The organism is Pelomonas sp. Root1217, from assembly GCF_001425705.1.
GTDB lineage: Bacteria > Pseudomonadota > Gammaproteobacteria > Burkholderiales > Burkholderiaceae_C > Pelomonas.
Genome location: NZ_LMDC01000029.1, coordinates 166,966 through 280,044, shown reverse-complemented (window position 1 = coordinate 280,044; position 113,079 = coordinate 166,966). Strand labels below are relative to the sequence as shown.

Below are 113,079 nucleotides of genomic sequence, written 5' to 3'. Positions count from 1 at the left end.
GGGCTGGAGACGATGTCGGTCGTCGCCAGCGCCTCGACGCGGATACCGGGGTGTGCGCCGAGGTGGCGCAGCAGGGCCGGCGCGATGCACTGGCCGATGAAGGACGAGCTGCCGGCGCCGGTCAGCACGATGCGCAATTGAGGCAGGGCGAGCAGGGGTGCGAGGAAGACGTCGAGGGCAGGGCGCTCGGCCTGCAGTTGGGCGTAGACGGTCTGCCAGACGGCAGGCTGCTGAGCAATCTCACGGGCCGTGTGCGCAGCGCCGCGATGGTCGAGGTCGGTGGGGTCGAGATGAAGAAGCGTCATGTTCAGGCGGCGCAGGCGTGCAGATAGGGGCGCAAGGCTTGGACGGCGCCGTCGCGCAGCAGGGAATCGGTACCGGTGGTGATGCGGCCATCGCGCACCGCCTCGTACTGGCGGGGCAGGTACTGGCTGAGCAGCGTCAGCGGCGGCGGTGCGGCGTCCAGGCGGGCCAGCATGGTCCGGCAGGCCTCGCGCACGGCGGGGTGGGCCCAGTAGTAGCGGATGCGGTCGCTCAGGGAGTAAGACAGGTCCACGTCCAGCCGCGCCGGGTCCTGGTAGTAGCCGCGCCAATGCTCGGGCTCGGCGCGCATGACGCCCAGCACGGTGTCGACCAGGCCTTCGCCCTTGCCGACCCATTCGCGCTCGACGGCGGCCAGCGCCCACAGCGTCTCGCGCAGCGCAAAGGTCACGCCGGGGCCGACCTTGAGGATGGCGAAGTGGTCACGGGCCAGTTGGGCCAGGTGCTCGGGGGTCTGGTAGTCGGTCGAGTGGGCTTCGAAGACGAGGCCGGGCTGGCTCGCGATGAAGGCGCTCAAGGCTTGCGCCTTCTCGGGGCGGTAGTCGATGACCTTGTGGTGGTCGAACTCCACGCCGGGCTGCACGACCATGGCGACGACGCGTTCCCAGGCCAAGTCCAGCCCCGCGCGGGCGAAGGCGTCGCGGTGCAGTTCCAGCGTGGAGGCGGCGGCCTCGGGCGATGTGACCGCCAGCTCGCCCAGGTCTTCATGCGCGCCGCCGGGCACGGGCACTTCGGTGCCGATGACGTAGACCGGCGGGTCGCCACGGTCGGGCGCGTCGCGCCACGCAGCTTCAGCGGCGCGGCCCAGGCGCACGGCGCGGGCGGCGATCTCGGGTTCAGGCAGCGGCACCGGGTCGCCGGCGCAGCTCATTGAGCAATCGAGATGGATCTTGCGAAAGCCTGCGCTCACGTACTGCGCCACCATGACTTCGGCCTTGGCCATGGCGGCCTCGGCGGGCAGCTTGCGCCAGGCGTTGGGGCCGAGGTGGTCGCCGCCCAGCAGCAGCAGCTCGGGCGGCAGGCCCTCGAGCGCGGCCATGTCCATCACGTAGCGGCGGAAGTCCAGCGGCGTCATGCCGGTGTAGCCGCCGTCCTGGTTGACCTGGTTGGATGTGGCCTCGATGAGGGCCGGCCGGCCTTGCGCGGCGCATTCGCGCAACGTGGCGGCGATGACGACCGGGTGGGCGGAGCAGACGGACGGGATGCCAATGGCGGTGTCGCCACGGGCGCTGTTTGCGGCTTGCTTGTGGCGGCGCACGAGGTCGAGCATGAGCTTCATGCGGCGTCTCCTTGAACGGGTTGGGATGAGGAAGAAGTGGGCACTTCGGGTTGCAGCGCCAAGAGCAGCGCGGCCAGCAAGGCGAGCGCCACACCCAGCAATTTGCTGCCGCTGGGCGTCGCACCGCTGAGAGCCATCGACAGCACGGCCGTCAGCAGCGGCGCGCCAGCGTTGACCAGGGGCGACACCACCATGGCCTTGCCATGGCGGAAGGCGTAGACCAGCGTCAGCGCGCCGATGGCGTTCAGCACCTGTGTCACGGCGGCCAGGCCCGGCCCTTGCCAGCCCCAGTTGATGGTCTGGGAGAAGTCGGTCATCGCCAGCGCCACCGGCACGCAGGCCAGGGCACCGACGGTCATGTAGAAGAAGATGCTTTCGGCGCTGCTGCCCGCGTTGGCCAACTTGATGAAATAGGCCTGCAGGCCCCAGGCCACCAACACGATGAGGGCCAGCACAAACCAGGTGCCGAGACCGGCGCCACCCTGGCCGAGCTGCAGGTCGAACAGCGGCAGCGAGCACAGCGCCAGGGCGATGCCGGCCATGCCCAGGCGCCCGGTGCGCTCGCCCAGCAGGCCGAAGGACAGGGCGATCGTCAGCGCCGGCGACAGCGACACGATCGGGAAGATCAGGTAGGCCGGGCCCGACTGCACCGCACGGAACAGCAGCATCTGGCCGCCAGCGCCCAGCAGGCCCACGGTCAGGCCAAGCACCACGGAGCGGCGGTCGCGCTCGATGCGCCAGCCGCTGCGGGCCAGCACGACGAGGGCGGGCGGGATCATGGTCAGCGCCCACACGACGTAGATCAACGTGTCCGGGAAGCCATGCTCCGACGGCAGGCCGGCGAAGGCGCCCCACACGCCCCAGAGCAGGGTCGTGATCAGCGTGTACGTGAGCCAGTTGCTCTGCATGGGTCGTGTTTCCTGTGTCTGCGAAGTCTTTGCGACTTTCGAGCGAAAGCATAAACGAACAAAAACGAAAACACAACGGCGGAAACGCTTTCGTATATCAAATCCCGCGGACGAGGGGTAAAACTCGATATAGCTTGGGTCGCTCCCCCTATGTCAGCTCTGTGGAAGGCTTTCGTGGCATGCTTCAACGAAAGCATTCGGCATCCGTGAAAACTCTATACGAAATCAAACGAAAGAATTCGTAGACTTGCGTCAAGCCGGTTCGAGGGGCATCCGAGGAGCCGGCACACCGCACCGGGGGAGAGCTGCCCCGGCATCCAAAGCAGATGACATCGCGCTGCCCCGACGGCAGCCCCGATACACAAGATCAAAGGAACTGTTCGATGAGTCCTCGCCTGCAACCCCGTGGTTTCGCGCTGCACCCGCTGGCGCTGGCCGGCCTGGTCGCCCTGGCGGCTTTTGGTGCCGCACCGGCTTTTGCCCAGGAGGCCGCCAAGACCGACAAGGACGTCGCTGAGTTGGATCGCGTCGAAGTGACCGGCACCCGCGCCAGCCTGCAGAAGTCCCTTGCGCTGAAGCGCAATGCCGCCGGCGTGCAGGACAGCATCAGCGCGACCGAGCTGGGCCGCTTTCCCGACAACAACGTGGCCGACTCGCTGAGCCACATCACCGGTGTGTCGATCTCGCGCACCGCGGGTGGCGAAGGCCAGAAGGTCAGCATCCGCGGCCTGGGGCCCGAGTACACGATCACGACCTTCAACAACCGCCTGCTGGGCACCGACAGCGCCGGCCGCTACTTTGCCTACGACGTGCTGCCGGCCGACGTCATCAGCGGTGCCGACGTCGTCAAGTCCGCGCAGGCCTCCCTCGTTGAAGGTGCCATCGGCGGCCTGGTGAACCTGCGCTCGGCCAGCCCCTTCGACCAGAAGGGCCAGCGCGGCCTGCTGCGCGTGGAGGCCGACCGCAACCAGATGAGCAGCCTGAACGGCACCAAGCTGTCGGGCACCTACAGCAATACCTTTGGCGACCAGGTGGGCGTGCTGCTCGGCGTGGTCTATGCCAAGCGCGACGTGCGCACCGACACGGCCGGCAACGACGGCGGCTGGAGCCGCAACCCGGCGCCGAACAAGCCGGAGCTGTTCTGGCCCTGGGGCAACACCTGGGGCGGCGCCATCGACCCCAACGGCAATGGCCAGCTCGACCCCGACGAGGAAGGCCTGATCGGCCCGGGTCAGTTCCGCTTCGGCTCCATCATGGAGAAGAAGGAGCGCATGGCGCTCTCCGGCAAGGTCGAGTGGCGGCCGAGCAGCGACGTGAAGGTGGTCGTCGATGGCTTCAAGACGCGGCTGGACTCGCCGCAGGTCGGCTACCAGCTGTCGTTCTATCCGCTGTATGCGCCGGGCCGCTGGTCCAACATGAAGATCACCAACGGCGTGGTCACCGACCTGACGCTGGCCAACCCCGACCCGGAGATGGCGCTCAACCCCGAGCTGCTGAACAAGACCGAATACCGCGTCGTCGACACGGCGATGTACGGCGCCAACGCGGAATGGAAGCTCTCGCCCACGCTGAAGGCGACGGGTGACATCTACGAGTCCACCTCCAAGCGCCACTCCGGCGGCAACGACAGCTATGTCGTGCTGCGCATGAACCAGCCCAACGTGACGCGCATCCAGCTGACCGGCGCGGCCGTGCCCGACGTGAAGACCACCTTCGCCGACGGCCGCGACCTGCAGACCGGCCTGGCCCAGGGCCTGTTCACGGCCAAGGACTTCAACACCCACTACTACAGCCGGGCCGGCGACAACATCGACGACAAGATCGATGGCGCCAGCGCCAACCTCGAATGGAAGCTGGACCGCTTCAACATCGACCAGCTGAAGTTCGGCCTGAGCCAGACCAACCGCAAGAAGTCGCGTGACCTGATCAACAACTCGTTCAATGCCGGCGCGGACCACTACTCCGGCCAAAACGCGATCAACGTGGGCACGCTGGGCGGCAACGTCATCAACCAGACGCTGAGCCCGAACGGCTTCCTGGACGGCGTCAGCGGCAACTTCCCGCGCAGCTTCCTGGGCTTCGACGTCAACAACTATGCCGAGGCGCTGAAGGCCTACGACGGCAAGCCGCGCCCGGGCGGCGGTGTCTACAGCTCCGCTGCTTCGGCGCCGGCCTGGAACCCGCTGGAAAGCTACCGCGTGACGGAGAAGACGACCACCGCCTTCGTGCAGGCCGACCTGGCGGGCGACGGATGGAACGCAGACGCCGGGGTGCGCTTCGTGAAGACCAAGACGACCTCCCAGGCCTGGGACGCCAAGATCACCGACATCATCGAGAACGGCGCGTTCAACTACACGGCCGTCTACGCGCCGCCGTCCGTCGTGCAGCAGGAGACCCGCTACAACTTCGCACTGCCGTCGGTCAACTTCACCTGGCTATTCACCGACAACCTGCAACTGCGCCTGGGTGCGGCCAAGACGATGGCGCGCCCGTCGGTGGACAAGCTGGCGCCCACGAGCACGACGGAGAGCATCTCCTGGGGCGACTTCACGCAGGTGTTCGGCGGCAATGCCGAGCTCAAGCCCTACAGCGCCCGCCAGGCCGACGCGTCGCTGGAGTGGTACTACGCGAAGGACTCGGCGCTGACATTCGCCGTCTACCAGAAGAACATCAAGAACCAGATCACCAGCGAGTACCTGACGGGCCAGAACATCGGTGCCCCGGGCGGCCGGCTGTTCAACATCAGCCGGCCGATCAACGGCGACAAGGCCACCGCGCGCGGCTTCGAGATCGGCCTGCAGCACCTGTTCGACAACGGCTTCGGCGTGCGTGCTCAGTACACCCGCAACAAATCGCGCAGCTGGGTGGGCGGTCAGGAGCGTGCGCTGGAGGGCATTGCCCCGGCCACCTCGTCGTTCGGCGTGTTGTACGAGAAGGGGCCCTGGAGCATGAGCGCCACGGCCGACCACACCGACGCCTTCGTCACCGCCACCAATGTGCTGGGCGCCGGCTTCAACGAGCGCGCCAAGGCCGTGACCTGGGCCACGGCCCAGATTGCCTACGAGGTCAACAAGTGGCTGCGCCTGAGCATCGAAGGCAACAACCTGACCGATGCGACACAGGAGTACACGCTGGGCAACGAGAGCGTGAAGCTGCCGCAAGGCTATTACCGTTATGGCCGCTCGTTCACCGTCGGCGCCTCTATCAAGTTCTGATGCGAAACGGCAGCCCCTCGTCCGGTCCCGCCCCGCTGAACGCGGGCGCGCCCAGCCGGTCCCCCGAGGGGACGGCGATGCTCGCGGCATCGAGCCGCGAGCACATCGCCAGGGCGGGCCGGCTTGGGAGCGGCCCGGCGCTCGGCCCGCAATACTTGGATTACTGATGCGATCCCTCATCTCCTCCGTTGCCGCCCTGCTTGCCGGGGCGGCCTTTTTCTCCGCGCATGCTGCAGACGGGGCCAGCTACACGATGGCCGACTACGGGCGCGTCGTGAAGATCGACATCCACCTGCATCTGCACAACCCCGCGCCGGCCTTCATGGCGGCGGCGCAGCGCCAGAAGTTCAAGGTGCTGACCATCAACGTCGACTACCCGGACTTCCCGCCGCTGGACGACCAGCAGCGCGTGGCCATCCAGCTGAAAAAGCAGTTCCCGCAGGACGTTGCCTGGGTGGCCAGCTTCCCGGTGGATGGGTCGGACCAGCCGGCCTGGCTGCCCGCCACGCGCCAGCGCGTTGCGGCGGCCATGAAGGCCGGTGCCGTCGGCGTGAAGGTGTGGAAGAACATCGGCATGAGCCTGCGGGGCGGCGACGGCAAGCTGGTGATGATCGACGACGCCCGCTTCGCGCTGCTGTTCGACGACTTCGCCAAACAGGGCATCCCGCTGCTGGGCCACCAAGGCGAGCCGCACAACTGCTGGCTGCCGCTGGAGCAGATGACGGTCAACAATGACCGCGAGTACTTCAAGGCTCACCCGCAGTACCACATGGCCTTGCACCCGGAGATGCCAAGCTGGGAAGCCCAGATGGCCGCGCGCGACCGCATGGTGGCGGCGCACCCGGGCCTGCGTTTCGTCGGCGTGCACCTGGCCTCGCTGGAGCGAGACGTGGACGAACTGGCCGCCTTCCTCGACCGCTTTCCGAATGCCGTGGTGGACGTGGCCGCGCGCATCGGCCAGCTGCAGTACCAGAGCCAGCAGGACCGCGAGCGCGTGCGCCGCTTCTTCATCAAGTACCAGGACCGCGTGCTCTACGGCAGCGACATGTCGCAGGCGCCGGACCAGGACGGTGCCGCCCTGGCCAAGGAGGCCGAAGACGTGTGGCGCATGCACTGGCGCTACTTCAACACGGCGGACAGCTTCAAGGTGAGCGACCTCGACAAGCCGGTGAAGGGGCTGGCCCTGCCGAAGGCAGTGGTCGACAAGCTCTACCACCTGAACGCGGAACGCACCTTCCCCGGCGCCTGGAGCGGCAAGCGATGACGGCCCGGCGTGCCTTCCTGCAATGGCTGGGTGCCGCGCCGCTGGCCGCCCAGCTGCCTCTCGCACAAGCGCAAGGCCGCGGCCATGTGCGCATGCAAGACGGCGCGCTGTCGCTGCAGTTCGACGAGCAGATGCGCTGCCGCGTCGTCAGCCTTCTAGGCAGGCAACCCGTCACGCTGACCGGCTTCGATGCCAGCGAGCATCTGGTCGTGAAGGGCAGGGCGCTGACCCGCTTCGCGCTGCGACAGGCCGAGCCCGGCAAGGCCAGCACGCCGTTTGGCGCCGGCCAGACGCTGCGCCTGGTCGGCCGCTCCGTCGAGGGCATCGAGAAGCGCGTCACCGTCACGCTGCTCGACGAGCACCCCGGCGTGGCGCTGCTGGACGTCGCCTACGTCAATGCGAGCGACAAGCCGCTGGCCATCGACGCCTGGGTCAACGCGGCCCACCGCCTTGCCGCGGCGCCCCGCCATGCGGGCGGCTGGTGGACGTACTCCGGTGCCAGCCATGCCGACCGGCGTGACTGGGTGCAGCCCGTCAAGCGTGGCTTCGAGCAGCGCAATTTCATGGGCATGAATGCGTCTGACTATGGCGGCGGCACGCCCGTCGTCGATGTCTGGCGCCGCGATGTCGGCCTGGCGGTCGGTCACCTCGCGCTCCATCCGCAACTCGTCGCACTCCCCGTGAAGGCGGTCGGCGACCAGGTGGACATCGCCTTGCGCAGCGACAGTCTGCAGACCCTCGCACCGGGCCAGGCGCTCACCACGCCGCCCACCTTCCTCGCCGTCCACCGCGGCGACTTCTTCGCGCCGCTGGACCGCTACCGCCGCCTGATGGCCGCGCAGGGTCTGGCCGCGCCCGAGCCGCCCACCAGCGCCTACGAGGCCCAGTGGTGCGCCTGGGGCTACGAGCGCGACTTCTCGCTGGACTATGTGCGCGCCACGCTGCCCAAGGTGCAGGAGCTGGGCTTCAAGTGGGCCGTGCTGGACGATGGCTGGCAGGTGAAGACGGGCGACTGGACGCCAGACCTGGCCAAGTTCCCCAAGGGCGAGGCTGACATGAAGGCGCTGGTCGCCGACATCCACGCCCGCGGCATGAAGGCGCGCCTGTGGATCGCGCCGCTGGCCGTGGCGCCCGGCAGCGACGAGTTGCACGACCATACCGACCTGCTGCTGCTCGACAAGGACGGCGCGGTGCAGAACGTGACGTGGTGGAACAGCTTCTACCTCTGCCCCGCCTACGAGAAGACCCAGGCGCGCCTGGCCGCCACCGTGAAGAAGATCATCGGCGACTGGGGCTTTGATGGCCTCAAGGTCGACGGCCAGCACCTCAACGGCGTGGCGCCCTGCTTCAACCCGGCGCACAAGCATTCGCGGCCGGAAGACGCAGTGGAGAAGCTCGCCGACTTCTACAAGGTCATGCACGATGCCGCCCACGCGGCCAATCCGGAAGCGGTGGTGGAGGTCTGCCCCTGCGGCACTGGCTATGCCTTCCACAACATGCCCTTCATGGACCAGGCGCCGGCGTCGGACCCGACGTCCAGCTGGCAGGTGCGCCACAAGGGCAAGACGCTGAAGGCGCTGATGGGGCTCTGGGCCGCCTACGCTGGCGACCATGTGGAGCTGAGCACCGGCGGCGAGGACTTCGCGTCCAGCGTCGGCATCGGCGCCGTCGTGGCCAGCAAGTTCACCTGGCCGGTCGACCCCAAGCCCAAGGACTCCTTCTTGCTGACGCCCGAGCGCGAGCAGCACTGGCGTCAGTGGGTGGACCTCTACAACCGCCAGCGGCTGGCCGAGGGCCGCTACCGGGGCGAGCTGTACGACCTGGGATTCGACAAGCCCGAGACGCACGTCGTCGAGCGCAGCGGCGCGCTGCACTACGCCTTCTATGCGGAGCGTTGGGACGGCCCGGTGACGCTGCGAGGTTTGAGTGCTGGCCGTTGGACGCTGCGCGACGCGCTGACCGGCCAGGAGATCGGCAAGGTCACCGCCGACCACCCGACGGTGCCGCTGACCTTCACGCACAGCCGGCTGATCGAGGCGCGGCCTGAAATTCCGGACACGCTGCCCGTCGCCTTCGCCGGCCGCGTGGCCCGGTTTGGCGCCGACGGCTTCCCGCTGGCCTCGCAATGGGCCGACGCGCCCACCACCTTCTTCCGCCACGACTGGCAGGGCAAGACGCTCGCTGGCCCGCAATCCACCCGCGTGCAGTTGCTGCGGTCGCCAAGCCAGCTCTGCCTGCGTTTCATCTGCAAGTTCGACAAGCTGAGCACGTTTGAGCGCGCCGGCTCGGCCACCGACATCTGGCCGCTTTGGGAGCGCGACGTCGTCGAGGTCTTCCTGCAGGCACCGGACCGCGCCGGGCTGAAGAGCTACCGCGAGGTGGAGGTGTCGCCCAACGGCCTGCTGCTGGAGATCGCCGTCGAGGCCTCCGGCAAGAAGCGCGTCGTCGGCGAGAGCCGCGCCAGGGCGCTGGTCGATGCCGCGCACAAGGTGTGGACGGCCGAGCTGGCCGTGCCAATGCAGAGTGCAGGCGGTGCCGACGACGGCTGGCGGCTCAACCTGTTCCGGGTTGAGGGCCAGGGTGCGGGTCGTGTCTACTCCTGCTGGAGCCCGACGCACACCCCGCAGCCCGACTTCCACCTTCCTGCCGCCTTCGGCCGCCTGATGACCCTCACCGCATGAAGCATCGCCTCGCCCCGATCACCCTCGCCCTGACCCTGCTGCTTGCCACCGCCCATGCGCAGCAGCAACCCCTGGCCCCCACCGGCCGCTGGGCCCATCAGGGCGTCGGCAGTGCGCCGACGCCGCCGATGGGCTGGTCGAGCTGGAATGCCTTCCACATGGACCTCACGGAGCAGAGGGTGCTCGACTCGGCCCAGGTCATCGTCGACACCGGGCTGGCCACGGCGGGTTATCGCAGCATCAACATCGACGACGGCTGGTGGCGTCAGCGCCGTGCGAGCGACGGCCGCATGCAGGTGCGCACGAATCTGTTCCCGAGCGCGGGTACCGGCGGCGCGGCCGGCACGTCGCTGCGCCCCTTCACTGACAAGATCCACGCGATGGGGCTGAAGGCCGGCCTGTACTCCGACATCGGCCGCAACGCCTGCTCGCAGGCCTACAACACCGACAGCCCCAACCTGCCCGAAGGCAGCCAGGCCGAGCGGGAGGTGGGGCTGATGGACAACGTCGAGCGCGACATCGCGCTCTACTTCGGCGACTGGAACTTCGACTTCATCAAGGTGGATGGCTGCGGGCTGTCGTCGTACGGCAAGGACCGCCCCCCGGTCACGTCGGGCCGCTTCCGCGAGTTCGGGCCGACGGTCATCGAGGGCAATGCCAACCAGTCCGACATGGACGGCGCCCGCGCCTTGTATGGTCGCGTCACGCAGGCGTTGCGCAGCGTGCGGCCGCGTGGCGACTACGTGCTGTCGGTCTGCCTCTGGGGCGCCGCCAACGTCCGCAGCTGGGGTGCCGAGGTGGGCACGATGTGGCGCACGAGCCGCGACATCGCGCCCAGCTTCTCGCAGATGCTGCACAACTTCGACACCGTGGCCACGCGCGAGTTCTACGCCGGCCCGGGCCGCTGGAACGACCCCGACATGCTGGAGATCGGCAACGGCGACTTCGACGGCAGCCACCTGCTCGAAGCACGCACCCACATAGGCCTGTGGGCCATCGTGGCGGCGCCGCTGATGATCGGCACCGACCTGTCAAAAGCCCCGCCAGCGCTCATCGACGTGCTGAAGGCACCCGAGGTCGTCGCCATCAACCAGGACCCGGCCGGCAATCAAGGCGTGCTCGCCTATGCCGACAGCGACAGGCAGATCCTCGTGAAGACCTTGGCCGATGGACGCAAGGCTGTACTGCTGTTCAACCGCACGGGATCGCCCGCCAGGTTCACGCTGACCGCCGAACACCTGAAGATGGACGCGACAGCACCCATCGCGCTGCGTGACGCCTGGGCACGCGCCGACGCGGGCACGTTCACGGACAAGCGCGAGTTCGAGCTGAAGCCGCTTGAGGCGTTGCTATTCACCGCGACAGGCAAGCACCAGCTGCCACGCGGCTATTACGTGTCCGAGCGGCCTGCCAACGTCTACGTGGCGCGCGACGGCATCCGCGCGCTGGAGCAGGACCCCATCGGCTACCGCGCGCTGGCCTCGTGGGCCACCACCGACAACGGCGGCACCCGCCCGGCCTACGCAGGCTGGGGCGGGCCGCGCGCCGACTCCACGCCGTATGACCAAGCCCTCAGCGTGCAGCGCCAGGCCTTCCGCCATGGCATCGGCGCGCTGGCCGACTCGCGCCTGCAGGTGCAGGTGGCGCCCGGCTCGCAGCGCTTCGTCGCGCGCGTCGGCGTGGACGACTCGACGCGCGGCAAGACGGCCGCCGTCAGCTTCGAGGTCTGGGGCGATGGCCGCCGCCTTGCAGCGACGGCACCGATGAAATTCAACCAGGCGGCGCGCGATCTCAGCGCCGACCTGCGCGGCGTGAAGCTGATCGAGCTGATCGCGCGCCAGCACGGGGCCGACACCACGGGCCCTGTCGTCGTGACCTGGGGCGCCGCTCGCATCGAGTAGCCACTCCCCCCTTCCTCTTCCATCGCCATTTGGCACCGGTCGCGCCGGTGCCCCGGATGCGCTCGCGCTGACGCAGCCCGGCCCCTCCCGTCCAGCGCTCAGTCGTTCATGAGGAGAACCCGATGCCATCCATGCGTCCCTGCCCGTCGCCCCGCTCTCGCGCCGGGTTGAAGATCACCTTCCCACTCGCCCTGCTCGCTGCCTGGCCCGTCGCCGCTACCGCGGCGCCCCTGGTGTCCAACCCCCTGGGCGCCTGCACGCAGGCCATCACGGCCAGTTGGGATATCAGCCTGGCCAGCTGCAACGCCGGCGCGCTGCAGGACTTCATCTTCACGCCCGTCAGCACCGGCAGCGGCATCTACACCATCCGCAACGCCCAGGCCGGCCTGTGCATTGCCGCCACGGGCACCGGCTCGGGTGCTTTCGTCGAACTCGCCAGTTGCGCCAGCAGCCAGGCGGCCCAGCGCTTCCAGACGGTGGCCCTGGCGGGCGGATCGCTGGTGCAGGTGAAGCTTGCATCGGCCAACGTCTGCCTGACCGCACCGACGCAACTGAACCAGGTGGCGTTCTCGGTCAAGACCTGCAACACCGGCGATGCGAACCAGGCCTGGCGGCTTTCGGCACCCGCGCCCACCCCGGCCCCGACGCCGGCCCCTGCAACGGTCGAGACCAGCTTCACCGTCAGCACCGCTGAGATCGCCAACCCCGAGCGCGGCATGTACACCTGGGCGGCCGACAACGTATTGCTGTGGACGCAGGCCAATGCCGACTCGCAGTTCCAGGCCGGCTACCGGGTCGTCTACGCCCCGGTGCGCCTGGACGCCTATGCCAACACCACGCTGCCCGCCAGCGTGCTGACGCAACTCTCGAACGCATTCGCGATCGCACGCCACGCCGGCCTGAAACTGGTGCCGCGCTTCCTCTACAACTATCCCGAGAACGAGACGGAGTATCAGAACGTCAAGGACGCGCCGCTGGCCCGCGTGCTGGGCCACATCGACCAGCTCAAGCCGGTCCTGACCGCCAATGCGGACGTCATCGCCTACCTGCAGGCCGGCTTCATCGGCGCCTGGGGCGAATGGCACACCTCGTCCAACAACCTCACCGCGGCCAGCCCGCGCACGCAGATCCGCGATGCGCTGCTGAATGCGCTGCCGGCCGACAAGTTCCTGCAGCTGCGCTACCCGCCCTATCTGATGCAGTGGGCGGCGCAGGTGCCGAGCTGGCGCGACGGGTCGGCGGCCTCGCGCATCGGCGTGCACAACGACTGCTTCCTGGCGTCGGCCACCGACGTCGGCACCTACAGCGAGGACGCCGCCACCCGCCAGAGCGAGCGCAACTACACCGCCTCGCTGTCGCACGTGGCCCCCTTCGGCGCGGAAACCTGCAACCCCGCCGACGAGGACGGCGCGGTGCCGCGAACCGGCTGCACCGACATCCTGGCCGAGGGCAAGCAGTTCGGACTGACCTACCTGAACAACGACTACTACCGCGACATCTTCCATATCCGTTGGGAGCAGCAAGGGTGCATGGCCGAGGTCAACCGCAGCATGGGCTACCGCTTCGAGTTCTCGACGCTGCGCCACAACGATGCGGTCGCTGCCGGGCAGTCGGGCACCCTGCTGCTGACGGTGAAGAACAGCGGCTGGGCGCGCGCCTTCAACCCGCGCGCGGTGCAGTTGCTGCTCAAGCAAAAGACCACCGGCGCCGTCGTGCGCATCGCGCTGCCGTCGGTCGACCCGCGCGGCTGGCTGCCCAACACGACAAGCACCGTGTCCGCGGGCTTCACCGTGCCCACCGGCACGCCGACCGGCGCCTATGACGTGCTGCTCGCGCTGCCCGACGGCGCCAGCTCGCTGAGCACCGACGTTCGCTACAGCGTGCGCCCGGCCAATGCCGACAACGCCGCCAAGGCCCAGGCCTGGGACGCGACGCTCGGCGCCTTCCGCGCGGGCACCACGCTCACCGTCCGCTAGAAAACCTTCCCCAGGAGACACGAATGTTCGACTTCCGATTGAAGCCCGTCGTCGCGGGCCTGCTGACCGGCCTCGCCGCCACGTTGGCCGCCGCCACCCCCACCGACTTCGGCATGGTGGCCTATTGGGGCGAGACCGCCAGCACCTACGGCGGCCAGGTCCCCAGCGACGCCTACGTCGTCATCAACCCCAACAGCGGCGCCACCGGCCTGAGCGGCAGCCAGGTGACCAACTGGAAGGCGGTGATTGCCAACATCCGCGCCCAAGGCGGCAAGGTGCTGGGCTATGTCGCCACCGGCTACAACACCAACACCGCCGACGAGCTGGCCCGCTACAACGCCATCAACGCCAACCTCACCGCCTACAAGGCAACGCTGGGCGGCGTGGACGGCTTCTTCTTCGACGAGGCGGCCTTCGACGACGCGGCGTTGACCGACACGCAGAAGTGCAATGGCACTGGCCCGAAGTTCAGCGCCGTGCGCGCCAAGATGGCCGCCACGGGCACCAGCGGCACGGTGGTGTGGAACGCCGGCTGGCCGGGCTCCAGCAGCTGCTTCGTCAACGCGGCCAGTTACGGCGAGCACATCGTCATCTACGAGGCCGCGTATGCCGACTACCTGAACGCGGCGAGCTGGCTCAACGGTGGCGTGCAGAGCCTGGCGGCGTCCCTGGGCGTCAAGACCTGGCTGCTCGTCCACTCCGCCACCCAGGCGCAGATGCAGGCGACGCTCAAGGGCAGCGCGGCCAACTACGTCTACGCCACCAGCATGACCTACAACCCCAGCCTGCCCTGGGGCGGCCCGATCTGGAACTACACGCCCACCTACTGGGGCAACAACAGCTTGTCGGGCTCCGAGCGTTGGTGCCTGAACAGTCTCAAGACCGGCGGCAGCTGCTGAACGGAGAACTCGCAATGAAGCGTCTGAAAACACTCCTCGCCACAGTCGCCCTTGGCAGCGCGGCCCCCTTCGCCTCGGCCATCGAGATCATCGTGCCGGCGTACTTCTATCCGTCCTGGATGCCATCGCAGAACGAGTGGCACCAGCTCAGCTGGGCCGCTCAACAGGGCGTGCAGGTCACGGCCATCATGAACCCGGGCAACGGGCCGGGCACGGCGTCCAACAGCGACTACGTAGCCTCGGTCAACGAGTTCCGGGCTGCGGGCGGCAAGGTGATCGGCTATGTCTACACCTGCTACGGCGTCAACCACTGCACTTCGGAAGTGCCGCCGACGCGCTCGACGGGTGAGGTGCTGGCGGACGCGCAGAAGTACGCCGGCTGGTATGGCGTGGACGGCGTCTTCCTCGACGAGATGGCGACGCAGTCCAGTGCGCTTCCGTTCTATCAGACGGTCAGCAACGGCTTGCGGGCTGCGCATCCTGACTGGCAGATCGTCGGCAACCCGGGTGTGACGCCCACGGCGGGCTACACGGTGCTGGCGAACACGCTGATGAGTTTTGAAGGCTCGTACACGGACTTCATCGGCGGCTCCTTCCTGAGCGGGCTGACGAACGCCGCGTCGACCGGCGCGATCGTTCACAGCGTGGCCACGGTGGCGCAGATGCAGCAGGTGATGGGGCTGGCCAGGCAATACGGCCTCGGCGCCATCTACGTCACGGACGGCACGATGGCCAGCGGCAACCCCTATCTGCATCTGCCGAGCTATTGGGCTGCGGAAGTCGCGGCCGCTGCGGTGCCGGAGCCGGCGCAGGCCGCATTGCTGGTCGCGGGGCTGGGCGTGCTGGCCTTGTCGCGGCGCCGGCGTTCCGTCTGAAGCGAATCAGAGGCGCGGTCAGAAGCCGCGCCATCGACGGCGAGCCTGCCTCCTACACGCATCGGCCGCCTGGAGGGCAACACTCATCGCATAGCAACTGACGAGCGCGGTGCCCCATGAGAATCGTCTTCGACGCCTTCCTTGGCGGCATGCTTGCCGTTGCGGCCGTGGGCGCGACATGGGCCCAGGCGGACAAGCCAGCCTCGTCGCCGGCTTCGGCATCTGCGCCGGTGACCGCGGCCTCCAGGCAGGTTCCAACTCGCAACGCGGCCATCACGGCATCCGAAAACGCCAGGGAGCCCGGCAACCAGCGGCCGGAGGAGCGGGTGATCCCGCAGATTTCGATACCGCTCAAACCCCGGGAAGGCACGATCGCTGCCGCAACCGCCGCATCGGCGCCTGCCGGCAACGTGCCCGGTGGCGTGGACGATGGCGCAGCCCGGTGCTTGGCCAGCGCCAGCGACAGGGCCGCCTGTGAGCGCGGGTTGGCGGCATCCGGGCCTGTGAAGTCGAAGCGCTGAACCTGCGGGAGATCAAGATGACGATTCGCAGCCTTCTCTCCTCCGCCCTGATCGGCGTTGTCGCGAGCGCGCGCTCGATGACACCCATGGCCACCATCGCGGCGGCCCGCCTCGCCGGCCGTCGCACGCCCGGGCAACTCGTGCTGCTGGACCGCCCGCTGTTCAAGTTGGGCGCCATGGTCATGGGCATTGGAGAGCTGTTCGGCGACAAGATGAAGTCGGCACCCGACCGCACCGTGGCGCTGGGGCTGATGGCGCGCGTTGCAAGCGCCGGCATCGCCGGGGCAGCCCTTGCGCCGCACGGCCAGGAGCGTGCCGGCGCCACCGTCGCGGTCGCGACCGCCGTGCCGCTCGCCTACGCGACCCTCGCTGCGCGCAAGCAGGCCATGGCGCGAATTGGCCAGACGCGCAGCGGGTTGATCGAGGACGCCCTCGTCGTCACGGCGGGCGTGGCCATCGTGGCGTTGGTGATGGGTCGCCGTCGCGAATAGGCGGGGCGGCCAGGATTGGCCAATCCCCGCCCTCGCTCAAGCCGCCAATGCGGCCCGCGCCGGCACTTCGGCGTGGTGCTCCAGCTGCATCGTGAACTGCGCCCGCCCCGAACTGAGCGCGCGCAGATTGCCGATGTAGCCAAACATCCGCTCCAGCGGCACGTGCGCCGTCACGACGACCGCGTTGCCACGGGCGTCCTGCGCCTGCACCTGGCCACGCCGGCGCAGCAGGTCGCCGATGACGTCGCCGAGGTAGTCGGCCGGCGTGATGACCTCGACGGCCATCACCGGCTCCAGCACCACGGGCGAGGCCTTCAGCACCGCCTCGCGCAACGCCGTCGCCGCCGCCAGCTCGAAGGCCAGTGCCGACGAGTCGCGCACGTGATGGCTGCCGTCGACCAGCGTGGCTTCAAAGTCCACCAGCGGATGGCCGGCGAACGGCCCGGCCTGCGCGGCGCGGCGGATGCCCGCTTCGACCGCGGGGATGAACTCGCGCGGGATCGCGCCGCCCACTACCGTGTTCGCGAAGCGGATGCCGGTGCCACGCGGCAAGGGCGCCACGCGCAGCGTCAGCTCGGCGAACTGGCCGGGGCCGCCGCTTTGCTTGCGGTGCAGATGGTGGACCTCGGCCGCCGCCGCGATGGTCTCGCGATAGGCGACCTGGGGCCGGCCGGTGGCCACGTCCACGCCGAAGCGTGAGCGCAGCTTTTCGACCGCCACTTCGAGCTGCAGTTCACCCATGCCGGACAGCAGCGTCTGGCCCGAATCGGCATCCTGGCGCAGGCGCAGCGACGGGTCCTCGCGCACGAGAACGCCCAGGCCCTTGGCCAACGCCGCGGCATCGGCCTGCTTGCGCGGCTCGATGGCGACGTCGATGACGGCTTCGGGCACGGCGATGCTTTCCAGCACCGGCGCATCCTTGGCGGACGCCAGCGTGTGGCCGGTCAGCACGTCCTTCAAACCGACGACGCCCGCGATGTCGCCAGCGACCAGCTCGTCGCGTTCGACGCGGCGGTCCGCGTGGATCTCGTACAGGCGCGACACGCGCTCGGCCTTGCCGGTGCTGGCGTTGAAGACCGTGTCGCCGCGTTTCAGCGAGCCGCTGTAGACGCGCACGAACACCATCGCGCCGTGGTCGTCGGCGGTCAGCTTGAAGGCCAGGGCGGACAGCGGCCCTTCGGTCGCTGCGGCGGCCGGACCTTCGCCGGGACTGGGCAGGTAGGCCACGACGGCATCCAGTAAGGGCTCGACGCCGCGGTTGCGGAAGGCCGAGCCGGCCAGCACGGGCACGAAGGCGCCCGCGAGCGTGCCGCGGCGCAGGGCCGCACGCACATCGTCCAGGGGCAGTTCGGCGCCGCGCAGCCAGGCGTCCAGCAACGCGTCGTCCTGCTCGGCGGCGGCTTCCACCAGGCGGGCACGCGCGGCCTCGGCGGCGGGCAGCAGCTCGGGCGGGATGGCTTCGCTGCGTGGCGGCGCCGACGCGTCGTCACGGTCCCAGACCAGGGCCTGCATCGTCAACAGGTCCACCACGCCACGGAAGTCGCCTTCCGCGCCGATGGGCAGCTGCAGCGGCAGCGCGCGCACGCCCAGGCGTTCCTGCAGGGACGCGACGACGCGCGGGAAGTCCGCACCGACGCGGTCCAGCTTGTTGACGAAGGCCAGGCGCGGCACGCGGTACTCGTCCGCGAGGCGCCAGTTGGTCTCAGTCTGGGGTTCGACGCCGGCCACGCCGTCAAAGACGACGACGGCACCGTCGAGCACGCGCAGGGAGCGGCGCACCTCGATGTTGAAGTCGATGTGCCCGGGCGTGTCGATCAGGTTGATCTGCGTGTCTTGCCAGTACACGGTCGTGGCGGCACTGTGGATGGTGATGCCGCGCGCGCGTTCCTGCGGGTCGAAGTCCATCATCGTGTTGCCGTCGTTGACGTCGCCGATGCGATGGTTTTCGCCCGTGTAGAACAGGATGCGTTCGGTAGTCGTGGTCTTGCCGGCGTCGACGTGGGCGATGACGCCGATGTTGCGCAGCTTGCGGAAATTGTTCGAGTTCATGGTGGTTCCTGATCCGGGTTGGTTTGCCAGCCCGGTGGAGGAACCACGGGGCTAGCGCGAAGGCAGGACGCCGAAGCGCACGAGCGACGAGCAGGACTCAGCCGCGCTCCGGCGCTCGGGAATCGTGGCGATCAGCTTGTCGAAGGTGCGGGTGCGCATGGTTTGAACTCTGGAAAAAACGAAACCCCGGGAGGGACTGCCTGCCGGGGTTTGCTTGAACCGGAAGGCGTGGCGCCTTCCGAACACGGTCGAAGGGCGCTCAGGGGCTGAGGCGGGCTTGGACGGTGCGGGTGATCTTCATGATGCGTGGATTGTCTTGCAGGCCGTGAAGCCTTGGCTGTTGTGGGGAGATGTGGTGACGAGGCCTCGGACTTCAACGGCACCTGCCTGCATCAGCCGGGTTACTTCTTCGGATCGTCGCCGCCGGCCCAGGCGATGAACTGCCACTTGCCGCCTTCCTTCATGAGGACGTCCGTGTAGTGGCCGGTGACCGTCTCACGCTCCTTCTTGAAGTTCTCGCGCGCCATCATGTAGTAGTACTGGACGACGGCGACATTGCCGGTGATGGTGGTCGAGATCGGCAGCAGCTCGTATTCGAGCGTCGTGCCGTTGCCGTTGTCGTAGCGCGCCCAGTGCTGCAGCGAGGCCTTGTTGCGCGGCATCGGCGCGCCGGCCTCCCACATGCGCAGGTTGGGATGGACCATGCTGTCGATCCAGCTGGTGTCCTTCGCGGCAGCGAGCTTCCACTGCTGCTGTTCGAGCTTCCAGACGTCCTGCTGGTCATCGGCCAGCGCGCTGCCCGTGAAGCCGGCCAGGGCCAGCGTCATGGCAATCATCCAGTGGGTGCGGTGCTTCATGAGGCGTCCTTGCTTGGTTGCTTTCGCGGGGGGAGCGGAGCGCGTCACCAGCCCGATGGTTCTGGTCCAAGCAGGATGTCCGTTGAATCCGCGCGGCGAGTATGTTGGGCGCAGTCCAGCCCCGCAAGGGATGGTCTTCCCCCTCCACCCACGCCGTCCGCGCGCTGACACTCAGGCGGCGTGCGTCAGCCCCTCAGCCCCTCAAGCGCGCAGCGGTGTGGCCGCCAGCTGCGCGGTGGTCGCATTGCGGTAGGGGGCGCACAGCTGCTCGACATAGGCCTGGTGCTGCGGTAGCCCGGCCACCGTGCGCGAGACCTTGAGATGGATGTCGCCGAGAAAGCGCGACAGCTCCTCGGGCCCCATCAGGTCGGCTACCGGGTGGTAACTCTGCGGCGTGATGCCCTGGCCCATCATGACCTGGATCCAGGAGTTCTCGGCAAACAGCTCGTCGCTCGGGCGGAAAGCGCGGGCGCTCTCGCGGAACAGCTCGATGCGGTGGCGCAGCGTGGCGGGCACTTCCATCGTGCGCACATGGTTCCACAGCGCGGAGTCGCTGCGATTCGTCACGTGGTAGTGCAGGACGATGAAGTCACGGATGTGGGTCAGCTCGCGCTCGCACTGCGCATTGAACTCGTCCACGTCGGCGGGGTTGACGCCCTGGGTCGGGAAAAGCTGCATCAGCCGGATGGCCGTGCGCTGGATCAGATGGATGCTGGTGGACTCCAGCGGCTCGATGAAGCCACTGGCCAGGCCCACGGCGATGCAGTTGCGGTGCCAGACCTTGTGGCGCTGGCCAGGCGTGAACTTGATGACGCGTGGCGTCGTCAGCAGTTCTCCCTCGACGTGGTTCTTCAGCACCTCGGGCGCGTCGGCGTCGCTGAGTTCCTTGCTGCTGTAGACCAGGCCGTTGCCGACGCGGTTCTGCAGCGGGATGCGCCATTGCCAGCCGAAACGGTGGCAGATCGAGCGGGTATAGGGCCAGGCTTCGCGCACCGAGGCCGTCTGCACGGCCACGGCGCTGTCGCAGGGCAGCCAGTGTGACCAATCCTCATAGCCCACGCCCAGGGCCTCGCCCAGCAGAAGGGAGCGAAAGCCCGTGCAGTCGATGAAGAGATCGCCGTCGATGCGCGTGCCGTCCTGCATCTGCAGCGCAGTGATGTCGCCGTCCCTGCCCTCGGGGCTGTCCATCAGCACGGCGGCGATCTTGCCCTCGATGCGCTGCACGCCACAGGTCTCGCTCATCGCGCGCAGGTACTTGGCGTAGCGGCCGGCGTCGAGGTGGTAGGCGTAGTTCAGGCCATTGCGCGGCACGTGGGCGAAGCGGTTGGCAAAGGCGGCGACCGTCTCGGGGTTGTAGTCGGTGTAGGTCTTGGCGATGCCTTCGGCGCGGCCCTTGAGCCAGAAGTGCTGGAAGCCGGCGCTCCAGTGGTCGTTGCCCGTGGTGCCGAAGGAGTGGAAATAGTCCTGACCGATGTCCTTCCAGCCCTCGAAATTGATGCCGAGCTTGAAGGTCGCGTTGGTCGCGGCCATGAACTCGGCCTCGTTGATGCCCAGCAGGTTGTGATACGTGTGCAGGGCCGGAATGGTGGCCTCGCCGACGCCGACGGTGCCGATCTCCTCGGACTCGACCAGCTTGATGTCCAACTGCTTGCCGAGCAGCTTGCTCATCAGCGCAGCCATCATCCAGCCGGCGGTGCCGCCGCCGGCGATGACGACGCGGCGCGGGGGCTTGGTGGAAGTGTTCATCTTTTGAGTTGGGTGAGGAGTTGCGCGCGGGCCCGGCGCGAGGTGTCTTCGTCGATGGGACCGAGCAGGCCGCGGGCGGCTTCGGGAATGTGTTCCCAGGTCGACGCATCGGCGCCGAAGACGAAATGCTGGAAGTGGTGCTGCCAGACGCGGCGCTCCTTTTCGGGGAGGTCGCGCAGCGTCATCAGCGCCAGGTGCAGGGTGGTCAGCGGCGAGTCGACGTACTCGGGCGTCTGGCGCCACCAGGCGTTGATGAGGAGGTTGATGGGCGCCAGCCCCTCGATGTGGTGGAACCACATGCTCGGGATGAAGATGGCGTCGCCCGGTTCAAGCTCGGCCATTTCGCCGGCGTCCAGCGCGCGCTTGAAGCGCGGGAAGCGTTCGAAGTCGGGGTGTGCGAAATCGACCAGGCTGACCGGCTGGCCGGCCGGTGTCGGGTCGAGCGGCCCCATGTAGAGGTTGGCTATCTGCTCGGGCGGGAAGACCGTGAAGCGGCGCCGGCCCGCGGCGACGACGGCGAGGTTGTCCGGCAGGTCGTAGTGGGCGGCGATGCGGGTGCGATTGCCCAGCCACAGGCTGACAAGGGCATCGCGCCGGCCCAGGCCCATCACGTTGGCTTCGAGGAAGCCGGGAAGCACGGCTTCCACTGTCGTGGATCCGACGTACAGCGCCGGCGGCTCGGGCGTCTCGGCCAGGCCCAGCAGGCCGGTCAGCACCTGGTCCAGCGTCGCGGCATACCGGCTGAAGTTAAAGCCGGTCAGCGTCTCGTCGGCATAGAAGACGCGGCCACGGGCTTCGGGCGCCAGCTGGAAGAGGCCGATGCGCATGCCGTTGTAGAAGCCCATCAGGTAGCGGGCCAGGGCCTCGTCGGACTGGCGGGCGGCTTGTACGACCGGCCAGTGCGCGAAGCCGCCGCGCACGACATAGGGCCGGTCGCCCGCGAGCAGCTCGGCGGGCAGGTTGTGCGGGTCGAACGGCCCGGTCCAGGCCGGTACTGCTTGCATGATCAGAGCTTGCTTTGTCGCTCGACGAGGACTTGCAGCTGCTGCAGCGAGGCGATCTGCATGTAGATGGGCAGCAGATGGCCTTCGCGCGCCAGGGCCTCCAGCGCGGCGCCGGGCAGGGCGGCGAGGCGCTCCTCGTGGATGGTGAACAGGCCCGACAGCCGGCCCTGCTCGCCGCCCGACGTCTCGATGTCGATGACGAAAGGCTCCAGCAGCTGGTGGCGGGTCAGCGCCTCGATGAAGACCGGCAGCTGCTGGGCCTGGGCGTGCAGGTGCTCCATCAGTTGCACGACATGATCGAGGTATTCGCTGAAGCCGCCGTGAGGCATGAAGATGGCGGTGCCGACCTCGCCCTCGTCGGGGCGCACGATGCGCGGGCTGTCCATGTCGATGTGCAGCTGCAGGGTGTCATCGGGGGCGCGGCCGATCATGAAGGGATCGCGCTGCAGGGCCATGGGCACGACCGGAGCGTCCCAGCCCGTGTCAGTCAGGAAGAGGTTCTGGCCTTCCTCCAGGCCGAACAGGGCCACGGGCTGGAAACCGGTTCCGGCCGCGGCGCCTTCGACCAGCTGGAAGACGATGGGGAAATGCGCTTGCAACTGGCGGAACTCGGCGGGCAAGGCCAGGGCCGATTGGCGGGCGTCGCCCAGGGCGGCGGAGCGCTCGCTGCGCACGCGCAGGTGGCGGTGGGTGACGTTGTCGAGCAGGGCGGGGTTCATGTCTCGGCTTTTCTGATGTGGTCGATCAGGCTGCGGTGGCCGGGCAGGCCGGGCACGAGGCGGCGGGCCTGGCGGGCGGCCTCGTCGAAGGCGGCTTGGGCTGCCTTTAGTTTGGTGGTGGACAGGGGCTGGGTGTCAGGGCGGAAACCCATGCCGTAGAGCACGTACTGGTAACTGGCCGAAGGGAAGACTTCGTCGATGCGGCCAAAGTCGTGGCGGGCCGGGGCACGGAGCTGCCACTGCGGCAGCAGCTCGCGCAGGCGCTGGGGCCAAGTTGCCGGGGCGCGGTGGGCGCGCCAGTAGTCGCTGTCGTCGCGGGTGCTCAGCGCGTAGTGCAGCTTCAGAAAGTCGATGACGCGGGCCCAGCGGTAGCTGAAGTCGTCGTTGAAGCGGCGCGCGACGGCGTCCATCGAGGCACGCGTCATCGGCAGCTCATCGCACAGGCGCTGGGCGGACAGCTCGACCAGGGCCAGGGCCGACGCTTCCAGCGGCTCGATGAAGCCGGCGGACAGGCCAATGGCAACGCAGTTGCGCACCCAGAATCGCTCACGGTAGCCGGGGTCGAAGCGGATGGAGCGCGGCGTCGGGCGCTCCGCCGGCGCGCCGGTGGCGTCGAGATAGGCCTGCAGGGCCGCGTGGGCCTCGTCGTCGCTGGCGTGGGCCCGCGAGTAGACACAGCCGACGCCGCGTCGCGCAGGCAGGGCGATGTCCCAGATCCAGCCCTTGGCCCAGGCGGTGGCGATGGTGACCGGGGCCAGCGGCGCGTCGGGTGTGGCGTAGGGCACCTGCACGGGCAGGGCGGCGTCGTTGAAGAGCACGTCGCGTTCGCTCTTCAGCGCCACGCCGAAGTGCTGGCCGATGAGGCGGGACGCGAGTCCAGAGCAGTCAATGAAGAGGTCGGCCTTGAGCTCACCGTGCTCGCGGGTTTGCAGGGCGGCGATGTCGCCGTTCTGATGGGACACGATGGCCTCGACATGGTCGATGACGTGGTGGACGCCCAGCTTGGCGACCGCATGCTCGCGCAGCAGCTGGCCGAACAGGCCGGCGTCGAAGTGATAGGCGTAGTTGGCGACGGCCGCGAAGTCGGGCGTCTGCACCTGCTTGGGCGCGCGGCCGGCCTCGCAGACCTGGACCGACGGGCTGACCACGTCGGCAAAGGGGCGGCGCTCGCCTGGCAAAGCCAACCAGGCCGATGCCAGGTCCACATCGCCATAGCCGACGGGCAGCATGAAGGGGTGGTAGTAGCGATCGCCCTCCGAGCCGGCCGCACCACGCGCCCAGCCGTCGAAGCGGGAGCCCTGCTTGAACGAGACCTGGCAGCGGCGAATGAACTCGGGCTCCGACAGGCCGATGCGGCGCAGCGTGTCGCGCATGGACGGCCAGGTGCCTTCGCCGACGCCGATGGTCGGCACGTCACTGGACTCGATGAGGGTGATCTTCAGCTCGGCGTGCTCGGCGGCCAGCAGCCCGGCGACCAGCCAGCCCGCCGAGCCACCGCCCAGCACCAGCACCTCACGCAATCTGTCGTTCACTTGTCTGAGTCCTGCAAACAAAAAAAGCCGCTCGCGCGGCCTCGCCAAACGGCGAACAAGGACGGCACCCCAGAGCGCGAGCGCCGCCGAACCAGACTTTGCCTTACAGGAAAGACAGGAGAGTCCCGACTTTCCTTGAGGGCCGGCCGCAGCCGGCCCTGAGGCTCTCTCTTAGAACTTGTACCGTGCGCCGATCATGATGCGACGGCCCAATTGGGTGACAGCACCCATCTGGTTCTCGTTGCGCATGTGCGTGCGGGTGTACTCGTCCGTCAGGTTGATGGCTTCGAACTGGAAGCGCAGTTGCGGCGTGAAGTTGTAGCCCAGGCTCACATCCAGTTGGCCGAAAGGCTCCACGTACAGCGGCTGGGCACCTTCCACGCCGCCGAAGTTGGCCGCCAGGAACTTGCCGCGCCAGTTGTAGGCCAGGCGAGCCGAGTAGGTCTCGTTCTCGAAGAAGCCCACCAGGTTGCCGGAATCCCCCAGGCCGACCAGCACGTCGGTCTGCGCGCCTCGCTTGTTGTTGTCGTAACTGAGGTTGGAGCGCACCTTCGTGAAGTTGGCCGACACGCCGAAGCCGCTGTTGCCGAAGATGTGCTGGGCGTTCAGCTCGATGCCGTTGAGCTTGCTGGTGCGGGTGTTGTTGATGTAGGTACCCAGATTGAACATCAGCAGAGGATCGTTGGGCTGGGCGGTGATGGTGCCCAGCGACGTGCCGGGTGCGCCGGGGCTGACGCCCGGGCCGGTCGGGAAGTTCGCGAAGATGTATTTGCGAATGCACTCGGAATCGGCGCCGCAGCCGCCCGCCGTCACGGCCTGGTTGTACATGGCGCTGCCGACCGGGGTGTGCAGGCCGAACAGATTGGTTCTGGTGATGACGGCCTCGTTGTAGTCCTTGAGGGACTTGCGGAAGTAGCTTGCCGCGACGTAGCTGCTCTTGGCGTAGTAGTGCTCGGCCGAGAAGTCGATGTTGCTCGACTTCAGCGGTTTCAGGTCGGGGTTGCCCACCGAGCCCGAGCCACCATCGACACGGGCCAAGGGGTCCAGCCGCTGCCCGCCCTGGATGGCATTCCAGCCCGGGCGGCCGATGGTCTGGCCGTAGCTGACGCGCAGCTTGGTGTCGGCGGTCACGTCGGCGCTCAAGTCGATGGACGGCAGGAAATAGCCGTACTTGCCTTCGCGCGAAGCGGAGCGGGTGCCGCTGAAGCTGATGGGAATTTCGTTGTTGGCAACCCAGGCCACCGACACGGGGATCTTCTCCGTAGACGGTGATTTCACCTTCGTGCGCTCATAACGGGCGCCAATGGCGGCCTCCATGGGCACGCCCCACTCCCAGGCCAAGTTGTACTGGCCGAAGGCAGCTTGCGATTTTTCCGTCGTGCGGTAGTCATCCTGCCAGTCGAACGAGGCCTTGAGCAGGGCATCCGAGCCCAGCGATTTGATGGCCGCGGCGCGCAGGTCTTCGAAGTTGAAATAGAAGAACTGGTTGAACAGGCGCGGGTCGTTCGAACCCGGAATGCGGCTGAAATACTTGCTGATCGAGTCGGCGTGCCAGATGTCGTCCGGCATGGCGGCGGGGCCACCCGCGGCGCCGCCGCCCCAGGTGTCGCGCTGCACGTTGGCGAAGGCCGAGCGGTTCTTCACTTCGGTCAGCGACAGGCCGAAGTCCAGGCTGCTGTCTTCGTTGATCTTCCAGTTGCCCTTGGTCTGCAGCTGGTCGACCTGATTCTTCTGGTAGCTGTTGCCAAAGACCGAGCCCTGCAGTTCCTGCTTGGTCGGATCCAGCGTCGCGCCCGCGATGCCCAACACCGGGAATTTGTTGCTGAAGTCGACGAAGGTGTCGCCGCGGTTCAGCGAGGCGGTGCCCAGGGTCACGCTGGTGCCGAGCGGATCGTTGGCACCCGAGGTGGCGGTGGAGCGGTGCGCGTCGAGGTCAAAGCTCAGCGCGTCGGTGGCCTTCCATTTCAGATTCAGGCCGAGCTGCTGGTTCTTGTTCTTGGTGTTGATGCGCGAGGCACCCATGGCCAAATCGGAGTTGGTCATGTGCTCGCCGTAGATGACGGGCGAAGAGGGCGAGCCTTGCTGGAATTCGCCGAACTGACCCCCGTAGTTGAACCACGCCGAGATGTCGTTGCGGCGCTGGCGGAACTTCTGCTCCGACATGACGAAGTCCAGCGTGCCGACGAGGTCCTTGACCGGCTTGAACTGCAGCACCAGTTGGCCGTTCAGGCGCTCGCGGTGCACACCGGTGAACGAGTAGTTCAGGTTCTGCGGCACGCTGTAGATGGAGCCAACGGCCGGACGGTTCTTGATCTCGGTCGACGTCTTGGGCAGGCCACCCCACACGGCGTTCGGCCCGCTCCAGTCGTTGTCCTGAATGCCGTCAAAGGTCTTCCAGCCGCTGCTGACATTGGCCTGGGAGTAGCCGGAATCGCGCACCTGGTAGGTACCCATCAGCGCGATGCCGAACGTGCCGTCGTTGGACTGCGTGCTGTAGATGCCGCTCAGTTCGGGCGTGGCGTTCTTGCCCTGCTCTTCGCCAGGCAGGCGGCGGGCAGACTGGTCGCTCACCAGTTTCACGCCAACGCTGGCGACGGTTTCCTTGATGTCGAAGGGGCGCTGGGTGCGGACATTGATCGTCGCGCCCATGCCGCCAGTCGGGCTGCTGGCACGGCTGGTCTTGTAGACCTCCAGCGCTGCAACGCCATCTGAGGCGAGGTTGGAGAAATCGAAGGAGCGCGAGCTGGGCGCGCTGCCGTCCAGGCTGGCGCCAGGCATCTGGCGGCCGTTGAGCAGCACCAGGTTGAAGTCGGGCCCCATGCCGCGTACCGTGATGCGCGTGCCTTCGCCGTTGGCGCGATCAATGGACACACCGCTGATGCGGCTCAGCGATTCAGCCAGGTTGGTGTCGGGGAACTTGCCAATGTCCTCGGCCACGATGCCGTCGACCAGGCCGGAGGACGAGCGCTTCAGGTTGACCGAGGTCTCCAGCGACTTGCGGATGCCGGTGACGATGACCGTTTCCAGCTGCGTCGTGCTGGCCAGAGCTTGGGGCACCGAGGTGGAGGCTGTTGGGCCGGCGTTGGGGTTGGCAGGGCCCTGGCCGGGGCCACCTTGGGCCAGCGCGGCCCCGGCGAACAGCAGGCTGCTTGCAGCAGCGAGGTTTGTGAGGCGAAGGGCAGGGCGTGGCTGTCTCATTCACTTGTCTCCAGTAGTTGTGGTCTTGTCGAGTGGCGCTCGATGATGAGCTGAAAGCGCTTTCAAGAATATGCGAATGGCAGCGCTTTCAACCTAGGCAACACCCTCGGTCTGCGGCGCGCGAGCAACGCGTGGCGAGGGGTATGTCGCGCTACGCGGGTGCCAACCCATGTGAGCGCTCCCATAGGAGAGAGGCGCTCAAAGGGCGGTATGCACCAGGGTAGTTCTGGTTGAAAAGCAGCGACTTGGCGAAAGCGATGAAAGCGCTTTCAGATAATGATGCGTCACAGCCGCAGGGTCGACCACATGGTTTACCCGACCGGAACAACAGTGGTCCGCGGATGGCCGGCGCGGTCTGTGGGTATTTGTCTTCGGGGCCGAGCGCTGGGCCTGCCATGGGCCTGTGGCTCATGGCCTTCCTTAGACACAAGCAGTCCGCAGGGACTGCTTGTGTCCGGCTCCAGTTCACCGAGCCGGCCCGCCATGGCGATGTGCTTGCCGGTCAAACCGGCAAGCATCGCCGTCCCCTAGGGGGCTGAGGCCGGACAAGGCAAGTCCTGTGGACTTTCGTGCCTGTCGAAGAGCAGCCGCTTCGTCGGCTAAGCGGTCTGCAGACCGACCGGGCTGCCAGCGTTCAGCAGGGGGGCAGATCGGTCGAGGGGCTCCGTTATCGCTGCATCCGGCGCGTGCTTTCACGCACGACGAGCTCGGGAGCTGGCAGTTGGGCCTTGGGTTTGCCGCCGCGCAGCATTTCGAGCATGGCGGTCGCGGCTTCCACCCCGATCTCGTAGACCGACTGGCGCACGGTGGTCAGCGGCGGCATGGCGTAGCGCGCCATGATGAGGTCGTCGAAACCAACGAGCGACACGTCGTCGGGCACGCGCAGGTTGCGCCGGTGCAGGCCCAGGCAGGCGCCGATGGCCATCTGGTCGTTGGAGGCGAACAGGGCCGTGAAATGAGCATCGCGCTCCAGCAGCCGCGTGACCGACAGCATGCCGCCGGCTTCGGTGTAGTCGCTCTGCACGATGAGATCCTGGTCGACCGCGATGCCGGCCGCGGCCAGCGCATCAAAGTAGCCGTTCTGGCGCTCGACGGCGTCGTCGTGCATGAGGTCGCCGGCGATGAAGGCGATCTTGCGATGCCCCTGGTCGATCAGATGCTGGGTGGCCAGGCGCGCACCCTGGCGGTTGTCGAAGCTGAAGCTGAAGAGCTGCGGCCCCGCCAATTGGCGCCCGACGACGATGACGGGCAGGCTGTCCGAGACCTTGGTCAGCTCGGCGTCCGAGATGCGGCCGGCCAGCACGATGACGCCGTCGACGCGGCGCGACAGCAGGGTCTCGATGGCCTTCTTCTCGTCATCCTCATGCCAGTTGCCGGACACGAACAGCGGCACATAGCCCGCGCGTTCCAGCTCGCGCTCGATGCCGAGCAGCGCTTCGCCGTAGAACGGGCTGGAGATGATCTGCGTGACGACGCCGACGGACAGCGTGCGCCCGCCGGCCAAGCCGCGCGCCACAGGATTGGGCCGAAATCCCAGCTCCTGGATGGCGGCCTGCACGGCGTCCTTCTTGACCTGGCTGACGGCGGCCGTGCCGTTCAGGATGCGCGACACCGTGCTCGGCGACACGCCGGCCTGCTCCGCCACCTGCTCCAGCGTGACGACGCCGTCGGGGCGGCTTGAAGACGCTTTCTTGGCAGGGGTCGGCTTGGCGTTCATCAGCGGTGGGCAGGCGAAGTGGCGAGTGTAGGCGCGGCTCGACCGGCCCGAAATGCAACCACGGAGGCACAGAGGCACAGAGAAGAAATGCCTTCTCTGAGTTTCCTCTGTGCCTCTGTGACTCTGTGGTGGACTTCCGTCTTCAGAGTTTGGTGAGCTTGATCCAGTTCAGATTCCAGCTCCCTTGCTGCGCGAACACGCCGACGTTGTAGGTGCCGGCGTTGATGTTCACCGTGTGCGAAATGGTCGTCCAGTTCTGCCAGCCGCCCGTGTTGGGCACGCCCAGCTGGCCGAGCTGGATGCTGCCCGCGTTGAGGTCCAGCGACAGCGTGCCGCCGGCAGCGCTCGCCACGCGGTACTCGACGCGGTAACTGCCGCTGGTCGGGAAGCTGATGCTGTTGTAGGCCATCCAGTCATTGGTATCGATCCAGCCGACGTTCTGGCCACCCTCCGAGCACGCCTCGGTCTGCACGCCGGCCTGCGCGCTGAAGGCCTCGGCTTCGATCTGGCGCGACCAGGCCGGGGCGGCCTTGGAGACGATGACGGAGGTGGCCCGGTCGTTGAAGCCTTGGTCCACCAGGCAGCCGGTGTCGCCGCTCCTGGTCACGCTGGCACCGGTGAAGTTGTCACCGTCGAAGAACTGCACCTGGTAGCCGGCGTTCACGCGCAGCGACGACAGGTCGTTGTCCCGCACGCCGCGGGCCTGCAGTTGTGCCAGCGTGTAGCTGCCTTCGGGCAGGGCAGCCGCATAGCCGGCGTAGTTGCAGTCCTGATAGACCGTCGAGACGCCGCTGGCGGCCGGCGCGTAGACGCGCACATAGTCCACGTACATCTTGGCCGGCAGCGCGGCGGTGTTGACGTTGAAGCCCGGCCAGTTGCCGCCGACGGCGAAGTTCAGCAGCAGGAAGAAGTCCTTCTGGAATTCGTCGGTGCCGTTGACGCTGTTGGCGATGTTGGCCTCGTGGTACTTGGTGCCGTCCACATACCAGCGGATGGCGTTGGCGTCCCACTCGACGGCGTAGACATGCCAGTCGGTCACCGTGGTGGCGATGTTGCCGCCGTACTGGGCGTACTGGCCGTTGTTGTCCTGCCAGTGGATGGTGCCGTAGACCTTCTGCTCGTCGTTGACGTGCTCCATCACGTCGATTTCGCCGGAGGCTGGCCAGCCGACCTGCGGCAGGTTGGCGCCGAGCATCCAGAACGCCGGCCAGGCGCCGAGGAAGGCGGGCAGCTTCATGCGCGCCTCGATGCGGCCGAACTTGAAGGTCTTGAGCCCCTGCGTCTTCATGCGCGCCGAGGTGTAGGCCATGCCGCCGAAGTCCTCGCGCTTGGCGGTTATGACCAGGGCGTTGTTCTCGATGGTGGCGTTCTCACGGCGGTAGTACTGAAGTTCGTTGTTGCCCCAGCCGCCAGCGCCGGTCTCGAAGACCCAGTTCGGGCTGATGCTGCCGTTGAACTCGTCGCTCCAGACGAGTTGCCACTGCGCGTGGGCGCTGGCGGCTGCCAGCAGCAAACCGGCCATGGCAGGCCGGATGAGGGATCGAAGCAGATTCATGAATGTCTCCAACAAGTGGTTGTGGTGCCCGCCGCCTGTGTCTGCGGCTTGAAAGCGCTTTCAAGATTAAGCGGACGAATGCCTTGGCGGCAACACGCGTGTGTGCCAGAACTCAGGGACGGGTGGACCCGGGGTGTCGTGGGACCAAAAGGCGAGGTGGAGCCCACAGCGACCGCCGCGGGCTCCAGTCAAAGGATCAGGGCAGAGCGTTCAGCGCATTGCGCACGCCGTTGGAGAAGGACTGCCCGTCCTTCTTGTCCCAGTTGATGGACCAGGTCATGACGCCCTTCAACGTCGGGTAGGCCACAGGCGGCTTGATGGCGCCGCACTGGGTCAGCCTAGTCAGGCAGTTCAACGCCGCCGTGATGTTGCCGAGGCTGGCTTGGCCGCTGTTGGCCGACGACGGTCCCGACGGCAGGCCGAAGGCGACCTGGTCGGGCCGGATGCCGCGGAAGACATAGGACCCCGTGCCGTTGTTGGTCGTGAAGCCCTCGATCAGCATGCGGCTGGCGGCCACCAGCATGTCGGTGCTGCCCTCGGCCAGGCCCTGGGTGGAATAAGGCGTGTAGACAGCGCCGTTGTTGTAGTACTGGACATGCAGCACCGACAGCTCGTCGCGCAGGCCGTCGATGATGGGCAGGTAGGCGCCCCAGATGCCGCTGCTGGCAACGAACCCGCCCTGCACATACGGGTGCTCCGGCGCCATCGACAGATAAAAGCTGCTGCCGATGCGGGCCTTGAGCTGCTTCACGGCGGTGACCAGATTGGTCTGCACCGCCGCCCCCCAGGACACGCCGGCACCGCTTTCCAGGTCGATGTCTATGCCGTCGAAGCCGTATTTGCGCAGGATGGCTTCGACGCTGTTGACGAAGTTGGTCACCTGGGTCGCGTTGTTCAGCGTCACCGTACCGTTCTGGCCACCGAAGGACAGGACAACCTTCTTGCCCTTGGCGCGGGCGGTGGCGACGTCGGCGATGAAGCGCGATTCGCCGCCGAAGCCGGCGTCGAGGTTGAAGGTGATGGCGCCGTTGCCGCCATCGTCGGCGAAGGCGACCACGATGACGTCGTAGGCCGCTGGCACCTCGCTGATCGGGAAGGTCGGCCCTGCGGGGTTCGTGAAGTTGTGCCAGTAGCCGATGAGCTGGTGCTTGCCGGGGGGCGGAGCGGGCGTGGGTGAAGGCGCTGGCGCTGGCGCCGGTGTGGGTGCCGGGCTGGGAGCTGGCGTAGGCGCCGGCGCAGGTGAGGGGGCGGGCGAAGGCGCCGGCGTGCCGCTGACGATGGTCCAGGGCTGGCCACTGCCGGTCGGGCCGTTGTGCGTGGAAGGGTTGTCGCCCTGGGTCCACCAGTTGGCCTTGTAGTTCACACCCTGGTACGAAACGACGGCGCCGACCGGGTAGGCGGCGCTGGCGCTCCAGGTGCCGGCGGGCTCAGGGGCGGGCGTGGGAGCCGGTGTCGGCGCTGGTGTGGGTGCCGGCGTGGGCGCGGGTGCGGGCCCGGAGGCGGCGCCGATGTCCGTCCACAGCGAGGCGTTGGTCGGGTTCCAGCCGGTGCTGGCGTAGTCAGTCTGGTTGACGGTGGCCTTGTAGATGCGGCCGTTGTAGGTCACGACCGTGCCGGCCGTGTAGTAGACGTCGGCGGTCCAGGCGGGATAGGTCTGGGCGAAGGCCGGGTTGCCGAAGGCAAGGGCGCCGGCGAGCAGCCAGGGCGCGGCCGCGCGCGGCAGAGGTGGGCGCGAAATCATGGAGGTCTTTCGAGAAGAGGATGGAAAAGGCCGCCGCCCGGCAGTCCGGTGCGGCGGCGTTCAGCTCAGGAGAGCCGGCTTACTTCCAGGGCGCGTTCTGCAGCGCCGGGTCGTCGACGAGGTTGAGCAGTCCCGCGGCCTTCTTGCCGATGGCGCCCGGCGAGGCCAGGGGCGCGCTGCCGCAGCTGCCGCTGGTCGTCTTCAGGGCCTGCCACAGCATGGCGCCGTCACGCGGGTTCCTGTTGGCCAGCGTGCTGGTCGTCACCGCGTTCAGGTAGCGCTCCACCGAGTAGGGCTGGTTGATGTTGGCGCCGTAGCTGTTCTGCAGGATGACGGAACCCGTGCACTGCGCGTCGGCGTTGTTGACGACGAGCTGGCCGCCCGACCAGCCTTCCGGCGCCGTCTCGAAGCCGATGGACACGATGGTGCTGCTCGGGAAGAGCTGGCGGTACGACTTCCATGCGGTCACGCCGTCGTAGTGCTCGTAGCGAGCGTCATAGCTCATGATGTTGACGATGTTGAAGGCCGTCTTCAGCGCCGGGTAGGCGTTGACGAGCAGGCGCTCGCCGCCGGCCTTGCCGCCCCAGTAGCTGGTGCCCACGCCGTTGCACTGCGGGTCGCTGCCCGTGGAGGCGGTGCAGTCCGAGCCGGAGGACCAGGCGGCCACCGTCAGGATGCGTCCGCCGCCGGCCAGGTCCACCGCCTTGCGCATGGCCTTCACGGCGCCGGCATAGGCATCGGTCGTGATGCCGTCGACCTCGTAGTCCACGTCCAGGCCGTCGAAGCCGACGTCCTTCATCAGGTTGGACAGGGCCGTGATGGTCGGGCCGCTGCCCGCATGGCCTTCAGCCGACAAGGTGCCCCAGCTGTTGTAGGTGGCGCCACCCACGGCCAGGATGACCTTGATGTTGCGGGCGTGCAGCACATCGATGGCGGCCTTGATGTCGGAGGGCCGGCCGTTGAAGTTGATGCCCGTGCCCGACCAGTTGTTGGCCGCCATGCCGCCCCAGGAGAAGTTGGGCTGGGCGAAGGCCGCCACCACATGGGTGTAGTTGGCCGGGATGCGCGCGAAGTTGCTGGCCACGAAGACCTGGTTCATCGTCATGCCAGTGGCATCGAACCAGTTGTCGCTCCAGCTCGGGTAGTAGACGGTGTAGGCGCGGCCGTTCTGATTGGCGGACTTGGCGTTGGGGTCGCTCAGGCCGGGCGCGGGGGCGGGCGAGGGGGCTGGGCTGGGAGAGGGAGACGGCGAAGGCGAAGGGCTCGGCGAGGGGCTCGGGCTCGGGCTGGGCGCCGGGCCGGTCGTGCAGGCGCCCTGCGAGGTCCAGGGCTGGCCGCTGCCGGTCGGGCCGTTGTTGGTGGCCGGGTCATTGCCCTGGGTCCACCAGTTGGCCTTGTAGTTGGTCGTGCCCTTGCTGGCGATGGCGCCGCCGCTGTAGGCCGTGCTGCTGGACCAGACTGGCGCGCAGTTGCCGGTGGGGGCCGGGGCGGGGCTGGGCGCGGGCGACGGGGCCGGCGTGGGAGCGGGGGTCGGCGCCGGGGTCGGGGCGGGCGTGGGCGCAGGCGACGGTGCCGGGCCGGAGGCGGCACCGAGGTCCGTCCACAGCGAGGCGTTGCTCGGGTTCCAGCCGGTCGACGAGTAGTCGGTCTGGTTGACCAGGGCGCGGTAGTTGTGGCCCTGGTAGGTCACGACCGTGCCGGCCGTGTAGTAGACGTCGGGCGCCCAGGCGGGATAGGTCTGGGCGAGGGCGGTGGTGGCGCTCGCGCCGAGTGCGAAGGCGGTGGCGGTGATGGCGGCCAAGCGACGCAGTTGGTGCATCGGGATGCCGGTAGAGGACTGCTTCATGGGAGACGTTCCTGTTGTGCCAAGGTCTCGTTGAAAGGGAGAGTCCCAACGGGGCTCTCCGGCGGCTGGCCTGCCTCTCCGTGCAGGCTCTTTGGAGCTGGCTCTAACTGGTATGCATCCAGTTTGCTACTGCTACCACCTCTTAAATACCACTTTGCCACCAGCAGCCCAGGCGTCAGCGGTGAAAACCCGGAGCTCGGGTGACAAAACGTTGCTGTCGCCGCGCCGAGCCTTCGTCCGGGGTTGCCCTAGGGTTTGTGCTGCTGGGGCGCTGCACCGGGTCGAAGCACAATCTTGAAAGCGCTTTCAAACCATGTCGGACACCTATTCCCTTCACCGTCGCCACCTGCTCGCGGCCGCTCTCGGCGGCGCTGCGGGCCTGGTCCACGCCAAGGAGCAGCCACCGCTGACGGTGGCGGCCTTCCCACTGGTCGACGTGATCGCCAAAGACGTCCTCAAGGGCTGGAGCCAGCGCCACCCCGAGATCCGCACCGAGGTCATCAGCCGCCAGTACGACGACCATCACACGGCGATGACGACAGCGCTATCGACCTCTGGCCACCTGCCCGACGTCATCGCGCTGGAAACGAGCTACCTCGGCCGGTTCTCGCTGGGCACGGGCCTGGATGACCTGTCCGCGCCGGCCTTCGGCGCCGAGCGCTTCAAGGATCGCTTCGTGCCCTTCGCCATCGAGACGGCACGCAACCGCCAGGGCGCCATCGTCGCGCTGCCCACCGACATCGGCCCAGGGTCGCTTTTCTATCGCGTCGACCTGCTGGCCCAGGCGGGCCTGAAGGAAACGGACCTGACCCAGTCCTGGGAGGCCTATGTCGATGCAGGCATGCAACTCAAGGCCAAGACCGGCGCCTACCTTATCGGCGACGTGCGCCTGCTCAAGGACATCATCGTGCGCGGCGGCACGCCGCCCGGCGAAGGCCAGTTCTTCGACAACCAGGGCCGGGCGCAGATCACGTCGCCGCGCTTCGTGCGCGCCTTCGAGCTGGCGCGGACGGTGCGCCGCCAGAAGCTGGACGCGCGCGTCGAGGTCTGGTTCAACGACTGGGCCGAGATGCTCAAGCGCGGCCGCCTGGCCACCGAGCTGTCGGGCGGCTGGATGGCCGGCCAGATGGCCAACTGGGTGGCACCGCAGACGGCCGGCAAATGGCGCATCGCACAACTGCCCGAGAACACCTACTGCTCCTACGGCGGCACCTACTACGCCATCCCGCGCCGCTCGGCGCCCGAACGCAAGCAGCTCGCCTGGCAACTGATCCAGGAGCTGACGCTGGACCGCCAGCGCCAGCTCGAGGCCTTCAAGTCTCAGGACGCCTTCCCGGCGCTGCTGGACGCCCAGCAGGACCCCTTCTTCGACCAGCCCGTGCCCTTCCTGGGCGGTCAGCATGCGCGCCTGCTGTGGCGCGACGCCGCGCGGCGCATCCCGGTCGTCAAGATGCACAAGCAGCACAAGTTCGCCGACGAGGTCATCAACGCCGAGCTCGATAACGTGCTCGAGTACGGCAAGCCCATCCCCAAGGCCCTGGAAGACGCCCAGGCCTTGCTCGTGCACAGGGCCAACCGCTGATGAAGTTCCGCATCCCCGCCAGCTGGACGCCCTACGTCCTGGTCAGCCCCTTCCTGATCCTGTTCGCTGTCTTCGGCCTGTTCCCGCTGCTGTTCTCGGCCTGGCTGGCCTTCCAGTCCTGGGAGCCGACCAGCGGCATCGATTCGATGAAGTTTGTCGGCCTGGACAACTTCGTCTTCGCGCTGACCGACGGCTGGTTCTGGAAGGCATTGCGCAACACGCTGTGGCTGGCCTTCGTGTCGGGCGCGCCGCAGCACCTGGTGGCGCTGCCGCTGGCGGTGTTTCTGCACCGGTCCTTCGGGCGCTGGCGCGGCCTGTTCTCGGGCGCCTATTTCCTGCCCTACATCACGTCGACGGTCGCCATCGCGATGCTGTTCGGCTCGCTGTTCTCCAACGACTACGGGCTGATCAACCAGGCCCTGCATGCGCTGTTCGGCATGGACAACATCAACTGGATGCGCTCGCCCGACGCCATCAAGCCCGCCATCGCCCTGGTGGTGTTCTGGCGCTATGTGGGCTTCAACCTGGTGCTGTATCTCGCGGCGCTGCAGACCATCCCGAACGACCTCTACCAGGCTGCCAAGCTCGACGGTGCCAATGCCTGGCAGCAGTTCTGGCGCATCACGTTGCCGAGCTTGAAACCCATGATCCTGTTCGGCGTCACGCTGTCCCTCATCGGCGGGCTGCAGCTGTTCGAGGAGCCGTTCATCCTGACCAACGGCAAGGGCGGTGCCGACCAGCAGGCCATGACGGTGGCGATGTACCTCTACCGCGAGGCCTTTGACTTCAGCGACTTCGGCGGCGCGAGCGCGCTGGCCTGGATCATGTTCGGTGTCATCGCGCTGCTGACCTGGCTGACCAACAAGGCCTTCGCCGACCGGAGGCCGCAAGCATGAGCGCCGCATCCGTGACGCTTGCCGGGGCATCGCACAGCGCCAAGGGGCCGAACGTGAACCCGCTGCCCAGATATGCGGCCTACGCCATCGTCAGCATCGGCGCGCTGATCATGCTGGCGCCCTTCTATTTCATGTTCGTGTTCGCGACCCAGTCGCGCACCGACATCTTCAATGTGCCGCCGCCGCTGTTCTTCAGCACCGAGCTGCTCAACAACATCGCCGTGCTGACGACACGGCTGCCGTTCTGGAAGAACGTCGGCTGGAGCCTCTACGTGGGCCTGATGTCCACGGCGCTGACGCTGCTGTTCTGCTCCATGGCTGGCTATGCCTTCGCGATGCTGGAGTTCCGCTTCAAGAAGGCGCTGTTCGCCCTCGTCATGGGGACCATGATGGTGCCGGCCTTCATGAACATGATCCCGACCTTCATGGTCATGGACACCCTGGGCTGGATCGACACCCACCGGGCGCTGTACCTGCCGGGTGCGGCCAGCGCCTTCGGCATCTTCCTGATGCGCCAGTTCGCCGCCAGCACGGTGCCGCACGAGCTCATCAACGCCGCCCGCATCGATGGCTGCAGCGAGCTCGGCATCTACTGGCGCATCGCCCTGCCGCTGATGAAGCCGGCTCTGGGCACCCTCGGCCTGATCACCTTCATCAGTTCATGGAACAACTTCATGAACCCGCTGATCGTCATGCGCGCGGCCGAGAACTACACGCTGCCGCTGGCCCTGCGCAGCCTCTTCAGCACCACCAGCACCGAATGGGGCGCGCTGATGGCCGGTTCGGCCATCGCGACGCTGCCCCTGCTCGTCCTCTTCGTCATCTCGTCGCGCCAGCTCATCGCCGGCCTCACGGCGGGCGCCGTCAAATAAGAACAGTCCATGAATCCTCTGCACCAGCAATTTCCGCCCAACTTCATCTGGGGCGTCGCCACCAGCAGCTTCCAGATCGAAGGCGCCGCCCACGCGGACGGCAAGGGCGAGTCCATCTGGGACCGCTTCTGCAAGCAGCCCGGCGCGATTGCCGACGCCAGCAACGGCGACGTGGCCTGCGACCAATTCAACCGCCTCGACGAAGACCTCGACCTGATCGCGTCCCTCGGCGTCAATTGCTACCGCTTCTCCATCGCCTGGCCGCGCGTGCAGGCCAAGGGCTACGGCGACTTCAACCCCAAGGGCCTGGACTTCTACGAGCGTCTGGTGGATGGCCTGAAGCAGCGCGGCATCCAGGCCTTCGCGACGCTGAACCACTGGGACCTGCCGCAGGGCCTGCAGGACCGCGGCGGCTGGAATGACCGCGACACCGTGCATCGCTTCGTCGACTACGCCCGCCATGTGCAGGCCCGCATCGGCGACCGTGTCGACGGCATCACCACCCACAACGAGCCCTGGGTCATCGCCGTGCTCGGCAACGAGCAGGGCAATTTCGCGCCCGGCATCAAGAGCCGCAAGATTGCCACCCAGGTCTGCCACCACCTGCTGCTCAGCCACGGCCTGGCCTTGCAGGCCCTGCGCGCCGACGGTGCCAAAAGCCAGTTGGGCATCGTGCTGAACCTGTCGTCCACCGTGCCGGCCACCGCCATGCCCGAGGACATCGCCGCCGCGACCATGGCCGACGCCCGCAGCCGCCGCTGGTATGCCGATCCGCTGTTCAAGGGCAACTACCCTGAAGAGGTGATGGCCGAGCTGGGTGCTGACGCGCCCGTGGTGCAGGCCGGCGACATGGCCGCGATCGCCCAGCCGATGGACTACCTCGGCGTCAACTACTACACCCGCAGCGTCGTGTCGGCCAGCGGTGCGGAGTGGAAGCCCGAGGAGCGCGGCCTGCCGGTGTCCGACATGGGCTGGGAGATCTACGCCCAGGGCCTGCACGACCTGCTCTGCCTGCTGCACCGCGACTACCCCGGCCTGCCGCCCGTCTACGTGACCGAGAACGGTGGCGCCTTCAAGGACCAGACCGTCGTCAACGGCCGCGTGCAGGACGACGACCGCATCGCCTACCTGCGCGACCACATCGCCGCCGTGGCCAGCGCCATGCAGAAGGGCGTGCCGATGGCGGGTTATATGGTCTGGAGCCTGATGGACAACTTCGAGTGGTCCAGTGGCTACCTGAAGCGCTTCGGTATCGTGCATGTCGACTACGAGACGCAGGCTCGCACGCCCAAGGCCAGCGCCGAGTGGTACCGCGACTTCCTTCAAGCCTGGCGCGGCTGAGCAAGTTCTCAAAACAAGATGGAGACAAACATGAAGCACATCACTCCCGCCCCCAGCCCCTGGCGCCGCGTGCTGCCGGCCATCGCCTTCGCGCTGACGGCCTGCGGCGGTGGTGGCGGTTCGGCCACCGCTGCGCCGGCTCCAGCACCCGCACCATCGAACAGCTGGACCCTGGTCTGGAGCGACGAGTTCGACGGTGCCGCCGGCAGCGTGCCCAAGGCCGCCAACTGGAACTACGACCTCGGCAACGCCGAGAACAGCGGTTGGGGCAACCACGAGTTCCAGTACTACACGTCCAGCGCCCGCAACGCCCAGATGGACGGCAGCGGCATGCTCGTCATCACCGCCGAGAAGGCCAGCAACCCGGGACCGTGCTGGAACGCCAAGCCGTGTGACTACACGTCGGCGCGCATCCACACCAATGGCAAGGTCGGCTTCACCTACGGCAAGGTCGAGGCGCGCATGAAGCTGCCCTCCGGCCAAGGCATCTGGCCGGCCTTCTGGGCGCTGGGCACCGACCTGGCGACGGCCGGCTGGCCGAAGTCGGGCGAGATCGACATCATGGAGTTCATCGGCAAGACGCCGAACACCACCTACGGCACGCTGCACGGCCCCGGGTACTCGGGTGCCCAGGGCGTCGGCAAGCCCTACGACTTCGGCAAGCCGGTGGCGGATGACTTCCACACCTACACCATCATCAAGCGGCCCAACGAGATCCTCTGGCAGGTCGACGGCGTCGACTACCACCGCCTGACGCCCGCGCTGCTGCCGGCTGGCGGCACCTGGGTGTTCGAGAAGCCCTTTTTCGTCATCCTCAACCTCGCCGTCGGCGGCGACTGGCCCGGCGCACCGGACGCCACGACGCCACTGCCGGCACAAATGAAGGTGGACTGGGTCAGGATCTACAAGGAAAACTGACCATGCGTCGCCTGCTTTCCGCCCTGAGCCTCACCGCCAGCTTGGCCAGCGCTGCGGCCGCACAAGCCGCTGAGGTGAAGACCGCTTTCGGCAGCTTCAATGCGCCCGACGGCGTGACGGTGGTCAACCGCGAGGAGAAGCCCGACAAGGCCGGCAAGCCGACGGGCATGGCGGTCTACTCGCGCGCCGACGATCCCAAGGCCGTCTTCATCGTCGTGTGGAGCCATGCAGCGCCTGATCCGGCCAGGCCCTACGACCCGTTGGACGGCGCGGTCAAGATCGGCAACCCCTTTGACAAGAAGCTGACCCGCGACGCCGCCAGGCCGGTGCTGGTCGGCGGCGTGGAAGGCGGCCGCTACGAGGGCAAGCTGCCCAACGGCCTGCGGGCCGTCAGCTATGTGGCCGTGAAGGACGGCTACCGCCTCATCGCGCTGCTGAAAGCGCCGCCGGACAGCCCCTACAGTGAGCTGTCCGACGCCTTCGCCCGCGGCGTCGAAGGGTTTGCCTGGGCGGTGCCCCTGCCCGAGCAGGCGGCCTCCGCACCGTCGCAGTGAAGCGGCCGCCTGGGCGCTGACGAACTGTTTCTTGCGCCAGCGGGCAGCAAAGATGCGTAGCATGTCAGCGGCCTTTAGATCGCGCTGATCGTCCGCAGCCTTGCCCAGGGGCCCCGGCGAAACAGCCGACCCAGGAGGAACCGTGGTCGCCATCCGCCAGCCGCTGCGCATCCTTTGCACCGTCCTGTCAGCGATGGCCTTGGACGCCGGCGCTGCGGGCGCGGTGCCGTCCACCCTGCGGCTGGCCAGGCTGGATGGCGTGCCCGATCAGCGCATCGGCAGCGAAATCCTCAAAGTCGCCTACGCACGGCTGGGCATCGAGCTGCAGTTCGTCGCCGTGCCGGCCCTGCGCTCGCTGCTCGAATCCAGCGAGGGGCGCCTGGATGGCGAGGTCCAGCGCATCCTGAACGTCGAGGTGCAGTACCCGACGCTGCTGGCTGTCCGGCCCTCGATCAACTACATCGAGCCGGCCGCCTTCGTGAAGAAGCTGGATTTCAAGGTCCAGGGCTGGCCCTCCATTGCGGCCTATCAGGTCGGCATCGTGCGGGGCGTGGGCTCCTCCGAGGCGGGAACCCAGGGCATGGCCCGCGTGACGGCAGTCCCTTCGATGGAAGCCCTCATGCGCATGGTCGCCGCGGAGCGCGTCGACGTGGCCGTCAACGACCGCCTGAGCGGCATGCTCATCCTGCAGCAGCTGGGGCTGCAGGGCGAGGTGCACCCGCTCGATCCGCCGCTGCAGCGCATTCCGCTTTACCACTTCCTGCACATGCGGCATGCGGAATTGCTGCCACGGATCGAGGAAACCCTGCGTGGCATGGCGGCCAGCGGCGAGCTGGAGCAGATCCGCTCACGCGCCGCGAAAAGGATCGCCGAGGACTACGAAAGGCGTGCCTTGCCCTGACGTCGCGCTCGTGCCGTCGTCCGCAGCGACACTGCGGCCGGTCCAGACGCCGTTCCACCGCATGCCTTGCACGCCGTTCCACCTCCGCCCCATCACCACGCTCTGCCTAACCCTGTGCCTGTGCGCAGGACACGCCGCCGCCCAACACCCCGAGCCCACTGAGCTGCGCCGCAACGAGGCCCTGCTGACTGTCGAATACCAGACCGTCAAGGTGCCGGGCGACCGGGCCATCGACCTGCTGGGCTTTCATGCCTACCAGAAGGTGCTTGAGGGCGTCTACGTGGGCGGTGGCTTCCATGCGCCTCTCGTCAGTGGCGCTTATGGCGGCTTTGTGGCTGCGGACCTGGGCGTGCACCTCAGGCGCCCGCTGGCGGGGCCGGTGTTTGCGCTGGCCGGCCTGTCGGCTGGCGGCGGCGGCGGTGGGCGCAGCGTCGAGCACAGCAAGCTGCTGTCGGGCAGTGGCGGCTTTGCCAAGGGTTACGCCGGCGTGGGTTATGACTTCGGCGGCTTAACGCTGGGCGCCACGGTCTCGCGATTGAAATTCCGCCGGGCCATCATCGACGGTACCCAGGCCAGCCTGCTGCTGGAAGTGCCGTTGAGCTACCTCACGGGCCCGTTCGATCGTCATGGCCAGCCCCTGTCACCCGCGGACGACCAGGGTGCCGGCGTGGAGATGGGCGAGAACATGCTGACGCTGTCGCTCGACAACTACCGGCAGCGGTCGCCGCAAGGTTCCAACAAGAACACGGTGCGCCTGGCCGACCTGCAGATCGCGCATTTCTTTGCGGCCGACACTTACTGGTTCGCCGCCCTGGCCATGGGCTACAGCGGCCTGCCGCTGTACAACCAGTTGTTGGGCGGCGTGGGCCAGCGCTGGCGAGTCGCAGCCGACCTGACGCTGTACGGGCAACTCGGCCTGGGCTCGGGCGGCTATTCGTCGGATGTGATCGACACCGGTTCGGGCTTGCTGGTCTATCCCAAGCTGGCGGCGGAGTATTCGCTGACCCGAGACCTCGGTGTGGCGCTTTCCGTCGGCACCATGACGGCACCCAAAGGCAGCTCGCGCAACCAGACCTGGGGCCTGAGCCTGACCCACCATCTGCGTTCAGGGCGCAGCGCCGAAGCGACCGGCCCGGCCCGTTACCAGGGCCTGCGCCTGTCGGTGCTGCATCAGACCGACCTGCATCTGAGCTACCGCGGTACCGACAGGCCGTCGCTGCAGATGCTGGGCCTGCAACTCGACATCCCCACAGGGCAGCGCTGGTACCTGCCGCTGCAGGCTTCTGCGGCCTACAACGCCTACCTCGGCTACCCCGGTTACGCCGAGATCCTGGGCGGCCTGGGCGTGCAGACGCTGGCAGGGCCGGGCGAGCGCCTGCAGGCCTATGGCCAATTGCTGGCCGGCGCCAATGTGCACGGCAAGGCCGCCAAGGCCAACGCCGGTGTGCGCTGGCTGCTGGATGAGCGGCTGGCCTTGAACTTCAGCGTCGGCCGCATCGAGGCGCGTAGCGCCGGCGGCGGGCAGTTCAAGGCCGCCAACGTGGCGTTGGGGCTGGACTACCGCTTCTCGATACCGACGCGTTGATCGGCGGCCGGTCAGACCGTCAGACCGGCAATGTCCAAGTCGATTCAGGTTCGGATGGACGGGCCGCCTGGTTGAGTCTTGCGCCCGATGCGCCGCCGCATGCCGTAGAGCATCAACAAGCCGCCAGTCCAAAGCATGACGCCGCTCGGCTCAGGGACGGGCAGCAGGCCGCCGGGCCCGTAGGCGGTGCCGGAGCCGGACAACACTGTGAAGTCCGTGACAGCCACGCCGGCGGCCTGGGCGCTAATTCCAGACAGCCGCGCGGTGCTCATGAACTCCGCTGCGAGCGACGTGCCGTAGCAGCAAGGCTCGACGGTCGCCATGAAGGCCACCTCCACCTCGAAAGGCTCGCCCCAGCGCATGGCGAAATTGGCCGTGCTGAGGATGTTGGCCGAGCCGCTCAGGCTGCCAGGTGCGAGCACGAAGCTGCCGGGCAGCCCGGTGCTGCCACCACGCACGAAAGGCAGGCCGTCGCTGACGACCGTCGCCAGGAAGGAGAACCATGGCGCCCGACCGGGGGCGATGCCGCTGCCTACGCGGATGCCCAGACCGATGTCGGCTTGCTGGGAGTAGGGCGGGTTGGGCAGGCTCTTCAGGATGCCGTCGACAAGAAAGGCGAAGTCCACCGTACCGGGAGTGCCGGTGGCGATGCCGGGACGATTGAGCGTCATCGTGTCCTGGTAACGCGCGAACCCCGCCGTCTGGTGAAACGTCAGGGCGCTGGTGGGCCCCGTCATGGCGCCGGTCGCGGCCTCGCCGAGGTTGCCGTAGTTCGCTCGCGCGTTGGCCTGGCCCACGAAGCTGCCGCCCTCTGCCCAGGTCGCCGTGACGTTTTGCTGGGCGGTCAGTGGGCCGGCCGCAGACGATTTGTCGACGATGGAGCCTTGCAGATTGCAGCCCGCAAAGCCGCCGAGCGGCAGCCTGATGCCGGAGACCCCGCCGTAGTCGAGGGTGGGGCCGATGGTTCCGCAGTCGAAGCCCGAGGCCCTGCCGCCCACGGCGCCGGCATAGGCCTGCAACTGTGCCGCCGCGGCCGGGCCGGCAAGGGCGCCGAGCCAGAAGGCGAGCGTGACGAGGCGCTGGCCGAAACGGATGCGATGAGTCGTTGTGTGCATGACTGTCTCCCGGCCGGCAGGCCGATGGGCCATGCTACGGATCAATGGGACCGCATCGCACCCCTAGCATCGCGGCTGCGCTGGCGCGGCTGGCGAGTCAGTCGCCGATCGGCAACCTGTCCCCCACTGCATCGAACCACATCGTCTTCTCCGCATCGAAGCCGAACCTCACCTTGGCGCTTTCCTGCACCTCGGGCTGGCCCGGCAGCACGGCAGAGACAGTCGAGCCGGAGCAGCTCAGCCACACAACATGCTGGTTGCCCAACGGCTCGACGAGCTGCACCTCGGCCTCGTAGGCTTCGCTTGGCCCGACGCGCACGTTCTCCGGCCGGATGGCCAGCGTCAGCACCTCGCCCTGTGGACGCGCCGCAAGCACGGCGGGCAGCGGCAGGCTGAAGGCGGGTGAAGCGAACACGCCACCTTCACCGACCTGGCCCTCGATGCGGTTGATGGCCGGCGATCCCACGAAGCCCGCCACGCGCAGATTCTTCGGCTTCTCGTAGACCTCGGCCGGCGTGCCGATCTGCTGGATCACGCCCTGATGCATGACGACGATGCGCGTGGCCAGCGTCATCGCCTCGACCTGGTCGTGGGTCACGTAGATCATGGTGTTGCCCAGGCGGCTGTGCAGCAGCTTGAGTTCACGGCGCAGGTCGGTGCGCAGCTTGGCGTCGAGGTTGGACAGGGGCTCGTCCAGCAACAGCACCTTGGCTTCCCGCACCACGGCGCGGCCGATGGCGACCCGCTGGCGCTGGCCGCCCGACAGCTGGCCGGGGCGGCGCTCCAGCAGCGGGGTCAGCTGCAGCATGTCGGCCGCGGCGGCCACGCGCTTCTCCAGCTCGGCCTTGGGCGTCTTGGCCATCTTCAGTGGGAAGGCGAGGTTCTCCTTCACCGTCATGGTCGGATACAGCGCATAGCTCTGGAACACCATGCCCACGCCGCGCTGGCTTGGTTCGGCGCGGGTCATGTCCTGCTCGCCGATGTGGATGCTGCCGCCGCTGACCGGGTTCAAGCCCGCGATGGTGTGCAGCAGCGTCGACTTGCCGCAGCCCGAGGGACCGAGCAGCACGAGGAACTCGCCGCTGTGGACGTCGAGGTCAAGCCCCTTGATGACGTCATGGGTGCCGAAGCGGATGCTGAGGTCCTGGATGTGTACGCGGGTCAAGGCTTGTCTCCTGTTTTCAGAATCTTGGCGAGGGTCTGCTGGACCGTCTGCACGGGGATGTCGCGGTTCCAATAGTCGCTGACGGCGCGTTCGAGCGCCGTCAGCTGCAGCGGCGCGAGCAGCAATTCGGTGTTGCCCACCAGCCGTCCGGCATCGCGCAGCGCGGCAGCGCCGGCCTGCGCACAGGCGTCCAGCGTGCGCGTGTCGAGGTCGGTGCGCACCGGCACCGAGCCCTTGCGGGCGCTGAAGGCCAGTTGCGTGGCCGGGGCGGTCGCGACACGGGCCAGCAAGGCTTGGGCAGGCCGGACGCTGCCGTCCCTGTCCTTGGGAAAGAGCAGCACGTCGCCGCTGACGATGTAGGGCGAGCGCGGCGAGAGGCCCGGCGCGCAGCCGTAGTCGCGCCCGGGTTGCTGGCCGGCCTGGGCGAATTCGCCCTTGGCCCAGTCGCCCATGAACTGCAGCCCGGCGCGGCCGCTGACGATCAGCGCCGTCGTGTCGGCCCAGCTGCGCCCGGGCGAGGCGGGGTCGACATAACGGCGCAGCTTCTTGTAGCTGAGCAGCACCTGGCGCAGGGCCTCGCCCTGCACCGCCGCGGTGTCGCCGTCGCGCAGCACGGCCAGGTAGAGATCACGGCCGCCCTGGTTGGCCAGCAATGCGATGAAGAGGTTCAGGTCCTGCCAGGGCTGGCCGCCATGAGCCAGCGGGATCAGCCCCGCGGCCTGCAGCCTGTCCAGCGCGGCGAAGAGTTCGTCCATGCTGCGCGGCTCGGCCTTCACGCCGGCCTTGGCCAGGGCCGCCTTGGAGCTCCACAGCCACACCGGCATGTGGATGCTGACGGGCGCGGCATAGACATGGCCGTCCACCTTCACGGCGTCCAGCAGCACGGCGGGCAGCACCTCGGTCCAGCTGCCCTGGGCGGACACGTCGTCGATGGCGTTGAGCCGGCCGTCGCGGGCCAGTCGCACGAGTGCGCGCGTTGGGTTGAACTGCGCCGCCAGCGGCGGGTTGCCCGCGGCGATGCGCTCCAGCGCGATGGCCCGCGCCTGCTCCGATGCCGACACCGCCAGCTCGCGCCACTGGCCGCCGGCGGCACGGTAGGCCTCGGCCAGGGCCTGCTTGGCGGCGGTCTCGCCGGGCGAGGTCCACCAGTGCACGACGTCCGTCGGCGTGCCGGCCTGCGCCGTGGCGGCAAGCAGGGACGCGGCGAGGGCGCAGGCACGGAGCATCCCGGCATCATTACCGATGATTAAGAAACTTAATATCGTATTAACCATAAGGGCCGCCGCCGCTAAAGTCCGCAGCCATGAACCTGCTGCTCGCCGAAGACGACGCCCTGCTGGCCGATGCGCTGCAGCAGCAGTTGTTGAACGCCTCGTTCAAGGTCGAATGGGCCGAGAACGGCGCCGTCGCCGAGTACCTGCTGCGCAAGCAGGATTTCGACATCGCCATCCTGGATCTCGGCCTGCCGATGGTGGACGGGCTGACCGTGCTCAAGCGCGTGCGCGAGGCCGGCCGCACCCTGCCCATCCTCGTGCTGACGGCGCTGGACGCGCTGGAGCACCGCGTGGCGGGGCTGCAGGCCGGTGCCGACGACTACCTGACCAAGCCCTTTGATTTCCCCGAGCTGGAGGCGCGCCTGCACGCGCTGCTGCGCCGCGGCCGCCCGGCCTCGCAGACCCAGCAATTGCGCCGCCTGAGCCTGGACCGCGCCGCGCGCCGCGCCAGCATCGGTGGCGAGCCGCTGGAGCTGAGCCCGCGCGAGTGGTCGCTGCTGGACCTGCTGCTTGCCGAGCGCGACCGCGTCGTCACCAAGGCGCAGATCGTCGAGGCCTGGGGCGCCGACGAGGGCGGCTCCATCGAGGTCTACATCCATCGCCTGCGCAAGAAGCTCGAAGGCTCCGGCTTGGCCGTGCGCACCGTGCGCGGCCTGGGGTATCTGCTCGAAGCCACGGCCTCCCCGTGAACGGCCGCTCGCTGCACCGGCAACTGCTGCTGTGGCTGCTGTTGCCGCAGCTCGTGCTGTGGCTGGTGGCCGCGTTTGGGGCCTACCGCCTGGCCAGCAAGCATGCGGACGAGCTGGTCGACAGCAGCCTGCTGCAGGCGGCCCGCGCGCTGGCCCGCCAGATCCGGCCGACGTCCAGCGGCCTCTTCGTCGACCTGCCGCGCTCGGCCCAGGACATCCTGGCCGCCGACCCCGACGACCGCGTCATGTACATGGTCAGCTCGCCGCCGGGCCAGCTGCTGCTGGGCGATGCCCGCATGCCGCCGCCGCCGGGCACACCCGCGCTGGACGAGCCGGTGTTCTTCAACACCACGGTGCCCGAGGCCATGCGCGTCGTCTCGCTGGACCTGCACCTCGGCGCGGCCGGCGCGGCCGACTCGACGCTGCGCGTGCAGATCGCCCGCTCCAGCGCGCCGCGCGAGCTGCTGGCGCGGCGCATGCTGCTGGACACGGCGCTGCCGCTGTCGCTGCTGGTCGCTTTGATGAGCGCGGTCGTCTGGGCCGGCGTCCGCCGCGGCCTGAAGCCTTTGGCCGAGCTGCAGCAGCAGGTCGAAGGCCGCCGCGCCGACGCGCTGGACCCGGTGCAGCTGCGCGCCGCGCCGCCCGAGGTGAGCGCCCTGGCCGGTGCCGTCAACGAGCTGCTCGGCCAGGTGCAGCACAGCTTGGCCACGCAGCGCCGCTTCATCAGCGACGCGGCCCACCAGCTGCGCACGCCGCTGGCCGGGCTGAAGAGCCAGACCGAGCTGGCGCTGGAAGCCAACACCGACCCCGCCCTGCGCCAGCGCCTGGAGCGCGTGCACGAGAGCGCCGTGCGCGGCGCCCGCCTGGTGTCGCAGCTGCTGGTGCTGGCCCGGGCCGAGCCCGAGGCCGTCGCGGCCCAGGGCTGGGCGACGGTGGACTGCGATCGGCTGGTGCACGAGGTGACGGCCGAAAGCGTGCCGCGCGCACTCGCCGCGGGCTGCGACCTGGGCGTGGACATCGTCAACGAGGGTCTGCGCGTGCAGGGCGTGGAACTGCTGCTGCGCGAAGCCCTGGTCAACCTGATCGACAACGCGGTGCGCTACGCCGGCCGCGGTGCGGCCATCACCGTCAAGCTGCGCCGGGCGGGCGACGACGTGTGGCTGGACGTCGAGGACAACGGCCCCGGCCTGGCGCCGGACCTGCGCGAGCGCGCCTTCGAGCGCTTCGTGCGCGGCGCGACGACGGGCGAAGGCTGCGGCCTGGGCCTGGCCATAGCTCGCGAGATCGCCGAGCGCCACGGCGGCAGCGCCGAGCTGCTGCCGGCGGCGCCGCAGGGCTGCATTGCGCGCTTGACGCTGCCTGCCGGCTGAAGGCTCAGCCGCCGCCAGCCGCAAGGCCGCGCAGCCGGGTGCGCTCGCCGCGATACCAGCCGATCAGCTCCGCGGCCGGCATGGGCCGCGCGATCAGATAGCCCTGGGCGACATCGCAGCCCAGCTCGGCCAGCAGCCGCCAGTCCTCCACCGTCTCCACCCCCTCGGCCACGGTGCAAACACCCAGGCGCCGGCCCATGTCCAGCGAGCTGTTCAGGATGGCGCGGCGGTTGCTGCGCTCACTGGCGCCGTTGACGAAGATGCGGTCGATCTTCAGCTCCGTGAAGGGGCTGCGCGACAGCGTCTGCATCGACGAATAGCCGATGCCGTAGTCGTCCATCGACAGCCCGAAGCCCTTCAGGCCCAGGCGCGCCAGATTGGCCATCGACTGGCTGTTCATGATCATGGTCTCGGTGACCTCCCAGATCACCGAGGCCGGCGCGGCGCCGTGGCGGGCGACGAGGTCGGTGAGGCGCTCGATAAAGGCCTGATCGGCCAAGTCGTCGGCCGACAGGTTGAGCGACAGCGTCAGCGCGGGCAGCGAACGTGTCCACGCCTGCAGATGACGCAGTGCCTGCTCGACCATGGACAGCGTGAAGCGCGCCATCAGCGGCGTGCCCTCGATACGGGCGATGAAGGTCGCGGGGCTGAGCAGCCCGTGCTGCGGGTGCTGCCAGCGCGCGAGCGCCTCGACCCCTTTGATCAACCCGGTCGAGATGCTGACCTTGGGCTGGAAGAAGGGGACGAACTCGCCAGCATCCAGGCCGCGGCTGATCTCGTCCAAGCCAGGCTCGAACTGCGGCCGGCTGCCCGCGCCTGCGGTGCGCGGCCGCGCGTGGTCGAGCATGCGCGCCAGCGCGGCGGCCGTGACCGGTTTGGGCAAGGTGCCCAGCAGCTTGAGGCGCGCGTCGCCGGCCCCCATGCTCTCGACGGTCTCCAGCAGCCGCGGGTCGCGCGCGCTGGTGACGATGAGGTTGTCCACCAGGGGTCCCTCGGCCAGGCGGCCGATCAACTCGATGCCGTCCATGCCTGGCATGTCGATGTCGGTGATGACGAGGAAGATGCGCTGCTGCGGCTGCAGCGCCAGCAGGCGCAGGGCCTCCACGCCGTCAGCAGCCTCCAGCACGGTGCCGATCTTCAGTTCGCGCACCAGCGACACCAGGTGGCCGCGCTGCACGGCGCTGTCCTCCACGACGAGGGCCACCAGGGCGCTCATCGCATCGCCGGTGGGCGCGGTGTCGGGCATCAGATGTCTCCCCGGCCGCCGCCGGAGCGGTTCATCTGCTGCACGATCTCGGCGGCGATGGCGCCCAGCGGCAGGCTGCGCTCGACGGCGCCGCGCTTGACCGCCTCCTTGGGCATGCCATAGACGACGCAGCTGCGCTCGTCCTGGCCCAGCGTGCGAGCGCCGGCCTGGCGCATCTCCAGCAGCCCGGCCGCACCGTCGTCGCCCATGCCGGTCATGATGATGCCCAGCGCATTCGCGCCGGCACACCGGCTGACCGAGCGGAACAGCACGTCGACCGAAGGCCGGTGGCGGTTGACCAGGGGCCCGTCCACCACCTCGACGAAATACTGGGCGCCGTTGCGGCGCAGCAGCATGTGCTTGCCGCCCGGCGCGATCAGGGCTCGGCCCGGCAGCACGCGGTCGTTGTTGGCAGCCTCCTTGACCTCGATCTCGGACAGCGTGTTGAGCCGCGCGGCGAAGGCGGCCGTGAATTTCTCGGGCATGTGCTGCACGACGACGATGCCGGGGCAGACGCGCGGTAGCGCCGTCAGCACCTCCTCCAGCGCCTGCGTGCCGCCGGTGGATGTGCCGATGGCCACGACCTGCTCAGTCGTCTGGGCCATGGCGCGGCCGTCGGCGGGCGGCAGCATCGCGTCGGCCGTGAGCTTGGCGCGCGCGACGGGCGTGGCGGCGGTGCCCGCACGCGGAGCCAGCCGGGCGACGTTGGCGCTCGCGGCCGCACGCACGGCAGAGACCAGCTCGCTCGCGTTGGACTGCAGGAAGTTCTTCAAGTCGAGCTTGGGTTTGGTGACGATGGCCACGGCGCCTGCGGCCAGCGCGTCCATGGTGGTCTGCGCGCCCTTCTCGGTCAGCGTCGAGCAGATCACCACCGGCGTGGGCCGCTCGGCCATGATGTGGCGCAGGAAGGTGATGCCGTCCATGCGCGGCATCTCCACGTCCAGCACGATGACGTCGGGCCAGACGGTCTTCATGCGCTCCATGGCCAGCAGCGGGTCCGAGACCGCATGGGTGACCTGGATGCCCGCGGCTGCATTGAGCAAGCCCGACAGCACCTGCCGCACGACGGCCGAGTCGTCCACCACCAACACCTTGATGGTCATGCCGCGCTCCTTGCGTTGGCCGTGCTTTGGCGGACATGGCGCATCCACACCTCGCCTGTGCGGATGCTGAAGATGATCTGCCGGTGCCCGTCACCGAACAGGCTTTCAGACACGATGGGAATGCCGTGGCGCTGCAGCAGCGTGCGCGCCGCCTCGCCGTTCTGGCGACCGACGTCGGGCAGGCGCTGGCGCGGGCCGGCCTCGAACATCGCGCCGCCGCCGAAGATCTTGGCCAGGCAGTCCGCGGGCGTCACGCCCAGTCCGCCCAGGTCGGCCAGCATCAACGCCAGCGCCTCGTCACCGTAGCGGCCGTTGAGGGCGCGCGCCTGCCCTGCCGGTGCACCGGCCAGCACGAAATGCGACATGGCGCCGATCAGCCGCTGCGGCTGCCACAGCACGATGGACACGCACGAGCCCAGCAGCGTACGCACGCGAAACCTCTCGTCGCCAGCGAAATGTTCGCCCGGCAGCAGCACGATGGTCTTGGCGGCGGCCATCGTTTCAAGGCTTGCTGTAGACCGACGGCATGACCGGGCGGACCTGGTTGCTGATGTCGTTCAGCGTCTCGGAGTGGCCGACCATCAGGTGGCCCCCGGGCTTGAGCTGGCCGACCAGCCGCGACACCACGCGGCGCTTGGTGTCGGTGCTGAAATAGATCATCACGTTGCGCAGGAAAATCACGTCGAAGGCGCCCTGTGGCGGCAGGGTCTTGTCGAGGTTGATCTGCGTGAACTGCACCCGCTGGCGTAGCGAGCGCTGCACGAGCAGGGTGCCTGTCTGCTCGCCGGTGCCGCGCAGGCAAAAGCGCTGCAGATAGTCGGGCGGGACGTTCGTCGTGCGTTCCACCGGGTAGTGGCCGAACCGGGCGCGCTGCAGCACGCGGCTGCTGATGTCAGAGGCCACCACCTCCCAGGGCCGTGTTTCACCGAGGCAGTCGGCCAGCACCATGGCGATGCTGTAGGCCTCTTCGCCGGTCGAACAGGCGGCGCTCCAGACGCGCAGCCCGCGGCCGGCTGTCCGCGCTGCCAGCGCCCAGTCGCGCAGCAGCTCGAAATGACGTGGCTCGCGGAAGAAGTAGGTCTCGTTGGTGGTGAGCTGGTCGATGGCGATCTGGCGCTCTGCCGCCTGGGCCGGCTGGCTCAGCAGTTGCAGATAGTCGCCATAGCTGCCGAGCCGGTGGTGGCGCAAGCGCTTTTCGAGGCGGCCGCTGACCAGCACCTTCTTGCTGTCGGACAGGCTGATGCCGGCCGCTTCGTAGATGAAGGCCTGGAAGCGTGCGAACTCCTGGTCGCCCAGCTCGATCACGTCAGGCGCCCCATCGCGCGGCGCATGGAGTTTGCGGGCTGAGCGCCGGGCCGCTCCCTAGCCGGCCCGCGCTGGCGATGTGCTTGCGGCTCAATGCCGCAAGCATCGCCGTCCCCGCGGGGGACCGGCCAAGGTACTCCTTGGACGAGGGGCTCATGTTTCAGCGGGCTTGAGGCTCTGCAACTGGTCGAGTTCCTGCAGGGACAGCACCTGCTCGATGTCCAGCAGGATGACGAACTTGCCATTCACCTTGCCCATGCCGGCAATGAGCTGCGGCGCGATGCGCATGCCGAACCCTGGCGCGGGCTCGATGTCGGCCGGCGCGATCTCCTGCACCGCGTTGACCGAATCGACGATGACGCCGATGACCTGTTGCTCGTCCTGCACGCGCAGCTCGACGATGACGATGCAGGTGCGCTTGCCGACCTCGGCGCTGGGGCGGCCGAAGCGGGCGGCCAGGTCCATCACCGGCACGACGGCGCCGCGCAGGTTGATGACGCCGCGGATGGTGGTCGGCATCATCGGCACGGGTGTCAGGCCACCGTATTCGATGATCTCCTTGATGGCCAGAATGCCGATGGCGAAGACCTCGCCGCCGAGCATGAAGGTGAGGTATTGCTGGGGCTCGGCGGCGCCGCCGGCGCCGGCTTTGCCACGAGCCTGGGTGACGAGGGCGTTCATGCGCGCAACTCCTCGGGCATCAGTATTTGACGAACATCGACTCGTCGGGCTCGACGTCGCTGAAGCCGGCCTTGGCCTGGGCCGCGGAGCCCGGAGGGCGCTTGCTGGCTGCGGGGGGACGGCGGCGCAGCGGCGGCGCAGCGCGGCCGCTGCCCTCCACGCGGAAGAAGGCGATGGTGGCCTGCAGCTCCTCGGCCTGGCTGCTCATCTCCTCGGCCGTGGCGGCGAGCTCCTCGGAGCCTGCGGCGTTCTGTTGCGTCGTCTGGCTGAGCTGGCCGACGGCGGAGTTGATCTGTGCCACGCCGCTGGACTGCTCCTCGGAGGCTGCCGTGATCTCCTGCACCAGGTCGGACGTCTTCTTGATGTTGGGCACGATGGCGTCCAGCAGGGTGCCGGCGCGCTCGGCCAGCTCGACACTGCTGCTGGCCACCTCGCCGATCTCCTGCGCGGCCACCTGGCTGCGCTCGGCCAGCTTGCGCACCTCGGCGGCCACCACGGCGAAGCCCTTGCCATGCTCGCCGGCACGGGCGGCCTCGATGGCGGCATTGAGCGCCAGCAGGTTGGTCTGGTAGGCGATGTCATCGATGATGACGATCTTCTTGGCGATCTGCTTCATCGCCGCGACGGTGGACCTGACCGCCTCACCGCCCTCGGCGGCCTCGGTGGCGGCCTTGCTGGCCATCGCGTCGGTCACCTTTGCGTTCTCGGTGTTCTGGGCGATGGAGGCGGTCATCTGCTCGACCGATGCGCTGGTCTCCTCGACGCCGGCGGCCTGCTCGCTGGTGGCCTGCGACAGCGACTGCGCCGTGGCGCTGACCTGCTCGGCCGCGCCGGTGATGCCTTCGGCGCCGCTGCTGACCTCGGAGACCACCTGGCTGAGTTTCTCGACCATGGCCTTCATCGCCGCCAGCAGGCTCTTGGTGTCGCCCGGCTTGGTCTGGATGTCGACGGTCAGGTTGCCAGCGGCCACCTCAGTCACGATGGCTGCCGCGTAGCCCGGCTCGCCGCCGAGCTGGGCCATCAGGTTGCGGATGATGACGAAGGCCAGCAGGATGCCGACGGCCAGGCCGGCGACGATGAGAATGATGTTGAACCTGGTGGTGGATGCTGCCTGCGTCACCGCCTCGTTGTATTCCTTCTCGGCGACGTTCTCCTGCAGCTCCTGCAGTTTGCCCAGCACGGTGCGGGCGTGACGGAAGTGGTCCTCGGCCTTGAGGATGGCATCCAGCGCGGCCGCGCCGTTGCCCTCCTTCTGCAAGGTGATCACCTTGCCGCCCGAGTCTCGGAAGGTCTGCCAGGCCGGCACGAAGTCGTCGGACAGCTTTTTCTCCTCCGGCGTCAGGGTGGTGGCAAGGTAGGCCTTGATGTTCTTCTCGTAGTTGCCGTCCTCGCGCGTGATGCGCTGCAGCAGCGGCTCGGCGTCGTTGGCGTTCGTGACACGCGCCAGCTTGAGCAGGTTGACGCGGATCTGGTAGGCCGCGTCGCTGATCTTGCTGAGCTGAACCAGAGCCACCGTGCGGTCCTCGTACACCGTTTTCAGCTTGCCATTGCTGAAGTCCATGCCGCGCAGCCCGGCAAAGCCGATCAGCAGCATCGCGAGCGCCATCACGGTCACCAGCAGGCCCAGTCGCATCGCGACGGTCATCTTGTTGAGCATTTGTCTTCCTTTCGAAGTGAGGACTCAGTGGGCTCGGGCGACGTGAGAGGCGGTGGCGAGCTGATGGCGCTGCCCGGTCTGCTGCAGCAGTGCGCCGATGTCCAGGATGAGGGCGACGGCGCCGCTGCCCAGGATGGTGGAGCCGCTGATGCACTTGACCTGCTGGAACACCCGCGAGAGTGGTTTGATGACGGTCTGGAACTCGCCCAGCAGGGCGTCCACCACCAGACCGGCGCGCTGGCCGCCGTGGTGGATGACGACGACGCTCTGGCGACGTGGCAGCGGGGCCCGGATGTCGAAGAACTCGCGCAGCCGCACGAAGGGCAGCACCTCGCCACGCAGGTCGCAGTAATCGTGGCCGGACGCGTCGTCGAACTCGATGCATTCCTCGATCTGGTCCAGCGGCACGACGAAGATGGACTCGCCGATCTTGACCAGGAAGCCGTCGATGATGGCCAGCGTCAGCGGCAGGCGCACGCTGACCGTGGTGCCCTGGCCCTCGGCGCTGCGGATGCCGACGGTGCCGCGCAGGGCGGTGATGTTGCGCTTGACGACGTCCATGCCGACGCCCCGGCCGGACAGGTTGGTGACCTGCTCGGCCGTGGAGAAACCTGGCTCGAAGATGAGCTCGAAGACCTCGGCGTCGCTCAGCCGCGCCTCGGCGTCCACCAGGCCGCGCTCGACGGCCTTGGCCAGGATGCGCTCGCGCTTGAGGCCGCCGCCGTCGTCGCTGACCTCGATGACGATGCTGCCGGATTCGTGGAAGGCATTGAGCTTGACCAGGCCCTTGGCCGGCTTGCCGCGTGCCACCCGCGCCTCGACGGGTTCGATGCCGTGGTCGATGGCGTTGCGCACCAGGTGCAGCAGCGGGTCGCCGATCTTCTCGACGACGGTCTTGTCCAGCTCGGCGTCCTCGCCGCTGACCTGCAGCGCGATGTCCTTGCCGATCTCCCGCGACACGTCGTGCACGACGCGCTGGAACTTGTTGAAGGTGGCACCGATCTTGACCATGCGCAGCTGTAGCGCGCTGTCGCGCACCTCCTGCACCAGGCCGGCCATGCGTGAGGTGCTCTCCTGCAGCTCCGGGTGGTGCACCTGGCGAGCCAGCAGGTCGGCGCTCGCACCGGCAATGATGAGCTCGCCGACGAGGTTGATCAGGTGGTCGAGCCGGTCGGCGTCGACACGGATGGAGCGGCTCTCCTGGCTGCGCGTCTCGCTGCTCTGGCGCTGCTTGGCCAGCGCGGCATCGACGACGGCCGGCGGCACCGCCTGCTGCTCGATGAGGATGGCGCCGAGCTTTTGCTCCGCGCCGCCCGCAACGGCGCCATCGGCCTGCGCGGCCAGCGCCGCCTGCAGCTCGCGTGCCGTCACGCTGCCGCAATTGACCAGGATCTCGCCCAGCCGTGCAGGCTCCTCGGGCAGGCCCTTGATGAGGGCGACGTAATCCTCGACGCGGCTGTTCGGCGGCAGGATGCGCAGGCTGCAGTCGTCCTGCACGAACTCGAACACGCCCTCGATGATGGCCTTGTCAGCCTTGCTTTGCAGCGCGATCTCGAAGCCCAGGTAGCAGCTCTCCGGGTCCATCTCGTCGGCATTGGCGGGCAGGGCGTCGGCCAGCGTCACGAGGGCGGCGACGCGGCCGATCTGGCCCAGGTAGCGGATGAAGGACAGCGGGTCCATGCCGATGCGCAGCACGTCGCGGCTGAAGCGCAGCGATAGATGCCACAGCTCCTCGGTGGTGCCGCCCTGGTCCTGGCGCGCGATCCGCTCCACCTCGGCCAGCGGCACGTCCGGCAGCGTCAGCGCCGAGGAAGCCGATGGAGCGGGCGCCAGCCAGCGGTGCAGCTGGGCCATCAGCAGCTGCGCGTTCTGGGCGCTGGCGGGGTCCTCGTCGAGATGGCCGGCCTCCAGCCGGTCGGTCAGCACCGTGAGGTGGTCGCAGCAGGACAGCAGCAGCACGACGAGCTCGTCGCCGATGGCGAGCTTGCCGTCGCGCACCTCGTCCAGCAGGCTTTCCACCACATGGGTGAAGCTGACGAAGTGGTCCAGGCCGAACAGGCCTGCCGAGCCCTTGATGGTGTGGGCGGCGCGGAAGATGGCGTTGACGGCCTCCTCGGGTTGGGCGGTCTGTTCGATGCCGAGCAGGGCGGTCTCCATGTCAGCCAGCAGCTCGCGGCATTCGGCGATGAAGGTCTGCAGCGCGGCATCAAGATCCATGGTGGCCTCCCGCCGCAGGCGCGGCCACGATCAGCGGGTCGCCGAAATAAGCGGCGACGTTGAGCAGCTCGAACACCTCCAGCACCGCCGGGCTGTGGCCCACCAGGCGCAGCTCGCGATGCAGTGCGCGGGCCTCCTGCTTGGCCAGCATCAGCAGCTGCAGGCCGGCCGTGTCCAGCTCCGTGACGGCGGACAAGTCGATCTCCAGCCCGGCGCCCGCCGCGGCCAGGGCCTGCAGCAGCTGCGGCTTGAGTTCGGCGGCGCGATAGATGGTCACCTCGCCGTCCAGAGCCAGCGAGGCGGCGCTCACGGCAACACCAGTTTCTGTACGGCGTTGAGCATGACCTCGGGCCGGAAGGGCTTGACCACCCAGGCCTTGGCGCCCGCGGCCTGGCCCTCGGCCTTCTTGCCCTCGGCGGACTCCGTCGTCAGCATGATGACCGGCGTGAAGCGGTAGGCCGGCATGGCCTTCATGGCCTTGACGAAGCTGATGCCGTCCATGTTGGGCATGTTCACGTCGCTGATGACGAGGTGGATCTTCTGGCCATTCAGCTTGGTCAGCGCGTCACGGCCGTCGCAGCCTTCGATGACCGTGTAGCCCGCGCCCTTCAGCGCGATGCCCACGACCTGTCGCAGCGAGGCGGAGTCGTCGACGACGAGGATGGTCTTGCTCATACCGGTGTGTCCTAGAAGAAGGTGATCTCGTCAGCGGCGGCCGGTGCTGGCGCGCTGTTGCCGCCGCGGTGCACTTTGCGTTCATCTGCCATGGCGTAGGTTTTCTCAAGCGAAGCCAGCAGGCTTCTTGCATCCAGCGCGCGCAGCCGGCCCTGTTGCTCGTAGTCGTCCTGCAGCTCGCGCAGGGCCGGGGGCACGGCGTCGATGCTGTCGCGCACATGGCTCATGACCTGGCTGACGCGGTCCTGAAACTGCAGGTGCACCAGAGCCTCGCTGATTTCCTGCTGCAGATAGTCGCGGCCGCTTTTCAGATGGCTGCCCGATTCGACGAGGGCGTCGGTCGAGCGGCGGAACTGCTGCAACACGGTGTCGATGATCTGGGCCGACTGTGTGGTCGCCGCGTCGTCCTGCACCCGCGACTGCGCGGCAGCGGCACTGGTGGCGGCGATGGCCTCGCTGATCAGCGTCACCTTGGCAGCGATGTTGCGGCCAGTGTCGGCCGACATCTTGGACAGCTGCCGGACTTCCTGGGCCACGACGGCGAAGCTGCGCCCCTGCTCGCCGGCCCGTGCGGCTTCGATGGCCGCGTTCAGCGCCAGCAGGTTGGTCTGCTGGGCGATGCGGGCCACATCGGCGGCCATGTCCTGCAGCTCGCGGATGTACAGCTCCAGGGCCTGGATCTTGGCCAGCATCTCGGCCTTGGCGCCCATGGCCTCTTCCAGCGAGCGCACGACCTGGCCGAGGTCGCGCTCGCCCTGGGCAAACACGGCCACCAGCCCGCCCTGGCCGCCTGCACCACCGGCGATGGAGTCGGCGGCGACGTCCGACAGTCGTGCTGTCTCGTCGAGCTGCTGGACGATGCCGGCGAAACGCTCGGCCAACGCCGAAATGGCCGTCTCGACCTGGCTGCGCGTGGACTCGATATGCCCGCTCCAGACGGGCAGCAGGGTCTCGCCCAGCTGCTGCTCGCCTTGCAAATGCGCGATCACCTCGCTGCGCAGGCCGGCCTGCCAGCGCCCCAGGGCGCTCGTCAGGGCAACACCGGCAGCCGCCAGGACCAGCGCCACCACGATGGGCAGCCAACCCAGCCCGCCGAGGCCCACAACGGCCAGGGCCGCCGCCAGCCCCAACCCCAGTGGCGCCAGGCGCTGCCAGGCCGCCGGGGCCGCGGTGGCGGTCGAGCTGTCGTGAACTCGCATGCGCTGTCTCCCGTTGGCTTCTCCCGCCCGGATGTCACCACCGGGCGGCCTTGAGCCGGATCGCATTGTTTCGACGTGCCTGATCCGGTTCAAGGACAGGCAACTGGCAATTTACCCTCGCTGGTGCCCCAGCGGGGCAAATACTTCCCCAGGGAATCCCTTGCCAGGTTTGTTCATTGGACCCATGGCGTGCCAAACGTCACTGTCAAGTGGCATCAACGAACGCTCAGGCGTGGACGTCCAACCCGTCGACCAGGCGCTTGCACAGGCGCGCGTCGGTCAGCTTCTCCAGCCACCAGGCGAGCGCGCGGCCCTCGCTGGCACGCCAGCCGACAAAGAGGTTATTGGGCTCGCGAGGCACGCTCACTGCCTTGGCCACCAGCTCGCCGCGCTGCAGCAGCGAGGCCACCCGCGCCTCGGGCAGCCAGCCTACGCCCAGGCCGGCGCGCTGGGCCTGAATCTTGGCGGCCATGCTGGGCACGGCCAGCGTGGTCTGACCGGCACCATGGCCGTAGGCGCGACCGTCACCGCGGCGAGAGCTGTCGGCCACGACGACGGCGCGATGTGCCCGCATCTGCTCGGCCGAAAGCGGCTCCTTGGCCTTGGCAAGGGGGTGGCGAGCGCTGACCGCATAGACCCAGCGAAGTGCGCCCAGCTCGCGCCATTGCACGCCCGCCAGCGGCGGCGGCTCGTTGGTTGCGCCAATGACGAGGTCGGCGCGGCCCTCGGCCAGCGCCTCCCAGGTGCCGCCGAGCACCTCGTGGGTGATGCGCAGGCTGACGCCAGAGTCCAGCGGATCGAAGTCGCCAATGACGGGCAGCAGGCTGTCGAACTCGATCAGCTCGTCGGTGACGATCCAGAGCCTGTCCTCCCAACCCTTGGCCACCTGGGCGACGCGGCGTGTCAGCCGCTGCATGTCGTCGCGCAGCCGTGTGGCCTCGCGTACCAGCAGGGCGCCGGCGGGGGTCAGCTGCAGCCGGTAGCGGCGGCGGTCGAAGAGCAGGGCGTCGAAGCGGGACTCGATCTGGCGCAACGTGTACGAGACCGTGGATGGCGCCTTGCCGAGGCTCGCCGCGGCGCGCGTCAGGCTGCCGCTGGCCCCGATGGCCTCCATCAAATGGATCTCGTCGTCGCTGAGCATGTTCGAAAGCCTTGCACGAGTCGGCCAACAGCACCGGACGTCAAAAGAGGGGTCGAAGCCGAGTATCGAGTCCACGGCAAACCCGCCGCGTACTCACCCAAGGAAACATCATGCCCCCCCGCTTCGCCAACAAGACCGTCCTCGTCACCGGTGGCACCTCCGGCATCGGCCTGGCCGCCGCCCGCGCCTTCAAGGCCGAAGGCGCCCACGTCATCGTCACCGCCCGCCCGGGCAAGCCGCACGACGCCGAAGGCTTCGAGCTGGTGGCGCTGGATGCGTCCGACGTGCTCGGCGCCCGCGCCCTGGGTGCCCACCTCGCCGCCGCCGGCCGTGCGCTGGATGCCGTCTTCGTCAACGCCGGCATCGCCGAGTTCGCCTCGCTCGCCGACGCCAGCGAAGACCTCTGGGACCGCACGTTCAACACCAACGCCAAGGGCGCCTTCTTCCTGATCCAGGCGCTGCGCCCGGTGCTGGCACGGGGCGCGTCCATCGTGCTGAACGGCTCCATCAATGCCCACATCGGCATGCCCAACTCGGCCATCTACGCCGCCAGCAAGGCCGCGCTGATCTCGCTGGCCAAGACGCTGTCGGCCGAGCTGCTGCCGCAGGGCGCGCGCGTCAATGTCATCAGCCCGGGCCCGGTCGAGACGCCGCTGTACGGCAAGCTGGGCTTCGATGCCGACACGCTGAAGACGGTGGCCGCGCAGATCCAGAGCCAGGTGCCGCTGGGTCGCTTCGGCACACCGGACGAGATCGCCTCGACCGTGTTGCACCTGTCCGCGCCGGAATCGGCCTTCATCCTCGGCACGGAAATCATTGTTGACGGCGGCATGAGCCAGCTCTGACGTCGGATTTGCCGACTGGAGACAATCGCGGGGTTGTTCCAGCCCTGCGATTGCCATGACCACCCGTACCGTCTTCGGCGCCTGCCCCCATGACTGCCCTGACACCTGCGCCATGCAGATCACCGTCGAGAACGAACGCGTGATCAAGGTGCAGGGCCGCGCCGACCACCCCAACACTCACGGCGCGCTATGCACCAAGGTTTCGCGCTACCCGGAGCGCACCTACCACCCCGAGCGCCTGCTGCACCCGATGAAGAGGGTCAGCAAGAAGACCGAAGCGCCGGCCTTTGTCCAGGTCAGCTGGGCCGAGGCCATCGCCGACATCGCCGCGCGGCTCAAGGCGGTGAAGGATCCGCAGTGCATCCAGCCCTACAGCTATGCCGGCACCATGGGCCTGATCCAGGGTGAGGCCATGGCCGGCCGGCTGTGGAACGAACTGGGCGCCGCGCGGCTGGACCGCACCATCTGCGCCTCCGCCGGCGGCGCGGGGCTCGCCGCCACCTACGGCCACAAGCTGGGCATGCACACCCGCCACTTCGCCGGCGCCAGGCTCATCATCATCTGGGGCAGCAATTCCATCGCCTCCAACCTGCATTTCTGGACCTATGCCAACCAGGCCAGGCGCGAAGGCGCCAAGCTGGTCTGCATCGACCCGCGCAAGACCGAGACGGCCGACAAATGCCACCAGCACATCGCCGTGCTGCCCGGCACCGACGGCGCGTTGGCCCTGGGCCTGATGCATGAGCTGATCCGCCACGGCTGGCTGGACCAGGACTACATCGACAAGTACGTCGACGGCTGGGAAGAGCTGCGCGGCAAGGCGCTGGACTGGCCGCCCGAGCGGGTTGCCGAGGTCTGCGGCGTCACGCCCGATGAAGTGCGTGGCCTGGCCCGCGACTACGCGACGACGACGCCCGCTGCCATCCGCATGAACTACGGCCTGCAGCGCGTGCGTGGCGGCGGCAATGCCGTGCGGCTGATTGCGCTGCTGCCCTGCCTGACCGGCGCCTGGCGCCATCCCAGCGGCGGCGTGCTGCTGTCGGCTTCGGGCTGGAATGCGCCGTTCAAGAACCCGGATCTGGAACGCCCCGACCTGCTGGCCGGACGCAATCCGCGCATGGTCAACATGAGCACCATCGGTGACGCGCTGCTGCAGGCTGACCCGCCCATCGAGGCGCTGATTGTCTACAACAGCAATCCCGTCGCTGTGGCGCCCGAGTCGCCCAAGGTGGTCAAGGGCTTCCAGCGCGAAGACCTGCTCACCGTCGTGCTCGAGCATTTCATGACCGACACGGCCGACCTGGCCGACTATGTGCTGCCCGCCACGACCCAGCTCGAACACCTGGACGTGCACACGTCCTACGGCCACACCGACGTGCTGATGAACCAGCCGGCTATTGAGCCGCTGGGCGAGGCCAAGACCAACACGCAGATTTTCCGCGAGCTGGCAGCTGCGATGGGGCTGACGGACCCCTGCTTCGCCGAAACCGATGAGCAGCTCGCCGATCAGGCCTTCACGCCCGACATCGACATGGCGATGCTGCGCGAACGGGGCTGGCAGCCGCTGCCCATTCCCGAGGCACCGTTTGCGGAGGGCGGTTTCCGCACCCCCAACGGTCGCGCGCAGGCCGCCGGCGCCGACTACGTGCCCAATTACGAAAGCGCGCAGAGTTCGCCCGAACTGGCCGCGCGCTACCCGCTGGCCATGATCTCGCCGCCGGCGCGCAACTTCCTGAACAGCAGCTTCGTCAACGTGAAGAGCCTGCGCGACATCGAGGGCGAGCCCATCATCGAGATGCATGTTGGCGACGCCGTCGAGCGCGGTCTCGTCGATGGCGCCCTGGTGGCTGCGTTCAACGACCGCGGTCGCTATGTGGCCAAGCTCAAGGTCAGCACGCGCGCGCGGCCCGGCGTCGTCAACGGCCTGGGCGTGTGGTGGCGCAAGCTCGGCGTGCAGGGCAGCAACGTCAACGAGGTCACCCACCAGCGGCTGACCGACATGGGCAATGCACCGACCTTCTACGACTGCCTGGTGCAGGTTGAAGCTGCCTGAACTTGCCTGACGTGATTTTTGACGTCTGAAAAGGGGCGGCTAACGGCGCGATGCGCGGGACGAGTTGGCACAATCCGCGCCCGGCGCTGCGCGCCAGGGTGCTGGGCCAAGAACACAAAGACAGGGAAACGATGAAGAGCCTCTTCAAGGCAAGGCTGCGCCATGTGGCAGCAGCTTGTGGGCTGGTTTTGCTTGCCGCCTGCGGCGGTGGCGGTGGCGGTGGCGGTGGGGGCGGCGCACCGGCGCCGACGCCACCTCCTGCACCGGCCGTACCTGACCCCGTGTTGCGTGTCAGTGCCTCGGCGACCCAGCTCTACGCGGGCGAATACGTGCAGTTCACGGCCGGCGACAGCCAGGGCGGTGTCAGCTGGCGCTGGGAATTCAGCGACGGCACCACGGCCGACGGGCTGATGGTGGAGCGCCGTTTCGCCCAGGCGGGCAGCTTCACCGCCACGGCCGTGGCGCAGAACAGCGCCGGCGTGACGGCGCGGGCCAGCACCACCGTCCAGGTTGAGGCACAGCCTTCGCCGGTGGCACGCGCTGCAGGCTCACTCTTGCCAGGCTGCAGCGGCCTGCACTGTGCCGTGGCAGCGGATGGGGGCTATGCCGGCAGCGGCGTGGGTATCTGGCGCTTGCGCAACGCCGGTGCCACGTCACAGCTGATCGACCTGGACATCGCCAACGTGCAGCCCGGGCAGTCCGTGACGCTGGTATTCAGCAACGGCCAGGCCAGCGACGCTGCTGAGCTGCCGAAGAGCGGCAGCGCCGCCGTGGTCAGCTTGGGCGCGGCGCCGAACGCCCGAATTCAGGCCGCCCCTGCATCAACTGCCGACGATTCGCGCCACGACGCCCTGCACGCGCGCATGCTCGGCCTGCAGCAGCAACAGTCGCTGGAGGATCTGCAGGATCAGCAACTGCCTGCTCGGCCTCTGCCGGAGAGCGCCATCGAGCCGCGCCGCCGGGCGCTGGCCGCCACCGAGGTCGGCAGCACACGCATCTGGAACGATCTCTATGACGATCCCGCCAAGCCCGTGCCGTTCACGGCCAGCGTGCTGAGCACCTGCAGCACCGGAACCGGCCGTCGTCTCGTCTTCTGGGTCGACCAGGCGCTGACCAGCGCCCGCACGGTCGAAGCGGCCCAGATCGAGCCCCTGAAGCACAGCTTCTGCGGCGACCAGGGCGGCTTTGCGCGTGTCATCGCCATGCTCGGCGACGTCTGGGGCGGCAGCGAGGTGGCCAACCGGCCGTGGCTGATCCAGGAAAGCGCGGCGCAGCTGCAGGACGTGAACATCGTCGTCACCGACCACATGGGCGCCGACGCCTCCGCGGCCGGCTACTTCTATGGGCTGAACAACTCCTACCGCTGGCGCAACAGCCGCTACGCGAATTCCAACGAAGCGCTGGCCTTCTTCGTGAACGGCACGGGCTTGGCAGGCAACCCGACCTTCTACGCATCCACGCTGGTGCACGAGCTCACGCACATGGTGACCTATCACCAGGGCACGATCCAGCGCGGCCTGCTGCACGACGCCTGGTTGGAAGAGACGGCTGCCATGGCCACCGAAGACCTGCTGGCCGAAACCATCACGCCGGGCGCCAACAAGATCATCACCTTCCGGCTGCCCAGCTACCTCCGCTCCGGCGGCAGCGTGGCCATGATCGACTGGCTGGAGAGCGCCGACAGCGCCAACTACGGGGTCGGCGGCAGCCTGGCCGCCTTCTTGAACCGCCGCTATGGCAGCGGCTGGTGGCGCCAGCTGGTGACTGACTGCAGCGCGACGGCCAGCAGCTACAGCTGCCTGGACACGGTGCTGCGGCACGCTGGCAGCGACGGCCTGGCCGACGAGTGGGAGCGCATGGGCAGCAGCGTGTTCGGCGGCATGCCGCAGCGCCATGCGCCTTGGGGCTACGGCTTCCCGCAGGTGCAGTGGGAAGGGCAGTGGCTGATGGGCACCGACACCGCGCAGCAGGCCACCAACCGCAAGGCTGCACCCGTCAATACGCTGACGCGCTTCGGCAGTACCGTGCACACCTACCTGGACGACCAGGTGCCGGCTGGCGCAACGCGCTACCAGCGCCGCGGCGTGCGCGTGCCCGCGGGCACCGTGCTGACCGTGGTGGTGCGCTGACGGTTACTTGCGCGGCGAGGCGGGTGGTGACAATCGGGGCTCCATTCGCATCGCCATTTCGCTTGATCTCTGCACGCGCCCTGCTCGTTGCCGTCGCTGCGCTGTCCCTGAGCGGCTGTGGCGCGGTGGGCCATTGGGGCCAGGCCGCCGGCGGCCACCTCGGCATCATTCGTGCGGCCAGGCCGGTCAGCGACTGGCTGGCCGACCCGGCCACCCCACCCGAGCTGGCCGAGCGGCTGAAGCTGACGCAGCAGATCCGCGACTTCGCCAGCGCGCGCCTCGCGCTGCCCGACAACAACAGCTACCGCCGCTATGCCGACCTCAAGCGACCGGCCGTCGTCTGGAATATCGTCGCCGCGCCCGAGTTCGGCTTCCAGCTCAAGACCTGGTGCTATCCCATCATGGGCTGCGCTGGCTACCAGGGCTGGTTCGACCGCGATGCCGCGCAGCGCCACGCCGACGAGCTGAAGGCCGAGGGCTGGGAGGTGCAGGTGCAGCCCATTCCCGCCTATTCGACGCTGGGCTGGAGCCGCTGGTTCGGCGGCGACCCGCTGCTGAACACCTTCATCCGCTACCCCGAGGGCGAACTGGCGGCCATGATCTTCCACGAGCTGACCCATCAGCGCGTCTACACCAGCGACGACACCGGCTTCAACGAGGCCTATGCGACCGCGGTCGAGATGCTGGGCGCCCGCGAATGGCTGGCCGGCAAGCCCGAGGCCCTGGCCGCCTTCGAGGCCGGGCGGGCGCGGCGGGCGCGCTTCCTGGCGTTGGCACGGGAAGGGCGCGACAAGCTCAAAGCGGTTTACGCCGGCCCGGCCGAGTCTCGTGCTTCCGCAAAGGCCGCGGTCATGGCCGAGCTGCGTGAGCGCGCGCCCAAGGAAGCGCCGGGCTACGAAGCCTGGTTCCAGCGTGCCAACAACGCCAGCTTCGCCATCCTGTCGGCCTATGACGAACTGGTGCCGGCCTTCATGCGCCTGTTCGAGCACGAGGGGCGCGACTGGGTGAAGTTTCACGTGGCCGTTGAACGGCTGAAACCACTGCCGCGCGAGGAGCGTCGGGCTACATTGAAGCATCTTGAGCAAGGGCCCCATGACACTGATCCTGCGACGCGCCCGGCCCAGTGATGCCGCTGCGGTTGCCGAGCATCTGGCCGAGCCAGACATCTTTCCTGGCCTGCTGCAGCTGCCGTACGCCAATGCTGAGCTGTGGCAGCAGCGCCTGAGCACGCCACCCGTCGCCGGCTCGCCCGAGCTGTTCCTGCTGGCCGAGCGCGATGGCAAGCTGCTTGGCAGCGCCGGCTTGCACCCGGTTGGCGCCCAAGTGCGCCGCCGCCATGCGATGGCGCTCGGCATCTCGGTGTCGACCGCTGCGCAGGGGCAGGGCATCGGCGGTGCGCTGATGACTGCGCTGCTGGACTACGCCGACAACTGGGCGCAGGTGCTGCGCGTGGAATTGACGGTCTACCAGGACAACGCGCGAGCGATCCGGCTGTACGAGCGCCATGGTTTCGAGCACGAGGGGCGGCTCAGGGCCTATGCCTTGCGTGATGGTGTCTACGTGGATGCGTTGACGATGGCGAGGCTGCATCCGAGGCAGCCGTTGGTGCGCAGCTGAACCTCTCGCCCAGGGCCATGCAGCCGCAGACGAGGGAGCGGCATCGATCAAGTGGGTGTTGAACGGCAGCCTGCGGAGCAGGTTCAGGCGATGGAGGTGGGGCCGGAATCACGCGCCAGCGGGTGGCTGTTGCGCCAGCCGAACAGGCCGGCCAGGGCCGCGGCGAGGCCGGCGATGATGGCCATGGCGCTGGCGACATGCAGCAGCCGGCGGCGCTGCCTGACGCTCAGCATGGCCTTGCGCGGGGGAGTCTGGGCGAGCTCGTGAATCAGCATGATCTCGTGCTGGCGATCCTCGATGGCGCGCGCCAGTTCGCCGCCGTGCTCCATGCGACGCGCGAGTTCGCGCACCGCCTCCAGCTCGCGCTCGCGGATGCGCAGGCCTGGGGCCTTCAGCCGGCTGCCCATAGCGCGGGCGCGCATGTACAGGGCCTTGGCGGCCAGGCGGTCGGGCTGGCAGCCCCAGCCCGACTCCAGGCAGGCGGCCAGGTTGAAGGTGGCATCGGCATGGCCTTGGGATGCGGCGACGGTGTAGAGCGCCACGCCGCGCGGCGCGTCGGGGTCGCCACCCCAGCCGGCGACGAGGGCGCGGCCGAGATGGTATTTGGCGGTCAGGCTGCCTTCGCTGGAGGCGCGCTCCAGCCGTTCGCGGGCCTGCACCGGGTCCCGCGGCAGGCCCAGGCCCTCAAGCTGGCAGAGGGCGAACATGGCCAGTCCCTCGGTGTCGCCCGCGTCGGCGGCGACGCGGAACCAGTAGACAGCCTGTTCATGGTCGGGCTCGGGCGCGCGGAAATTCGTCAGCCCCTCCATGAGCGGATCGAGGCAGAGCGGGTCGGGGTCGACGAGGCGCATGGATCCTCCCTGGACTTCAGCTGGCTTTGTGCCAGACATTTTTTGGCGCACCGAGTATGCGTGTAAACCCAACGCCAGCGGTAGAGTGCGCGGCACGAGACAACGGAGAGCCGCTGATGGCCGAGATCCGCATTCACCGCGACCACGACCTGGGGCTGAAGAAGGCCCGCGAGATTGCCTGGAAATGGGCCGAGCAGGTCGAGGAGAAGTTCGACATGGAGTGCACGGTGCTGGAGGGCGAGTTCAGCGACACGGTGGAGTTCACGCGCAGCGGCGTGAAGGGCGAGCTGACGGTGGCGCCCGATCATTTCGAGCTGGTGGCCCAGCTCGGCTTCCTGCTCGGCGCCTTCAAGAAGACCATCGAGGGCGAGATCGAGAAGGAACTCGATGTGCTGCTGGCGGCCAACAAGAAGAAGGCGCCGGCCAAGAAGAAACCGGCCTGAAGGCCGGTTCTCTCAAAGCGGCTGAGCCGCTTATTTCAAAGATTCGATCAGGTCGATGTATTGCTGCATTGCGTCATCGTTGCTCGTGCCCTTGAGCTCGTTCCAGGCATCCCATTTGGCGCGGCCGACCATGTCGGTGAAGCCGGGGCGCTTGCCGTCGACGTCGCCGGCGCTGCCTTGCTTGTAGAGCGCATAGAGCTTCAGCAGCGTCATGTTGTCCGGCCGCTCGGCCAGGTTCTTGGAGTCGGCGACGGCGGCTTCGAATTGGTCTTTCAGGCTCACGGGGGTTCTCCAGGCTGATTGGGCCGTCGATTCTCATGACAATCGACCGACGGGCCGCCGAGTTTAGGCCCGGCCAATAACGAATCCGAGGAGACGCATGGGCCCCAGCAGCGAACGCATGTCCAAGGTGGATACCGCCTGGCTGCGCATGGACACTGAAGCCAACCTGATGATGATCGTCGGGGTCTGGTCCATCCGCCCCGGCATCACGCTGGCCGCCCTGCGCGAGCGCGTCGCCGAGCGCTTGCTGCAGTACCCGCGCTTCAGGCAGAAGGTCGTCGACGACGCCTTGCTGGGTGCGCAGTGGGTGGCCGACAAGGATTTCGACATCGCCCGCCACGTCGTCGCCGAGGTGCCGCTGCCCCTGCGCGGCCAGAGCCGTGACGAGGTGCTGCGCGAGCGTGTTGCCGAGCTGTGCTCTGAAGCGCTGGACCCGGCCCACCCGCTGTGGCAGTTCCAGCTCATCGAGGACATGGGCGACGGCACGAGCGCGTTGATTGCCCGCATCCACCATTGCATTGCCGACGGCATCGCGCTGATCGCCGTCATGCTGTCCATCACCGACGGCGGCAAGGCGCCGCCCAAGCGCGCGGCAAAGGATGTGGAAGAGCCCGGCGAGTCCGACTGGCTGCTCGACGCCTTCCTGCGACCGATCAGCAACCTGACCGTCAAGGCCATCGGCATGACCGGCAAGGGCGTGGCCAAGGGCGTGGACCTGGCCATGCGTGGTGACACGCCGATGGATTCGTCGCTGGAGATGGCCCGCATGGGCTACCAGGCCGTGTCCGACGTGGCCGCCTTCGCGCTGATGCCCGACGATTCGCCGACGCGCCTCAAGGGCAAGCCGGGGTCGAAGAAAACCGTGGCCTGGGATGACAGCCTGGCGCTGGACGAGGTCAAGGCGGTCGGCAAGGCCTTGGGCGCGTCCATCAACGACGTGCTGCTGGCCTGCGCAGCCGGCGCCATCGGCCGCTACCTGGCGGACAAGGGCGAGGACCCGGCAGGCAAGGAGATCCGCGCCATGGTGCCGGTCAACCTGCGGCCGCTGGAGCAGGCCTGGCAACTCGGCAACCGTTTCGGCCTGGTGCCGCTGGTGCTGCCCATCGGCATCGCCAACCCTGTCGAGCGGCTGTTCGCGGTGCGCGCGCGCATGAGCGAGCTCAAGGGCAGCTTCCAGCCGGTGATGGCCTTCGGCCTGCTGTCTGTGGCCGGCCTGCTGATCAAGCCGGTGCAGCATGCGATGTTGAACCTGTTCGCCAAGAAGGCGACGGCGGTCATGACCAATGTGCCGGGGCCTGCCGAGGCGCTCAAGTTCTGTGGCTCGACGGTCGAGAAGGTGATGTTCTGGGTGCCGCAGTCCGGCGACATCGGCATGGGCGTCAGCATCCTGACCTATGCCGGCCGCGTGCAGTTCGGCCTCATCACCGACACCGGCCTGTGCCCCGACCCCGAGGCCATCATCGCCAACTTTGCACCGGAGTTCGAGAAGCTCCTGATGCTGTCATTGATGATGCCGTGGGGGCAGGACGCAGCCTGAGACCCTGCTCACTTCGACTTGGGCACCGCCGCCGCCGTGACGGCGTTGGCCTTCTTGGACTTGGCCTTGCCGGCGGCGGTGGGATAGGCCATCGCCACCGTGGCCGGGTCGGCCTTCTCCAGATAGGACGCGTACTGCGCTTCGTCGCAGGGCTTGGCGTCGTTGTAGTACCGGTGGTCGCCCTTGGGGCGTTCGCCGGTGAAGGTCGGCGCTACCGCACCTGCGGCGAAGTATGTGGCGACGTGGCTGGCATAGGCCTGGGCGCAACCATCGCGCAACACGGCCTGGGCGTAGGTGGCCGGTGTGTCGGCCGCGAAGGCCGGCAGCGCGGTGACCAGAGACGCAATGGTGACTGCGAGGGTTCTCATGGCGGACCTCCTTGCTGCTCAAGGTGAGTGCAAGGCTACGCTCAAGTGCAAGCAAATGCACGCCGCATCGCACCAATCGAAAGGCGCCCGAAAGCGCCTTTGTATCGACTCAGCCCTTGGGTGCAGAAGGCGCCGTGGCCGGCTTCTTGGCCTTGGGGCGGCCGGCGGCGGAGGGGTAGCCGCGCATGACGAGGGCGGGGTCGGCCTTGTCGAGGTAGGCGGCCAGTTGCTCTTCGGTGCAGGGCTTGGCGTCGCCGTAGTACTGGGTGTCGCCCGGGTACTTGTCGCCGCGGTATTCGGGTGCATTGCCGGCTGGGTGATGGGCGCTGAAGCTGGCGTAGCTCTGTGCGCAGCCGGTGCGCAATTCGGACCGGGCCTTTTGCATGTCGGCGTCGTCGGCGAGGGCGACGGTGCTGGCCAGGCAGGCCAGGGTGGCGATGAGGGTCTTCACGGCGTGGCTCCTTGGAAATTCCAGTGACTTTCAACATTAGGTCGGCCGCGCCGAAAAAACAAAAGGCGCCCCGCAGGGCGCCTCGTTGGCTGACGATTTGAAAACGATCAGCGGCGAATCACATGCGACTCACAGACGGAAAGGCTCGGCCTTCTTCTTGACAGCTGTCGGGCGGCCGGCGGCCGTCGGGTAGGCAGCCATCACCTTGGCCGGGTCGGCCTTGTCCAGGTAGGCAGCGTACTGCTGCTCGGTGCAGGCCAGCAGTTTGCCCGGCTTGGCTTCGCCCTTGTACTTGCCGTTGGCGTAGACGAACTGGTACTCGTTCGAAGCGACCGGCGTGGCGACGCTGCTGGTGTCTGTGTAGCTCTTGGCGCACTCGGCGCGCAGTTCGGCCTGCTCGGGCGTGGCGTTGTTGCCGGCTTGGGCGGCAAAGACGGTGACGGCAGCGAAAGCGGGGATCAGGAACTTCATGGCGCGGTCTCGTGTGGGGGGGTGGCTGATGGGAACGAAGCTTACGCCGCGACGCGTTGCCTTGCACCCCCGGAGCCGCGGGAGACTGGGTCGTGACGGAGTTCACGACCCGGACCGCGTGCCGTGAACTAATGCTCGACTATTCCTCAAGCTCCTCTTTGGCGAGCTCGATATCGAGCAACTCCATCGCATCCATCGCCTCGCAGGCGGCCGCGTCGGCGTACAGCTTCTCGGCCTCCTTCATGCGCTTGTCGCCCTCCAGCATGACCAGGCCGTTGGCGCGTTCGATCATGGCGATGGCACTGGTCGGGTTCAGCTTGAGGGCCTGCTCGAACATCTTCAAGCCGGTCGCCGTGTCGGCGCCTTGGGTGCGGCCCAGCAGCTTGCCGACCTTGTCGATGACTTCGGCGTGGAAGGCACCCAGCGCGATATGGGCGTCGGCATGCTTGGGCGCGAGTTCGATGGTGGTTTCCAACGCGTTCTTGACCTTGCTGCCAAGGCCCTGAGCCAGCGCCTTGGCGACGCTGATGCCCTGGCCGTAGCGGCCGATGGCATAGGCCTGCCAGTAGAAGGCGTTGGGATTCTTGGGCTCCTCGCCCTGTTGGGCTTCGGCGCGCTCGGCGATCTCCAGGAACATCTCCAGCTTCACCTTCTCCTTCTTCTCAAGGTAGTTGGCGTAGATGCCCTGGGCCTTGTTGGCGACCGTGATGCCGGCGCCACCGGCGGCCAGGCCCGCGTCATAGGCAGCCTGGAAGTCGCCGGCATGGAAGTGGGCCCAGGCCTGGACGACGGCGGCGTCCTTGGGGAAAGGCTCGGCATCACCGGCATGCAGCCGCGCCCAGTGCTTCTTCAGCGTGGCGGGGGTGTAAACGAACGCGCTGTTGTCATAGGGAAAGGCGGTCCACTTGGCCATCGCTTGTCTCCGTCAGGGTTGTTGGTAATTGCCCGCGAGCTTGAAGAGGTGTTCCTTGGAAGCAGGCTCGAGGTAGGGTAGCAGCAGGCTCAATGCATGGAAGGCGCCGCGCATCAGCGCCGCGCCGGCGCGCTCGGGCTCCAGTGCACGGCGCGGGTCGCGCACGTATTCATAGCTCAGCCAGTAACTGACGACGACGACCATCGCGTTCGCGGTCGGTGCGGCCTCGCGCAAGTCCATCTTCAGCGCGCCGCCCAGGTGCAGGCCTGACAGCACCTGGCGCATCGCCAGCTCCTTGGCGGCGAGCAGGGTCTGGAAATGGGTTTCCAGCCGGCGGTTCTTGAACAGCAGGTCGTTCAGGTCGCGGTAGAGGAAGCGGTGCTTCCAGATGAGCTCGAACAGCATGTGGAAGAACAGCCAGCCGTCCTCTACGTTGCGCACGTTGTCAGCCGCGGCGAGCAGCTCGTTCAGCTCTGCCTCGTAGCGGCCGAACAGCGCGTTGACGAGTTCGTCCTTGGCCGGGTAGTGGTAGTAGAGATTGCCCGGGCTGATCTTCAGTTCGGCCGAGATCAGCGTCGTCGACACATTCGGCTCGCCGAAGCGGTTGAAGAGGTCCAGCGTGACCTCCAGGATGCGCTCGGCGGTGCGGCGGGGGCGTTTGGGGGTGGGCATCGCGGGTCATTCTGGCAGTGATCGGCACCGAAACAGGGCGACTTTTAGAATCGCGCCCCATGCCGAACCCGACCTCCCCGCCCGCCATCGCCTTCGAGAACGTCAAGAAGACATACCGGGGAGGGCAGGTGAAGGCGCTGGACGGTGTCAGTTTCGACATCCACTGCGGTGAATTCTTCGGCCTGCTGGGCCCCAACGGTGCCGGCAAGACGACGCTGATCAGCGTGCTGGCCGGCCTGGCCAAGGCCAGCGAGGGCCGCGTGCGCGTGATGGGCCACGACGTCGTCGACGACTATGCCGCCGCCCGCAAGGCGCTGGGCGTGGTGCCGCAGGAGCTGGTGTTCGACCCCTTCTTCAGCGTGCGCGAATCGCTGCGCATCCAGAGCGGCTATTTCGGCGTGCATGGCAACGACGACTGGATCGACGAGCTGCTGAGCAACCTGGGCCTGGCCGACAAGGCCAACGCCAACATGCGCCAACTGTCCGGCGGCATGAAGCGCCGCGTGCTGGTGGCCCAGGCGCTGGTGCACCGCCCGCCGGTCATCGTGCTGGACGAGCCGACCGCCGGTGTCGACGTGGAGCTGCGCCAGACGCTGTGGCAGTTCATTGCCCGCCTCAACAAGGAAGGCCACACGGTGCTGCTGACCACTCACTACCTCGAAGAAGCCGAGGCCTTGTGCCAGCGCATCGGCATGCTGAAGAACGGTCGCATCGTCGCACTGGACCGCACCTCGCAGCTGTTGGCGGGTACGGCGTCCACCATGCTGCGTTTCAAGACGGATGCCGCGCTGCCGCCTGACATCGCGGCGCGTGCGCGGGTGACGGGGCGCATCGTGCAGGTGACGGCGCACGACGCTCACGAGGTCGAGACGACGCTGGCCGAGTTGCGGGGCCAGGGCGTGCCGATCGAAGACCTGGAGATCGGCCGCGCCGATCTCGAAGACGTGTTCCTGGAGATCATGCAGGGAGAGCACGCATGAACGGGGCATCGACTCTTTTCAAGAAGGAAGTGCTGCGCTTCTGGAAGGTCGCCTTCCAGACCGTCTGCGCCCCGGTGCTGACGGCGGTCATGTACCTGCTCGTCTTCGGCCACACGCTGGAGGACCATGTGAAGGTCTATGACACGGTCGGCTACACGCAGTTCCTGATACCCGGCCTGGTGATGATGAGCGTGCTGCAGAACGCCTTCGCCAACAGCTCGTCCAGCCTCATCCAGAGCAAGATCACAGGCAACCTCATCTTCCTGCTGCTGACGCCGCTGTCGCCTTCGGCCTGGTTCGTCGCCTATGTGGGCGCGGCCGTCGTGCGCGGCCTGGCGGTGGGGACGGGCGTGCTGCTGGTGACGGCCTGGTTTGCGCCGCCGGGCCTGGACAACCTGCTGTGGGTGCTGACCTTCACGGTGCTGGGCGCCGGCCTGATGGGCACGCTGGGCCTGATCGCCGGCCTGTGGGCCGAGAAGTTCGACCAGCTGGCGGCTTTCCAGAACTTCATCATCATGCCGATGACCTTCCTGTCTGGGGTCTTCTACTCGGTGCACTCTCTGCCGGGCGTCTGGCAGGGTGTCAGTCACCTCAATCCCTTCTTCTACATGATCGATGGCTTTCGTCGTGGATTCTTCGGGGTCAGCGACGTGTCGCCGTGGCTGAGCCTGGGGGTCGTGGGCGTCAGCTTCGCTGTGACGGCGGGCCTCGCTTTGTCGCTCTTGAAACGCGGCTACAAGATCCGTTCCTAAAGGGTGGTTTGCGCAGCCCCGAAGGGGCCTGCGCTATCCCTCCCTAAAATCCGGGTTTTTCCCGAGGACCCGTGATGGCCGACCCGACCCCGCAAGAAGTGCGCGATTTCATTGCTGCAGGCCTGCCTTGCACGCATCTGGAAGTCGAGGGCGACGGTCGCCACTTCTTCGCCACCATCGTGTCCGCAGAGTTCGCTGGCCTCTCGCGCATCAAGCGCCATCAGCGTGTCTATGCCGCCCTGGGCGAGCGCATGCGCGAGCAGATCCATGCGCTGTCGATGAAGACATTGGCGCCCGAGGAGTGGACGCAATGACCGGCCTGACCCTCGCGCTTTCCAAGGGCCGGATCTTCGAAGAGACGCTGCCGCTGCTGCGCGCCGCCGGCATTGAGGTGCTGGAAGACCCCGAGACCTCGCGCAAGCTCATCCTGCCGACCAACCGCGACGGTGTTCGCGTGGTGCTGGTACGTGCCAGCGATGTGCCGACCTATGTGCAATACGGCGGCGCCGATCTCGGTGTGGCGGGGCGCGACGTGCTGCACGAGCAGGCACTGGCCCAGGGCGGCTCGCACGGTCTCTACCAGCCCTTGGACCTGAAGATCGCCTGCTGCCGCATGAGTGTGGCCACACGCGCCGACTTCGACTACGCCGCGGCCGTCAAGCAGGGCTCGCGCATCCGCGTGGCCACCAAGTACACCGAGATCGCCCGCCAGCACTTTGCCGACAAGGGCGTGCACGTTGACCTCATCAAGCTCTACGGCTCCATGGAGCTGGCGCCACTGACCGGCCTGGCCGAAGCCATCGTCGATCTGGTTTCCACCGGCGGCACGCTGCGTGCCAACAAGCTGGTCGAGGTGGAGCAGATCATGGACATCTCGTCCCGCCTCGTCGTCAACCAGGCCGCGCTCAAGCTCAAGCGCGACGCGCTGCGTCCGCTGATCGACGCCTTTGCATCGGCCATCGCATGAAACTCGTTCGCCAACTCTCCACGGCCGCGCCTGGCTTTGACGCCGAGTTCCAGCGCCTGCGTTTCTGGTCGGCGGCTGACGATGCCGCCATCGAAGCCCGCGTCGCGGAGATCCTGGCCGACGTGCGCGAGCGTGGCGACGCTGCCGTGCTGGACTACACCGCGCGCTTCGACCGCGTGACGGCCGACCAGGTCGCCGCGCTGGAAATCACGCAGGCCGAATTGCAGGCCGCGCTGGCCTCGATCACGCCGGCCCAGGCCAGCGCGCTGCAGGCGGCTGCCAAACGGGTGCGGGCCTACCACGAGCGCCAGCTGGAAGCCTGCGGCCGCAGCTGGAGCTACCGCGACGAGGAGGGCAGCCTGCTGGGCCAGAAGGTCACGCCGCTGGACCGCGTGGGCATCTACGTGCCGGGCGGCAAGGCGGCCTATCCGAGCAGCGTGCTGATGAACGCCATTCCCGCGCAGGTGGCGGGCGTCGGCGAGATCATCATGGTCGTGCCCACGCCGGACGGGGTGCGCAACCCGCTGGTGCTCGCCGCAGCGGCCGTGGCCGGCGTGCATCGCGTGTTCACCATCGGCGGCGCGCAGGCGGTGGCGGCGCTCGCCTATGGCACCGCGACCATCCCACGCGTCGACAAGATCACCGGCCCGGGCAACGCCTACGTCGCCTCGGCCAAGAAGCATGTGTTTGGCCAGGTCGGCATCGACATGATTGCCGGCCCCAGCGAGATCCTCGTCATCGCCGACGGCACGACGCCGCCCGACTGGGTGGCGATGGACCTGTTCAGCCAGGCCGAGCATGACGAGCTGGCGCAGAGCATCCTGCTCAGTCCCGATGCTGCCTTCCTGGATGCGGTGAGCGCCAGCATGGAGCGCCTGGTCGAGGAGATGCCGCGCGAGGCCGTCATCCGCGCGTCGCTGGCCGGGCGTGGCGCGCTGATCCTGACCCGCTCGATGGAAGAGGCCTGCGAGATCAGCAACGCCATCGCGCCCGAGCACCTGGAGATCAGCGCGGCCGAGCCGCAGCGCTGGGAGCCGCTGCTGCGCCATGCCGGCGCGATCTTCATGGGCGCCTACACCAGCGAGTCGCTCGGTGACTATTGCGCCGGCCCCAACCATGTGCTGCCCACGGCCGGCACTGCGCGCTTCTCGTCCCCGCTGGGCGTCTACGACTTCCAGAAGCGCAGCAGCCTCATCGAAGTCAGCGCCGAGGGCGCGCAGACACTCGGCCGCATCGCCAGCGAACTGGCCCACGGCGAAGGCCTGCAGGCGCACGCTCGCGCCGCGGAGCTGCGCTTGAAGTGACTCTCAAGCCGCGTCGACAGGCGCGGCCTTGAACGGGCTGCGCTCCGGCGGCTCGTCGTGCTCGGCCGTCTTGGTCAGCGCGGTGGTGATCCAGTTCAGCGCCGACACGCGGTGGCGCACCGCGCAACTCAGCGGCTCAGGTCTACAACCCATCTTGGCCTTGGGCTCCAGCGCCGTGCGGCCCAGGCTCAGCCGCGTCGAACCGAAGGCGATCGCGTCCTGCACAGTGGACTGCAGCAGCGTCAGGTAGATCGGTGCCTCGGCATTGGCCGCGCGGTCGTAGCCGATGTAGTAGCCCAGCGTCGTGTCGCCGTCGTGCACGCTGGTGACGAAGCCCAGCCAGCGCCCGTCGGCATGCTCGGCCACGCGGCAGCGGAAGCGCGCACCCAGGGCGACGGCCATGGCCGGCAGATAGCCTGGCGTCAGCGTTGCCAGCCGCAGGCCCTGGGCCTGGTGGACCTGGCCATAGAGAGCATGCAGCTCGTCGGCCCGCGCCAGCAGCTCCTCGGCGCTGGCCTCGCGCAGCGTCAGGCCGGCCGCGGCGCAGTCCTTCAGCAGCTTCTTGGCCGCGCTGCGATAGCCCGAGGTCATGCTGGCCAGGTAGTCGTCCCAGCTGCGCCATTCGGAGCGCAGCGTCAGCACCATGTCGGGTTCGGTGTCGACGCTGCGATAGCCCAGCAGGCGCAGTGACGGTGAGACCTGCTGGGCGGCCATGCCGAGGTCCTTGATCAGCGCCAGGTCGGACTGGCCGTCGAGCTTGTCGGCGCGGCGCAGCCGGTAGATGGCTTCGCAGACGCCATGCCAGAGCTGGCCCTCATCGGCATGCGGCGCCAGGGCCATGGCGCGCGCGCCCCAGACGAGCAGGTTGCCGCAGACCAGCAGATGCTCCTTGAGCCCGGCCATGGGTGCATCGACCAGCTTCTTGCTGCCGGGCTTGCGCAGCTGGGCGCCGCCGACGGCCACGCGCTGCAGCAATAGCGCCGCGACTGGCGCACCATCGGCATAGGCCATGGCGTAGCGCGGCTCGATGTTGTCCGGCGCATGCTGCTCCAGCACGCGCAGGTAGTCGCGCGACAGGAAGAGGGTCTGCGCCGCGAGCGCGTCCCAATGTGCCGGGTTCAGGAAGTCGACGCGGTCGGCCAGCACCAGTTGCAGGCCCGAGGCTGTGCGCCGCGCGACGCGCCTGGCCTTGATGTCCTGCAGGGCCTGGACGGGGTTGACCACCTGGGGCTTGAGCTTGCCGAGGGCGCGGCCGGTGCGCTTGAGCTTGGCCACGGTGGCCTGCAGGGGCTTCTTGGCGAGGGGCGATATGGGCATTGATGGTGGAGTGACAACGGGATGCAAAGGCTAACTCAATCGATTCAAGCGAGAGGTATTTGGACACGAAGTTCGTGCAACACGAACTTCGTGTGATACGCTTGATGCCATGAAGAATGTCACCGTGTCCATGGATGACGCCGTGGCCGAATGGGCCCGGTTGGAAGCCGCGCGGCGCAACACCAGCGTGTCTCGCCTGCTTGGCGAGCTGCTGGGCGAGAAGATGCGCCACGACGATGCCTATGAGCGCGCGCTGCAGGACTGGCTGCATCGGGAACGCTCCTGGGCTTCCGACGGTCAGCCTTACCCTGGGCGAGGCATCCTGTGAGCGATCCGGTCTTCGTCGACACCTCCGTGCTGCTGTTCAGCGAGGACGGTGCCCGGCCCGCCGAACGCGAACAGGTGCTGGCCTGGCTGCGCGAGCTGTGGGCCAACCGCACCGGCCGGATGTCGGTGCAGGTGCTGAACGACTTCTACCTGCTGGCCACCCAGCGCGTGAACCCGCGCATGCCCCAGGGCGACGCCCGTGCCGAGGTGCGCCGCTACCAGCACTGGCGGCCCTGGGCCACCGACCAGGCGACGGTGGAATCCGCCTGGTCGCTGGAAAGTCGTTTCAGCCTGCCGTTCGCCGACGCCCTCGTTGTCGCCAGCGCCAAGGCGCAGGGCTGCACTCGACTGCTCAGCCTGGCCCTGCCGCACGAAGCTGTCTTCGACAGCGTGCAGGTGCTCAACCCTATCGTGACCGCCCCATGAGCCTCGACCAAGCCCTTGCCCAGATCCGGCCCGACGTGCTCGCTGCACAGGCTTACGTCGTCCAGCCGAGCACCGGCTTCGTCAAGCTGGACATCATGGAGAACCCCTACCGCCTGCCGACCGAACTGCAGCGGGCGTTGGGCGAGCGCCTCGGCGCCGTTGCCATCAACCGCTATCCGGCCGAGCGCACCGCCGACTTGGCCGCGGCGCTGAAGGGTCATGCCGGCCTGCCCGAGGCCTTCGGCATCACGCTGGGGAATGGCTCGGACGAACTCATCAGCCTGCTGACGCTGGCCGTGTCCAAGCCTGGTGCGGTCATCCTGTCGCCGCTGCCCAGCTTCGTCATGTATGAGATGTCGGCGCGGCACCAGCACCTGCGCTTTGTCGGCGTGCCGCTGCGGGCTGGAGACTTCGAGTTGGACGAGGCCGCCATGCTGGGCGCGATTGCGGAGCACCAGCCGGCACTCATCTACTTGTCCTACCCCAACAACCCGACCGGCAACCTCTGGGACGCCGCCGCCATCGAGCGCATCGTCGCCGCGGCGCCGGGCCTGGTCGTCATGGACGAGGCTTACCAACCCTTTGCATCCTCCGACAGCCTGGCGCTGATGGCCCGCCACCCGCATGTGCTGGTGATGCGCACCATGAGCAAGTTCGGCCTGGCCGGCGTGCGCATCGGCTACCTCTGTGGGGCGGCCGAGCTGGTCGAGCAGATCGAGAAGCTGCGCCCGCCGTTCAACGTCAGCGTGCTGAACGCCGAGGCCGCCCTGTTCGCGCTGGAGCATGCCGATGTCTACGCCGCCCAGGCCGCCGAGCTGCGCCAGCAGCGCGAACGGCTTTTCAAGGCCATGCAGGCCATGCCCGGTGTCACGCCCTGGCCAAGTCAGGGCAATATGATCCTGGCCAGGGTTCAAGACGCCGCCGCCACCTTCGCGGCGCTGAAGGCCCGGGGCGTGCTGATCAAGAACGTCTCGGCCATGCACCCGCTGCTCGCGAACTGTGTGCGCATCACCGTCGGAACGCCCGATGAAAACACCCTGCTGCTCCAAGCGCTCGAAGCATGTCTGAACTAGCCCCCTCTCAATCCGCACGGGTTGCCGAAGTCACCCGCAATACCCGCGAGACCCGCATCACGGTGCGCGTCAACCTGGACGGCACGGGCCAGTCCAAGCTGCAGACCGGCATCGGCTTCTTCGACCACATGCTGGACCAGATCGCCCGCCACGGGCTGATCGACCTGGACATCCACTGCGAGGGCGACCTGCACATCGATGGCCACCACACGGTGGAAGACGTCGGCATCACCCTTGGCCTGGCCGTCGCCAAGGCGGTCGGTGACAAGGCCGGCCTGACGCGCTACGGTCACAGCTATGTGCCGCTGGACGAGGCGCTGTCGCGCGTCGTCATCGACCTCTCCGGCCGCCCGGGTCTGCACATGGACGTCAAGTTCACGGCCGGCAGCATCGGCGCCTTCGACACGCAGCTGGCCTTCGAGTTCTTCCAGGGCTTTGCCAACGCGGCGCTGGCCACCGTCCACATCGACAACCTGAAGGGCCACAACGCCCACCACCAGGCCGAAACCATCTTCAAGGCCTTCGGCCGGGCGCTGCGCATGGCGACGACGCTGGACCCGCGCTCGGCGGGTGTGATCCCGTCGACCAAGGGGTCGCTGTGAGCCGCGCCTTGCTCCGCGCTGTGCGCCGCAGCTTCGCGGCACTGGCGTTGAGCGGCCTGTTTGCCGTGGGCGCCATGGCGCAGGAAGGTCAGCCTTGCCCGCGGCCGGGTACCCAGGAGGATATGCCCCAGACGCTGGGCCCGGGCTTTGAGCGCATGATGACCCATGGCTTCGAAGCCACCATGCCCGGCGGCGGCTGCAGCATCCGCTACAAGCATCCGAGCGGCATGTGGGCCGACGTCTACATCTACCAGGCCCAATTGGGTCGCGTCGAGGACGTTGCGCGAGATCCCCGGTTGCTGGAGGAGTTCAAGTCCGCGATGAGCGGCATCGTCAAAGGCTGGCAGCAGCGTTACCCCGACACCAAGGTGCGCGACGTCGTCGCGCAATATGAGAACCACGGCCAGAGCCGAACCGAGGTCTTGGTGGGCTGGGCCACGATCGACCGCCCCGAGAAGGAAGTGTTGCGCAGCTATGTGCAGCTGTGGAGTGGCAGCGGCTCCATCTGGAAGCTTCGCACCACCTTCCCCGGCGTCGACAAAGCCGTGTCCGAGCCCGCCGTGACGGCACTGGGTGACGCGCTCGTAGACCTGTCCCGGGGGAAGCCATGACCCGCACCGTTGCCGTCGTCGACTACGGCATGGGCAACCTCCGCTCGGTGTCCCAGGCTGTCATCCATGCCGCCGAGGGCCAGGGTTTCGAGGTGGCCATCACCTGCGACCCTGAAGTGGTGCGCGCCGCCGAGCGAGTCGTGCTGCCTGGCCAGGGCGCCATGCGCGACTGCATGCGCGAGCTGGCCGACTCGGGCGTCAAGGAAGCCGTGCTTGAAGCCGCCGCCACCAAGCCGCTGCTGGGCGTGTGCGTTGGCATGCAGATGCTGCTGGATCACAGCGAGGAGCAGGACACGCCCGGCCTGGGGCTGATCCCGGGCCGCGTGCAGCGCTTCCGCCTGGAAGGCCGGCTGCAGGAAGACGGCAGCCGCTTCAAGGTGCCGCAGATGGGCTGGAACCGCGTGCACCAACCGCGGGCGCATGCTGTTTGGGATGGCATCCCGGACGAGAGCTGGTTCTACTTCGTGCACAGTTTCTACGCGACGACTGCGTTGCCGGAACACAGCGCCGGCGAGACCGACTACGGTGCTCGCTTTACCTGCGCGGTGGCCCGGGATAATATTTTTGCGACCCAATTCCACCCCGAGAAAAGTGCCGCGCTGGGCCTCGCCCTCTACCGCAATTTCCTGCACTGGAAGCCCTGAACGGGTCTGCACTTTCTTGCCTCCCGCCTTCCTTTCCCTCCAGCCCCTCAGCCCCCGGCCATGCTGCTGATCCCTGCCATCGACCTGAAAGACGGTCGCTGTGTCCGCCTTAAGCAAGGCGACATGAACGACTCCACCACCTTCGGCGAAGACCCCGCCGCGATGGCGCGCCGCTGGCTGGATGCCGGCGCGCGGCGCCTGCACCTGGTGGACCTGAACGGCGCCTTCGCGGGCAAGCCGGTCAACGAGCCAGCCATCAAGGCCATCATCAAGGAGATCGGCGACGAGATCCCCATCCAGCTCGGTGGCGGCATCCGTGACCTCGACACCATCGAGCGCTACCTGGACGATGGCCTCTCCTACGTCATCATCGGTACGGCCGCGGTCAAGAACCCTGGCTTCCTGAGGGACGCCTGCACGGCCTTCGGCGGCCACATCATCGTGGGCCTGGACGCCAAGGACGGCAAGGTTGCCACCGACGGCTGGAGCAAGCTGACCGGCCACGAAGTCATCGACCTGGCGCAGAAGTTTCAGGACTATGGCGTCGAAGGCGTCATCTACACCGACATCGGCCGCGACGGCATGCTGACTGGCATCAACATCGAGGCCACCGTCAAGCTGGCGCAGGCGCTCACCATCCCGGTGATCGCCTCGGGTGGCCTTTCGGACATCGCCGACATCGAGCGCCTGTGCGCCGTTTTCGGCGACGGCATCGAGGGCGTCATCTGCGGGCGCTCCATCTACACCGGCGCGCTGGACTTCGCGTCCGCCCAGACGCGGGCGGATGAGCTGATGGCTGCGGCCGGTTGAACGCGGCCCCTCGTCTGAAGGGTACGTCAGACGGTCTTGCAGATCGCGCTGCGGCCAGTGCAGCAGCCCTTCGGCAGGCACATGCCGCCCAACGGGCGCCATGTGTCCGGCCTCAGCCCTCGAGGGGATGGCGATGCTTGCCGGTTCGACCGGCAAGCACATCGCCAACGCGGGCCGGCTAGGCGAACTGGAGTCGGACACCAGCAGTTCCTGCGGACTGCTGGTGCCTACGGAAGGCCATTGGCCTCTGGCCAATGGCAGGCCCGGCGCTCGGCCCGAAAACCGCCGTCCGCAGCGCGAGCGGACCGACTCAGCGTCCGAGACTGCGGCGGCGCAGCACCAGCAGGCCCAGGCCAGCCAGCATCAGCGCATAGGTCTCGGGCTCCGGCACGGGCGACGGCACCAGGAAAGTCCTGATCTCGCCGCCACCCGAGGTGCTCGAATGGATGTTCAGATAGGCCTTGCCGTCAGCGAGGCCGGTCGCAAACGCGGCGAAAGCGCCTGAGGTCGTGCCGCCGTTGGCCGTCACAAAGGCGGGGTTCCAGCTCGACGCCTGCGTCATGTCGAAGGTCATCGAGTAGCTGCCGGACTTCACGCCGAGAGGGAACAGTGGAAAGGTCGGCAGCGGTGTTGCCACGCCCGCCGAGCCTGCACCCGCCGCGCTGGTACAGCAGTGGATGTGGCTTGCCGTCGTATTGCCGCTCAGGCCGCTGAACGTCACGTCGACCTTCATCGTGAAGGTGTCGTCGTCAAAGACGAGGCTGACCGTGCCGGTGCCCAGCGATCCAGCGGCCGTCGCAGGCTCGCCGAGGTTGCTCAGCGTGCCGATATAGGTCACCGGATGAGCCGACGCCACGGTGGCGCTGAAGGCAAGTGTCGCGGCGAGCAGGGCAGGGGTGGTCAGTCTCATCGTCGTCTCCGTGGGGTGGGTTGAGCAGCCGCGATTGGGCAATGCTTCACGGCCGCTGCGAAGCCCTAATCAGCAAAGGAATAATCGGGGCTGTTTTTCCGTCCCCCTCTCATGCTCGCCAAACGAATCATTCCCTGCCTCGACGTCACCGCCGGCCGCGTGGTCAAGGGCGTCAACTTCGTCGGCCTGCGCGATGCAGGCGACCCGGTGGACATCGCCGCGCGCTACAACGAGCAGGGTGCCGACGAGCTGACCTTCCTCGACATCACCGCTACCAGCGATGGTCGCGACCTCATCCTGCACATCATCGAGGCCGTCGCCTCGAAGGTCTTCATCCCCCTGACCGTGGGCGGCGGCGTGCGCGCGGTGGCCGACGTACGGCGGCTCCTGAACGCCGGTGCCGACAAGGTCAGCTTCAATTCCGCAGCGGTGGCCGACCCCGAACTGATCCGCGCCGCCAGCGACAAATACGGTGCCCAGTGCATCGTGGTCGCCATCGACGCCAAGCGCCGAGCCGACAATGACCCGAGAGGCAGGGGCTGGGACGTCTACACCCACGGCGGCCGCAAGAACGTCGGCCTGGACGCCGTCGAATGGGCGCGCAAGATGGCCGAGTTCGGCGCCGGCGAGATCCTGCTGACCAGCATGGACCGCGACGGCACCAAGAGCGGCTTCGACCTCGAACTGACCCGCGCCGTCTCCGACGCCGTGCCCGTGCCCGTCATCGCCTCGGGTGGCGTCGGCTCGCTGGACGACCTGGCTGATGGCATCACCAAGGGCGGCGCCGACGCGGTGCTGGCCGCCAGCATCTTCCATTTTGGCGAACACACGGTGGGCGAGGCCAAGGCCTTGATGGCGGCGCGCGGCATTCCGGTTCGCCAGTAGATGGGCGAAGTTCGCATCATCGGCGGCCGGTGGAAACGCTCCAAGCTGCCCGTGCCTGACCTGCCGGGGCTGCGGCCCACGTCCGACCGCGTCCGTGAAACCCTCTTCAACTGGCTGGGGCAGACGCTCGACGGCTGGCGCGTGCTGGACGCCTTTGCCGGCAGCGGCGCCTTGGGTTTCGAGGCGGCCTCGCGCGGCGCGGATGCCGTGGTGATGATCGAGCGCGAGGCGGCCCTGGTGGACGGCCTGAGGGCCAGCCAGAAGCGCCTGCAGGCCAGCGCCATCACCATCCATCGCGCCAATGCGCTGAACTGGATGACGGCTTGCGCCGACCGCTTCGACCTCATCTTTCTCGATCCGCCCTTCGCCGACAACCTGTTCGACCGCGCCCTGCCCGCTGCCACGCCGCTGCTGGCGGAGGGCGGCCTGATTTACGTCGAGTCGCCCCACGATATCTCCGCACCGGCCGGATTCACCGCCTGGCGCCAGGGCCGAGCTGGCGCCGTGCACTACCAATTGCTGCGTCGCGAGGACAATCCAGTCCCATGACCTCCCGTACCACGATCACGGCCGTCTATCCCGGCACCTTCGACCCCATCACGCTGGGCCACGAGGACTTGATGCGACGCGCGGCCGGCATGTTCGAGCGGCTGGTGATCGCAGTTGCGGTGGGGCACCACAAGAAGACGCTGTTCCCGCTGGAGGAACGGCTGGCGATGGCCCAGGAGGCGGCGGCGCCTTTGGGCAATGTCGAGGTCATCGCCTTCGACGGCCTGCTGCGCGACTTCGTGCGCACCCACGCCGGCCGTGTCGTCGTGCGTGGCCTGCGCACCGGTGGCGACTTCGAATACGAGTTCCAGATGGCCGGCATGAACCGAAAGCTCATGCCCGAGGTCGAGACCATCTTCCTGACGCCCGGCGAGCACCATCAGTACACGTCCAGCACCTTCGTGCGCGAGATCGCGACGCTGGGTGGCGAGGTGGCGGAGTTCGTGTCGCCCGGGGTACTGGCGCGGCTGAACGAGCGCTGCAGGAAGGGGGGCTGACGATGGCGCTGATGATCACGGACACGCGGAGCGGGAATCGGCAAGGCATGCCTTGCCCCGCCACGCGCGGCGAGCGCATGCAGGCGCTTGCCGTATTCGTCCGCCTGGCCGATGGAGGTGTTCCATGGCGTTGATGATCACGGACGAATGCATCAACTGCGACGTCTGCGAACCCGCCTGCCCGAACAACGCCATCTCGATGGGCGAGGAGTTCTACAAGATCGACCCGGCCAAGTGCACCGAATGCGTTGGCCACTTCGATGAGCCGCAGTGCGTGATGCTCTGCCCGGTGGCCTGCATTCCGATCAACCCGGCGCACATCGAGAGCCGCGAGACGCTGATGCAGAAGTACCAGCGGCTCACTGCGGGCGCGGGAACACCCACCTGAGCAACTGGGCCAGCCGCGCGCCGGCGAGGGTCAGTTGCTGGCGCTTGATGGCATCGGCACGGGCGCCGTAGCCGTCGGGCAGGCTGACGTGCCAGGTGTCGCCCTGCCTGGGCGAGAAGCTCAGGCCTTCATACGTGGCGTTTGCCCGCTTCACCGACTGGCTGCCCCAGCGTGCGGGCCAGGTCAGGGGATCGCCGGCGTCCGGCCGAACCTGGCGCGCCTCGGCCAGCCAGGCCGCATCGACATGCTGAGGCCTGAATTCCTCGGGCACGTTGTCCCAGTACGAATGAAAGTTCTTCGATCCCGTCGTTGCGGCCGGATCGAGCAGCAAGCCGTTGCCACCAATGGTGAAGCTGGCGCGATCGAAGCCCTGTTTGTCGGGGTCGACACGGCGCCCCTGGGCGTCGAGATAGACGCTGCCGACGTGCAGCGGCTGGTGGATGTCGCCCACCAGATGCACCAGTACCAGCAAAGCCTCGCGTTGGCTCTTGAAGTTGGGCTGACCGGGCGAGGGCTTGCCCTGCAGAACCAGGATGGCCGCACGCAGCGCACCGACGACGTCATCCGGGCGCGTGCCGGTCACCTTCGGTAGGTAGCGGCCGCGCTGCACGGCGATGTCGGCGTAATGGGTCTGCTTGTGGCAGCTGTCCTCGTCGAGGCCAATCGCGCACTGCCGGTCGTTGCGTCTTACATAGTCGGCCATCTCCGCAATGCGCGCAGGCGTCTCCAGCGCGGCGCACGCGGGGTACTTGCCCGGCGCGGGATAGGTATAGCCCTGGCTGGGCGCGATGCCTTTCACGCAGTCCGCCCAGATCGAAGCCAGCGGCAGCGGCATGTCACCCAGCAGCGCAGCCACGCGAGCTTCGGCGGGGCTGCCCTTGATGAGGCCGGCTGCGATGGTTGCAACGGTCTGGTGCCCGTCCGAGCCCCAGGCGTGGACTGCCAGGGGCAGGGTGAGCAGGGCGGTGGCAAGGAGGCGGCGCATGGGGTTCGGTCAGCTGATCAAACCCGCAATCTTGCCCGGTTGGAAGTGCAGGTCGATGAAGTCTGCCAGCCCATCGAAAACGGCGTCCAGCGACCGGCCAGCGTGGCCGAACAGGGCCTTGAGCACGGTTGGCTGCTCGAACAGGCCATGGGCGTAGACGCCCAGCACCTGGCCGGCCTGCCACCCCACCGCCTCGCCGGCGGCATTGCGCAGCGCCACGCGCGGCGGCGGCAGGCCGGCGTGGGGCTGGGTGCGGCCGTGGCGGATCTCATAGCCGCTGGCCTGCACGCCGGCCAGGGCTTGCCAGCCACCGTCCAGTGAAGTTGAGAAAGCGAACTCCGCGCTGCGCAGCAGCTTTTCGGGCTCGAAGACGGTCACCAGCGGCAGGAGGCCCAGGCCCGGCGCATTGCCGTCGACGCCATGCGTGTCGATCAGGGCCTCGCCCAGCATCTGCAGGCCGCCGCAGATGCCGAGCACGCGGCCGCGGTGGCTGTTGATGGCGGCGTCGAGCTTTTGCGCGCGCAGCCAGGCGAGGTCAGCCGCGGTGGACTTGGAGCCGGGCAGGACGATCCAGTCCGCGCCGGCCAGGTCCTTGGGCTCGCGCGCCCAGGACAGGCGCACGCCGGGCAACTGGCGCAACGGCTGGAATTCATCGAGGTTGGAGATGCGCGGGTAGGCGATGACGGCGATGTGCAGGCCGGTGCCGGTGGTGCGGTCATCAAACACGCCATCCTCCTCGGGCAGGCCATGGCCACGCCACATCGGCAACGTGGCGATGGTGGGCACGCCGGTCAGGTGTTCGAGCTGCTCGGGCCCGGGTGACAGCAGCCCGGCGTCGCCGCGGAAGCGGTTCAGCACGAAGCCGCGCACCTGGGCGCGCACGTCATCGGGCATCAGCTGGTGGGTGCCGTACAGGTGGGCGAAGGCGCCGCCGCGGTCGATGTCAGTGACGATCAGGCAGGCGGCGTTGGCGTCGCGAGCGGTGCCGAGGTTGACGTAGTCGCTGGGCGCCAGGTTGATCTCCGCCGGCGAGCCCGCGCCTTCGATGACGACGACATCGTTCTCCCGCATCAGCTCGTGCAGGGCCGCGCGGGCGCGGGGCTTCAGCAGGGCGCTGCGTTCGCGCCAGGGTATGGTGGCCATGGCCGGGTCCACTTCGCCGAGCACGACGACCTGGCTCTGCGTATCCGCCTCGGGTTTGAGCAGCACCGGATTCATGCGCACCTCGGGCACGCGGTTGGCGGCCAGGGCCTGGAAGTACTGCGCCGAGCCGATCTCGCCCATCAGGCCGTTCAAGCCGGGCACCACGCGCGCGTTGTTGCTCATGTTCTGCGCCTTGAACGGCGCGACCTTGAGTCCCTGGCGGGCATACCAGCGGCACAGCGCCGTGGCCAGCCAGCTCTTGCCCGCGCCACTTGTGGTGCCGAGCACCATCACTGCTTTGCTGTTCATTGATGCACCCTTCGGCCTTCGGCCTGTCCCGCCGAGCGGGAGCGAGTTTGCTTGGGACGGCCCGGCGCTGCACTCATGAGTCTTCGCTTTCGATTTCAAGCAGGGCCTGTTGGAGCGCCTGCTGGGCGGCGAGCGGCTGGGCCGAAACGCGCACCCAGCCGGTCAGGCCGAAAGAGGTTGTGTCGCGCACGCCGATGCCGCGTTCGCGCAGGCGGGTCGCGATATCGAGGCGCGGTGGGCGGGCCAGCCAGAAGTTGGTGCAACTGGGTTGTTGCAACCAGTCCAGGTCGGCCAGCAGCGCGCGTTGCTTCGTCGACCATTCGCGCAACTGATGGCGAGCCTTGGCCAACCACGCTTGCGTGTCGTCGCTGTTCCAGTGCATCAGCATCGCCACGCCCTCGGCCGACAACACCCAGCTGGGCGCCAGCGACAACGCACGGGACCAGACCTCGTCAGCGGCCGGCGCGATGAAATAGCCCGCACGGATGCCCGTCAGCCCGAGCGCCTTGTTCGGGCAGATGAGCTGCCAGGCGCCGCGCGGCAGCGAGGTGGCGGCACCGTGCAGGCGCAGCGGCTCGTAGGCGCGGTCAACCACGATCAGGGCATCGAGCTCCGGCCATGCCGGCACGCTGGCACCGGTCGGGTTGCAGGGCTCGCAGATCCAGACCAGGGCGGGCGCCGTCGGACGGATTTCGGCCGGGACGGCATAGGGCTTGACGGGCAGGCCCAGCGCCCGGGCCGCCAGTGCATAGTCGCCAAAGCCGGGCTGCGGCACCCAGACCTCGCGGCGGCCGGCGAGCATCGCCGCCAAGGTCAGCCGGCGTATGCCCTCGGCACCTCCTGCCGTGGGCAGGACCAAGTCGGCGTCACCAAGGTGGAGGCGCAGCGCGCGGTAATTCGGGTCGGGATAGGCCTGGCGGTCGGCGGCCTGCATGGCCTTCATCAGCACCGGTGGCGGGCCGAGCGGGCTGGCGTTGGTCGAAAAGTCGTGTGCCACCGGTGGGCCGCCGTCCGGTCCTCCATGTTCGGGCAGCAGCGGTTCGTTCATGTCCGCAGCGCCCAGGCGAGGGCCACGATCAGCGCCGCGCCCACGGTGACGGCCTGCTGTGCAACATCGCGGGCGGCATTCAGGTCACCGGTCTGCACGGGCTCTCCTTCGGCATTCAGCATGTAGACGCCCGGCTTGGACAGCCGCCGGCCCAGCCGAAGCGCCATCGCCGCCATGGGCCAGCCGCTGTTGGGCGACGGCGTGCGCCGGGCTTCGCGCGGCAGCCGGCCAAAGGAGGGCGGCATCAGCACCAGCGCGGTCAGCCGGGCCGGCAGCCAGGACAGCAGGTCGTCGGCCCGCGCAGCCCATTTGCCGCACCATTCGCGCTCGTCGCGGTAGCCCCACATGGCATCTGCCGTGTTCGCAAAGCGGTAGATCGCCGCGCCCGGCAGCCCGGCGATGGCGAACCAGAACAGCGGCGCGATGACCGAGTCGTTGAGGTTCTCGGCCAGCGTCTCGATGGCCGCTTCGCGCACGTCGGTCTCACTCAGCACCGACGTGTCGCGGCTGACCAGGCGTGAGAGGCGCACACGGGCGGCGTCCAGCGATCTGCTCAATTCGGTTTCCACGGCAAGCGCCTCGTTGGCCAGCATGCGCCAGGCGAGCAGTGGCTTGAGCAGCAGGCCGACAGCCAAGGCAGTGCCAACGAGGCGCAGCGGTGAATGCCAAGGCTGCAGCAGGAGCAGCACCCAGCCCTCCAGCCACAGCGCGATGAAGGCGACCATCGCGGCGCCGACAAGCCAGGCCAGCGCACCGGCGACAAAGCCCAGGGCCGGAGGCAGCTTCGTCAGCTTGAAGAGGCCGAGATAGCGTCCCATGCCAACGACCGGGTGCGCCCACACGGGTGGTTCACCGATGCGGTCCACCATCAGGGCCACCAGCATCGCCAAGGGCAACATCAGGCTCATCATGGATCAACGCAGCGGCGGCAATCGCGCCACCAGGCCGCCCTTGAGTCGGTCCGGCCGGCGGTCCCAGGCCAGCAGGCCGTCACCTGGCTCCGCATGCTGGGCGGCCACGGCCAGCAGCGCCTGGACGCTCGCCGCATCAGGCGCGAGCTGCCCGAACAGATAGCTGTCTTGTTCGCGCCCTGCAAGGCCGCGGTGCAGCTTTGCTTGCAGGCGGCCATGCAGGCCTGGCCGCGGATGGGTAGCGGCCAGTCGCGCGCCAATGCCTCGTTCTCGACGGCCTCCAGCAGCGCCTGGCCCTGGCCATCGGCGCAGGTGGTGCAGATGACGAGGGCGCTGTGCATCATCAGTCCTCGATCCCCCGCTGCGCCGGCACGCCGGCCTTGTAGTGGTGCTTGATCATCGTCATCTCGGTGACCGTGTCGGCCAGCTCGATCAACTCGGTCGGTGCGCCGCGGCCGGTCAGCACGACGTGCACATGCGGCGGGCGCTCGCGCAGGCAGGTGAGCACCTGCTCCAGCGCCAGCCAGCCGTAGCGCAGCGGGTACATGATCTCGTCCAGCACGACGAGGAAATGGTCGCCCGCGCGAATGACCGATTCAGCGCGGCCCCAGCCCTCGCGGGCGAGCTCGGCGGAGTGCTCCAGATCCTTGCTCTTCCATGAGAAACCGTCGCCCAGCCCCTCGATGGGCACGCCCAGGTGCTCGAACACGCGGTGCTCGCCGAAACGCGCGCTGGGCACCTTCATGAATTGATAGATGCGCACCGGCTTGCCGCGGCCATGCGCGCGCAGCGCCAGGCCAAAGGCGGCGGTGCTCTTGCCCTTGCCGTCGCCGGTGTGGACGATCACCAGGCCGCGGCGCTCGCCGCTGGGGATCACACGTTCGCGGTCGACGGGCGGTTTCTCGATTTCCATATCGCTTCAGCTCCCAAAGAAGGCGGCGACGGCCTCCGGATTGGACGGAAAGTAGTGGTGCACATAGCTCGCGCGCAGCGAGCCCTGCTGGTAGAGGGCCTCGGCGGTCTTGCCGCCATTGGGATTGCTCGCCGTGGCAATGGGCATGAGCGGCGTCTCCAGCGTGGAGTAGTGATAACTGTGGCCGCGCAGCGGGCCTTCCGGCCAATCGATGGCCTGCAGGCCCAGTGCCGCCAGGCGGTGCTGCACATGGGCACGCCCGGGCATGAGGCCGGCCATGCGGTGAGGCTCGCCGGCAGCGTCGGTCAGCTCGTCGAGCAGGGCCAGCATGCCGCCGCATTCGGCCAGAAAGGGCTTGCCTGCGCCGACGTGGCTGGCCAGGGCTGCGGCCAGTGTCGGATGGGCGCCCAGCGCCTCGGCATGCAACTCTGGATAGCCGCCTGGCAGCCAGACGGCGTCGCATCCCGGCAGCGCCTCGTGCCGCAGCGGCGAAAAGAAGACGAGTTCTGCGCCCAGGGCCCGCAGCAGGTCGACATTGGCCGGGTAGATGAAGGCGAAGGCGGCGTCGCGGGCGATGGCGATGCGCCGGCCTCCTAGCAGTGGTCGAAGAGAGGGTTCTGCCCCTGGCTCGAAGGGCAGCGGCTTGAAGGCAAGGCCCGGCCGCAGTCCCGCCTCCCAGGCATCGGCCCAGGCGTCGAGCTGGGCGTCCAGGCCCGGCTGCTCGAGCGCCTGCACGAGGCCCAGATGGCGCTCAGGCAGGATGAGCCTGGGCTCGCGCGGTAGCGCGGCGATCAGCGGCAGGTCGTCCGGCAGGCCTTCACTGAGCATGCGCCCATGCGCCGCGCTGCCGATGCGGTTGGCGATGACGCCGCAGTGGCGCAGCTCGGGCCGGAAGCGCTGCAGCCCCGTGGCCAGCGCCGCGAAGGTCTGGGCCATGGCCGAGGCGTCGATGACGCAGGCGACGGGCAGGCCGAAGGCGGCAGCCAGGTCGGCGCTGCTCGGGTTGCCGTCGAACAGGCCCATGACACCTTCAACGAGGATGAGGTCGGCGTCGCGCGCCGCATCGGCGAGCAGCGCCTGGCAATGGGCGAAGCCACCCATGAAGAGATCGAGCTGGTAGACCGGGCGGCCGCTGGCGCGCTCCAGGATGCTCGGGTCGAGGAAGTCCGGCCCGGTCTTGAAGACGCGCACGCGCCTGCCGCGCCGCGCGTGGCTGCGGGCAATGGCCGCGGTGATGCAGGTCTTGCCCGAGCCCGAGGACGGGGCACTGATGAAGAGGGCGGCGCAGTGGTGGGTCATAGCGGCAGGGCGACCCAGCGCCCTTCGATCTGTGCAATGTGCAGGCTGGGACCGAAGACGCGCTTCAAGGCCTCATGGGTCGCAGCATCGGCGGGAGCGCCGGTGTGCACGATGCGGCCGTCGGCCATCAGCACGAGGTGGTCGGCCTGCAGCGCCAGATGCAACTCGTGCAGCACGCTGACGATGCTGTGGCCGGCGGCGACGCGCGCCCGCACCAGGGCCATCCATTCGGCCTGATGGGGCGGGTCGAGGTGAGCCAGCGGTTCGTCCATCAAGGTCAGCGGTGCATTGACGGCCAGGGCGCGCGCCAGCAGCACCCGCTGGCGCTCGCCACCCGACAGCGAACCCAGCCGGCGCTCGCGCCAGGCCCAGCTCTGCGTGGCCTGCATCGCGGCCTGCACGGCGGCCTGATCGGACGCGGTAGGAGGTGCCAGCCAGGGACGATGCGGCAGGCGGCCGAGCTGCACAACGTCTTGCGCTGTCAGGTCATCGGCGCCGGTCTCCTGCTGGCCCATCCAGGCGAGCTGGCGGGCGCGCTCGCGGCTGGGCCAGTCGCTGAGTGGTTTGCCGCCCAGCTGCACGGTGCCGTCGCAGCGCTGCAGGCCGGCGATGGCCCGCAGCAGCGTCGACTTGCCGGCGCCGTTGGGGCCGACGATGGCTGTCCAGCGGCCCTCAGGCAGCACGAGGTCGATGTCGCTGATCAGGTCGCGGCCGTCGATGCGGACGCGTTTGATGCGGGCATGCAGCGCTGCACTCATCGCCTGGGCGCTCCGCGGCGATGCATCAACACCAGCAGATAGACGCCACCGAGTAATGCGGTGACAAGGCCGACGGGCAGCTCTTGGGGTCTCATCAGCCCGCGCGCGATCACGTCGGCCACCAGCAGGAGTGCGCCCCCAGCCGCGGCCGACATCAGGATGAGCTTGCCATGCAGCATCGGACACAGGCTGCGCACCAGATGGGGCGCGACCAGGCCGACAAAAGCGACGATGCCGGTCTGGGCGACGGCGGCGCCGGTCGCCAGCGCGAAGGCGAGGATGAGCAGCAGGCGCATCAACCCCATGCGAATGCCCAGCGACACGGCCGTGGCTTCGCCCAGCGTCAGTGCATCCAAAGCCGGGCTGGCCAGCAGGCCGACGACGAGGGCGACGACGCCGCTGACCGTCATGATCCAGACGCTGCTCCAGCCCAGCAGGCCGGTGTTCCCGAGCAGGAAGGCCTGCATGGCGCGCAGGATGTCGGGCGCCCACAGCGTCGCCAGGCCGGTCAGCGCGTTCAGCACCACGCCGACGACGACGCCGGCCAGCAAGAGGCGCAGTGTCTGCTCCACGCCGCGCGCGAGCACGAGCGTCAGGCCCACGCCCACCAGCGTGCCGACGAAGGCGATGCCGGTCAGGCCGACATGGGCCAGCAGCGAGGAGGTCTGCGGCGAGATGCCCGTCAGCGCCAGGGCGATGGCGACGGCCAGGCCCGCGCCTGAAGCACTGCCCAGCAGATAGGGGTCGGCCAGCGGGTTGCGGAACAGGCCTTGCGACATCGCACCGGCCATGCCGAGCAGGGCGCCGGCCCACCAGGCGCCCAACGAGCGCGGCAGGCGGATCTCCCACAGGATGATGCCCATGTTGTCGTCGCTCAGATCGGCCCAGCCGGTGCTGCCGATCGCCACGCCGGCCAGCACGCCGGCGGCGCCGACGATGAGCAGCAGCGTCAGCAGCACGCCCGGACGCAGGTTCATCACGAGGAAACCTTCTCGCGCAGGCACTTGGCCATGATCTGTGCCGCCTCAGCCATGCGAGGGCCGGGGCGCGCAAGGATGTCGCCTTCCTCGGGCTTGAAGACGCAGATGCGGCCGCGCTTGATGGCGTCGATGCGGTCCCAGCCGGGGCGCTGCGTCAGGCCCTCGGAGCCGCGCTGGCCGATCATGATCAGGGCTGGGTTGGCTTTGACGACGAACTCGGGGTTGATCTTGGGAAAGGGGCCGAGCGACGCCGGGATGATGTTGCCGGCGCCCAGCCGCGTCAGCGTCTCGCCCATGAAGGAGGACTCGCCGGCCGCCCAGAGGCCGCTGGCGACTTCGTAATAGACGCGCACGCCGCGCGCCGACGCTGGCACGGCGCTGGCCGCTGCGGCGACACCCGCCTCGATATGGCGCCAGACGCGCTGGGCATCCGGCACGTCGAGCACCTGGCCGATGATGTTCAGCACGCGCTGAACGTCCTTGTAGCTGCGCGGCTCCAGCACGACGACCTTGAGGCCCAAGGCGCGCAGCCGCTCGGCCACGCGCGAGGACACCGCCACCAGCACGACGTCGGGCTTGAGCGACGCGATCAGCTCGACGTTGGTGTCTTCCATTCCGCCGACCTTGGGCAGGGCGTTCACGCTGGCCGGAAAGTTGGAATAGCGGTCGACGCCGACCAGCCTGGCGCAGGCTCCCAGCTCGCAGACGGTCTCGGTCAGCGAGGGCAGCAGGCTGACGATGCGCTGGGGCGGAGCGGGGAGCTGCGTCGTGAAACCGAGGTCGTCCTTGATCTCGACAGCCTGTGCGGGCACGGCCACGGCCAGCAGCAGGACCAGGAAAAAGCGTTCAAGCATCGTTCAATTCCTCGACAGGTCGGGTCCAGGCCTGGCCCGCCACCATCAGTGTCAACCGGCCACACAGGCGCGCCACATCCTGGTTGAGGCGGCCCAGTTCGTCGATGTAGCCGCGCACCTCGCGGCCCAGCGGCGACACGCCCCAGCCGACCTCGTTGGAGACGAAGACGACGCGTGACTTCAGCCTCGGCAGCAGGTCCAGCAGCGCGGCGCGCTCGGCCTGCCAGCCGGCCGCGTCGGGCGCGCCATTCATCGGCATCAGCCAGTTGACCAGCCACAGCGTCAGGCAGTCGACGATGACCAGGGTGTTGGCGTCGTCGGCCTGTTGAAGGGCAGCGCTCAAGGCCAGCGGGACTTCAAGGGTCGTGAAGCCCGCCGGCCGCGAGGCGCGGTGATGGGCGATGCGCTCACGCATCTCCTCGTCGGCTGCCAAGGCAGTGGCGATGACCACCACGCGGCCCGGCCAGGCCAGGGCCAGCTTCTCGGCTTGGCGCGACTTGCCGCTGCGCTGGCCGCCGACGATGAGTTCGTGTGCGCTCATGGCGCCATTAGAGCGTGGGGGTGAAGCGCAGCGAGATCAGCGCGGTGCGCGGTGCCGACGCATAGCCATAGGCCGTCGACGTCTCGCGGTCGAAGGCGTTGTCCAGGTTCAGCTGCAGCTTCAGATCCTTGCGGATCTTGTACTGCGCGTTGAAGTTGACCAGGCCATAGCCGCCCAGCTTGCGCGTGTTGGCGGCGTTGTCCCAGCGCGCGCCCGAGGCCTGCACGCTGCTGCCCAGCAACCAGTCGCCCAGTTCGGTGTCGGCACCCAGCGTGGCCAGGCGCTTGGCGCGGCGGGCCAGCAGCAGGCCGGTGCTGGCGTCGGTGGACTTCTGGAAGTCCATCGTGGCGCGCAGGTTCACGCTGCCGGCCTTGGTGTTGCCGGCCAGGGTCACGCCGCGCAGGCGGGCCGCCGACACGTTCTGGTAGCAGCCGAACTGGCTCTGGCAGCTGCCGGCAGCGCCGAAGATGATCAGCTTGCTGACGCGGTTGCGGTAGGCCGTGGCTGTGAACTCGGTTTCGCCGCTGCCGTACTTCAAGCCGAACTCGACATTGCGGCCGCGCTCTGCCTCCAGCGGCTTGACGCCGGGCTTGCTGAGGTCGGGGCCGTAGACCGTGCCCTGCTGATAGAGGGTCGGCGCGCGGAAGGCGTTGCCGATGGAGCCGACGACGCGCAGGCCGGTCACGACCTCATAGCCGGCCAGCAGCGTGCCGGTGTCGACACTGCCGAACTGGCTGTCGTCGTCGTGGCGAGCGTGGGCTTGCAGGCTGAACGCACCGGCATGGAGCAGATAGCCCGCGCCGACGGCATTGCGGTGGCGCTTGCCAACGCCAGCGGTCACGAGGCCGCTGTTCTCCAGCTTGTCCTCGATGCGCTCGCCCTGGAAATTGACCTGCTGGCCCTTGCCCAGCACATAGGAACCGGTCAAGGCCAGGCTCTTGACCTTGGTGATGGTCAGATAGGGCGAGGGCGAGGTCTCGTAGCGGTCGCGCGACTCGCCGTAGCTGAGCTGGGTCTGCAGGGCCGGTGCCCATTGCGCCGTCCAGGCCAGGCGGGTGGCGTCGGTGTCCTGCAGGCTGCGGTCGTCCGCCAGCGGCTTGGACTTGGAAGCGTCGTACTGGCCGTTGATGTGGTTCTTGATGACGATCAGTTCGGCGCGATGGCCTTCGGCCAGCTGGGCGCCGACACGGGCCGTGCCCTGGTATTTGCGCCAGCCATCGCGGTCGGGCACGTAGCTGAAGGAGCCGGGATAGTCGATGGTCGAATTGAAGCCGTCGCTCTCTTCGATGGCGCCGGTGAAGGCGAAGTCGACCAGCCCCAGGCTGCCGAACAGGCCGCCGTCGGCCTTCATCGTGCCCTGGGTGCCCAGGCCGACGCCGAAGCCGGCGCTGATCTTGCCACCGCCTTTGCGGGTGAAGATCTGCACCACGCCGCCGACGGCGTCCGAGCCGTAGATGGCGCTGGCCGGGCCCTTCAGCACTTCCACGCGTTCGACCTGCGCGACCGGAATGCCCTGCCAGCTGGCGCCGCCGGTGGCCTGCGAATCCATGCGCACGCCGTCCACCAGCACGAGGGTGTGACGGGTGTCGGCGCCGCGCAGGAAGAGGGAGGTCGTCGATGCGGCGCCGCCGTTGCGGACCATCTCGGCGCAGCCGTTGTTGCGCAGCAGGTCGGCCACGCTGGCGGCGGCCTGGCGCTCGATGTCGGCGCGGGTGATGACGGTCAGGTCGGCCAGCACTTCCGACAGGCGCTGCGGCGTGCGCGCGGCGGTGGTGACGACGGTGTCGAGCTTGTTCTGGGCGTGGGCGGAGGAAGCGCAGGCCACGGCGGAAAGGGCCAACAGCGACCGACGGGCCGCGAGGAGGGAATGGGACATGAGAGGAGACGCGAACGAACACCCAGCCGTGCTGACCCCCGCAGCAAGGCTGAAAAACGGCCACCGCGCAAGCGCGCGAGGTGGCCCCGTCGTTGGCCGGTATCCGGGCTGGTGGCGCTGCATTCGAGACCTTCCCAGCCGTGAGGCCAGTGGTCGTGGATCGAACGCCGAGGCAGGAGCCTCGTCCACTTACCGTTGCGGGGACAGCTCAGGTTAGGCGCGCCGCGTCACGGTCTGCCCTCCTGATTCCCGTTGAACTGCGGCCGCCATGAGGGCGGCCGCGAGCACCAACGGCGCGGATTCTATCGATGCCCGCTGGCGGCCGCGGAAGGCTTGTGCGGCTTGGCCGTCTTGGGCGGCTTCAGATGCGTCACTGCCGGGCCGCTGGCGGTCGGTGCCGGCGCCGGCACCGACTGCAGGCCGACCGCTGCAGCGCGCTGGTGGCGGGCCTCGGCCTCGCTGGCACGGCGCGAGGCGGCCAGCGCGGCGGCCTGTTTGGCATCCACCAGGTGTCGATCCCGCGCGGCGCGGCTGTCAGCCGTGCTGGGCTGGTCGTAACTGATAGCGCTCTCGCCAGCGCCGCCGGGGCAGGGTGAGTCACGCAGGTCGCGCCCGTCTGGCCCGCAGCGGTAGACCTGGGCCTTGCGCTGCACCGTCTGCGCCTGAGCAGGCAGGATGAGGAGGGTGAAGAACAGGGCCAGCAGCAGCTTCATGATGAGGGGGGAGTTTGCTCGATTGCCGCTGGCTTGGGCGGCTTGGGTCGCGGCGGCTTGGCGTGAATTTTGGCCAGCGCCTTGTCCATGTCGCCGCGCAGCATCAGTTCGACGGCGCCGTAGCTCTTCTCGATGCAATCCTCCACCGCCTGGCGCTCGGCCAGCGGCGGCCTGCGCAACACATAGCCGGCCACCTCGTCCTTGTGGCCGGGATGGCCGATGCCCAGCCGCAGCCGCCAGAAGTCACCGCTGCCGAGCTGCGCCTGCATGTCCTTCAGTCCGTTGTGGCCGCCGTTGCCGCCGCCCTTCTTGAACTTCATCTCGCCCGGGGGCAGGTCCAGCTCATCGTGGATGGCCAGGATCTCCTCCGGCGCGATCTTGAAGAAGCGCGCCAGCGCGGCCACCGACTTGCCGGACAGATTCATATACGTCATGGGCTGCAGCAGCCAGATGGGGCCGCTGGCGCCCGGCGCCTGGTTCACGCGGGCCACCAGCCCGTGATAGGCCTTGTCGGGCGCCAGGCTCACCTTGAGGCCCCGTGCCAGGCCATCGATCCACCAGAAACCGGCGTTGTGGCGCGTGTCTTCGTACTCGGCACCTGGATTGCCCAGGCCCACCATCAGCTTGATCATGGACGTGATCGTAGCTTTCAGCTTCAGCAATGCTGCAGCTACATTCGGCCGGGAAACTTGGCTGCAACCAGGAGTGGACCGAATGCAGAACAAGGAATCCAAGGGCAGAAATAAAACCTGGATCTGGGTCGCGGTAGCTGTCGTCGTCGTCATCGCGGCTGCGGCGTGGTGGTGGAAGGGCCGAGGCGGCGAAGGCGCCGCTGACGGGCCGGCCGGCGCGGCATCCGCCGCATCAGGCGCCGGCGGACCTGGCAGGCCCGCGGGCGGGCGCTTTGGCCGCAGTGGGCCGCAGCCAGTCACGGTCGCCGCGGTGCAAAGGCGCGACATGGCCGTCGTCGTGGACGCCATCGGCAGCATCGCCTCGGCCAACACCGCGGTGGTGCATGCCAAGGTCAGCGGCGAGCTGAAGGCAATCTATTTCCGCGAGGGCCAACCCGTGAAGGCCGGCCAGGTGCTGGCCTTGATCGACCCCAAGCCCTACGAGATCGCCCGCGACCAGGCCCTGGCCACGCTGGCCCGCGATCAGGCCCAACTGGAGAACGCCCGCGCCGACCTGGCCCGCTACAAGGATCTCGTCGCCAAGGAGGCCGCGCCGCGCCAGCAGCTGGACACCCAGCAGGCCCTGGTGCGCCAGCTCGAAGCCACGCTGCTGTCCGACCAAGCCGCGGTGGACAACGCCAGGTTGCAGCTGTCCTACACCCGCGTCACCGCGCCCATCGCCGGCCAGGCGGGCCTGAAGCAGGCTGACCTGGGCAACAACATCACGCCCGGCGATACCAATGGCCTGCTGACCATCGCCCAGACCCAGCCGGCCGCTGTCGTCTTTGCCGTGCCTGACGCCCGCCTGCCGCGCATCCGCCAGCAGCTGGGCGACAAGCAGGCCCTGCCCGTGCAGGCCTGGGACCGCGAGCGCCGCACCAAGCTGGCCGAGGGACGCGTGGCCAGCACCGACAACGCCATTGACGCCACCACCGGCACCATCAAGGTCAAGGCCTTGTTCGAGAACAAGGATGGTGGCCTCTTTCCCAACCAGTTCGTCAACGTGCGCCTGCAACTGGACACGCTGAAGGGCGTGCTCGTCGTGCCGACGGCGGCCGTGCAGCGCGGCTCGCAGGGCATCTTTGTCTACGTCGTGACCGATGGCCAGGTGGCGCTGCGCAAGGTGCAGACCCTGGCGACCGATGGCGATCTCACCGCCGTGCAGGGCGAGCTGAAGGAGGGCGACCAGGTCGTCACCGACGGCGCCGACCGCCTGCGTGACGGCGGCAAGGCCGAGGTCATCAAGGTGCCGGCAGGTGGCGCCACCGGTGCGGGTGGACGTGGCGGCCGTGGACGCGGCGCGGGTGCTGCGAGTGCGCCGGGTGCCAGTGCCAATGCAGGTACCAGCGGTGCGAGCGCAGCAGCAGCTGCTGCTGCCGACGGCGAGCGCCCCCGCTGGGCCGACCGCGTGCCGCCCGAGATGGTCGAGAAGCTCAAGGCCATGAGCCCCGAGGACCGTCGCACCTGGATCCAGCAGCACCGCGCCTCGGCTCCATCGAACTAAGCCGATGAACCCGTCACGCCTTTTCATCGCGCGGCCGGTTGCGACCTCGCTGCTGATGCTGGCCATCGTGCTGGCCGGCGCGCTGGCCTACCGGCTGCTGCCGGTGTCGGCCCTGCCCGAGGTCGACTACCCGACCATCCAGGTCACGACGCTGTACCCCGGCGCCAGCCCCGACGTGATGACGTCCTCCGTCACGGCGCCGCTGGAGCGCCAGTTCGGCCAGATGCCGGGCCTGGCGCAGATGTCATCGACCAGCTCGGGCGGTGCTTCCGTCATCACGCTGCGCTTCGAGTTGAGCCTGGCGCTCGATGTGGCCGAGCAGGAGGTGCAGGCCGCCATCAACGCCGGCAGCAACCTGCTGCCCAGCGACCTGCCCATGCCGCCGGTCTACAGCAAGGTCAACCCGGCTGACGCGCCGGTGCTGACCATCGCCATCAGCTCCACGTCGCTGCCCATCACGCGGGTGCACGACCTCGTCGAAAGCCGCCTGGCGCAGAAGATTTCGCAGGTGCCGGGCGTGGGCTTGGTGGGTATCGCCGGCGGCCGGCGGCCGGCCGTGCGCATCCAGGCCAACCCCGGCGCGCTGGCGTCGCTGGGCCTGTCCATCGACGATGTGCGCACCGCCATCTCGGCGGCCAACGTCAACCAGTCCAAGGGCAGTTTCGACGGGCCGCTGCGGGCCTCGACGCTGGACGCCAACGACCAGTTGCGCAGCGCCGCCGAGTACGCCAACCTCGTCATCGCCTACAAGAACGGCAATGCGGTGCGGCTCAAGGATGTGGCCGAGCTGGTGGACGACGCCGAGAACCTGCGCCTGGCCGCCTGGGCCGGCCAGGCCGGCAAGTCGTCCGTGTCGGCCGTCATCCTGAACGTGCAGCGCCAGCCGGGCGCCAACGTCATCGAGACCGTGGACCGCGTGCGCGCCGTGCTGCCGCAGCTGCAGGCCAGCCTGCCGGCGTCGCTGGACGTGCAACTGCTCAGCGACCGCACCACCACCATCCGCGCCTCGGTGACCGATGTGCAGCATGAGCTGCTTTTCGCCGTCGTCCTCGTCATCGGCGTCATCTTCGTCTTCCTGCGCAGCGTGCCGGCCACCATCATCCCGGCCGTCGCCGTGCCGGTGTCGCTGGTGGGCACCTTCGGCGTCATGTACATGGCGGGGTTCTCGATCAACAACCTGACGTTGATGGCGTTGGTGATCTCCACGGGCTTCGTGGTGGACGACGCCATCGTCATGATTGAGAACATTGCGCGGCACATGGAGGAGGGCGGTGAAGCCGTCAGCCCCTACGAGGCGGCGCTGACCGGGTCCAAGCAGATCGGCTTCACCATCATCTCGCTGACCGTGTCGCTGATTGCCGTGCTGATCCCGCTGCTCTTCATGGGTGATGTGGTCGGCCGCCTCTTCCACGAGTTCGCCATCACGCTGGCCGTGTCCATCCTGATCTCGGCCTTCGTGTCGCTTACGCTGACGCCGATGATGTGTGCGCGCCTGCTCAAGCATGAGCATGACGAAGACCACGGCTGGCTGTGGCGCCGCGTGGGCAAGGCCTTTGACGACACCATCGCCGCCTATGGCCGCATGCTGAACTGGGTGCTGGACCGCTCGGCTGCGACGCTGGTCGTCTTCATCGCCACGCTGGGCCTGACCGGCGTCCTCTACCTGCTCGTGCCCAAGGGCTTCTTTCCGGTGCAGGACACGGGCCAGTTGCAGGGCATCACCGAGGCGGCCCAGTCGACTTCATTCGGCGCAATGGCCGAGCACCAGCAGCGCTTGGCCGAGCGCGTGCTGAAGGACCCCGCGGTGGAGAGCGTGTCTTCCTTCATCGGCGTGGACGGCGGCAACACGACGCTGAACCAGGGCCGGCTGCAGATCTCGCTCAAGCCCAAGGAGGGCCGTGGTGCAAGCGCGGCCGAGGTGGCGCGCCGCATCGCCGACGCGGCCGCCAGCGAACCCGGCATTGCGCTGTATCTGCAGCCGGTGCAGGACCTGACCATCGAGGACCGCATCGCCAAGACGCAATACCAGTTCACGCTGAGCTCACCCGACTCCGCGGAACTGAGCCGCTCGACCACCGCCGTGCTCGAACGCCTGCGTGGCCTGAGCCAGATCGCCGACGTGGCCAGCGACCAGCAGGAGAAGGGCCTGCAGGCCTATGTAGACATCGACCGCGACGCCGCCGGGCGGCTGGGCGTCAGCGTGGCGGCCATCGACAGCGCGCTGTACAGCGCCTTTGGCCAGCGGCTGATCTCGACCATCTTCACGCAGAGCAACCAGTACCGCGTCGTGCTGGAAGTGGCGCCCGAGTACCGCCAGGGTCTGGACGGCCTGAAGCGCCTCTACGTGCCCGGCGCCGGTGGTGTGCAGGTGCCGCTCAGCTCGGTGGCGCGCTTCAGCGAGAAGCTGGCGCCGCTGGCCGTCAACCATGTGGCGCAGTTCCCGTCCTCGACCCTTTCGTTCAACCTCGCGCCCGGTGCGTCGCTGGGCGAAGCGGTCAAGGCGGTCCGCGCCGAGGTCGATGCGTTGCAGCTGCCGCTGAGCGTCGAGACGCGCTTCGAGGGCGCGGCACTGGCTTTCCAGGCGTCGCTGACCAGCACGCTACTGCTGATCCTGGCGGCCATCGTGACGATGTACATCGTGCTGGGCGTGCTCTACGAGAGCACCATCCACCCGCTGACCATCCTGTCCACGCTGCCGTCGGCGGGCCTGGGGGCCCTGCTGGCCCTTCTGGTGTTCCGCCTGGACCTGGGCATCATCGCCATCATCGGCATCGTGCTGCTGATCGGCATCGTGAAGAAGAACGCGATCATGATGATCGACTTCGCCCTCGATGCGGAACGCGAGATGGGGATGAAGCCGCGGGAGGCCATCCACCAGGCCGCGATGACGCGCTTCAGGCCCATCCTGATGACGACGATGGCGGCATTGCTGGGTGCACTGCCGCTGATGCTGGGCACGGGTGTGGGCAGCGAGCTGCGCCATCCGTTGGGCGTCGTCATGGTTGGTGGCTTGATCGTCAGCCAGCTGCTGACGCTGTTCACGACGCCGGTCATCTATCTGGGCTTCGCCGCGCTGGCCGCCCGGCTCAAGCGCGGCCGCAAGCCCCGCACTGAAGAAGGGGCCGCGGCGTGAACCTTTCGCGCGTCTTCGTCGAGCGCCCCATCGGCACGACGCTGATCACCTGCGGCCTGGCGCTGGCCGGTGCCATCGCCTACCTGCTGCTGCCCATCGCGCCGCTGCCGCAGGTCGAGTTCCCGACCATCTCGGTCAGCGCCTCCCTGCCCGGTGCCAGCCCTGACACCATGGCCGCGACCGTCGCCACACCGCTGGAGCGCACGCTCGGCAGCATCGCCGGCGTGACCGAGATCACCTCGTCCTCGTCGCTGGGTAGCAGCCGCGTCACGCTGCAGTTCGACCTCAGCCGCGACATCGACAGTGCCGCGCGCGACGTGCAGGCCGGCATCAATGCCTCGCGTGCCCTGCTGCCCACCGGCATGCCGAGCAACCCGAGCTACCGCAAGGTCAACCCGGCCGACGCGCCCATCATGATCGTGGCGCTGACCTCCGACACACTGACGCGCGGCCAGATGTATGACGCCGCGTCCACGGTACTCGCGCAGCGGCTGTCGCAAGTGGAGGGCGTCGGCCAGGTCAGTGTCGGCGGCGGTGCCTTGCCCGCGGTGCGCATCGAGCTGGACCCGAACAAGCTGTCGGCTCAAGGGCTCTCGCTGGATCAGGTCAGGGCTGCCGTCGTCGCGACGAATGCCAACCGGCCCAAGGGCCAACTGGAGAGCGGGGATCGCTACTGGCAGATCACCGCCAACGACCAGGCTCGCCTGGCCAGCGACTACGCGCCCCTGGTGCTGAGCTACAAGAGCGGCGCCGCCGTGCAGCTGCGCGATGTGGCGGCCATCGAGGACAGCGTGCAGGACCTGCGCAACGACGGCCTGGCCAACGGCCGCTCCGCCGTGTTGCTGATCCTGAACAAGGCGCCCAGCGCCAACATCATCAAGACCGTCGACACGGTGCGGGCGCTGCTGCCGCAACTGCGCGCCTCCATCTCGCCGGCCATCAATGTCGACGTCGTCATGGACCGCACGTCCACCATCCGCGGCAGCATCAAGGAAGTGCAGCGCACGCTGGCGATCTCCTTCGGCCTGGTCATCGTGGTCGTCTTCATCTTCCTGCGGCGCTTTCGCGCAGCCCTGCTGCCGGCCGTGGCCGTGCCGGTGTCGCTGGCCGGCACCTGCGGCTTCATGTACCTGCTGGGCTACAGCATCGACAACCTGTCGTTGATGGCGATGACGGTGGCCACCGGTTTCGTCGTCGACGACGCCATCGTCGTGCTGGAGAACATCTCGCGCCACATCGAGCGCGGCATGCCGCCCCGCGAGGCGGCGCTGACGGGCGCCAGGGAGATTGGCTTCACCGTCATCTCCATCTCGCTGAGCCTGATCGCCGTCTTCATTCCCATCCTCGCGATGGGCGGCATTGTCGGGCGGCTGTTCCGCGAGTTCGCGGTCGTGCTGTCGGTGGCCATCCTGGTGTCCATGGTCGTGTCGCTGACCACCACGCCGATGATGGCGGCGACGCTGCTCAAGCCGCACGCCGAGGCGAAGAAGTCCGGGCGTTTCGGCCAGCGGCTGGCGCGGCTGCAGCGCGGGCTGATGCGGGGCTACCGCCGCACGCTGCGCTGGACATTGCGCCATCAGCCCATCGCGTTGCTGGTGCTGGCCGGCGTCGTCGCGCTGAACGTGCACCTGTACATGACCATCCCCAAGGGCTTCTTCCCGCAGCAGGACACCGGGCTGATGATCGGCGGCGTGCAGGCCGACCAGGCCAGCTCCTTCCAGGCCATGCAGATCAAGCTGCGCACCTTCCACGACATCGTGCGGGCCGACCCGGCCGTGGCCAACGTGACCGGCTTCACCGGCGGCGGCCAGCGCAACAGCGCCAACATGTTCATCAGCCTGAAGTCGCAGGCCGAGCGCAACGAGAGCATCGATGCCGTCATCAACCGGCTGCGCGGCAAGCTGGCCAGGGTGCCGGGCGCCAACCTGTTCATGGCGCCGGTGCAGGACATCCGCATCGGCGGCCGCCAGTCCAATGCCTCGCTGCAATACACGCTGCAGGCCGACGATCTGAGCGACCTGCGCACCTGGGAGCCGCGCATCCGCCGCGCGCTGACCGAGGTGCCCGAGATCACCGACGTCAACACCGACCAGCAGGACAAGGGCACGCAGACTTCGCTGGTCGTCGACCGCGACGCGCTGGCGCGGCTGGGCATCACGATGAGCGCCTTTGATGCCACGCTGAACAACGCCTTCGGCCAGCGCCAGGTCGGCGTCATCTACAACCCGCTGAACCAGTACCGCGTCGTCATGGAGCTTGCGCCCGTCTGGCTGCAAAGCCCGCAGACGCTGGACCGGCTGATGCTGACGAGCAGCGGCGGCAAGCAGGTGCCGATGTCGGCCGTGGCGCGCGTGGAAGTGACGAACACGCCGCTGTCCGTCAACCACCAGAGCGGCACGCCGGCCAGCACCATCAGCTTCAACCTGGCGGAGGGTGTGTCGCTGTCCGACGCCGTGGCAGCCATCAACGATGCCGTGGCCGGCAGCGGCGCGCCGGTGTCGGTGCGCGGCAGCTTCCAGGGAACGGCCCAGGCCTTCCAGGCCTCGCTGAAGTCCCAGCCTCTGCTGATCCTTGCGGCTGTCGTGACCATCTATTTGGTGCTGGGCATGCTCTACGAGAGCCTTATCCACCCGATCACCATCCTGTCGACGCTGCCGTCGGCCGGCGTCGGCGCGCTGCTGGCGCTGATGGCCTTCAAGACCGACTTCACCATCATTGCGCTGATCGGCGTCATCCTCTTGATCGGCATCGTCAAGAAGAACGCCATCATGATGCTGGACTTCGCCATCTCGGCCCAGCACGCCGCCGAGGAGCGCGGCAGCCGGCTGTCGCCCGGTGCAGCCATCTACCGCGCGGCGCTGCTGCGGCTGCGGCCCATCCTGATGACGACGGTGGCGGCTGTCTTCGGCGCCGTGCCGCTGGCCCTGGGCCACGGTGAAGGGGCCGAGTTGCGCGTGCCGCTGGGCATCTCCATCGTCGGCGGCCTGCTGCTGAGCCAGCTGCTGACCCTCTACACCACGCCCGTCGTGTTCTGCTGCATGGACAGGCTGAGCCGCAAGAAGCGCGCGCCAGCTCGTACAGTTGTCATCCAGACGGCGACCTGAGCCATGCTTAAGACTGCCCTTGCTCCCTTGACCGTCGCGCTGCTGCTTGCCGGCTGTGCCGTGACCTCGCAGCACCCGCCTGCGGATGCCCCGCCGCCCGAGCACTTCACGGGCTCGCCCGAATGGCGGCGCGTGGCGCCCGAGGTCGCCGTGCCCGAGGCCTGGTGGACGATGTTCAAGGACCCGGTGCTGGACAGCCTGCAGGCCGACCTCGTCGTCGGCAACCAGAACCTTGCCGCGGCGCTGGCCCAGGTTGCGTCGGCCCGCGCGGTGCTTGCAGCCAGCCGCTCGGCGATCTTCCCCACGTTGTCCGTCGGCGCCGGCAGCACCCGATCCGCCTCGGCTGAGAACGGCAACGGCCAACGCACCGTGTCGACCAACAACTCGCTGACCGCCAACGCGGCCTGGGAGGTCGACCTGTGGGGGCGCCTCGCCGAAGGCGTCAAGGCCGCCGGCGCGAACTACCGGGCCAATCAGGCTGATCTGGCCGCGCTGCGCCTGTCGGCGCAGGCGACGCTGACGCAAAGCTATTTCGCTTTGCGCACCGCCGAGGCGCAGCAGGCGCTGCTGGAGCGCACGGTGAATGCCAACCAGCGCGCGCTGGAGCTGACGGAGGTCCGGTACGCCAGTGGCGTGGTTGCGCAGACCGATGTGCTGCAGGCGCGCACCCAGCTGCGCAGCGTGCAGTCGCAGCTCAGCGACATGCGCACCGAGCGCGCTCAGATCGAGCATGCCATCGCCGCCCAGCTCGGCAAGCTGCCGGGGCAGTTCCAGCTGCTCCCCAGTTCTCGGCTTCCTGAGCTGCCCCCGGTGCCAGACCTGGTCCCGTCGACGATGCTGGCCCAGCGCCCCGACATCGCCGCCGCGCGTGCCCGCCAGACGGCGGCGTATGCGCAGATCGGCATCGCCGATGCGGCCTTCTTTCCGTCCATCGACCTGTCGGCCAGCGCCGGCTACCGCGGCTCGTCCTGGTCCAACCTGATTTCGGCGCCCAATCTGCTGTGGAGCATCGGTGCGGCCGTGGCGCAGCCCATCTTTGACGGCGGTCAGCGCAAGCTGGCCTCGGCCCAGGCGCGCGCCTCGGCCGATGCCGCCACCGCCAACTACCGCCAGGCGGTGCTGACGGCCTTCCAGGAGGTCGAGGACAACCTCGTGCAGTTCGCCGAATCCGGCGCGGCGCTGGCCCTGCAGCGCGACGCTTTCGAGGCCGCCCAGCGCAACCTCGACATCGTGCTGGCCCAGTACCGCGCCGGCACGGTCAGCTTCCTGAACGTCAGTGCGGCGCAGAGTTCGCTGCTCTCGGCTGAAGCCAACCTGCTGTCTGCGCGCAACCGCCAGTTGGTGGCGGCCAATCTGCTGCTGAAGAACCTGGGCGGCAGGTTGCAGGCGCAATAAAAGCAAAAAAAAGGGCTCCTTGCGGAGCCCCTCGTCTTGGCTGGAAGCCTCGAAGAAATTACTTCTTCTTCTTCTTCTTGCCGTCGTCGGCCACCGGAGCGGCGGCAACGATGACTTCTTCAGCAACCGGCGCGACCGGCGTTGCGATGACGGGGTTCGGCTTGCCGTGCGTGACGACCTTGATGCCTTCCGGCAGCTTGATGTCGTTGACGTGCAGCGAGTGACCCTGGGTCAGGCCCGATAGATCCACCTCGATGAACTCGGGCAGTTGCTTGGCCAGGCAGGTGATCAGCAGCTCGGTCACGACGTGGTTGACCGTGCAGTGATCGGTCTTGACTGCCGGCGAGACCTCTTCACCGATGAAGTGCAGGGGCACTTTCTTCGTGATCTTGGTCGTGGCGTCCACGCGCTGGAAGTCGCAGTGCAGAACTTGCGGCTTGTACGGGTGCATCTGGAAATCGCGCAGCAGCACTTGCGTGGTGGCGCCAGCCAGTTCCATGTCCAGCAGCGAGCTGTGGAAGGCTTCCTTCTTGAGGGCGTGGAACAGCGCGTTGTGATCGAGTTCGATCATGACGGGCTCACCGGCGCCAAAAACAATGCCCGGCACCTTGCCGGCCACTCGCAGGCGGCGGCTCGCTCCGGTCCCCTGCAACTTGCGCTCAAAAGCGACAAACTTCATGGTTTTCTCCAAAAGAGAACGGCACCCGCGACCAGGCACCGTTTGAAAAAGCCGTCTTGCGACGGCCGTGTATTCCGATCAGAAGTTGTTGTTCTGCTCGGAGAAAAGGGAGGTGACCGACTCGCCATCAGAGATGCGGCGGATGGTCTCGGCGAACAGGAAGGCCACCGACAGCTGGCGGATCTTCTTGCAGGCCTTGGCCGCGTCGGTCAGCGGAATGGTGTTGGTGATGACGACTTCGTCCAGCTGCGAACCGGCGATGCGCTCGATGGCCGGGCCCGACAGGATGGGATGGGTGCAGTAGGCGAACACGCTCTTGGCGCCGCGAGCCTTCAGCACCTCGGCCGCCTTCACCAGGGTGCCGGCGGTGTCGATCATGTCATCCATGATCACGCAATTGCGGCCGTCGATCTCGCCGATGACGTGCATCACCTCGGACACGTTGGCGGCGGGGCGGCGCTTGTCGATGATGGCCAGATCGCAGCCGAGTTGCTTGGCCAAGGCACGCGCACGCACCACGCCGCCGACGTCAGGCGACACGACGACGAGGTCGCTGTAGTTGCGGCTCTTCAGGTCCGATAGCAGGACGGGCGACGCGTAGATGTTGTCGACCGGGATGTCGAAGAAGCCCTGGATCTGGTCGGCGTGCAGGTCCATGGTCAGCACGCGCTCGACGCCAACGGTCTCAAGGCAGTTCGCCACGACCTTGGCCGAGATCGGCACGCGGGTGGAACGCGGGCGGCGGTCCTGGCGGGCGTAGCCGTAGTAGGGGATGACGGCAGTGACGCGGCGGGCGCTGGAGCGCTTGAGCGCGTCCGCCATGATCAGCAACTCCATCAGGTTCTCGTTCGTCGGCGCGCAGGTGGGCTGGATGACGAAGACATCGCGGGCGCGCACGTTCTGCTGGATCTCGACAGTGACTTCTCCGTCGGAGAAACGCCCGACGACGGCCTTGCCCAGCTCGAGACCGAGATGGGTAGCGATTTCCTGAGAGAGGACCGGGTTCGCGTTGCCGGTGAAGAGAACCGTGTTGAGCAGCACTGGGCTTCCTTGAGTCAGTGGCCCGCTGAATGCGCAGCCGGTTCAGCGAAGTACGGAAAACATTTGGCAGGGGAGGAAGGACTCGAACCCTCGCATGTCGGAATCAAAATCCGATGCCTTGACCAACTTGGCGACTCCCCTACACAGGACCCGGCCGAGCGGCCGAACCCCTTTAACTTTGTCAGCCGGCCCAGCCCGCGAGCGGGTGTTGAGCCAGACTGCGGCAGATTCGACCGGTCCACTCCGCAGGTCTGGCCCGCAGTAATGTCGCCAGGGACTGGTCGTCATTGCCATCTTTTCCGTTCCCGGCGAGTACTGAAAACACCGCAGCGCCTGAGCCCGTCATCCGGGCGTTGCCGAATTGCTTCGACATGCACGCTACCGCGTCTTGCACTTCACTGCTGATACTTTCAGCGGCTGGCTGGAGGTCGTTGTGACCAAAGCCATTCACCAGTTTTTCTGCAGTTCCAGCCAGGGCGGGAAAGCCCGCGACTATAGCCAGGTTTTCGCTCCTTGCCAAGAGTGGGCTCGAAAAGATGTCCTTGGTCGCCAGCCCGGCCGGGCCCTTGAGCACGGCGAAGCGCTGTTCGGGCAAGGTCAGTGGATGCAGGATTTCGCCGATGCCTTCGACAAAGGCCGGGCCGCCGCCGAGGAAGAAGGGCAGGTCGGCACCGAGCTTCAGGCCGAGCGCCATCAAGCGGTCCAGCGGCAGGCGCAGATCCCAGAGCCGGTTCAGCGCCAGCAGTGTGGTCGCCGCATCCGACGAGCCGCCGCCCATGCCGGCACCGGCGGGCAGGCGCTTTTCGAGATGGATATCGGCGCCGAGCGTGCAGCCGGTCTCGGTTTGCAGCAGGCGGGCGGCACGCAGGCAGAGGTCGTCGGCGGGCAGGTCGCCTGCGAGCACATCGTGGCGATGCAACCGTCCATCTGCGCGAGTTTCCACATGCAATGTGTCTGCCCAATCGATCAGCACAAAGACCGACTGCAACAGGTGGTAGCCATCAGGCCGCTTGCCGACCACATGCAGAAAGAGGTTGAGCTTGGCGGGCGCGGCCAGGTCGTACAGCGCCTTCATTCGCCGCTGTCCAGCCGGGCGCGCAGCGTGACGGTGGGTTCGGCCAGGCGCGTGGCGACGAGGGCGGGCAGCTTGGGTTCGATGCGCCAGCCCAGTTGCTCGAAGCCGCTCGTCGTCGTGCGGTGTGGCGCGGCGGGCCAGGGTCGGGCCTGCAGCCAGTCAAACAGCGCGGCAACCGGCACCGGCTCGCCCAGCAGCTCGCGGGTCAATGCGTCGAGGTCGTCGAAGCGGCGCTCGTCGCCGGGCGTCTGCAGCGTGACGCGGCCGGGCTGCCAGTTCGCGCGGGCCACAAGGGCGCCGAGCGGCGAAGTCAGTTCCAGCCGCCCCGCCTGCGGGCCGCCGAAAAGCTCGAAGCTGGCCGCGCCGCCAGTGCCGCGGTTGTGCGCATCGCCGGCCACGGTCACGCTGATGCGGCCGCTGAGCCGCGACTCCTGGCCAGCGGGCGGCGCCTGAGGCAGCTGCGCGCAGCCGGCAACGGCGAGTGTGAGGAGCAGGGCAGCCAGCCTCATCGCGGCTTGACCTTCAGCCGGTCCAGCGTTTCGCGCAGGGCTTCGTTGGCGGGGTCGCGCTGAGTGGCCTCCGCAAAGACGCGGCGGGCTTCATCCTGGGCGCCGCTGGCCCACAGCACCTCGCCGAGGTGGGCGGCGATCTCGGCGTCGGGGCGGGCGGCATGAGCCTGGCGCAGCAGCTTGGCGGCCTCGGGTAGGTTGCCCAGGCGGAACTCAACCCAGCCCAGGCTGTCGACGATGAAGGGCTCGCCAGGCGCCAGCTTCAGCGCCCGTTCGATGAGCTCCTTGGCCTCGGGCAGGCGCAGATTGCGCTCGGCCAGCGAATAGCCCAGGGCGTTGTAGGCATGGTGATAGTCGGGCTTGATCTCGATGACCCGGCGCAAGAGGCTCTCCATTTCATCGAAGCGGCCTGCCTTCTCGGTCATCATGGCCTGTTCGTAGACGAGATCGGCGTCGGCCGGGAAGCGGGTGGTGGCGGTCTTGAGGACGGCCAGTGAGGCCGTGTAGTCGCGCTGCTCGCGCATCAGCTGGGCTTCGGCAAGCAGCGCGGCTCGGGCGTCGGCATCGCTGGCATCGGTTGCCGGTTGCAGCAGCTTGCGGGCCTCAGGCAGCTTCCCTTGCCGAGCCAGCAGACTGGCCCGGCGGTAGCGCAGCTCCAGGCCGTTGCCGTCCACTTTTTGCAGTGCCGCCTCGGCGGCCTTGAGATCGCCGCGTTGCTCGGCCGCCTGGGACAGCATCAGCCAGGCCTGCTGGCGGCCCTCGGCGCGGGCCTTGATCTCGGCATCGGTGCCTGAGGCCGGCGTGTCCAGCCGCTTCAGGGCCTCGCGCAGGGCAGCCTCAGCGGCGGCAGCATGCTTGAGCTCCAGTTCGGTGGCGCCGAGGGCCAGCCAGGGGGCGGGGTTGTCGGGCGTCGCCTCGGTCAACAGGCGGAACTCACGCGCGGCGTCGGCCGGGCGCTGCGCCAGGATCAGCGCGCGGGCATAGGCCTGGCGCAGCGCATGCTGCTCGGGCGACTGCTGCAGCCTGGCGGTGATCAGCCCTTCGGCCTGCGGCTCCGTGGGCATGAGGTCGACGGCCAGTTGCATCGCGTCATCGTTGTCGGGAACGAGTTGGTTGAGTTCGCGGGTCAGCCCAAGTGCGCGCGCGTTCTCGCCGGCATTGATGGACAGGCGGGCCTCGGTGTACAGGGCGGCGGGCTTGAGCGGGCCGGTCTGGGCCTGCAGCACCGGGCGCAGTGCCGTGAGCACGGCCTTGGGATCGGGCGAGCGCTGGAACAGGCGGGGAAGCGCGAGGATGAGCCCGGGGCGCTGCGGAGCGGGCGCAACGCGCAGCAAGCTCGCCAGCGGCGTGGGTACTTCGGCGGGCTTGTTCATGACGGCCAACAGTTGCACGCAGTTCTGCAGCGCCTCGGCCGACGTTGGCACTGTCTCGGCCCAGGCGCGTGCGGCCATCAGGGCCTGGTCACCCGCACGAGCCTGCACGGCGATGTTGACGACGCGCTTGAACAGCTCCTCGTCGCCGGTACGGCGCGCGGCGTCCAGCAGCACCTGGAAGGCGACGCCGGCCTGGCCGCTCTGCAGCTCAAGTTCGCCGATCAGCAGCTGGTAGAACAACGGCGCGTCCATGGCCGAGTTCGTCGGTGCCTCGGCGGGAGTGGCCGGCGCGACGGCATCCTGGGCGTGGGCTTGCAGGGCGGCGAACAGGGCGGCCGCGGCGATCACGCGGCAAGTGGGAAGGGGCATTCGAACTCCGACAGAACAGGGCCTGATTATGATTTCCACCTCATGCCCGAGTTACCCGAAGTCGAAGTCACGCGCCGCAGCTTTGCCAGCGCCATCCAGGGGGCCCGGGTGACCGGCCTGCGCCTGGGGAAACCCCTGCGCTGGCCACTCGGCGTGGACCCCGAAACCCTGCTCGGCAGCCGCGTCGGCAGCACGCAAAGACGTGGTAAATATTTGTGGCTCCCGCTGGAAAACGCCGGGGGCTTGTTGATGCACCTGGGAATGTCGGGTTCGCTGGCCTTTCTCGACACGACGCCGGCGCCCGGCTCGCATGACCATTTCGACCTGTACACCGACCACGGCCTGCTGCGCCTGACCGACCCACGGCGTTTTGGCGCCGTAGTCTGGGGCGCGGCGCTGGACGCAGAACCGATGGCCACGCTGCTCGGCAGCCTGGGCCTG

The 113,079-nt window shown here is 68.0% G+C and carries 103 protein-coding genes, 1 tRNA gene and 1 riboswitch (2 of these 105 cut by a window edge); of the genes, 47 read left to right on the top strand and 57 right to left on the bottom strand.

What is annotated here, in order from left to right; translation table 11 throughout:
* The 3 genes in view from ASC95_RS26810 to ASC95_RS26800 are tightly spaced (at most 2 nt apart) and all read right to left on the bottom strand, a layout consistent with a single transcriptional unit that may run on beyond the window.
* On the bottom strand, window positions 1–305 hold the 5' portion of the coding sequence (locus tag ASC95_RS26810) for an SIS domain-containing protein (protein ID WP_057300744.1). It extends 874 nt beyond the left edge of the window; 305 of the gene's 1,179 nt are visible here — the first part of the coding sequence; it begins with the start codon at window positions 303–305; its stop codon lies off the left edge, out of view.
* A 2-nt stretch (window positions 306–307) separates the two neighbouring features.
* Window positions 308–1,600 (bottom strand): D-tagatose-bisphosphate aldolase, class II, non-catalytic subunit, encoded by a 1,293-nt coding sequence (locus ASC95_RS26805; protein WP_057300743.1) that lies wholly within the window; start codon window positions 1,598–1,600, stop codon window positions 308–310.
* Entirely contained in the window at window positions 1,597–2,508 is a 912-nt protein-coding gene (locus ASC95_RS26800) for an EamA family transporter (RefSeq protein ID WP_057300742.1), read from the bottom strand. The genes ASC95_RS26805 and ASC95_RS26800 overlap by 4 nt, the downstream gene beginning before the upstream one ends.
* 383 nt (window positions 2,509–2,891) lie before the next feature.
* Between ASC95_RS26800 and ASC95_RS26795 the strand changes: the two genes are divergently transcribed.
* From ASC95_RS26795 to ASC95_RS26755, 9 genes are all read left to right on the top strand, one after another.
* Window positions 2,892–5,723 carry a TonB-dependent receptor gene (locus ASC95_RS26795; protein WP_057300741.1) on the top strand — a complete coding sequence of 944 codons (2,832 nt, stop codon included), beginning with the start codon at window positions 2,892–2,894 and terminating at the stop codon, window positions 5,721–5,723.
* Window positions 5,724–5,889: 166 nt separating this feature from the next.
* Window positions 5,890–6,987, top strand: a complete 1,098-nt coding sequence (locus ASC95_RS26790; RefSeq protein WP_057300740.1) for an amidohydrolase family protein — start codon at window positions 5,890–5,892, stop codon at window positions 6,985–6,987.
* Window positions 6,984–9,668 carry an alpha-galactosidase gene (locus ASC95_RS26785; RefSeq protein ID WP_082568149.1) on the top strand — a complete coding sequence of 895 codons (2,685 nt, stop codon included), beginning with the start codon at window positions 6,984–6,986 and terminating at the stop codon, window positions 9,666–9,668. The genes ASC95_RS26790 and ASC95_RS26785 overlap by 4 nt, the downstream gene beginning before the upstream one ends.
* Window positions 9,665–11,569 (top strand): NPCBM/NEW2 domain-containing protein, encoded by a 1,905-nt coding sequence (locus ASC95_RS26780; protein ID WP_057300739.1) that lies wholly within the window; start codon window positions 9,665–9,667, stop codon window positions 11,567–11,569. Before ASC95_RS26785 ends, ASC95_RS26780 begins: the two co-directional genes overlap by 4 nt.
* Before the next feature lie 122 nt (window positions 11,570–11,691).
* The gene (locus ASC95_RS26775; RefSeq protein ID WP_082568148.1) at window positions 11,692–13,545 is read left to right on the top strand and encodes a DUF4832 domain-containing protein; all 1,854 of its coding nucleotides are present in this window, start codon (window positions 11,692–11,694) and stop codon (window positions 13,543–13,545) included.
* 23 nt (window positions 13,546–13,568) lie between these two features.
* Entirely contained in the window at window positions 13,569–14,444 is an 876-nt protein-coding gene (locus ASC95_RS26770) for a spherulation-specific family 4 protein (protein WP_057300737.1), read from the top strand.
* Between the two features lie 14 nt (window positions 14,445–14,458).
* Entirely contained in the window at window positions 14,459–15,319 is an 861-nt protein-coding gene (locus ASC95_RS26765; protein WP_057300736.1) for a spherulation-specific family 4 protein, read from the top strand.
* A gap of 116 nt (window positions 15,320–15,435) precedes the next feature.
* Window positions 15,436–15,840 (top strand): hypothetical protein, encoded by a 405-nt coding sequence (locus ASC95_RS26760; RefSeq protein ID WP_057300735.1) that lies wholly within the window; start codon window positions 15,436–15,438, stop codon window positions 15,838–15,840.
* Between the two features lie 17 nt (window positions 15,841–15,857).
* Entirely contained in the window at window positions 15,858–16,331 is a 474-nt protein-coding gene (locus ASC95_RS26755; protein ID WP_057300734.1) for a hypothetical protein, read from the top strand.
* A gap of 36 nt (window positions 16,332–16,367) precedes the next feature.
* Here the strand turns inward: ASC95_RS26755 and fusA are convergent, their stop codons facing one another.
* From fusA to ASC95_RS31545, 11 genes are all read right to left on the bottom strand, one after another.
* Entirely contained in the window at window positions 16,368–18,380 is a 2,013-nt protein-coding gene (fusA, locus tag ASC95_RS26750) for an elongation factor G (protein WP_057300733.1), read from the bottom strand.
* A gap of 401 nt (window positions 18,381–18,781) precedes the next feature.
* Window positions 18,782–19,237 (bottom strand): nuclear transport factor 2 family protein, encoded by a 456-nt coding sequence (locus ASC95_RS26745; protein ID WP_057300732.1) that lies wholly within the window; start codon window positions 19,235–19,237, stop codon window positions 18,782–18,784.
* A 201-nt stretch (window positions 19,238–19,438) separates the two neighbouring features.
* Complete coding sequence (locus tag ASC95_RS26740; protein WP_057300731.1) at window positions 19,439–20,983, bottom strand: tryptophan halogenase family protein; 1,545 nt, start codon at window positions 20,981–20,983, stop codon at window positions 19,439–19,441.
* Window positions 20,980–21,987 carry a cupin-like domain-containing protein gene (locus tag ASC95_RS26735; protein WP_057300730.1) on the bottom strand — a complete coding sequence of 336 codons (1,008 nt, stop codon included), beginning with the start codon at window positions 21,985–21,987 and terminating at the stop codon, window positions 20,980–20,982. Before ASC95_RS26735 ends, ASC95_RS26740 begins: the two co-directional genes overlap by 4 nt.
* Before the next feature lie 2 nt (window positions 21,988–21,989).
* Window positions 21,990–22,706, bottom strand: a complete 717-nt coding sequence (locus ASC95_RS26730) for a SapC family protein (RefSeq protein WP_057300729.1) — start codon at window positions 22,704–22,706, stop codon at window positions 21,990–21,992.
* The gene (locus ASC95_RS26725) at window positions 22,703–24,238 is read right to left on the bottom strand and encodes a tryptophan halogenase family protein (RefSeq protein WP_057300728.1); all 1,536 of its coding nucleotides are present in this window, start codon (window positions 24,236–24,238) and stop codon (window positions 22,703–22,705) included. The genes ASC95_RS26730 and ASC95_RS26725 overlap by 4 nt, the downstream gene beginning before the upstream one ends.
* Window positions 24,239–24,409: 171 nt before the next feature.
* A complete protein-coding gene (locus tag ASC95_RS26720) occupies window positions 24,410–27,436 on the bottom strand; it encodes a TonB-dependent receptor (RefSeq protein WP_057300727.1) in 3,027 nt (1,008 codons plus the stop codon).
* Window positions 27,437–28,103: 667 nt separating this feature from the next.
* Complete coding sequence (locus ASC95_RS26715; RefSeq protein WP_057300726.1) at window positions 28,104–29,153, bottom strand: LacI family DNA-binding transcriptional regulator; 1,050 nt, start codon at window positions 29,151–29,153, stop codon at window positions 28,104–28,106.
* A 142-nt stretch (window positions 29,154–29,295) separates the two neighbouring features.
* Window positions 29,296–30,708 (bottom strand): carbohydrate-binding protein, encoded by a 1,413-nt coding sequence (locus tag ASC95_RS26710; RefSeq protein ID WP_082568147.1) that lies wholly within the window; start codon window positions 30,706–30,708, stop codon window positions 29,296–29,298.
* A gap of 196 nt (window positions 30,709–30,904) precedes the next feature.
* Window positions 30,905–32,449 carry a chitinase gene (locus ASC95_RS30215; protein WP_082568146.1) on the bottom strand — a complete coding sequence of 515 codons (1,545 nt, stop codon included), beginning with the start codon at window positions 32,447–32,449 and terminating at the stop codon, window positions 30,905–30,907.
* A 79-nt stretch (window positions 32,450–32,528) separates the two neighbouring features.
* Window positions 32,529–34,295, bottom strand: a complete 1,767-nt coding sequence (locus ASC95_RS31545; protein ID WP_057300725.1) for a glycosyl hydrolase family 18 protein — start codon at window positions 34,293–34,295, stop codon at window positions 32,529–32,531.
* A gap of 313 nt (window positions 34,296–34,608) precedes the next feature.
* On the opposite strand from ASC95_RS31545, the gene ASC95_RS26695 reads away from it, so the two are divergent.
* From ASC95_RS26695 to ASC95_RS26660, 8 genes are all read left to right on the top strand, one after another.
* Window positions 34,609–35,877, top strand: coding sequence for an ABC transporter substrate-binding protein (locus ASC95_RS26695; RefSeq protein ID WP_057300724.1), 1,269 nt, complete (start codon window positions 34,609–34,611; stop codon window positions 35,875–35,877).
* A complete protein-coding gene (locus ASC95_RS26690; protein WP_057300723.1) occupies window positions 35,877–36,773 on the top strand; it encodes a carbohydrate ABC transporter permease in 897 nt (298 codons plus the stop codon). The genes ASC95_RS26695 and ASC95_RS26690 overlap by 1 nt, the downstream gene beginning before the upstream one ends.
* Window positions 36,770–37,645, top strand: a complete 876-nt coding sequence (locus ASC95_RS26685; protein ID WP_082568145.1) for a carbohydrate ABC transporter permease — start codon at window positions 36,770–36,772, stop codon at window positions 37,643–37,645. Before ASC95_RS26690 ends, ASC95_RS26685 begins: the two co-directional genes overlap by 4 nt.
* 9 nt (window positions 37,646–37,654) lie before the next feature.
* Window positions 37,655–38,986 carry a GH1 family beta-glucosidase gene (locus ASC95_RS26680; RefSeq protein ID WP_057300722.1) on the top strand — a complete coding sequence of 444 codons (1,332 nt, stop codon included), beginning with the start codon at window positions 37,655–37,657 and terminating at the stop codon, window positions 38,984–38,986.
* Window positions 38,987–39,016: 30 nt separating this feature from the next.
* Window positions 39,017–39,904 (top strand): family 16 glycosylhydrolase, encoded by an 888-nt coding sequence (locus ASC95_RS26675; RefSeq protein ID WP_057300721.1) that lies wholly within the window; start codon window positions 39,017–39,019, stop codon window positions 39,902–39,904.
* 2 nt (window positions 39,905–39,906) lie between these two features.
* A complete protein-coding gene (locus ASC95_RS26670) occupies window positions 39,907–40,458 on the top strand; it encodes a hypothetical protein (RefSeq protein ID WP_057300720.1) in 552 nt (183 codons plus the stop codon).
* Between the two features lie 142 nt (window positions 40,459–40,600).
* A complete protein-coding gene (locus ASC95_RS26665) occupies window positions 40,601–41,359 on the top strand; it encodes an ABC transporter substrate-binding protein (protein WP_057300719.1) in 759 nt (252 codons plus the stop codon).
* 61 nt (window positions 41,360–41,420) lie between these two features.
* Window positions 41,421–42,944: a hypothetical protein gene (locus ASC95_RS26660; RefSeq protein ID WP_057300718.1), complete on the top strand. Its 1,524-nt coding sequence runs from the start codon at window positions 41,421–41,423 to the stop codon at window positions 42,942–42,944.
* 44 nt (window positions 42,945–42,988) lie between these two features.
* On the opposite strand, the gene ASC95_RS26655 is transcribed toward ASC95_RS26660, so the two are convergent.
* From ASC95_RS26655 to ASC95_RS26645, 3 genes are all read right to left on the bottom strand, one after another.
* Window positions 42,989–44,059, bottom strand: coding sequence for a hypothetical protein (locus tag ASC95_RS26655; RefSeq protein WP_057300717.1), 1,071 nt, complete (start codon window positions 44,057–44,059; stop codon window positions 42,989–42,991).
* Window positions 44,060–44,156: 97 nt separating this feature from the next.
* Window positions 44,157–45,224 (bottom strand): ABC transporter ATP-binding protein, encoded by a 1,068-nt coding sequence (locus ASC95_RS26650; RefSeq protein WP_057300716.1) that lies wholly within the window; start codon window positions 45,222–45,224, stop codon window positions 44,157–44,159.
* Window positions 45,221–46,450 carry an ABC transporter substrate-binding protein gene (locus ASC95_RS26645; protein ID WP_057300715.1) on the bottom strand — a complete coding sequence of 410 codons (1,230 nt, stop codon included), beginning with the start codon at window positions 46,448–46,450 and terminating at the stop codon, window positions 45,221–45,223. The genes ASC95_RS26650 and ASC95_RS26645 overlap by 4 nt, the downstream gene beginning before the upstream one ends.
* 77 nt (window positions 46,451–46,527) lie before the next feature.
* Between ASC95_RS26645 and ASC95_RS26640 the strand changes: the two genes are divergently transcribed.
* Together ASC95_RS26640 and ASC95_RS26635 are read left to right on the top strand one after the other, a co-directional pair.
* Window positions 46,528–47,187, top strand: coding sequence for a response regulator transcription factor (locus tag ASC95_RS26640; RefSeq protein ID WP_057300714.1), 660 nt, complete (start codon window positions 46,528–46,530; stop codon window positions 47,185–47,187).
* Window positions 47,184–48,557, top strand: coding sequence for a sensor histidine kinase (locus ASC95_RS26635; RefSeq protein ID WP_057300713.1), 1,374 nt, complete (start codon window positions 47,184–47,186; stop codon window positions 48,555–48,557). Before ASC95_RS26640 ends, ASC95_RS26635 begins: the two co-directional genes overlap by 4 nt.
* Window positions 48,558–48,561: 4 nt before the next feature.
* On the opposite strand, the gene ASC95_RS26630 is transcribed toward ASC95_RS26635, so the two are convergent.
* From ASC95_RS26630 to ASC95_RS26580, 11 genes are all read right to left on the bottom strand, one after another.
* Window positions 48,562–49,803, bottom strand: a complete 1,242-nt coding sequence (locus ASC95_RS26630) for an EAL domain-containing protein (RefSeq protein ID WP_057300712.1) — start codon at window positions 49,801–49,803, stop codon at window positions 48,562–48,564.
* Window positions 49,803–50,906, bottom strand: a complete 1,104-nt coding sequence (locus ASC95_RS26625; RefSeq protein ID WP_057300711.1) for a chemotaxis response regulator protein-glutamate methylesterase — start codon at window positions 50,904–50,906, stop codon at window positions 49,803–49,805. Before ASC95_RS26625 ends, ASC95_RS26630 begins: the two co-directional genes overlap by 1 nt.
* Window positions 50,903–51,403: a chemotaxis protein CheD gene (locus tag ASC95_RS26620; RefSeq protein ID WP_057300710.1), complete on the bottom strand. Its 501-nt coding sequence runs from the start codon at window positions 51,401–51,403 to the stop codon at window positions 50,903–50,905. The genes ASC95_RS26625 and ASC95_RS26620 overlap by 4 nt, the downstream gene beginning before the upstream one ends.
* A gap of 4 nt (window positions 51,404–51,407) precedes the next feature.
* Window positions 51,408–52,211 (bottom strand): protein-glutamate O-methyltransferase CheR, encoded by an 804-nt coding sequence (locus tag ASC95_RS26615; RefSeq protein WP_057300709.1) that lies wholly within the window; start codon window positions 52,209–52,211, stop codon window positions 51,408–51,410.
* 153 nt (window positions 52,212–52,364) lie between these two features.
* A complete protein-coding gene (locus tag ASC95_RS26610; RefSeq protein ID WP_057300708.1) occupies window positions 52,365–52,892 on the bottom strand; it encodes a chemotaxis protein CheW in 528 nt (175 codons plus the stop codon).
* 19 nt (window positions 52,893–52,911) lie between these two features.
* Window positions 52,912–54,549 carry a methyl-accepting chemotaxis protein gene (locus ASC95_RS26605; protein WP_057300707.1) on the bottom strand — a complete coding sequence of 546 codons (1,638 nt, stop codon included), beginning with the start codon at window positions 54,547–54,549 and terminating at the stop codon, window positions 52,912–52,914.
* A gap of 24 nt (window positions 54,550–54,573) precedes the next feature.
* Window positions 54,574–56,766, bottom strand: a complete 2,193-nt coding sequence (locus tag ASC95_RS26600; RefSeq protein ID WP_057300706.1) for a chemotaxis protein CheA — start codon at window positions 56,764–56,766, stop codon at window positions 54,574–54,576.
* Window positions 56,756–57,076: an STAS domain-containing protein gene (locus ASC95_RS26595; RefSeq protein WP_057300705.1), complete on the bottom strand. Its 321-nt coding sequence runs from the start codon at window positions 57,074–57,076 to the stop codon at window positions 56,756–56,758. Before ASC95_RS26595 ends, ASC95_RS26600 begins: the two co-directional genes overlap by 11 nt.
* Window positions 57,073–57,441 carry a response regulator gene (locus ASC95_RS26590; RefSeq protein ID WP_057300704.1) on the bottom strand — a complete coding sequence of 123 codons (369 nt, stop codon included), beginning with the start codon at window positions 57,439–57,441 and terminating at the stop codon, window positions 57,073–57,075. Before ASC95_RS26590 ends, ASC95_RS26595 begins: the two co-directional genes overlap by 4 nt.
* A gap of 11 nt (window positions 57,442–57,452) precedes the next feature.
* On the bottom strand, window positions 57,453–58,640 hold the full coding sequence (locus tag ASC95_RS32390; RefSeq protein WP_057300703.1) for a methyl-accepting chemotaxis protein: 1,188 nt from the start codon (window positions 58,638–58,640) through the stop codon (window positions 57,453–57,455).
* A 226-nt stretch (window positions 58,641–58,866) separates the two neighbouring features.
* Entirely contained in the window at window positions 58,867–59,781 is a 915-nt protein-coding gene (locus ASC95_RS26580) for a LysR family transcriptional regulator (protein WP_057300702.1), read from the bottom strand.
* A 110-nt stretch (window positions 59,782–59,891) separates the two neighbouring features.
* Between ASC95_RS26580 and ASC95_RS26575 the strand changes: the two genes are divergently transcribed.
* From ASC95_RS26575 to ASC95_RS26555, 5 genes are all read left to right on the top strand, one after another.
* Entirely contained in the window at window positions 59,892–60,626 is a 735-nt protein-coding gene (locus tag ASC95_RS26575; protein ID WP_057300701.1) for an SDR family oxidoreductase, read from the top strand.
* Window positions 60,627–60,681: 55 nt separating this feature from the next.
* Window positions 60,682–62,679 (top strand): molybdopterin-dependent oxidoreductase, encoded by a 1,998-nt coding sequence (locus tag ASC95_RS26570; protein ID WP_057300700.1) that lies wholly within the window; start codon window positions 60,682–60,684, stop codon window positions 62,677–62,679.
* A 131-nt stretch (window positions 62,680–62,810) separates the two neighbouring features.
* Window positions 62,811–64,808, top strand: a complete 1,998-nt coding sequence (locus ASC95_RS26565) for a PKD domain-containing protein (protein ID WP_157256520.1) — start codon at window positions 62,811–62,813, stop codon at window positions 64,806–64,808.
* A gap of 62 nt (window positions 64,809–64,870) precedes the next feature.
* A complete protein-coding gene (locus ASC95_RS26560; protein ID WP_057300698.1) occupies window positions 64,871–65,935 on the top strand; it encodes an aminopeptidase in 1,065 nt (354 codons plus the stop codon).
* On the top strand, window positions 65,901–66,425 hold the full coding sequence (locus tag ASC95_RS26555; protein ID WP_057300697.1) for a GNAT family N-acetyltransferase: 525 nt from the start codon (window positions 65,901–65,903) through the stop codon (window positions 66,423–66,425). Before ASC95_RS26560 ends, ASC95_RS26555 begins: the two co-directional genes overlap by 35 nt.
* Before the next feature lie 83 nt (window positions 66,426–66,508).
* On the opposite strand, the gene ASC95_RS26550 is transcribed toward ASC95_RS26555, so the two are convergent.
* The gene (locus ASC95_RS26550) at window positions 66,509–67,276 is read right to left on the bottom strand and encodes a tetratricopeptide repeat protein (RefSeq protein ID WP_057300696.1); all 768 of its coding nucleotides are present in this window, start codon (window positions 67,274–67,276) and stop codon (window positions 66,509–66,511) included.
* A 116-nt stretch (window positions 67,277–67,392) separates the two neighbouring features.
* On the opposite strand from ASC95_RS26550, the gene ASC95_RS26545 reads away from it, so the two are divergent.
* Complete coding sequence (locus ASC95_RS26545; RefSeq protein WP_057300695.1) at window positions 67,393–67,719, top strand: polyhydroxyalkanoic acid system family protein; 327 nt, start codon at window positions 67,393–67,395, stop codon at window positions 67,717–67,719.
* Between the two features lie 30 nt (window positions 67,720–67,749).
* Here ASC95_RS26545 and ASC95_RS26540 read toward each other — a convergent pair whose 3' ends face one another.
* Window positions 67,750–68,001: an acyl-CoA-binding protein gene (locus tag ASC95_RS26540; protein ID WP_057300694.1), complete on the bottom strand. Its 252-nt coding sequence runs from the start codon at window positions 67,999–68,001 to the stop codon at window positions 67,750–67,752.
* Between the two features lie 97 nt (window positions 68,002–68,098).
* On the opposite strand from ASC95_RS26540, the gene ASC95_RS26535 reads away from it, so the two are divergent.
* Complete coding sequence (locus ASC95_RS26535) at window positions 68,099–69,538, top strand: wax ester/triacylglycerol synthase family O-acyltransferase (RefSeq protein WP_057300693.1); 1,440 nt, start codon at window positions 68,099–68,101, stop codon at window positions 69,536–69,538.
* 8 nt (window positions 69,539–69,546) lie between these two features.
* On the opposite strand, the gene ASC95_RS26530 is transcribed toward ASC95_RS26535, so the two are convergent.
* The 5 genes from ASC95_RS26530 to ASC95_RS26510 form a co-directional block, all read right to left on the bottom strand.
* A complete protein-coding gene (locus ASC95_RS26530; protein ID WP_057300692.1) occupies window positions 69,547–69,906 on the bottom strand; it encodes a hypothetical protein in 360 nt (119 codons plus the stop codon).
* A gap of 109 nt (window positions 69,907–70,015) precedes the next feature.
* Window positions 70,016–70,357, bottom strand: coding sequence for a hypothetical protein (locus ASC95_RS26525; RefSeq protein WP_057300691.1), 342 nt, complete (start codon window positions 70,355–70,357; stop codon window positions 70,016–70,018).
* A 129-nt stretch (window positions 70,358–70,486) separates the two neighbouring features.
* Window positions 70,487–70,828: a hypothetical protein gene (locus tag ASC95_RS26520; RefSeq protein ID WP_057300690.1), complete on the bottom strand. Its 342-nt coding sequence runs from the start codon at window positions 70,826–70,828 to the stop codon at window positions 70,487–70,489.
* Between the two features lie 139 nt (window positions 70,829–70,967).
* Window positions 70,968–71,741 (bottom strand): hypothetical protein, encoded by a 774-nt coding sequence (locus ASC95_RS26515; protein WP_057300689.1) that lies wholly within the window; start codon window positions 71,739–71,741, stop codon window positions 70,968–70,970.
* A 12-nt stretch (window positions 71,742–71,753) separates the two neighbouring features.
* Window positions 71,754–72,413 carry a TetR/AcrR family transcriptional regulator gene (locus ASC95_RS26510; RefSeq protein ID WP_057300688.1) on the bottom strand — a complete coding sequence of 220 codons (660 nt, stop codon included), beginning with the start codon at window positions 72,411–72,413 and terminating at the stop codon, window positions 71,754–71,756.
* Window positions 72,414–72,472: 59 nt separating this feature from the next.
* Between ASC95_RS26510 and ASC95_RS26505 the strand changes: the two genes are divergently transcribed.
* From ASC95_RS26505 to hisD, 5 genes are all read left to right on the top strand, one after another.
* Window positions 72,473–73,393, top strand: a complete 921-nt coding sequence (locus tag ASC95_RS26505) for an ABC transporter ATP-binding protein (protein ID WP_057300687.1) — start codon at window positions 72,473–72,475, stop codon at window positions 73,391–73,393.
* Window positions 73,390–74,145, top strand: coding sequence for an ABC transporter permease (locus tag ASC95_RS26500; protein ID WP_057300686.1), 756 nt, complete (start codon window positions 73,390–73,392; stop codon window positions 74,143–74,145). Before ASC95_RS26505 ends, ASC95_RS26500 begins: the two co-directional genes overlap by 4 nt.
* A gap of 74 nt (window positions 74,146–74,219) precedes the next feature.
* Window positions 74,220–74,459 carry a BolA family protein gene (locus ASC95_RS26495; protein ID WP_057300685.1) on the top strand — a complete coding sequence of 80 codons (240 nt, stop codon included), beginning with the start codon at window positions 74,220–74,222 and terminating at the stop codon, window positions 74,457–74,459.
* Window positions 74,456–75,112: an ATP phosphoribosyltransferase gene (gene hisG / locus ASC95_RS26490; RefSeq protein ID WP_057300684.1), complete on the top strand. Its 657-nt coding sequence runs from the start codon at window positions 74,456–74,458 to the stop codon at window positions 75,110–75,112. Before ASC95_RS26495 ends, hisG begins: the two co-directional genes overlap by 4 nt.
* Window positions 75,109–76,416 (top strand): histidinol dehydrogenase, encoded by a 1,308-nt coding sequence (gene hisD / locus ASC95_RS26485; protein WP_057300683.1) that lies wholly within the window; start codon window positions 75,109–75,111, stop codon window positions 76,414–76,416. The genes hisG and hisD overlap by 4 nt, the downstream gene beginning before the upstream one ends.
* 3 nt (window positions 76,417–76,419) lie before the next feature.
* Here the strand turns inward: hisD and ASC95_RS26480 are convergent, their stop codons facing one another.
* Window positions 76,420–77,733: a GNAT family N-acetyltransferase gene (locus ASC95_RS26480; RefSeq protein ID WP_057300682.1), complete on the bottom strand. Its 1,314-nt coding sequence runs from the start codon at window positions 77,731–77,733 to the stop codon at window positions 76,420–76,422.
* Window positions 77,734–77,842: 109 nt separating this feature from the next.
* On the opposite strand from ASC95_RS26480, the gene ASC95_RS31540 reads away from it, so the two are divergent.
* The 7 genes from ASC95_RS31540 to hisA are packed head-to-tail and all read left to right on the top strand — an operon-like array spanning window position 77,843 to window position 82,226.
* Window positions 77,843–78,061, top strand: coding sequence for a hypothetical protein (locus ASC95_RS31540; protein WP_057300681.1), 219 nt, complete (start codon window positions 77,843–77,845; stop codon window positions 78,059–78,061).
* A complete protein-coding gene (locus tag ASC95_RS26470; RefSeq protein WP_057300680.1) occupies window positions 78,058–78,486 on the top strand; it encodes a PIN domain-containing protein in 429 nt (142 codons plus the stop codon). Before ASC95_RS31540 ends, ASC95_RS26470 begins: the two co-directional genes overlap by 4 nt.
* Window positions 78,483–79,559 (top strand): histidinol-phosphate transaminase, encoded by a 1,077-nt coding sequence (hisC, locus tag ASC95_RS26465; protein WP_057300679.1) that lies wholly within the window; start codon window positions 78,483–78,485, stop codon window positions 79,557–79,559. The genes ASC95_RS26470 and hisC overlap by 4 nt, the downstream gene beginning before the upstream one ends.
* A complete protein-coding gene (gene hisB / locus ASC95_RS26460; protein ID WP_057300678.1) occupies window positions 79,547–80,161 on the top strand; it encodes an imidazoleglycerol-phosphate dehydratase HisB in 615 nt (204 codons plus the stop codon). The genes hisC and hisB overlap by 13 nt, the downstream gene beginning before the upstream one ends.
* 8 nt (window positions 80,162–80,169) lie before the next feature.
* Window positions 80,170–80,772: a hypothetical protein gene (locus ASC95_RS26455; RefSeq protein WP_157256519.1), complete on the top strand. Its 603-nt coding sequence runs from the start codon at window positions 80,170–80,172 to the stop codon at window positions 80,770–80,772.
* The gene (gene hisH / locus ASC95_RS26450; RefSeq protein ID WP_056193720.1) at window positions 80,769–81,416 is read left to right on the top strand and encodes an imidazole glycerol phosphate synthase subunit HisH; all 648 of its coding nucleotides are present in this window, start codon (window positions 80,769–80,771) and stop codon (window positions 81,414–81,416) included. Before ASC95_RS26455 ends, hisH begins: the two co-directional genes overlap by 4 nt.
* Window positions 81,417–81,476: 60 nt before the next feature.
* Window positions 81,477–82,226 (top strand): 1-(5-phosphoribosyl)-5-[(5-phosphoribosylamino)methylideneamino]imidazole-4-carboxamide isomerase, encoded by a 750-nt coding sequence (gene hisA, locus ASC95_RS26445; protein WP_057300676.1) that lies wholly within the window; start codon window positions 81,477–81,479, stop codon window positions 82,224–82,226.
* A 310-nt stretch (window positions 82,227–82,536) separates the two neighbouring features.
* Here the strand turns inward: hisA and ASC95_RS26440 are convergent, their stop codons facing one another.
* Entirely contained in the window at window positions 82,537–83,136 is a 600-nt protein-coding gene (locus tag ASC95_RS26440) for a CHRD domain-containing protein (RefSeq protein ID WP_082568141.1), read from the bottom strand.
* Window positions 83,137–83,247: 111 nt separating this feature from the next.
* Between ASC95_RS26440 and hisF the strand changes: the two genes are divergently transcribed.
* The 4 genes from hisF (at window position 83,248) to ASC95_RS26420 (ending at window position 85,455) form a co-directional block, all read left to right on the top strand.
* Window positions 83,248–84,021, top strand: coding sequence for an imidazole glycerol phosphate synthase subunit HisF (gene hisF, locus ASC95_RS26435; RefSeq protein WP_057300675.1), 774 nt, complete (start codon window positions 83,248–83,250; stop codon window positions 84,019–84,021).
* A complete protein-coding gene (rsmD, locus tag ASC95_RS26430) occupies window positions 84,022–84,570 on the top strand; it encodes a 16S rRNA (guanine(966)-N(2))-methyltransferase RsmD (protein ID WP_057300674.1) in 549 nt (182 codons plus the stop codon). It abuts the gene before it with no gap.
* The gene (gene coaD, locus ASC95_RS26425) at window positions 84,567–85,067 is read left to right on the top strand and encodes a pantetheine-phosphate adenylyltransferase (protein ID WP_057300673.1); all 501 of its coding nucleotides are present in this window, start codon (window positions 84,567–84,569) and stop codon (window positions 85,065–85,067) included. The genes rsmD and coaD overlap by 4 nt, the downstream gene beginning before the upstream one ends.
* 124 nt (window positions 85,068–85,191) lie before the next feature.
* Entirely contained in the window at window positions 85,192–85,455 is a 264-nt protein-coding gene (locus ASC95_RS26420) for a YfhL family 4Fe-4S dicluster ferredoxin (RefSeq protein ID WP_057300672.1), read from the top strand.
* On the opposite strand, the gene ASC95_RS26415 is transcribed toward ASC95_RS26420, so the two are convergent.
* The 14 genes from ASC95_RS26415 to pth all read right to left on the bottom strand — a co-directional run bounded on the left by ASC95_RS26415 (window position 85,427) and on the right by pth (window position 98,417).
* Window positions 85,427–86,440: a S1/P1 nuclease gene (locus ASC95_RS26415; RefSeq protein WP_057300671.1), complete on the bottom strand. Its 1,014-nt coding sequence runs from the start codon at window positions 86,438–86,440 to the stop codon at window positions 85,427–85,429. The genes ASC95_RS26420 and ASC95_RS26415 overlap by 29 nt on opposite strands.
* Window positions 86,441–86,449: 9 nt before the next feature.
* Complete coding sequence (locus ASC95_RS26410) at window positions 86,450–87,892, bottom strand: cobyric acid synthase (protein ID WP_057300670.1); 1,443 nt, start codon at window positions 87,890–87,892, stop codon at window positions 86,450–86,452.
* Between the two features lie 73 nt (window positions 87,893–87,965).
* The gene (locus ASC95_RS26405; protein WP_057300669.1) at window positions 87,966–88,940 is read right to left on the bottom strand and encodes an aminotransferase class I/II-fold pyridoxal phosphate-dependent enzyme; all 975 of its coding nucleotides are present in this window, start codon (window positions 88,938–88,940) and stop codon (window positions 87,966–87,968) included.
* On the bottom strand, window positions 88,937–89,848 hold the full coding sequence (cbiB, locus tag ASC95_RS26400) for an adenosylcobinamide-phosphate synthase CbiB (protein WP_082568140.1): 912 nt from the start codon (window positions 89,846–89,848) through the stop codon (window positions 88,937–88,939). The genes ASC95_RS26405 and cbiB overlap by 4 nt, the downstream gene beginning before the upstream one ends.
* 6 nt (window positions 89,849–89,854) lie before the next feature.
* Complete coding sequence (locus ASC95_RS32110; protein WP_255355283.1) at window positions 89,855–90,049, bottom strand: DUF1636 family protein; 195 nt, start codon at window positions 90,047–90,049, stop codon at window positions 89,855–89,857.
* Between the two features lie 145 nt (window positions 90,050–90,194).
* The gene (cobO, locus tag ASC95_RS26390; RefSeq protein WP_057300666.1) at window positions 90,195–90,764 is read right to left on the bottom strand and encodes a cob(I)yrinic acid a,c-diamide adenosyltransferase; all 570 of its coding nucleotides are present in this window, start codon (window positions 90,762–90,764) and stop codon (window positions 90,195–90,197) included.
* A gap of 6 nt (window positions 90,765–90,770) precedes the next feature.
* Entirely contained in the window at window positions 90,771–92,063 is a 1,293-nt protein-coding gene (locus tag ASC95_RS26385) for a cobyrinate a,c-diamide synthase (RefSeq protein ID WP_057300665.1), read from the bottom strand.
* A complete protein-coding gene (locus ASC95_RS26380; RefSeq protein ID WP_057300664.1) occupies window positions 92,060–92,821 on the bottom strand; it encodes an ABC transporter ATP-binding protein in 762 nt (253 codons plus the stop codon). The genes ASC95_RS26385 and ASC95_RS26380 overlap by 4 nt, the downstream gene beginning before the upstream one ends.
* Window positions 92,818–93,798, bottom strand: coding sequence for an iron ABC transporter permease (locus tag ASC95_RS26375; protein WP_057300663.1), 981 nt, complete (start codon window positions 93,796–93,798; stop codon window positions 92,818–92,820). Before ASC95_RS26375 ends, ASC95_RS26380 begins: the two co-directional genes overlap by 4 nt.
* Entirely contained in the window at window positions 93,798–94,655 is an 858-nt protein-coding gene (locus tag ASC95_RS26370) for an ABC transporter substrate-binding protein (RefSeq protein WP_057300662.1), read from the bottom strand. Before ASC95_RS26370 ends, ASC95_RS26375 begins: the two co-directional genes overlap by 1 nt.
* The gene (cobU, locus tag ASC95_RS26365) at window positions 94,648–95,196 is read right to left on the bottom strand and encodes a bifunctional adenosylcobinamide kinase/adenosylcobinamide-phosphate guanylyltransferase (protein WP_057300661.1); all 549 of its coding nucleotides are present in this window, start codon (window positions 95,194–95,196) and stop codon (window positions 94,648–94,650) included. The genes ASC95_RS26370 and cobU overlap by 8 nt, the downstream gene beginning before the upstream one ends.
* A gap of 7 nt (window positions 95,197–95,203) precedes the next feature.
* Window positions 95,204–97,072 (bottom strand): TonB-dependent receptor domain-containing protein, encoded by a 1,869-nt coding sequence (locus ASC95_RS26360; RefSeq protein WP_082568138.1) that lies wholly within the window; start codon window positions 97,070–97,072, stop codon window positions 95,204–95,206.
* A gap of 76 nt (window positions 97,073–97,148) precedes the next feature.
* A riboswitch (cobalamin riboswitch) is annotated at window positions 97,149–97,379 on the bottom strand.
* Window positions 97,375–97,785, bottom strand: coding sequence for a hypothetical protein (locus ASC95_RS26355; protein WP_057300659.1), 411 nt, complete (start codon window positions 97,783–97,785; stop codon window positions 97,375–97,377). Its footprint overlaps the riboswitch before it by 5 nt.
* Complete coding sequence (gene pth, locus ASC95_RS26350) at window positions 97,782–98,417, bottom strand: aminoacyl-tRNA hydrolase (protein ID WP_057300658.1); 636 nt, start codon at window positions 98,415–98,417, stop codon at window positions 97,782–97,784. The genes ASC95_RS26355 and pth overlap by 4 nt, the downstream gene beginning before the upstream one ends.
* Before the next feature lie 82 nt (window positions 98,418–98,499).
* On the opposite strand from pth, the gene ASC95_RS26345 reads away from it, so the two are divergent.
* The 4 genes from ASC95_RS26345 to ASC95_RS26330 are packed head-to-tail and all read left to right on the top strand — an operon-like array spanning window position 98,500 to window position 107,592.
* Complete coding sequence (locus ASC95_RS26345) at window positions 98,500–99,960, top strand: MdtA/MuxA family multidrug efflux RND transporter periplasmic adaptor subunit (RefSeq protein ID WP_057300657.1); 1,461 nt, start codon at window positions 98,500–98,502, stop codon at window positions 99,958–99,960.
* 4 nt (window positions 99,961–99,964) lie between these two features.
* Complete coding sequence (locus ASC95_RS26340) at window positions 99,965–103,093, top strand: MdtB/MuxB family multidrug efflux RND transporter permease subunit (RefSeq protein ID WP_057300656.1); 3,129 nt, start codon at window positions 99,965–99,967, stop codon at window positions 103,091–103,093.
* Window positions 103,090–106,197 carry a multidrug efflux RND transporter permease subunit gene (locus ASC95_RS26335; RefSeq protein ID WP_057300655.1) on the top strand — a complete coding sequence of 1,036 codons (3,108 nt, stop codon included), beginning with the start codon at window positions 103,090–103,092 and terminating at the stop codon, window positions 106,195–106,197. The genes ASC95_RS26340 and ASC95_RS26335 overlap by 4 nt, the downstream gene beginning before the upstream one ends.
* 3 nt (window positions 106,198–106,200) lie before the next feature.
* The gene (locus ASC95_RS26330; RefSeq protein ID WP_057300654.1) at window positions 106,201–107,592 is read left to right on the top strand and encodes an efflux transporter outer membrane subunit; all 1,392 of its coding nucleotides are present in this window, start codon (window positions 106,201–106,203) and stop codon (window positions 107,590–107,592) included.
* A gap of 58 nt (window positions 107,593–107,650) precedes the next feature.
* Here the strand turns inward: ASC95_RS26330 and ASC95_RS26325 are convergent, their stop codons facing one another.
* The 6 genes from ASC95_RS26325 to ASC95_RS26300 form a co-directional block, all read right to left on the bottom strand.
* On the bottom strand, window positions 107,651–108,271 hold the full coding sequence (locus ASC95_RS26325) for a 50S ribosomal protein L25/general stress protein Ctc (RefSeq protein WP_057300786.1): 621 nt from the start codon (window positions 108,269–108,271) through the stop codon (window positions 107,651–107,653).
* Window positions 108,272–108,349: 78 nt separating this feature from the next.
* Window positions 108,350–109,312, bottom strand: coding sequence for a ribose-phosphate pyrophosphokinase (locus ASC95_RS26320; RefSeq protein WP_057300653.1), 963 nt, complete (start codon window positions 109,310–109,312; stop codon window positions 108,350–108,352).
* Window positions 109,313–109,376: 64 nt separating this feature from the next.
* Window positions 109,377–109,453, bottom strand: a tRNA-Gln gene (locus tag ASC95_RS26315).
* Between the two features lie 40 nt (window positions 109,454–109,493).
* Window positions 109,494–110,387, bottom strand: coding sequence for a 4-(cytidine 5'-diphospho)-2-C-methyl-D-erythritol kinase (gene ispE, locus ASC95_RS26310; RefSeq protein ID WP_057300652.1), 894 nt, complete (start codon window positions 110,385–110,387; stop codon window positions 109,494–109,496).
* Entirely contained in the window at window positions 110,384–110,896 is a 513-nt protein-coding gene (locus tag ASC95_RS26305; protein ID WP_057300651.1) for an outer membrane lipoprotein LolB, read from the bottom strand. Before ASC95_RS26305 ends, ispE begins: the two co-directional genes overlap by 4 nt.
* A complete protein-coding gene (locus ASC95_RS26300; protein WP_057300650.1) occupies window positions 110,893–112,638 on the bottom strand; it encodes a tetratricopeptide repeat protein in 1,746 nt (581 codons plus the stop codon). The genes ASC95_RS26305 and ASC95_RS26300 overlap by 4 nt, the downstream gene beginning before the upstream one ends.
* Before the next feature lie 42 nt (window positions 112,639–112,680).
* Here ASC95_RS26300 and mutM point away from each other — a divergent pair, with 42 nt between their 5' ends.
* A protein-coding gene (gene mutM, locus ASC95_RS26295) for a bifunctional DNA-formamidopyrimidine glycosylase/DNA-(apurinic or apyrimidinic site) lyase (RefSeq protein WP_057300649.1) crosses the window boundary here: on the top strand, window positions 112,681–113,079 show its start. The gene runs 420 nt beyond the window's last position; only the first 399 of its 819 coding nucleotides appear in the window; its start codon is at window positions 112,681–112,683; the stop codon falls past the right edge of the window.

Bases quoted from the DNA above. Each gene is read 5' to 3' on its own strand.
- hisF (WP_057300675.1), top strand. From the start codon at position 83,248: ATGCTCGCCAAACGAATCATTCCCTGCCTCGACGTCACCGCCGGCCGC.
- pth (WP_057300658.1), bottom strand. From the start codon at position 98,417: ATGATCAAGCTGATGGTGGGCCTGGGCAATCCAGGTGCCGAGTACGAA.
- ASC95_RS26805 (WP_057300743.1), bottom strand. From the start codon at position 1,600: ATGAAGCTCATGCTCGACCTCGTGCGCCGCCACAAGCAAGCCGCAAAC.
- hisC (WP_057300679.1), top strand. From the start codon at position 78,483: ATGAGCCTCGACCAAGCCCTTGCCCAGATCCGGCCCGACGTGCTCGCT.
- ASC95_RS26510 (WP_057300688.1), bottom strand. From the start codon at position 72,413: ATGCCCACCCCCAAACGCCCCCGCCGCACCGCCGAGCGCATCCTGGAG.
- ASC95_RS26440 (WP_082568141.1), bottom strand. From the start codon at position 83,136: ATGAGACTGACCACCCCTGCCCTGCTCGCCGCGACACTTGCCTTCAGC.
- hisB (WP_057300678.1), top strand. From the start codon at position 79,547: ATGTCTGAACTAGCCCCCTCTCAATCCGCACGGGTTGCCGAAGTCACC.
- ASC95_RS26495 (WP_057300685.1), top strand. From the start codon at position 74,220: ATGGCCGACCCGACCCCGCAAGAAGTGCGCGATTTCATTGCTGCAGGC.
- ASC95_RS26605 (WP_057300707.1), bottom strand. From the start codon at position 54,549: ATGCTCAACAAGATGACCGTCGCGATGCGACTGGGCCTGCTGGTGACC.
- cbiB (WP_082568140.1), bottom strand. From the start codon at position 89,848: ATGAGCCTGATGTTGCCCTTGGCGATGCTGGTGGCCCTGATGGTGGAC.
- ASC95_RS26800 (WP_057300742.1), bottom strand. From the start codon at position 2,508: ATGCAGAGCAACTGGCTCACGTACACGCTGATCACGACCCTGCTCTGG.
- ASC95_RS26610 (WP_057300708.1), bottom strand. From the start codon at position 52,892: ATGAACGCCCTCGTCACCCAGGCTCGTGGCAAAGCCGGCGCCGGCGGC.
- ASC95_RS26600 (WP_057300706.1), bottom strand. From the start codon at position 56,766: ATGGATCTTGATGCCGCGCTGCAGACCTTCATCGCCGAATGCCGCGAG.
- ASC95_RS26520 (WP_057300690.1), bottom strand. From the start codon at position 70,828: ATGAAGTTCCTGATCCCCGCTTTCGCTGCCGTCACCGTCTTTGCCGCC.
- ASC95_RS26410 (WP_057300670.1), bottom strand. From the start codon at position 87,892: ATGAACAGCAAAGCAGTGATGGTGCTCGGCACCACAAGTGGCGCGGGC.
- ASC95_RS26790 (WP_057300740.1), top strand. From the start codon at position 5,890: ATGCGATCCCTCATCTCCTCCGTTGCCGCCCTGCTTGCCGGGGCGGCC.
- ASC95_RS32390 (WP_057300703.1), bottom strand. From the start codon at position 58,640: ATGCGAGTTCACGACAGCTCGACCGCCACCGCGGCCCCGGCGGCCTGG.
- ASC95_RS26355 (WP_057300659.1), bottom strand. From the start codon at position 97,785: ATGAAGCTGCTGCTGGCCCTGTTCTTCACCCTCCTCATCCTGCCTGCT.
- ASC95_RS26795 (WP_057300741.1), top strand. From the start codon at position 2,892: ATGAGTCCTCGCCTGCAACCCCGTGGTTTCGCGCTGCACCCGCTGGCG.
- ASC95_RS26620 (WP_057300710.1), bottom strand. From the start codon at position 51,403: ATGGCCGCCGCCAAGACCATCGTGCTGCTGCCGGGCGAACATTTCGCT.
- ASC95_RS26630 (WP_057300712.1), bottom strand. From the start codon at position 49,803: ATGCCCGACACCGCGCCCACCGGCGATGCGATGAGCGCCCTGGTGGCC.
- ASC95_RS26655 (WP_057300717.1), bottom strand. From the start codon at position 44,059: ATGCACACAACGACTCATCGCATCCGTTTCGGCCAGCGCCTCGTCACG.
- ASC95_RS26785 (WP_082568149.1), top strand. From the start codon at position 6,984: ATGACGGCCCGGCGTGCCTTCCTGCAATGGCTGGGTGCCGCGCCGCTG.
- ASC95_RS30215 (WP_082568146.1), bottom strand. From the start codon at position 32,449: ATGATTTCGCGCCCACCTCTGCCGCGCGCGGCCGCGCCCTGGCTGCTC.
- ASC95_RS26770 (WP_057300737.1), top strand. From the start codon at position 13,569: ATGTTCGACTTCCGATTGAAGCCCGTCGTCGCGGGCCTGCTGACCGGC.
- ispE (WP_057300652.1), bottom strand. From the start codon at position 110,387: ATGAAGGCGCTGTACGACCTGGCCGCGCCCGCCAAGCTCAACCTCTTT.
- ASC95_RS26370 (WP_057300662.1), bottom strand. From the start codon at position 94,655: ATGCTTGAACGCTTTTTCCTGGTCCTGCTGCTGGCCGTGGCCGTGCCC.
- ASC95_RS26720 (WP_057300727.1), bottom strand. From the start codon at position 27,436: ATGAGACAGCCACGCCCTGCCCTTCGCCTCACAAACCTCGCTGCTGCA.
- ASC95_RS26505 (WP_057300687.1), top strand. From the start codon at position 72,473: ATGCCGAACCCGACCTCCCCGCCCGCCATCGCCTTCGAGAACGTCAAG.
- ASC95_RS26745 (WP_057300732.1), bottom strand. From the start codon at position 19,237: ATGAAGCACCGCACCCACTGGATGATTGCCATGACGCTGGCCCTGGCC.
- ASC95_RS26685 (WP_082568145.1), top strand. From the start codon at position 36,770: ATGAGCGCCGCATCCGTGACGCTTGCCGGGGCATCGCACAGCGCCAAG.
- ASC95_RS26680 (WP_057300722.1), top strand. From the start codon at position 37,655: ATGAATCCTCTGCACCAGCAATTTCCGCCCAACTTCATCTGGGGCGTC.
- coaD (WP_057300673.1), top strand. From the start codon at position 84,567: ATGACCTCCCGTACCACGATCACGGCCGTCTATCCCGGCACCTTCGAC.
- ASC95_RS31540 (WP_057300681.1), top strand. From the start codon at position 77,843: ATGAAGAATGTCACCGTGTCCATGGATGACGCCGTGGCCGAATGGGCC.
- ASC95_RS26625 (WP_057300711.1), bottom strand. From the start codon at position 50,906: ATGACCATCAAGGTGTTGGTGGTGGACGACTCGGCCGTCGTGCGGCAG.
- hisD (WP_057300683.1), top strand. From the start codon at position 75,109: ATGAAACTCGTTCGCCAACTCTCCACGGCCGCGCCTGGCTTTGACGCC.
- ASC95_RS26340 (WP_057300656.1), top strand. From the start codon at position 99,965: ATGAACCCGTCACGCCTTTTCATCGCGCGGCCGGTTGCGACCTCGCTG.
- ASC95_RS26775 (WP_082568148.1), top strand. From the start codon at position 11,692: ATGCCATCCATGCGTCCCTGCCCGTCGCCCCGCTCTCGCGCCGGGTTG.
- ASC95_RS26535 (WP_057300693.1), top strand. From the start codon at position 68,099: ATGGGCCCCAGCAGCGAACGCATGTCCAAGGTGGATACCGCCTGGCTG.
- ASC95_RS26550 (WP_057300696.1), bottom strand. From the start codon at position 67,276: ATGCGCCTCGTCGACCCCGACCCGCTCTGCCTCGATCCGCTCATGGAG.
- ASC95_RS31545 (WP_057300725.1), bottom strand. From the start codon at position 34,295: ATGAAGCAGTCCTCTACCGGCATCCCGATGCACCAACTGCGTCGCTTG.
- hisA (WP_057300676.1), top strand. From the start codon at position 81,477: ATGCTGCTGATCCCTGCCATCGACCTGAAAGACGGTCGCTGTGTCCGC.
- ASC95_RS26730 (WP_057300729.1), bottom strand. From the start codon at position 22,706: ATGAACCCCGCCCTGCTCGACAACGTCACCCACCGCCACCTGCGCGTG.
- cobO (WP_057300666.1), bottom strand. From the start codon at position 90,764: ATGGAAATCGAGAAACCGCCCGTCGACCGCGAACGTGTGATCCCCAGC.
- hisG (WP_057300684.1), top strand. From the start codon at position 74,456: ATGACCGGCCTGACCCTCGCGCTTTCCAAGGGCCGGATCTTCGAAGAG.
- ASC95_RS26760 (WP_057300735.1), top strand. From the start codon at position 15,436: ATGAGAATCGTCTTCGACGCCTTCCTTGGCGGCATGCTTGCCGTTGCG.
- ASC95_RS26565 (WP_157256520.1), top strand. From the start codon at position 62,811: ATGAAGAGCCTCTTCAAGGCAAGGCTGCGCCATGTGGCAGCAGCTTGT.
- ASC95_RS26640 (WP_057300714.1), top strand. From the start codon at position 46,528: ATGAACCTGCTGCTCGCCGAAGACGACGCCCTGCTGGCCGATGCGCTG.
- hisH (WP_056193720.1), top strand. From the start codon at position 80,769: ATGACCCGCACCGTTGCCGTCGTCGACTACGGCATGGGCAACCTCCGC.
- ASC95_RS26375 (WP_057300663.1), bottom strand. From the start codon at position 93,798: ATGAACCTGCGTCCGGGCGTGCTGCTGACGCTGCTGCTCATCGTCGGC.
- ASC95_RS26755 (WP_057300734.1), top strand. From the start codon at position 15,858: ATGACGATTCGCAGCCTTCTCTCCTCCGCCCTGATCGGCGTTGTCGCG.
- ASC95_RS26325 (WP_057300786.1), bottom strand. From the start codon at position 108,271: ATGAAGTTTGTCGCTTTTGAGCGCAAGTTGCAGGGGACCGGAGCGAGC.
- rsmD (WP_057300674.1), top strand. From the start codon at position 84,022: ATGGGCGAAGTTCGCATCATCGGCGGCCGGTGGAAACGCTCCAAGCTG.
- ASC95_RS26735 (WP_057300730.1), bottom strand. From the start codon at position 21,987: ATGCAAGCAGTACCGGCCTGGACCGGGCCGTTCGACCCGCACAACCTG.
- ASC95_RS26575 (WP_057300701.1), top strand. From the start codon at position 59,892: ATGCCCCCCCGCTTCGCCAACAAGACCGTCCTCGTCACCGGTGGCACC.
- ASC95_RS26305 (WP_057300651.1), bottom strand. From the start codon at position 110,896: ATGAGGCTGGCTGCCCTGCTCCTCACACTCGCCGTTGCCGGCTGCGCG.
- ASC95_RS26555 (WP_057300697.1), top strand. From the start codon at position 65,901: ATGACACTGATCCTGCGACGCGCCCGGCCCAGTGATGCCGCTGCGGTT.
- ASC95_RS26300 (WP_057300650.1), bottom strand. From the start codon at position 112,638: ATGCCCCTTCCCACTTGCCGCGTGATCGCCGCGGCCGCCCTGTTCGCC.
- ASC95_RS26405 (WP_057300669.1), bottom strand. From the start codon at position 88,940: ATGAACGAACCGCTGCTGCCCGAACATGGAGGACCGGACGGCGGCCCA.
- ASC95_RS26645 (WP_057300715.1), bottom strand. From the start codon at position 46,450: ATGCTCCGTGCCTGCGCCCTCGCCGCGTCCCTGCTTGCCGCCACGGCG.
- ASC95_RS26330 (WP_057300654.1), top strand. From the start codon at position 106,201: ATGCTTAAGACTGCCCTTGCTCCCTTGACCGTCGCGCTGCTGCTTGCC.
- ASC95_RS26710 (WP_082568147.1), bottom strand. From the start codon at position 30,708: ATGAATCTGCTTCGATCCCTCATCCGGCCTGCCATGGCCGGTTTGCTG.
- ASC95_RS26360 (WP_082568138.1), bottom strand. From the start codon at position 97,072: ATGTCCCATTCCCTCCTCGCGGCCCGTCGGTCGCTGTTGGCCCTTTCC.
- ASC95_RS26660 (WP_057300718.1), top strand. From the start codon at position 41,421: ATGCCTTGCACGCCGTTCCACCTCCGCCCCATCACCACGCTCTGCCTA.
- ASC95_RS26545 (WP_057300695.1), top strand. From the start codon at position 67,393: ATGGCCGAGATCCGCATTCACCGCGACCACGACCTGGGGCTGAAGAAG.
- ASC95_RS26580 (WP_057300702.1), bottom strand. From the start codon at position 59,781: ATGCTCAGCGACGACGAGATCCATTTGATGGAGGCCATCGGGGCCAGC.
- ASC95_RS26480 (WP_057300682.1), bottom strand. From the start codon at position 77,733: ATGCCCATATCGCCCCTCGCCAAGAAGCCCCTGCAGGCCACCGTGGCC.
- ASC95_RS26420 (WP_057300672.1), top strand. From the start codon at position 85,192: ATGGCGTTGATGATCACGGACGAATGCATCAACTGCGACGTCTGCGAA.
- ASC95_RS26415 (WP_057300671.1), bottom strand. From the start codon at position 86,440: ATGCGCCGCCTCCTTGCCACCGCCCTGCTCACCCTGCCCCTGGCAGTC.
- ASC95_RS26500 (WP_057300686.1), top strand. From the start codon at position 73,390: ATGAACGGGGCATCGACTCTTTTCAAGAAGGAAGTGCTGCGCTTCTGG.
- fusA (WP_057300733.1), bottom strand. From the start codon at position 18,380: ATGAACTCGAACAATTTCCGCAAGCTGCGCAACATCGGCGTCATCGCC.
- ASC95_RS26695 (WP_057300724.1), top strand. From the start codon at position 34,609: ATGTCGGACACCTATTCCCTTCACCGTCGCCACCTGCTCGCGGCCGCT.
- ASC95_RS26765 (WP_057300736.1), top strand. From the start codon at position 14,459: ATGAAGCGTCTGAAAACACTCCTCGCCACAGTCGCCCTTGGCAGCGCG.
- ASC95_RS26590 (WP_057300704.1), bottom strand. From the start codon at position 57,441: ATGAGCAAGACCATCCTCGTCGTCGACGACTCCGCCTCGCTGCGACAG.
- ASC95_RS26670 (WP_057300720.1), top strand. From the start codon at position 39,907: ATGCGTCGCCTGCTTTCCGCCCTGAGCCTCACCGCCAGCTTGGCCAGC.
- ASC95_RS26530 (WP_057300692.1), bottom strand. From the start codon at position 69,906: ATGAGAACCCTCGCAGTCACCATTGCGTCTCTGGTCACCGCGCTGCCG.
- ASC95_RS26740 (WP_057300731.1), bottom strand. From the start codon at position 20,983: ATGAACACTTCCACCAAGCCCCCGCGCCGCGTCGTCATCGCCGGCGGC.
- ASC95_RS26715 (WP_057300726.1), bottom strand. From the start codon at position 29,153: ATGAACGCCAAGCCGACCCCTGCCAAGAAAGCGTCTTCAAGCCGCCCC.
- ASC95_RS26385 (WP_057300665.1), bottom strand. From the start codon at position 92,063: ATGACCCACCACTGCGCCGCCCTCTTCATCAGTGCCCCGTCCTCGGGC.
- ASC95_RS26380 (WP_057300664.1), bottom strand. From the start codon at position 92,821: ATGAGTGCAGCGCTGCATGCCCGCATCAAACGCGTCCGCATCGACGGC.
- ASC95_RS26690 (WP_057300723.1), top strand. From the start codon at position 35,877: ATGAAGTTCCGCATCCCCGCCAGCTGGACGCCCTACGTCCTGGTCAGC.
- cobU (WP_057300661.1), bottom strand. From the start codon at position 95,196: ATGAGCGCACACGAACTCATCGTCGGCGGCCAGCGCAGCGGCAAGTCG.
- ASC95_RS26675 (WP_057300721.1), top strand. From the start codon at position 39,017: ATGAAGCACATCACTCCCGCCCCCAGCCCCTGGCGCCGCGTGCTGCCG.
- ASC95_RS26570 (WP_057300700.1), top strand. From the start codon at position 60,682: ATGACCACCCGTACCGTCTTCGGCGCCTGCCCCCATGACTGCCCTGAC.
- ASC95_RS26515 (WP_057300689.1), bottom strand. From the start codon at position 71,741: ATGGCCAAGTGGACCGCCTTTCCCTATGACAACAGCGCGTTCGTTTAC.
- ASC95_RS26780 (WP_057300739.1), top strand. From the start codon at position 9,665: ATGAAGCATCGCCTCGCCCCGATCACCCTCGCCCTGACCCTGCTGCTT.
- ASC95_RS26345 (WP_057300657.1), top strand. From the start codon at position 98,500: ATGCAGAACAAGGAATCCAAGGGCAGAAATAAAACCTGGATCTGGGTC.